Here is a 115,343-nt window from a genome sequence, read left to right on the forward strand (position 1 = left end):
GGCCCACCGCGTCCTCAGCTGCAGGACGGCCGGCGACCGCCGGGCCACCGTCAGCCACCGACCACCCGTTCCTCCCGCTCCACGTGCTCCCGGTAGATCCGGCCCAGGATGCCGTTCACGAATCGCCCCGATTCCTCGGTACTGTAGCGCTTGGCGAGTTCGACGGCCTCGTTGATCACCACACTGGGGGGCGTGTCCGTGTGGAGCAACTCGTAGACGGCCATCCGCAGAACACAAACGTCCACCCGGGGCATCCGTTCCAGCGTCCATCCCTCCGCATAGCGAGCGATCAGTGCGTCGGTCTCGCTCCTTCCCTCCCACGCACCGCGGCTCAGCCGGACGATGAACCGCCAGTCGTCGTCGTCCCACCCCTTTTTGACCACGCGGTCGTCTTCGTCCGGCCATCCGTCGGCATACGACGCGACGACCTGCTCCAAGGGAAGGCCGCCTACCTCTGCCTGGAACAGGATGCGCAGTACAGCTTCCCGTGCCATGCGACGGCTGCTCACGCCCGACCCTCCGATCGCATCCGACGCTCCCGGTTCATTATACGGGCGGGGATCGCCGGTCCGCTGAAACGCCTTGGCCGCCCCTCCCATCCGACTCTACCTGGAGAACGAGTGAACTTTTCGTGCCTTCGGAAGCAGGAATTCCCCCCGGGGCGCGAAGAATAGGGGACATTCGGACGATTGCGTCGATTTTCGATATCGACCACCCGGGACGGCTGTGGTCCAGCAAAAGGGGGGTCCCAGATGCAGCACAGACGCAGCTGGAGAGTCGTCCTGGCCGCATCGGCCGTCTTGATGATCGCCTCGGCAGGCTATGGCGGACCGTCCGCGACCGGTTCGCAGACCGCCACCGTCATCGTGCAGCAGGCGATCACGCTCAGCATCGCCAGCCCGACCCTATCGATCACGGTGGCGCCGGACGAGTGCGGGACGGTGAACTCCGGAGCCCTGACGGTCCGCAGCAACGTCAGCTACAACCTGAACCTCCGCGCCAACCCCACCGCCAATCCGAACGCCAGGCCGCGGAGCGGTACGACCGACATGACGAACGTCTTCCAGTGGCGGACCACCTCCCCGACCACCGGGGCGTGGACGGACATCACGACCTCCTATGTCCTCGCGTACTCGGGCACGTCTACGGGAGCGGCCGGCCGCAGCCACGACGTCGACTACCGCCAGTGCGCGACGTTCGACGACGCGCCCGGCGACTACACCATACAGATCGACTGGCAGGCGGTCGGCAACCCGTAGTCGGATGGTTGGCCAAGCGGACGGAGGTTCGCTCCGGCCGTCACCGGATCGATGATTCTCCAGACGGTTCCCGCGCCCGCGGTCCGGACGGCGTGCGCGATTTGTGCCCTGTTCGTGCTGACGGCCGCCAGCCGGCAAGTGGCGGCCCAGTCGGCGATCCGGTTCACCGTCATGCCCGCCGACGTCGAGGTCTCCGTCCCGACTGGCCAGACCGTCGTGACCGGCATCGTGGTGCAGAACGACTCGGCCCATGCGTTGCGGTTCCGGGCTGTGCTGGCCGACCTGTTCCTGCGCCGCGACGGTGTCGCCGACACGCTCGAGGACCGCAGGCTGCCGTGGTCGGTCGTACCCTTCGTCCGCATGGCGCCGGCGGAGTTCGAGATCCCCGCCTCCGGACGACAGTTCGTCCGCATGGCGATCACGCTCCCGCGGGAGACGCGAGGAGGCCGCTACGGTGCGGTGGTCGTCTCCGCGCCGCCCGTGCTCCAGCTTCCCGCCCGGCCACGCCCCGGTGCGGTGGTGATCGCCACACCGAGGATCGCCGCGCGCTTGCTAATCAGCGCAGCCGGAACCGCCGAGGTGGGAGGGCGGATCACGGCCATGGTCGCCAGCCCTAGGTCGGCTGGCCGCGGCATCGACATCCTCGTCACGTTCCGCAACACCGGTAACGTCCACGTACGGGTCAAGGGGGACGTCGCCGTGCTCGATGGCGGTGGCGAGGCCGCAGGGGTGGCTCCATTACCAGAGGGAGTGGTCCTCCCCGGCACGGTGCGGGAGTTCCGCCTGTCGGTGCCTGCAAGCCTCAGGCCGGGCCGCTACACGGTACGGGCGACCCTGGACTATGGTGCGGACGTCCTGCTGGTCGGGCGCCAGGAGTTCACGTATCCCGCCCGCTGACGTGCGAGAGTCCACCCGTCACGTCCGAACCGTCGATCGCTCGGACGGCCGCCGTGGCTGGGAACTTGCGCCCGGGTTGTCGAAGGCGTGGCGGGGTGCGGCCGGGCTCGCCCTGGTCACCCTGGCCCTGGCCGCGGCGCTGCCCGCAGCCCCCGCGCCGGCTGTGCGCCTGTTCCTCGACGGTTCACCGCTGGGGCTGAGGCCCGCACCCTTGCTTGTCGACGGTCTCGTCTATCTGCCGCTGCGTCCGCTCGCCGCGCTCTTTGGGGCGGAAGTCGTCGCCCGACCCGGCATCGTCGAGGTGCGCAAGGCCGACGCCAACGCCTACACCCTCCGACCGGGACGTTCGGAGGTCTGGCAGGCCGATCTGGTCATAGCCGTCCTCCCCGGACCGGTACGCGTCATGAATGGTTCCACCCGGATCCCGCATCCGGCTGCGGAGGTGCTCTTCGACGTCCTCGTCGACTGGGACCCGGCCTCAGGGCGGCTTTCGATCACGACCGCTGATTCTGCGCAGACCACCACGGTCGCAGCGTCGCGACCTCGGGCCACACCCCGTCCGGGCGGGACCACGGACTTCGTCTCCGAGTTTCGGCAGGACCTCACACCCCCGGTTTTTGCATCCGGCCACGTCGTTCTCGGCCTGTCCTTCGACGGCCGTCGGATCGGGCCGAGCGTCGATCTGACCTTCGGGACTCTCGGTCTGCTGGCCGACCGAACGTCGGGGCGATTTTACTTGGGCGCATTCGACCGACTCACCTACGCTGGCTCGGCCATGCTGGAGTGGTCGGATCTGAGGTTGCACTTAGGGGAAGTGGTCTTGGACGACTCTCCCCTCACCCTCTACGAGCAGGGACTGGTCGGGGCCATCGCGCAGACGCGGGTGGGAAGCCTGAGCATGGTCCTTTGGGGCGGCGCGCTGCCCGGTGCTTGGACGCCCGTGTACGGCGCGCAGCTGCGACTGCCACGCATGGGGGATTGGTCAGTCGGCGCGACGCTGCTGTACGACCCCGCATCCACTGCCTTCGTCGTCAAGAGCCTCTTGCGCTGGGATCCGTTCGCGCACCTCGCACTGTTCGCCGAGGTCGCCACGGGCGGTTCACCCGAGGGTAGCGGGTTCGCGTGGCGGGCCGGTGCCGCGGCGTCGTTTGCGAACCTCGGAGCGGAACTCAGTTACCTCTGGCTGGGGCCTGGCTTCCCCACGATGGGCAATGCGACCCAGTTCGCCGACCGCCACGGCGGTCTCCTCAGACTCTTCTACGTGCCCGACGACCGCTGGTACGTCGCCGCCAGCGCCGCGTTCCTGCGTGCCAACGCGCCCGGCACAGCCGATCGATCCGCCTATGGCCTCCTGGCGACGTATCGCGCATCGCAGGAGCTTTTGCTTGCGGGGACGTTCTCTCACAGGGACGACGCTTCGGTTCGGGTGACCCAGGGAAGCCTGCACGCCCTGTACGCGCGCAGCCCCTGGGCGGTCTCGCTGTCGGCCGGCTACGTGTTGCAGGCCGGGGTACTCGGAAGCCCGTCGTCTTGGCGGGTGGAGGTGCGTCCCGTTCTACAGCTGCCCGCGGGAGCCTACCTCTCCGGCGAGCTGGCCCGCCACTTCGGCTCTCCAGACGGGTGGATCTTCGGTGTCGGCGGCTCGTTTCGGATCGGCCCGGACCTCCACCTCCGTGCCCAGGCTCGATACGCGGCGCTGGACTCCGGCTACGAAGGGCTGGTGGAAATCGGGGTCGCCAGGCAGGTCGGCGGAGGCGCGAGCGTGTCTGTCGGCGGCGGTCTCCGCCTGCGGTCGGGTGCCACGACGCCGTATGCGACCGTACACTACGCTTTCCCCCTCTCGTTCCGCGGAAGCGTCCCGGTCGGGCGCCTCGAAGTGGTCGTCTTCCGGGACATCAACGGCGACGGTCGGCGTGACGAGGACGAGCCGGGAGTCCCCGACGTGGTCATCCGCATCGACGGGCGCCGCGCCGCCCTCTCCGGGTCCGGCGGGCAGGCCACCATGGATCCGGTCCGCGAGGGATCCTACACGGTATCGGTGGACGAGGATACGGTACCGGTTGACCTCATGGTCGAGGAGGGAGCGCTGCGGGCACAGGTCCACGCAGGAGGGACCACCGTGGTCCAGGTCGCGCTCGTGCCGGCGGCGACGGTGCGGGGTACCGTCTACGTGGACACCAACAACAACGGGCGGCGGGATCCCAGCGAGCCGGCGGTCGAGGGCGTCATCCTCGTCCTGTGGCCGGGCGAAGAGCGCAGGACCACCGACGAACGCGGGGCATTCGAGTTCTTCCCCCTACGCCCGGGAGACCACCGAGTGCGGCTGCTTGCGGACTCCCTTCCACCCCACCTGGCCGTCCCGGCGGATGGAGCCGAGTTCACCGTCCGTGTGGCCCCCGGGCAGACCCTCGAGCTGGCGGTGCGGCTCATCCCGAGGACCAGGCCCGTCGTGCCGAGCTTCCCGTAAGCCCCGCTACATCACCAGGATCACCAGCAGCTGTCGGGCAGCTTCCGAGACGACGGCATCACCCCGTGCCACGTACTCCAGCTCCGCGGTCGTCTGCCGCAAGGCCAGATCCGCGGCGATGCAGGCGCGGACGACCACGTCGTGCGTCCGACCCGTGGTCCTGCCCTGGCCGGAAGCCACCGTAACGAAGTTGCCGGCGAGGGGCGACCCCCCGACCTGCCAGGAGAGTCCCGGTCCGCCCGTCCGCAGCCGCACGGTCAGTTCGTAGGTCACGTTGCTCCTGACGTGCACGGTCGTCACCAGGGACCCGCACCGGCGGGCAGGGATGGACAGGTGCTGTGGCGCAGACAGCAGTGTGACCTGGATGCGGGGGAGTACGGTGATGCCTACGGTCTGCGTTCGCCCGGCGCCAGAGACACCGGGTGCGGGGTAGAACAGCGCCACAACCACGACGATCCAGGCAGCGCCGTTTCGCACGTCTTCCGCTCCTCCGCGCGAGCAGGCGCCCAGCACAGCGGCCCTGCCTCACGACCGAGGAAGCAGGGCCACACATGGACCCTCGCTTCGGCAGCCCGGCGACCGTGGCCCCGATGGGGCTGTAGGCCCGTGGCTTTGCGTCCCCGGGTTTCCCTGGGTTTGCCCTTTCGGTCGAGCGCTATTCGGTTTTCACCCACTCTCTAATGCAAGAAGCGTGCCACGCCACAGACACCTCTACCGGACGCGTTCCAGGTACTGACCCGTGCGGGTGTCCACGCGGATCTTCTCGCCCTGGCCCACGAACAGGGGAACATGGACCACCGCCCCGGTCTCCAGTTTTGCGGGCTTGCTGCCGCCCGACACCGTGTCGCCGCGCACGCCCGGAGAGGTCTCGACCACGGTGAGCTCGACGCTGTTGGGCAGCTCCACTTCCAGTGGTCTGCCCTCGTGGAAGACCACCTCGACCGTCATCCCGTCCTTGAGGAAGCGCCTGCCGTCGCCGACGACCTCGGCGGGCAGCGTGATCTGCTCGTAGGTCTCGTTGTCCATGAAGTGGTAGGCCTCGCCGTCGTGGTATAGGTACTGCATCTCCTTCGTCTCGAGATAGGCGCGGGGCACGCGCTCACCGGCGTTGAACTTCCGCTCCACGATCGCACCCGTGCGCATGTTCCGGATCTTCGCCCGTACGTACGCCGACCCGCGGCCGATCTTGACGTGCTGCGATTCCACGACGGTGTACAGCTCACCGTCCAGTTCGATGTGCACACCGGGCCGAAAGTCGTTGCTGGAGATCATCCTGCCGTGTCCTCCCGCTCGTTCCACATCGTTCTGCCCGCGCGATGGCACCATCGTACCATCGACCGACCCCGCACGTAGATGGGGGTGCGGGCAATGGACCGCTGAAGACCCTCGGCCTGCACCTGATGGCTGATGGGGCCGCTAAGACGAGACGATGGCCACGTCGCCGCCCATCTGCTCGGCCAGTGCCAGCGCCTGCTCCGCCTTCTGCAGCAGGGGTCCCGGCTCGTCCGCGTGCTCGGGACAGGCCGCCACCCCCGCGCTGATCTGCGGCGCGAGCCCGCCCTGGTGCATTTCGGCGCGCGCCGCCAGGTCCTCGCGAAGGCGCTCGACGACGAGCATCCCCGATGCGCCGTCCGTCTCCGGCAACAGCACCGCGATGCGATCCGCGGCCAGGCGGCACTTCGCGTCGACCGAGCGGGTGGACTCCTTGAGGACCTGCGCCACCTGCTCGACGGCGGCCTCCGCGCCCTGCGGGCCGTGCTGGGATGCCAGTTCCTCGTAGTTGTCTACCTTCAGCAGAGCCAGGCACAGCGGACGGCCGTAGCGCACCGATCGCCGGACCTCGATGGGCAGGACGATCCGGAAGTACGACTCGTTGAACAGATCCGTTGCCCAGTCCTTGAGCGTGGTGTCGTCCGGAGCCCGTGCGGGCTCCGGCACCGTCCCCTCCCTCTCGGGGATCCGCCTCGCCGCGTCGTGCCACGACACGATGTCCATGGCCGCCCGGTCGAACTCCCCCGAAAGCGCCGCGGTCTCCTCCGCGGTCAGGTCCGACAGCACGCTCAGCACCGCACCGCGGAACGCCAGGAGGAGTTCGAGGCGGTCCGCGGCCGGCGCCCCCGACGTGGTGCGCTGCAGGTCCGACCTCACGAACGCGCGCACCGCATCCCGCTCCCCGCGCAGCGCCCGCTCGACGCCGTCGAGCAGCTCGCGACCCCACCTCTGCAGCGCCTGCGCCGACCGCGGCTTGGAGCCCCCGGTCTGGACAGCCTGCAACCAGGTCTCGAGGATCCGCTCCCGGTCGGTGTGCCTCATGCGGCCTCCGCTGCGTCCCTCACAATCCGAAGGCGCCCAGATACCATCGGAGGAGTTGTCGTCCCCATTCCATCGCCACAAACCCCCCGACCGCAAGCGCCGGTCCGAAGGGGATGTGGTCCTTGCGCTTCTTGATGCCGGTGGCCAGCAGCACGAGCGCGACCAACCCACCGATCAGCACACCCGCGAACAGGCCCACCCCGATCAGCGGCCAGCCCAGGAACGTGCCCATCATCGCCGCGAGCTTGACGTCTCCCCCGCCCATGCCTCCGCGGCTTGCCATCGCGATCAGCAACAACACGCCACCGGCACCCAGGCCCGCCGCCGCACCGGCCGCCATCCCCCAGGGTCCGTCGCGCAACCCGGAGAGCACCAGGCCCAGCGCCATACCCGGCAGCGTGATGCGGTCCGGGATGATCTTGTGCTCGAGGTCGATGAAAAACACCGCGACCAGCAGCACCCCGAAGACCGCACACGCCGCCCCCTCCCAGGTCAGCGCATGCCGCCAGGCGCAGTAGGCGAACAACCCGGCGACGAGGATCTCGACTACCAGGTAGCGAGGCGAGATCCGCGCGTCGCACGTCCGGCACCGCCCGCGCAGGGCGAGGAAACTCAAGATCGGAACGTTCTCCCACCACTCCAGCCGGCGGCCGCACGACCGGCACCTCGATCCCGGCAGGATCACCGACTCCCCTCGGGGGAGGCGGTGGATCAGGACGTTTGTAAAGGAGCCGAAGATGGCGCCGAAGACGAATGCCAACCCGGTCATATCAGCACCGGTCCCGCAATGCCGGCGGCGCCGATCCTTGAAAGCCCCTTGCCCCCTCCGTCGTCGGAGCAGAGAGGGTGACGCGGGCGGAGCGCAGGTCAGGGGGGCGCACAGGGTCCCGTCGCCGGACGGTGGCCCAGGGCGATCGCCTCCCATTTGATGAGGAAGAACGCGGCGCGCTCGATCCGCGGAAGCTGCGGGCAGCTCAGCCTGTAGATCAATCCGGTCGCGAGGTCCACCACCACGAAGTAGTCCGAGGCCCTAAACCTCGGGTCGGCCAGTGCCGGGAACGGCGGCGGCGTCGGGACTGCACCCGGCACCTGGACCGCCGGAACCAGCGGAGGGGGCGGCACCGCGCCCGCCCGGGCCAGCACCGCGAAGTCCTTGCTCAGCTCCATCAGTTTGGGCAGCAGCGCTTCGGCTGCGTCCCAGTCGCCCCGCGACTGGTAGAGATTGTAAAGCGCAAGGTACGCGTCCACGTGCTTTTCGTCCGCGGCGATCGCCGCCCGGAACTCCGACTCCGCCGTGCGGTGGTAGTCCGCGCCGTAGGCGATGCTCCCCACCCGCCACAGACGCCACGTCCAGTAGTACGCGTATCCGAGCCGGAACCGCGCGTCCGCATTGCGCGGGTTCGCCTGGGCCGCCGCGCGCAGCGGGGCTACGGCCTGGACGAACGCCGCATCGTTCGGGTAGGTCGCCGAGAGGTCGAAGGCAAGCGCCGTCCCGGCCAGCGCAATCGCCACCAGGGTTACCGCCCCCGGTATCGCCCACGCCCACCCGTGCGGTCTCACGTCTCCCTCCGGCTTCGCCGACCCCGACGACTCAGGTCCTGGGTTCCGTCAGCTTGGGCAGCACCCGCGGCGTGATGATGAACACGACTTCCCGGTTGCTGCGCTCGGTGATCTCCCGGCGGAACAGCCAGCCGATGATCGGGATGTCTCCCAGGATCGGCACCTTGACCACCCGGTGCCTCTCCTCGTTGCGGATCAGTCCGCCGATCACGATCGGCGTGCCGTCCTTGACGGTCAGAGTACTGGTCGCCTGGCGTGTGGTCTTCCCGACCGCGTTTCCGACCACGACCAGCGAACCGACTTCGGCCAAGATCCGCGTCGTGACAAACCCGTCCGGGTTGATCTTCGGCGTGATGTTCAGCTTCACGCCCGCGTCGATCGTCTGGATGATCGGTCGCCCTTGCTCGTCGAATCCCGTCACCACGGGGATCTGATCGCCGACGAACGTCTGAGCCGCCTGGCCGTCGCGCGTGACGATGCGCGGATTCGCCAGCACTCGTCCTCTCCCATCGCTCACCAGCAGCCGCAGCGCGGCAAAGAAATCGATCGTGGCCCCGATGTAAGGAGCCGTGAAGACCTGGCCAACCACGTTCCAGTCGAAGCCGAGATCCTTTAGCTGGTCGAGGTTAATGTCAACGACCGTCGCCTCGACGAGCAGTTGCTGGATCGGTACGTCCACGATCGCCAGCAGCTGCTGGATGCGCTGGTGGTCACCCTCGGTCGCCGTGACGATCAGCGCGTTGTTCGGGTAGTCGATGCTGATCTGCGGGGTCGACGGCCGGAGCTGCTCGGTGAGCAGGGTGCGGATCTCCGCCAGCGGATCGCGTGCCGGCTGGCCTGACTCACCGCGGTTGATGTCGGCGGCGAGCCACTTCAACGGATACACGCGTGTGGAGAGCGCGACGACCGGGATCTGCACGTCGAGCTGAGCGATGATGCCGGCGATCAGCTGGTGCTGTTCGCGCGTCGCGACCACGATTAGCGTGTTCGTGCGCTCGTCGACCACGATCGGCGTCCTCTCCACTACCTGCGCGGTGGTCACGACCTGGACCTGGCCGGCTGGGCCGATCTGCTGCTGCTGAGCCGGTCGGATTCGGCCGAAGACGAGGGCTTCGACGCGATCCCTCACGTCGGCGGCGCGCGCGTGGCGCAACCGATAGTATCGGATCTCGACCTGCTGCTCCGCGATCCGATCCGCCGGCCCAACCACGATGCTCCGGCCCACCCGGGCCCACGCCAGTCCAAGTGGTCGTGTCAAGAGGTCCAGCGCTTCCTCCAGCGTCACGCCGACGAGCCTGATCGTGACGCGCCGATCCGCAGCTTCCGGCGCCACCACGATGTTGAGGTTCGACAGGCGCGCCAACGCAGCCAGGACGTCGGACATCTTCGCGTCCCGGAATTCCAGTGTGAACCGCCGCGTGGGTACGGGGGTTGCCTGAGCGGCGGGCTGCGCTTGGGCGACGGGCTGGGTCTGCCCCATGGGCGCGCCGGCTTGGGCGGACGCGGCCGGGTGGGAGGCGCCTGTCGCCGGACTCAAGACCGCGACGACCACCGCCCGGTTTCCGTCCGCGGTTTGCACCGTGTACGACCGGCTGACGCTGAGTTCCACGACCACGCGGACCGTGGTCTCGTTGAACTGCCCGACGCGGACGCGGGCCACATCGCCCTTCCGGTAAGCGAGTTCTCCGGCCGAAAAGCCCAGTCGGGCCCCGAGGATGTCGACGACGACCATCGTGTCGGGTTTCCCGGACCAGTCGGCCAGCCGGTAGCGGACCGCGCCCGTGGCCAGGATCGCGATCTGCACCTTGCCGACGAACTCCTTCACCGTGACGTCCGTGACGGTCACGAGCGCTGCAGCCGCGGGCTGTGCCGGGATCACGAGCACCGCCGCGAGCAGGCCCGCCGCGGCCGCAACCGCCAGGCGACCCGGAGTACGGCTTGCACGTGCGCGGCGCCTGTTCATCGCTCCTCCCCACCTCCCAGCTCCAGCTCCAACCGTGTCTCCCCCTGCCGCAGCACTACTCTCTGCGCCGTGATCTCGATGACCCTGAAGCCTTCCACGATGTCTCCGACCTTGACGATGTAGGTCGTTCCACCGATGTCCAAGATCGCCATCCGCTCGCCGTCCTGGATCAACACCCCCGCCACCCGAGCCGGCGGCCGCGGCGGTCCCGGGGTCGCGGCCAGGCCGGGCCCGGTTCCGGTGGGCACCCCGGGCGCCGGGGGCCCAGGGAAGAACGGCGGAGGCACGGCCGGAGGCGGCGGCGCAGCCGGCCGCGGCGCCGCCGCGGCCTGCGGTGGCACCACCAGCGGCACAAACGGGTTGCCGCGGCCCACCGCCCTCGCTGGCAGTTCCACGCCTGCCTGGACCCCGGACGGGGGCTGCGGGGTCGACGTCGCCTCTGCGACCGGCGGCGCCGGCGTGGCGGCGACCGGGGGGGGCGGTTGCGGCGGTCCGCCCGTCGGTGGAGGAGCCAGCACCCGCGTGTAGAGGTAGTAGCCGACCAGCACCGCCAGGATCACCAGCAGGTAAGGCATAACCCGGCTCTGCTGCTGTCTTGGTGGGCGGGCACTCATCGGCTCACCGCCTCAGGAAGCACATAGGTCGTCGCACGCACCGTCAACGCCAGCAGTTGCCCCGCCGGGACCCCCTGGGCTGCCGTCGGCGTGACCCTTACGTCCGACAGCACGAGCAACCGGGGGAAGTCCTGCAGGCGCTCCAGGAAGTCAACGAGCGCCGCGTAATTCCCCTCGGCTCCCAGTTCGACGCTGAACGTCTGATACTGGATCTGTTCGGGCTGCTGTCGCTGCCCCGCCGGTGCCGTACCGGTCTGCAGAGGACCCGGGCGGATCAGGGTGATCGTCGCCTGCGACTCCCGGACCGTTTGCTCCAACTGGACCAAAAGAGTGGGGATCTCGCGGGCGGACGGCAGTTTGGTCTCGAGTTCTGCGACCCGGGCCCGGGTCTCGTTGAACTCCCGCTCCACCTCGGGCCCCTCCGCCACGAGGGCTTCCAGGCGCTGGCGCTCGGAGGCGACCCGCTCGAGTTCGGCTTCCAGCCGACGCGCTTCGGCCTGCTGCGGCTGGTAGAAGAAAAAGTAAAAGCCCGCGACCATCGCGATCACGATGACCGCGAACACCAAGAACCACTCGCGCGGCCGCAGGGTCATCGCGTGCCCCCCGTGTCCTCGGCCGAAGCCCGGGCCCTGGGGGACCCCTCCAGCTCGGCGGTCAGCGTGAACCTGCTGACATTGCGCTGTCCGATCGCCTGTCGCTCGCTCACTGAGAGGTCCACGTTTCGGAAGTACGGCGACTGCTCCAGGTTCACCATGAAGACAGCGACGGACTCGTTGTTGGCCGTCGTCGTCCCGTCCACCTGGACCGCGCGTCCGCCCTGCACCGAAAACGCCGTCAGCCACGTGTCCTGCGGGATCACCTGGCTGAGGTCACTGACCGCCTCTGCGGCGGGGATCTGAGAGGCGAAGAACTGCTGGATCAAGGTCTCGCGCCGGCGCAGCGACTCCACGGCGCGCTTCATCCGCTCGACCTCAGCAGCCTGGGGCCGGATGCGCTCGATCTCCGCGTTGTGGTCGGCGATCTGACGGCGCAGATCGGCCATGCGTCCTTGCAGGACGATCCCGTAGACCACGAGCCCGACCGCGACCACGAGCACCACCAGCAGACCCCATCCGACCGGTCCCAGTCCGGGACGCCGCTTGCGCTCGGGTGCGAGCAGGTTGATCCGGATCGTCATGGCTCGGCTCCCCTCAGCGCGAGGCCGACCGCGGCCGCGATCACCGGCCCGCTGCCTGCTGGCGCGTGATCTGCGGGCATCGCTACCAGCACGTCTCCGACTTCCACGGGCAGCCCCAGTTCATCCGCAAAGAGCGCCGGCAGGTTGGGCATCCTGGCGGTTCCCCCGACGAGGATCGCCTTGCGAACCCTGTCGCTTCCGCGGGACTGAAAGAACTCCACGGAACGCCGGATCTCCGTCACCATGTCCCCGATCACGGGGGCAACCGCCTCGACCACCCTGGCGGCGGTCGGGTCCTCGGGTACCCCACGGCCCAGCGGGGCGACGGCTTTTTCTTCCTTAACGACCTGTGCCGCCGTGGGTTCCAGGTCCAGGGCTGCGGCCACGGCGCGCGTCAGCATGTTGCCACCCACGGGCACGCTGCGCGACAGGCGCAGCCTTCCGTCGTGCACGACGATGACGTCGGTGGACTCCGCCCCCAGGTCGGCGATCAGGAGCGCGCCGTCGCTGGTTTCCTTCTGAAAGGCGCGCATCAGCGCAAAGGAGGTGACCTCCATCACCTCGGGGGTGACGCCCGCCTGCCTCATCACGTTCACAAACCCGTCGACGACGTCCCGCCGAGCTGCGACGAACAGCACCTCCGTGCGCTCCCGCTGCCCCTGCTTCGCCCGCTCGAAGACGTGGTAGTCGACGGCGAGGTTCTCGCCGGACACCGGCAGGTAGCGCTCCGCTTCGAACCGGACGGCCTGCGCGAGCTCTTCGTCCGGCATCCCCGGCAACTGGATCTCGCGGACGACGACTGCCTTGCCGCCCAGCGCGGTGTTCACCCTCCGGTTGCGGATCCCCGCCTGCTGGAAGGCCGCGGAGATGGCGTCTTTGAGGGCCTCGGTGTTGGCGACCGCCCCTTCCAGGACGGCCCCGTACGGCGTGGGCACGACTGCGGCGCGGGCGATGCGGAAGTCCCGGCTGGCCCTGGCGACCTCGGCGACTTTGATCGTGCTGCTTCCGATGTCGAGTCCTACCACTGTACCGGCCATCCGGCCTCCCCTCGGTCAGCCAGAACGGGTGCCTATCTTGATGTGAAAGTTCGGTCAGGACTTGCTTTGCACTTGCTGTGCCGGAAGCACGTTCGGTATCCCGATCACCGATTCCTGCAAGATCGGCTGCGAATCTCTCAGGATCCTATGCCCAACTTCCGGCTCCCCTAGTCCCGACCGACAGGATATTGGGCCCAAACCTGCTCACCACGCCCGCCTCAGAGGATCTCCCGCCAGTTGGTGATGATGACCGACGGCTTGCCCCCCTCCAGGAACGTCCCGACGGCCGCCGGCAGAAAGTCCTTGAGGCCCGCCACCTGGCAGAGGTCCACGTTCTGCTCAAACTCGAGGGCATTGGCGATGACCTGACCGTAGATCTGGGCATCCTTGGTCAACCGGATGCTGTTGCGGGCGATGAAGCTTCCCTGGAGCTCCTGGCTTGCGGCGTTGCCATTGAGCCCGAACGTCACGCTTCCCTTCACCGCGAACGCCAGTGCGTCGAGGCGTGGAAACCGGTTCGAGTTGCTCGTGGAGGTGCACACACCCGCCGCGCTGCGCGATCGGATCATCTCCGATACGTCAAGCGCAGGGTTGGTGCAGCCCTCGCAGCCTACGGCGATGATGCTCGCGTCGCCCTCCGACTCCCCCGCCGTGCTGGCGGCGTCCAGATTTGGGTTGTCGTCGACCTGATAGAAGACGTCCCGGCTGTTTCCCATGCTGACCTTACCCGGGACGTAGATCCGCTGACCAGCCGCGACAAACAGAACACCCCGGAGCCCGGTGCTGACATTGTAGCCCATGTAGTAGGCAGCGCAACTCTGCAGGATCGTCTGCAACTGGGCCCTGTTGGGGCTCGGATGGCCGGGAGCGCTTTGGCAGTCCGCTTCCCTTCCGATCTTGGGCAGCCTCAACGCGTCCGCGCCGAAATCCAGGTTTGCGTTGTCCGCGGCCGTCCAGCCGGAGCCGCTGTACCGGAACATCCGCAACCGAGTGCCATCGGACGTCAGCGCGTTGGTGCGGTTCGCCTTCAGCCCGTCCACGAACGATCCGACGTCTTCCAGTTGAATGTCGGGCACCTTATCGTCCATGAACCGCGTGCAGATCTCCGGCCCCGGGGTCCCGCAGTCGTACGGCTGGTTGCCGCTGATGATGATGCGTCCACCGATATGTACACCCTCCATGGGCTGCGTTGAGGTCCCGAGCTTGGGATTGCCGTTCAGGTCCAGATTGCCGCAGATGAAGGTCTGGTTCCGATAGGGCTCCGTCTCGCCGACGTTGAGCGGCCGGTCGTTGAGTTGAAAGGAGTTGCCGTGGAACAGCCAATCCTGACGCATGTAGACGGACCCGCGGATCCGCCACGTGCCGTTGCCCGAAACCTGGGCATTCACGCTCGTGCTCGAGTAGACCGCGAAATCGGCCGGATACAGCCGGTGCGCGGTGAACGTGAACCCCCGGGTGGCGCGGCCCACCCGTCCGATGACGCGCAGGTTGATACGGTCCTTGGAGCGCCCGGTGGTCTCGTAGGTCACGATGAACCGAGGGTTGCCGGGCGGGACAGCCGCCGGCGGATTCGGAGACGGCACCGCGCCGGGTCCCCCAGGGGTGCTCGAGTCGATGCACCGGCCGGTGCCTCCGCCACCTCCGCTCCCGCCTCCGGGCGCCACCCCCACGGGGTCTTCCCACGTCGGATACGGCATCCCCTCGGGATAGTCCGTCGGCCCCATGCACCTGCCACTCATCAGGTCGAACAGCACGGGTCTGCCCGCGTCTGTGCCGCACCGCCCGGTCGCATCGATCCCCGTGCCGTCCGTGGTCCAGTCAGTGTCCAACCGGAGCGAGGCGACGGCCCTAGAAGCTGCGGCTTCGGCCACGTAGAACGCGCGCGCGGAGTCTTCGCCGGCTTGCACGGAGAGCGTCTCCGTCATCGCCGCCGCCACGAGCGCTACGGAGACCAACAACATCACCACGATCGTGATCAGCGCGATCACGAGCGCGACGCCCGACTCCGACCCGATGACCGGGCCGATCGACTGCCTCAATCTCATACCGCGTGTGCGACCTGAGATTCTCATGGGCTCAGCACCAACCTTGGAGTCGCCTGTGTTCGCAGGACCAGTACCTCGCCCGCCCTGCCGCTCACCAACTCGAGTCGGATCTTCACGCGGAAGATCCGACCGAGGTTCGTCGAGGATACGCTGCCCGTGCAGGGTTCCGTTCCCCCGTTGAGCGGTTGGTCCTTTACGTCGTAGTAGCAGAAGTTGATCCCCGTGACCGTGATGATCCCCACCTCTTCGACGACGGTCAGCGGACGAACGGCCTCCGGCGTCGTTGCCCCGAGGCTGTAGGTCCTCTCGATCAGCCGGCCACCGTCTACCAGGTACTCGTACTCCTTGACCGGCGTACCGCAAGGACCAACGGAAGCGGCAAACCGAATCAGACTCTCATTGATGTTGCCACCCGGTGGGTTTCGGAAGATCGGAAGCACCGGAGCGGCTCCGCACACTTCCGGTTGTCCTCCGAGCCGGATCCTGCGGGTGATCCACTCCAGGGAGTGGCGCGCGTTCTGCTGGACGCCGACGCGATGCTGTCCCGTGGCCCACGTCTCCAGCATCGCCCGCAGGGTCACGAACATCCCCGACAGCACGACCGCGATCATCGCCAGCGCGATGAGCAACTCCACCAGTGTCAGCCCCGCCTCTCGGGCGGGCCCGGCTCGTCCCGTATCGGTTGCAGGCGCTTTCATTGCTTCACCATGCTCGTCTGACCCGAGACGAACGGCACGGCATCTGTCGCGCTGCGAAACAGGTCCACTCTGGCAGCCAGCGTAATGATGTCGATGCTGCAGTTCGAAGTGCACTGCGGATTCAGTTTCTCAAAGGTCTCGACGTACAGTGTGATCACGGCCTTCTCGAAGGTATCCGGCAGGGGCGTCTCCCCCGGCAACTGCGTTCCCGGGGTAATCGTGCGCCGGCGGGTGCTGCCGACGGTGGTCCACCCCGCCGGCGGCGTGGGGCTCGTGAAGATGGTCACCAGCGACCCAAACCCTTGCGACTTCAGGTATTCGAGTTCGGCCTGCAACCACTGGGAGGCGATCGTCTTTGCCCGCGCGGCCCGCTCGGCCTGCGCGGTCCTTGCCGTCCCGACCTGCGCCACGGTCCTCGTCACCACCTGCATGCTGGCGAGCAAGACGACGACGACCAGCGTGACCGCCACCACGACCTCGAGCATGGACAGCCCGGCCTGGCTCCGTGGGACTGCCGTGAATCGGTGAGCGCGCCTCATCACCCGCCCCCTCCGGGGCACGGTGCACCTGGCGGCGGAACGGTAACCAGACCCGCCGAGCCCACGCATACCCTCCGCGTGTGGGTGCCGCCCGAGACGGTGACGCGGAAGCCCGTGCAGTCCGCCCCGGTACAGGTGGGATATGGCGAGCCCGACGGCACGAAGACGATGGCGTCCCCCGGGGTGGTCTGTACCGTCACTCCCACTGGGTAGTCGTGGGAGCTTAGCAGGATTCCGTAGCCAGCCAGCTGGGCCGCGGTCGGACTCTGACAGGCGAACCCCGCTCCTTCCGGCACGACGTACACGCCGGCGCGCATCGCCCCGAAGGCCACCCCCACGCACTTTGCCTCCGCAGACTTCGCGACAGCCGCCTGCTGGGCGACCCGGATGTCCGCAGCCAGCTCCCGCGTGACGTTCTGAACCCGGCGCTCCATGATCACCCGCTGGTAGGCGGTGAAGGCGACTGTCAATAAGATGGCGAGGATCGCCATGACGAACAGGAGTTCGATCAACGTGAACCCCTGCTCCCAATCGGGTCGGCTGGACCGCAGCGGTTTGATGCCCCGACCTCCCCTTACCCGCGCCGCGCTTCTACACGGATTCGAAAACTTACCCACTTTCTGCGTCCGCGAAGCAGTTCCTGCGACCTCACGGCCAATTCAACCGCGACCCGACAGACATTTGCTGAGCAAGATCAGTGCCACCCGCTTATACGAGTCGGCTCGCCACCAGACCCGTCCGTTCCTGATCGGGCTATGCGAGGGGCGCGGGGCCCGCCATGGCCCTGGGTTCGGCGAACGCCTGCTGCTGGATGGCCTCGAGGACGTCGGCGAGCGCCCACGCGGTCTCAAGCGAGGTCAGGCAGACAATGCGCCGCTCGGCGGCTGCCCGCCGGATCCGGAAACCCAGTCGGGAAGGGTCGTACCCGGCGGAGGGGACGTTGACCACCGCGCTGATCTCGCCGGCGCGGATGGCTCCCACCGCATCGGCGTGGGACACCGGCCGGCACGGGATGCCCGCGCGCTGCAGCGCCGCGGCGGTCCCCGGCGTCGCCCGCAGGTCGACCCCCAGACCGAGCAGCCGCCGCGCGAGCCGCACGGCCTCGCGGTGACCTCGGGGCGGAACCGACAGCAGCACGTCCCCCGCGGTCGGCAGCGCCATGCCCGCGGCCAGGAACGCCTTGTACAGCGCGGCCGCAAGCGTGCGGTCCACGCCGATCGCCTCCCCGGTGGACCGCATCTCCGGGCCCAGCGCGACCTCCGCCCCGCCAAGCTTCTCGGACGAGAACACCGGCGCCTTGACCGCCACCTGACGCGGCGGCGGCAGGTGGTACACGCCAGGAAAGCCCAAGTCCGCCAGCGTCGACCCGAGCATCACGCGCGTGGCGATCTGCACCAGCGGGACGCCCAGCACCTTGCTGACGAATGGGACGGTGCGGCTGGCGCGCAGGTTGACCTCCAGCAGGTAGACGCGGTACCCCCAGACCACGAACTGGGCGTTGAGAAAACCCCGCACGGACAGTGCGCGGTTCAGCGTCTGGAGGATCTGGGAGATGCGATCGGCGATCTCCGGGCTCAGCCGCGGCGCCGGGAAGATCATCATGCTGTCGCCGGAGTGGACGCCGGCGCGCTCCACGTGCTGCATGACGGGCGGCAGCAACAGGTTCTCGCCGTCGGCGACCGCGTCCACCTCGAGTTCGGTCCCCTCCAGGTAGGCATCGATGAGCACCGGATGCCGCGGGTCGATCGCCAGCGCCTCGCGCACGATGGCGCGCAAATCGGTGTAATTGTGGACGATCCGCATCCCCCGGCCTCCCAGTACGTAGGAGGGCCGGACAAGCACCGGAAGCCCGATGCGCTCGGCGAGCACGTCTGCCTGTTCGACCGACCGCACCGCACCGCCCGGCGGACGCAGGATCCCCAGGCATTCCAGCAGAGTGTCGAACTTAAGGCGGTCCTCGGAGGTGTCCAGGCTCTCCACGGGAGTGCCGAGCACCGGGACGCCGGCCCGCGCCAGGGGCCCGGCCAGGTTCAGCGCCGTCTGCCCTCCGAACTGCACCAGGACGCCGACCGGCCGCTCGTGCTCGACGACGTTCAGGACGTCCTCCGGGGTCAGCGGCTCGAAGTACAGCCGGTCGGAGATGTCGAAGTCGGTGCTTACGGTTTCCGGGTTGTTGTTCACGATGACGGCCCGCAGCCCCGCCTCGCGCAGCGACCGCACCGCGTGGACGGTGCTGTAGTCGAACTCGATCCCCTGGCCGATGCGGATGGGGCCCGATCCCAGCACGACGGCGCACGGGCGGGGGTCCGGGGTTGCCTCGTCTTCCTCTTCGTACGTGCTGTAGTAGTAGGGAGTGGCGGCGGGGAACTCTCCGGCGCAGGTGTCCACCAGTTTGTAGGTGGGACGGATGCCGGCGGCGCGGCGCCGCTTCTGGACCGCATCCTCCTCGCATCCCCACAACCGTGCGATCTCGACGTCGGACAGCCCCACCGTCTTGGCCTCTCGCAGCGCCGACTCGGAGTGATCGTGCAGCAGCCGGCGCTCGGTGGCCACGATCCGCTCGATCTCCCACACGAAGAAAGGATCGATCCCGCTGGATGCGGCGATCCGGCGAGCGTCCGCGCCCCGCCGCAGCAGCTCCGCCACCGCCCACAGACGGTCGTCGCTGGGCATTTCGACCCGCGCCCACAGGTCAGCCTCCGAACACGCCGCCAGGTCCGGATGCCACAGCCCTCGGTTGCGCGACTCCACAGAGCGCGCCGCCTTGAGCAACGCCTCGGTGAACGTGCGGCCGATGCCCATGGCCTCCCCGGTGGATTTCATCTGGGTGCCCAACCGGCGGTCGGCGTCGGCGAACTTGTCGAACGGCCACCGCGGGATCTTGACGACGACGTAGTCGAGTGCGGGTTCGAAGCAGGCCACCCCACGCGTGATGGGGTTTTGGATCTCGTGCAGCCGGTATCCGATCGCGATCTTGGCCGCCACGCGCGCGATCGGATAGCCGGTGGCCTTGCTCGCCAGCGCGCTGCTGCGGGACAGGCGCGGGTTCACCTCGATCACGTAGTAACGCTCGCTGCCGGGGTCGAGCGCGAACTGGACGTTGCACGCGCCCTCGATCCCCAGCGCCCTCACGATCGCGATCCCCGCGCTGCGCAGCATCTGATGATCGCGGTCGCTCAAAGTCAGGCTGGGCGCCACCACGATGCTGTCTCCGGTGTGCACGCCCATCGGATCGATGTTCTCCATGTTGCAGATCGTGATGCACGTGTCCCCGCCGTCGCGCACCACCTCGTACTCGATCTCCTTCCACCCCTCCAGCGATCGCTCCACGAGGACCTGAGCGATGGGGCTGGCGGCGATGCCGCGCGCAGCCAGCGCGGCGACCTCCTCGAGCGAGCGGGCGAGCCCTCCTCCGGTGCCGCCCAGCGTGAATGCCGGCCGGATCACCACCGCGCCTTCCAGCGCTCGCGCGAACTCCACGGCCTGCTTTGGCGTCGAGGCGATCGCGCTCTCGGGCACCGGTTGCCCGATGCGGACCATCGCCGCCCGGAACCGGTCGCGGTCCTCGCCGTCGCGGATCGCCTCCAGGGGGGTGCCCAGGACCTCCACCCCCAGACGGTCGAGCACGCCCCGCCGATCCAGCTCGGCGGCCAGATTCAGGGCCGTCTGCCCGCCCAGCGTCGCCACGATCCCCTGCGGTCTTTCCTGTTCCAGCACGCGCGTGAGGAACTCCGGGGTGAGCGGCTCGAGGTAGACCCGGTCGGCCGTCTCCGCGTCGGTCATGATCGTCGCGGGATTGCTGTTGACCAGGACGACCTCGATGCCTTCTTCGGTCAGCGCGCGGCACGCCTGCGTGCCCGAGTAGTCGAACTCGGCGGCCTGGCCGATGACGATCGGCCCCGACCCGATGACCACCACCTTGCGCAGGTCCGGACGCCGCGGCATCAGGCAGGCTCCGGCGCGCGAACCGAGTGGACCATCTGCAAGAACGCGTCGAACAGGTCGCGCGAGTCGCGCGGCCCAGGGCTGGCCTCGGGGTGGAACTGGACGGCGAACAGAGGGAGTGCCACGTGGCGCAACCCCTCGACGGTCCCATCGTGCAGGTTCCGGTGCGTGACGCTTAGACCCGTCCCGGCCAGCGACGCCTCGTCGACGGCATACCCGTGGTTCTGCGTCGTGATCCGCACGCGGCGGCCTTCGGTTTCGATAACCGGGTGGTTCGAACCGCGGTGGCCGAACGGCAGCTTGAACGTCCGCGCCCCCGCGGCCAGCGCCAAAATCTGGTTGCCCAGACACACTCCAAAGATGGGCAGGCGGCCCCACAGCGATCGGACCTCGGCCGCGATCGATCGCAACCGCGCGGGATCGCCGGGCCCGTTGCTGATCACCAGCCCCTCCGGCGACAGCGCTGCGATCTCCGATGCGGTAGCGGTGGCGGGGACCACGATGACCTCACACCCACGGGCGTGGAGTTCCCGGACGATGCCCATCTTCAGCCCGCAGTCCACCACCGCGATGCGCGGTCCACCACCGGGCACCACGAAGCACCCCGGCGGCGTCACCTCTGCGACCAGGTCGACGTCCCCCACGTCCGGGGCGGCTGCCGCGCGGGCTGCGAGCAGCGCGGGGTCGGCGTCACCGGTCATCATCACCCCGCGCTTGAGCCCCCCGCCGCGCAGGTGGCGCACCAACTTGCGCGTATCGATCCCGCTCAGCCCCACCACGTTCCAGCGCCGCAGGTAGTCGCCCAGCGCCACGGAACCCTGCCAGTGCGACGTGTACGGGCTCGCCCACCGCACCACGAACCCCCGCAGGAAGGGTCGTCGGGACTCCGCCCAGGCCGGGTCCAACCCGTACGTGCCGATCATGGGAAACGCCATCACCACGATCTGCCCGGCGTACGAGGGGTCTGTAAGGACTTCGGGGTATCCGGTCATGCTGGTCGTGAACACCACCTCGCCTGCGGCCTCGCCTTCCGCCCCGACCACCCGGCCGCAAAAGGCCGTCCCGTCCTCCAGCACCAGCCACCCCCGCCGCCAAACCTCCTCCGGAGTCGGAGGACCGGACGGCGCATCTGCCATTTGCATGTTCATGCACATTATCGTATCATTATGCATCCCCGGGCACAACGAAGGCCCGCGTCCACAGGACGCGGGCACACCGAGCGACTGCCACCGTATTGGCCGCCATGGCTCCCTCCCGGAGAGCCTTAATGGTGTCTATCGCACAACTGTATCAGGTCAGCCCGGCCGATGCAAACCCTCCCCACCCGCTGCGCCCGCGCCGCACCATCCGAGCACGATCGCCCCCGCCGCGACCGCGGCGGTCTCCGTGCGCAGGACGAGCGGCCCGAGACCGCACAGCGTGGCCACCTCCCGCAGGGCATCGACTTCGCGCTCCTCGAACCCGCCTTCGGGGCCGACGAACACCCCGATGTCCCAAGCGCGATCTGCCTGCGCCAGCGCCCGCAGGATCGGGACGCCTCCGCCCTCCCATAGGGCCAGGCGCACCGCGTGCCGACGGAACCGCTCCAGCGCCGCGGCGAAGTCCACGGGCTCGCAGACTTCGGGGATCTGCGCGCGCCGCGACTGCTTGCAAGCCTCCGACGCGATACGCCGCCAGCGGTCCAGGCGCGCTCCTCGCTTCACGCTGCGGCCCGCGAGCACCGGTACGAACACCGACACCCCCACTTCGGTGCCCATGCGGACGATGTGGTCCATCTTGTCCGCCTTGGGCAGACCCTGGTACAGCGTCAGCCGATACGGGAGGGTCACCGCCGGGCGCTCGGAGACCACGCGCGCCACGATCTCGTCCCCGGCGACCGCCACCACCTCGGCCTCCCACTCCGCCCCTCGGCCGTCGAAGGCCACGAAACGGTCCCCTCCGCGCAGCCGCAGGACGTGGACGGCGTGGTGCGCCTCTCCTCCCTCCACGCGCAACAGATCCGCAGCGATCGGGTGCCGGATCACCAGCAGACGGTGCATGGACATCAGCGGACGGTCGTCGCAAGACGGTCGGGGCTTTGGGCCGAGCACACCACGCACCGCCACTCGCCCTCTGCCAGTTCGCGGTCCACGGACAGGCCGGCACGCGAGACTGCGCTGAGGACCGGTGTCAACGACGATGCGACGATGCCCGAAGCGACGAAGCGGCCGCCCGCTCTCAGCCGCCGTACGACCTGCGGGGCGGCCCGCACGATAGCCGGCGCGACGATGTTCATCAAGATGAGGTCGGCGCGGACGCGGACCCCGCGCAACAGATCCCCTGCCCTGACCGTCACTCGCTCGGCCACGCCATTAGCGCGGGCGTTGGCCGCGGCGATGCGGCAGGCCAGCGGATCGTTGTCGATCGCCACTACCCTGCCGGCCCCGAGCCGTGCCGCGGCGATCGCGAGGATCCCCGAGCCCGTCCCGACGTCGAAGACCGTCTCGCCCCCGCGCACACACTCCGCCAGGGCCTGCAGGCATAGGCGAGTCGAACCGTGGAGCCCGGTCCCAAACGCCATCCCGGGATCCAGGACCAGCGGCACCTCTCCGGGGGCCGGTTGCGCCCGTTGCCACGGCGGGCAGACGAGGAAGCGGCCGACCCGGAACGGCCGGAAGTGTTTCTTCCACGCCTCCGCCCAGTCGGTGGCGGGAATCGTCCGTACCGTCACGCGTGCCGGGGACGGGTCGAGCCCGAACGCGCGCAGTGCACGCACGCGGCCCCGGACCGCGGACGCGCGGCCGACCGCACCCGATGGAACGTAAGCGGTGAGCCGGACGTCCCCGTCGGCATGCTCCTCGACGTACCCTCTGCCCAGGTCCAGGAGGATCGCGCCGACCGCCTCGGCCGCCTCTTCGCCCGTGACCACCGAAACTTCCAGCCAGCGCATCCGATGAACCGGCGAGGCCTGTCGCTGCCTGCGGATCGGGGTCACTGCAGCAGGTCCTTCACCTTGTCCACGATCCTCCGGCGCCCGGGCTGGATGTGCTCGCCGCGGACCCTGGCAAACTGCAGGAGGGCGCGGCGCTCCTCGCGGCTCAGTTGCCGCGGGATCTCGACCTTCCATCGAACGTACAGATCTCCGCGCCGACCCTGCAGGTCCGGCATCCCCTTCCCGCGCAGCACCGCCACGTCTCCGGGTTGGGTCCCCTGGGGAATCGTCACCCTCTCCGGCCCGTCGAGCGTCGGGACCTCCACCGTGCCGCCCAGGGCTGCCTGCACCATGGTGATTGGGATCTCCGCATACAGGTGCTGCCCCCGCCGCTCGAAGAGCGGATGCGGCGCGATGTGGATCACGACGTAGAGGTCGCCCCGCCCGCCTCCGCGCAGGCCGGCCTCCCCTTCGCCCGCCAGGCGCAGCCGCATGCCGTCTTCGACCCCCGCCGGAATTCGCACGGTCAGCGTGCGCTCGACCTCGGCGCGGCCGGTTCCGCGGCAGCGCCGACAAGGATTCCGCACGACGCGTCCGCGGCCTCCGCACTGCCGGCACGTCGACACGTGGGTGAAGTGCCCAAGCAGCGTGCGCTGCCACGTCCGGGTCTGGCCGCTGCCGCGGCAGGTCGGGCAGACCTCCACCCCGCCCCCGGCCTCCGCGCCGGTGCCGAAGCAGTGGGGGCAGGTTTCCAGGCGCGCGACATCGATGTGTCGCTCCGCACCGTGCGCGGCTTCCTCCAGGCTGATCTCCAGGTCGTAGCGCAGATCCGAACCGCGCTCGGGGCCCGGCTCGCGGGCAGCCCCTGTGCGCACCCCGCCGAAAAATGCATCGAACAGGTCCTCGAACGGGCTGCCGAACCCGAAGTCGAAGTCGCGCGTGCCGGCTGCGGTGACGGTCCCGAAGCGGTCGTACTGCGCCCGCCGCTCCGGATCGCTGAGGACCTGGAAGGCCTCGTTGATCTCCTTGAACCGTTCTTCGGCCTGAGGGTCCTCGCGGCGCACGTCGGGGTGATACTCACGGGCGAGGCGCCGGTACGCCTGCTTGATCTCCTCAGCAGAAGCGTTTCGGGGAACGTTGAGGACCTGGTAGTAGTCGCGCGCCATGGCTTCGGATCGAGTCGGTTCCGCGCGTGTTGGATTGCGGCGCGCTCACTCCTCGCGGCTCAGTCTGTCGCTGAGCGTACGCGCAAGGTACCTCACCATGCCGATCATTCTACCGTACGGCATCCGCGTCGGTCCCACGACGCCGAGCACGCCGACGGGCTGTCCGCGGACCCAGTACGTCGCACACACGATGCTGCAGTCGTGCATCTCGCCCACGGGGTTTTCGCGCCCGATCCTCACGTCGACATCCCCACCCTCCGGCCGCAGGACGGAGCGCAGCGTGTCTTGGCGGTCCAACACCGACAGAACCGGTTGTGCGCGCCGTACGTCCTGGAACTCGGGTTGCTTGAGTATGTAGGACATGCCCTCGACGAAGACCCGCCCCGCATGCTCGCCCACGTGGCGCACCAGCGTCGCGCCGAGCTCGCGCACAAGGGCCCGGCGGTGCGACGCGTGGGCGACGAGTTGCTCCAGCCGCGCGGCCGTGATCTCCGTGATCTCCGGGAGGGTGCGTCCGACAAGCCAGGCGCTGAGGATCCGTGACAGTTCGTCGAGTTCCTCCGGCGCCGTACCCGCAGGCAACTGCAGGACCGCCCCTTCGATGGGGCCTGCGTCCGTCAGCACAACGACCAGCGCCCTGTCCGGCGCAACCGGGACCAAGTGGAGGTGGCGAAACCTTCGACGGTCCGCCGGCGGGGTGCTGGCCAGCGCCGGATACTCGCTCACCGACGCAAGAGTACGAGCCGCTTCCTGCGCCGCCCGCTCCACCTCCTCCGCCCGCTGCAGCCGTCGCCGAATCCGTTCGCGTTCCGCCGCCGTCAGCCGCTGCCCGCTCGGCACTCCGGCCGCTTGCGGCTCGCCTCGGACCCGTGTGCGGTCCGGCGCTGGAGCCTCGATCCTTTGACGGCCCAGCATCACATCGACGTACAGGCGATATGCGCGATCCGTCGGCACGCGGCCGGCGGAGGTGTGGGGCTGGCGCACGTAATCCATCTCCGTTAGGGCGTGCAGTTCGTTGCGGATCGTGGCCGGGCTGACCTCCAGCCGGTAGCGTTCGTACAGCGCTTCGGAGCCCACTGGTTCCGCAGACAGGATGTGCTCGTGGATCACCGCCCACAGGATCCGCTGCTTGCGCGCGTCCAGGGTGTGCTGCGCTTGCATCCTGCCACCGCCCTTAGCACTCGCAAGCACAGAGTGCTAATCCACGCCCACCGTAGCATCCGCCGCCGCGACCGGTCAACGGGAACGGTGCGCCGGGCCTCACGGTGCCCCTGGGACCGGGGCGCGCCGCCGGAACAGGTCCACCACCACCCTCAGCTCCTCCGCTCGCAGCAGCGCGCTGGCCGCCAGGTACACCAGGCCCGCGCAGCCCAGGGAGAGCACCAGCTGGACGCCCTGGCCGACCAGGTGGGCGGGGTCGACGAGTCCCGCGCTGACCCGGCTCACAGCCCAGGCCACCGCCGCCATCGCCGCCCCGGCCAGAAGCGCCCGCCCGGCGCTCGCTCCGACGCGCCTTCCCTCCAGCGACCCCACCCGCCGCCGCAACAACCAGAACAGGATCGTCACGTTCACCGTCACCGTAATGGAACTGGCCAGGGCAACGCCGACGTGGCCCGCAACCTGCATCAACGACCACACCAGGACGGCGTTAAGCGGGATCATCGCGGCGCCGACGCGGACCGGAGTGACCATGTCGTGCAGTGCGTAGAAGACGCGCGTGACGATGTAGTAGCACGCGGTGGGGACGAGCCCCAGCCCGTAGGCGGCCACCGCCCAGGCCACCGCCGCGGTGGCCTGCGGTGTGAACTCGTACCGTTCAAACAGGATGCGCACGATCAGATCGGGCATCGCCAGCACCACCGCCAGCACCGGCGCGGTCGTGAAGATCGCCGCGCGCAACCCCAGCGACGCCGTCCGCCGCAGCGCCGACAGGTCGCCGCTCCCCGCGTGGCGGGACAGCAGGGGGAAGATGGCCGTGGCGATGGAGATCGCGAAGAAACCGATCGGCGCCTGCACGACCTCGTACGCGTAGTCCAAGACCGCCACCGCGTTGACCGCCTGGGTCCCGGGCAGAAACGAAGCGAAGAATCGTCCGACGTACGCATTGATCTCCACGACCGCCAGGCCGAGCATCGCCGGCAGAGCGAGCCGGGCAACCTCCCGCAGCGCCGGGTGGTGCAACTCCAGCCGCGGCCGGTAGCGAAAGCCCAGGCGTGCGGCCGCTGGCAGCTGGACGAAGAACTGCAGTGCCGTCCCGACCACCCATGCGATCGCCAGGCCGTGGATCCCCACCCGCGGTCCGAGGAGCAGTGTGCCGCCGATGATCCCGAGGTTGAACACCAAAGGAGCGAAGGCCGGCACCGCAAACGACTGGTGGGACTGCAAGTACCCTGTCATGAACACCGACAGGGCCAAAAACAGCATCGCCACAAAGACGATCCGTGCCAGCGAGACCGTCAGATCCACCAGCCCCGGAGAGGCGACGAATCCCGGGGCGGCAAGCGGGATGACAAACGGTGCCGCGACCTGGCCGATCAAGACCATCCCCAGCCCCACGAGGATCACGAGGGTCAGGAGGTTGTCGGTCACCCGCTGGGTCTCCTCGGTGTCTCCTCGCGTCAGATAGCGCGTGATCGTGGGAATGAAGACGATGCTCAGTGTGCCGCCCAGGAGGAGGCGCTGCACGAAGAACGGAACGTAGTAGGCGATGACGTAGGCTCCCTTCGCCTCGCCGGCGCCGAACAGAGCAGCCACCACCACTTCGCGCGCCACGCCCAGCACACGGCTGGCCAGCGCCGCCACGGCCATAACCGCCGCGGCCCGTGCGATCCGCCGGGTGGGGGTCCCTTGCTCTGCCAGCGGCTGCGACGCCACACCACGCCCCTGGCCGCCCGCGCCAGCGAGCGACCGGGCCACGTGCCCACACGCGATGGGAACCCGTGGACGGCCCGGAAACTGCACGGCGCGGCGGTCCCGAATATGGTACAATGCCTTCTGGCCCAGCGGCACACCGCGCCGCGAACGCGCGAGAAAGGTCGGCGCCGGCAAGGAGGAGCAGTGGCCAAACGCATCCGTTCGGGGCTCAAGAGGTTGCGTCAGAACGCCCGACGTGCCCTGCGCAACCGCGCTGTCCGCTCAAAGGTGAAGACGCTGACCAAGCGGGCGCGGACGTCCGGTGAGGCGGCTGCGGTCGCAGCCGCGGTCAAGGCGCTGGACAAGGCCGCGGCCAAGGGGATCCTGCACAAGAACGCCGCGGCGAGACGCAAGTCGAGGTTGATGAAGGCGGTGGCCGCGGGCGAAGGCTAGGCCGCCCCACCCTCAGGCCATCCTCGCTCCCCACCCCGCCCCGCACAGCCTGACGACCAATCCTTCCAGCGCCGCGCGTGCGCTCGCGGGCGAATTCTTCAGCGCGAGGTCCGTTCGCTCGATCTCCCGGTACAGGCCTGCCAGATCGACCCCCCGCAACCGGCGGATTTGATCCCGGTACCGTCCGTACAGCCACGCGCGGTTTCCCAGCGCGGCTCGGACCCGGTCGGGGGCGGCATGCTGTTCGGCCAACGCCCCGGTCGCGAGCAGCGCCCGAAAGTGGCCCGCCAAAAGGGCGAGCAGGCCGATGGGATTCTCCGAGGACAGCAACGTGTCGAGTGTGCGCAGCGCGTGGCCGACGTCGCCTTCTCCCACGGCGTCGACGATCGCGAACACCGAGACCTGCACCCCGCGGTACGCCACTTCCCTCACGTCGTCCGTCCGGATGGTCTCCCGATCGCCCGTGAACATGACGAGCTTGTCGATCTCTCCGGCCAGGTCCCGTAGCCCCGTGCCCACCACGTCCACCAGCGCGCGCGCGGCCTCCGGCTCCAAGCGCTTGTCCAAAGACTGGGTCCGCCGCATCGCCCATGCGGCGGCCGCCTGGCTGTTCAGGGGTTCGAACTCCTGGATCCGAGCCACCTTCCGCAGCGTCGCGTACAGCCGGCGCCGGCGGTCGAGCGAACGAGCCACGAGGACGAGGACGGACGGCGGCGGTCCCTGCTCGAGGTAGGCGGCCAGTCGCTCCTGCGAAGGTATAGGCAGCCGCTCCAGCCCCCGGACCACCACGACGCGCGCGCTGCCGAAGAACGACATCGTGTCCGCGCGTGTGATGATCTGTACGACGTCGGTCTCGCCGGCGTCCAGGCGGTCGAGGTTCAAGCTGCGTTCCTCGGGAGGCAGGTGCGCGTCCACCAGGCGATGGACGGCTTCATCCACCAGCCAGTCTTCTTCGCCCAGCAGCAGGTGGACACGGTGGGATTCGAAGACGGTACTCCCGGTCCGCCGCGCCAAGGATCGGGCGCCAGGGGTTGAGCCCCGACCGGACTCCGTCCGCCGGCGGCGCGGCGCCCGGTCGCGCGGCGGGGTCATTCGTCCGCCAGCCGGTCGAGGATCTGGTCGACTTCCCGCCGGACCGGATTGGCCACCAACCGCACCGCGATCTCGACCCCGCTGCCCTCCGCGGCCTGGTGGGGAAGGACCGCACGGGGCAGGAACGCCGCATCTCCTCCGTCCAGGAAGATCACGGCCACCTCCTCCTCGATGCGGTCGACGACACCGCGGCGGGTTACCTTGCCCTCATCGTGCGTACCCATACACCCCTCCCGTCCGTCGTCACGGCCACCGCGCCGTCTCGGTCGGTACGGTAGAGCGCCACGTTCCGGCGCGCGTAACGCGCCAGCACATCGGGGTGCGGATGGCCGTAGCGGTTGCCCTTCCCCACCGACAGCACCGCAACCTCGGGCCGCACCGCGTCCAGGAACGCCTCGCTGCTGCTCGTGCGGCTGCCCTGGTGCGGGACCTTCAGCACGCGGCTGCGGATTGCCTCTCCCATCACCACGAGTGCACCCTCCGCCACCTCCTCGACATCCCCGGCGAACAGGAACGCCACCTCGCCGTACACCAGACGCAGCACCACGGAGTTCTCGTTGGCGGCCGACCTTCCTCCGACGAAAGGCCGCAACGGCCACAGGACGTGCGCGGTGACGCCCCGACCCAGCTCCACGGTCATCCCACGTCTTGCGACCCGGTACGGAATGCGCCGCGACTCGACTTCCAGCAAGAAGTCGCGGTACACCGGCGTCGGGTGCGGGTAACCGGCGTCCAGCACCGCTCCCACCTCGAAGTTCTGGAGTACGGAGACAACTCCTCCCACGTGGTCGGCGTGCGGATGGCTGAGCACGACCAGATCGACCTGGCGGGCGCGGCGTCGCAGAAACGGCACCACCTGCCGCCCGTCCGGACCGCCGTCGATCAGGATCGTGCGGCCACCGGGTGCTTCCACCCAGATCGCGTCACCCTGGCCGACATCCAGGAACGTCACCTCCAACGTCGCGTCACGGCCCGGCAGCGCGTGCGACCACACGCAGCCGGCCACCACCAGCGCTGCGAAGACCACCGCTCTGTGAGGTCTCGGACCGCCGCGCAGCGCCCGCCCTGCCAGGGCCAGGCCCGCCACGGCGGCGGCGACCGCCCAGGGTGCGGGGCGCGGGACCGGAACGGTCGCGCCGGGCAGGCCGGAGACCAACATGGCGACGCGGACCAGGTAGGCGCACGCGGGCTCTGCGATCCAGGCCAGTGGCAGCGCCAGCGGCGCCCACACCGCGCCCACGACCCCGGCCGCGATACCCAGCGGCACAACCGCGGCCACGACCGGCAACGCCAGCAGGTTTCCGAGCAGCGCGTGCGGTTGGATCTGCTGGAAGTTCCACACCAAGATGGGCATCACGGCGAGGTTGGCGCCGGCCGTTGCGGCGACCGTCGTGCGGACCGAACCGGGCAGCCGCGCCAGCCGCTCTGCGATCGGAGGGGCGAGATGGATCAGCCCCCACGTCGCGGCGAACGACAGTTGGAACCCCAGGTCCCACAGCAGAGCCGGGTTGGCCACCAGCAGAACCGCGCCGGCCAGAGCGAGGCTCGTGTAGCCGTCACCCTCCCGCCGCCACCCGGATGCCGCCACCGCCAGCACCGCCATCGCGGACGCGCGCGCCATCGACGGCTCCCAGCCGCAGACGAGTGCGAACGCCAGTACGCCGGCCAGGGTCGCAGCACTTCGCACCCACCTGCGCATTCCGCGCAGCACCAGGTGTAGCGCGCCGGCGACGATCGCCAACTGCGCGCCCGACGCGACGAGCACGTGCAGCAGCCCGGCGTCGCGGAATGCGCGGTTCAGATCGGGGTCAGACAGCGGGATCCCGAGCACCAGGCCGGACAGCAGCGCGCCGTACGGCGGCGGGAGGACCTCTTCGTAGACCGATCGCAGAGCACGGCGGGCGGCCGCCGCCGCGCGCAAAACCGGGTATCCCGCAGCCGGCTCCACGATCTCGACGCGTTCGGCGTACAACCGCGCGCGGACCTTGTACCGTGCGAGCCTGCGGGCCGGATCGGGCTCACCGGGGTTGCGCGGCGCGGGCAGTTCGGCGACCCGACCGGTCGCGCGCACCCGGTCGCCGACCCGGACCTCCGCGCCGCCGCGCGTGACGACCTGCAGCCGGCCCCTTCGGACCTGTGGAAACTCTCGGGCCCGTTCGACGTGGACGACAACCCGTTCGTCGGTGGCCGCCACGATCCCCTCCACCGTGGCGCGCAGCCCCACCAGAGACGCGGCGTCGTCGGGGCCCACCGGACGGGCCGCATGCGCGTGCAGCGCCGCGCCCACCGCCGCCGCGAGCACCACCAGCGCCAGGGATCCTGCCACCGTGGACCGGCAGACCAAAGCCGCCGCCACCCCGGCCGCTGCGAAGCCGAAGCCGACGATCCCCCACGCAGGAAGGGACAGGTACGACGCGCCGGCGATACCGGCAGCGAGCGCGACGCTGGCCCACACCAACGGTCGGCGCACTCTCCCTCCGCGGCACCAAAGGTCCCGAGGAGCAAACGGGAGCCGACCCGACTTTCGCGCAGGCGGGTGAGTGATCTCCTGCGGAGCAACCGACGCTACCGCTTTCTCAGCGCGCCGACGACCGCGCCGCCGATCATGCTCACGATGCCCTCGTAGAGGCTGAGGGCCAGCAGGACCGCACCCCCTACAGCACCCACGATCGCGCCCACGAGTCCGGCGATCGCGATCCCCAGTGCTTCCAGGACGAAGAACCCTACGACGGCGCCGAGGATGCCCGCCAGGAAGCCGGCCAGCGCGCCGCGCCCTGCGCCGCCGCCGGCGATGAGCGCGGCCACCGCCCCTCCCGCCAGCGGCCCGAAGGGGACGGGCGTCAGGATGACGTTGACAAGGAAACCGACGATCACGCCCAGCAACATGATGGTGCGCCTCCGTTGGACAAGGGAGCTCGGGTCGGCCCTTGCGCCGGTCGGCTACGAAATGGCGCGCGACGCGATCTCTTCGTGCGCGCGCCGCGCAAATTCCTCCAGGGACATCGAACCCAGGTCGCCCCGCGAACGATGACGCACCGCGACCATGCCGGAGCGTACTTCCCGGTCCCCGACGACCAGCATGTACGGAACCTTCATCAGTTGCGCGTCCCGGATCTTCCGACCGATCTTCTCATTTCGGCCGTCGACGTCTGCCCGCAGTCCCCGGGCACGCAGGGCCGCCGCCGCTTCCCGGGCGTGGGCGATGTGCCGGTCGGCGATCGGCAGCAGGCGGGCCTGCTCCGGAGCCAGCCACATCGGGAATGCGCCCGCGTAGTGCTCGATGAGCAGCCCGAAGAAGCGCTCCATCGAACCGAACAGCGCCCGGTGCACCACGTAGGGAACGTGCTCGCGGCCGTCCTCGCCCACGTAGGTCAGCCCGAACCGCACCGGCAGGTTGAAGTCGAACTGCACGGTGGCCGTCTGCCACGGCCGGTTCAGCGCGTCGACCAGGTGGATGTCGATCTTGGGCCCGTAGAAGACCGCCTCGCCCTCCAGGCGCGCATACGGAAGGCCCCTGCGGTCGAGCACGGCGGCCAGCGTGCTCTCGGCCGTATCCCACATATGGGGGCTGCCCGCATACTTCCCGAAGTCATTCGGATCGCGGACCGAGAGGTGAACCCTGTAGTCCCGAAATCCGAATGCCTCGTAGATCGTGAACGCCAGGTCCAGCACCCGGTCCATCTCGTCGGCGAGCTGGTCGGGACGGCAGAAGATGTGTGCGTCGTCCTGCGTGAAGCTGCGCACGCGCAGCAGACCGTGCAGCACTCCGGAGCGCTCGTACCGGTAGACCGTCCCGAGTTCCCCGATGCGCATCGGCAGGTCACGGTACGATCGGGTCTCCCGACGGTAGAGCATCATGTGAAACGGGCAGTTCATCGGCTTGATCAGGTAGCGCTGCTCTTCAACTTCCATCGGCCCGAACATGCTCTCCCGGTACCAGTGCAGATGACCGCTCGTCTCCCACAGGTGGGCACGGGCGATGTGCGGCGTGTACACGAGTTCGTACCCGTGCTCGCGATGCAGCTGCTTCCAGAAGGTCTCCGCGACCTCTCGGACGACGGCGCCACGCTGCGTCCACAGAACCAGACCGGGGCCCACGTCCTCGCTGATCAAGAACAGGTCCAGCTCTCGTCCGAGCCGGCGATGGTCTCGCCTCTTGGCTTCTTCGAGCAGCCGCAGGTGTTCGGCGAGCTGGCCTTCGTCGGGGAAGCTGATGCCGTAAATCCGGGCAAGCTGCTCGCGCCGCTCGTCACCGCGCCAGTACGCGCCCGACGTGCTCAGCAGCTTCACCGCCTTGATGTACCCGGTGCTCGGCAGGTGCGGCCCCCGGCACATGTCCACGAAACCGTCCTGCCGATAGAAGGACACCCGCTCGTCGCGGATGTCCTCGAGCAGCTCCAGCTTGTACTTCTCTCCCATCTCGCGGTACATGCGGATCGCCTCGTCGCGGGGGATCTCGATCCGCTCGATGGGTTGATCCTGCCGCGCCAGCTCGCGCATGCGCGCTTCGATCCGGTCCAGGTCTTCCGGCATCAACGGACGGCCAATGTCGATGTCATAGTAGAAGCCGTCTGCGATCGGCGGGCCGATGGCGAGCTTGGCGTCCGGGAACAGTTCCTTGACGGCCTGCGCCATCAGGTGTGCGGAGGAGTGCCAGTAGATCTCCCGCCCCTGCGGGTCGTCGAACCGCAGGAACCGGACCTCGGCGTCGCATTGGGCTGACGCGGACAGGTCCATGGGTTGGCCGTTCACCAGGGCCGCCAGGGCATCACGCTCGCCGCGTTCCTTGGCGATGTCGACAAGGCGCGTACCGACCGGATAGCTCGCCTCGGTGCCGTCGGCGAACCGGATCCGTACCCTGTCGGCCCGTGCGTCCATCCTCCACCTCCGAACGAGACAGCGCCCCGTCCTCTCGGGACGGGGCGCTGCCCGCGGTTCCACCCGGATTCCGGTGGTCGCCGTCGCTCCCACCGGCTCTCGCGAGGTTCTATCGGCCCTCACCGGCAGGCTTGGTGCCGCCCCCACCAGGCGGCCTTCACCCGCAGCTCCGAGATGGTGTCGCGCCGCCTCTCCGCGGGAGGGCTTCCAGCCCAGGCCCCACCCTCTCTCGTGCGGCGTTTCGACGCGACGCGTCCTCTTCGTCGCTCTTCGTGCAAGGATAGCCGCGGCGCGGCGACTTGTCAAAAGGGCCGCTACAGGCGAAACGCATCGGGCAGGATCTCGACGGCGACCGGCTCTCCCGTCGGTCCGAGTTCTACGGCCACCACGTCGAACCGGCAGACGGGGTGCCTCGCCCGGTGACGCTGCAGGTAGGCTTCGGCCAGGCGAGCGATGCGACGCTGTTTGTGCAGCGTCACCGCCTCGAAGGGATTCCCGCGGTCCGCCGTCCTCCTCGCCTTCACTTCCACGAACACCAGCGTACCGCCCTGATCACACACCACGTCGATCTCCCCGAACCGGAACCGCACGTTGCGCGCCACGACCCGGTAGCCGGCCCGCCGCAGCGCCGCGACCGCCGCCTCCTCCGCGTCAGTCCCGATCCGCCGTCGGTTCATCGCCCCACAGCGCGTCGGCGCGGAACGGAGAGAAAGACCGGCGGTGAACCGGGCTCGGCCCCAGCGCGCGGATCGCCGCGAAGTGTTCGGCGCAGGCGTACCCCTTGTGGCGGGCGAACCCGTAGCCGGGGTAGAGGGCGTCCAGTTCGGTCATGATGCGGTCACGCTCGACCTTGGCGAGGATCGACGCCGCCGCGATGCAGGCCACCTGCGCGTCCCCGTTCACGATCGTACGCTGGGGGATCGGCAGGTACAGGCCCGAGCGCCCATCCACCAGCACCAGCGACGGCACGACGATCAGCCCTTCCACCGCCCGCCGCATCGCCAGGCGCGCGGCATGCAGGATGTTCATCCGGTCGATCTCCTCGACGGACGCGGTCGCGACCGCCCACGCCAGCGCGCGGCGGCGGATGTGCTCGGCCACCACCGCCCGCACGGACGGCGCCAGTCTCTTGCTGTCGTCCAATCCCGGGATCCGGGTCTGGCGCCCGAAGATGACCGCGGCCGCCACCACCGGGCCGGCCAGGGGCCCGCGCCCGGCCTCGTCCACTCCCGCGACCCAGGCGTACCCAGCCCGCCAGGCCTCCCGCTCAACGCGGTAGAGCGAGACACGCCCCCGCGCCCCGCGGGCTGTCAGCGCACCACGCCCATCCGCGTGGGCGGCCAGTAGACGACGAACGCGCGGCCGACGACGTTCTGGATCGGGACCAGGCCGAAGAAGCGGCTGTCCTCGCTGTTGCACCGGTTGTCCCCCATCACGAACAGGTGGTTCGGGGTCACCGTCTTCGGGCCGAAGTTCTGGGCGCACGCACGGTCGCCGCCGAGGGGCGTCAGATCCGGGCGCGGGCGCCCGTTCAGGAACACCACGCCTTGCCGCAGTTCCACACGGTCGCCCGGCAATCCGACCACCCGCTTGACGAAGTCCTTGCCGGGGTTCAGAGGATACCGGAAGACGATCACGTCTCCGCGCTGGACCGGCGCCAGGCGGTAGTAGAACTTGGCGACGAGAATGCGGTCGCCAATGTGGAGGGTCGGCTCCATCGATCCCGAGGGGATGAAGAAGGCCTGTACGACGAAGGTGATGATGACGAACGCCAGCACGACCGCGAACACCGCGGCGTCGAGCGTCTCGATGAAGACGCGCCGCACCGAGGGGGAGAACAGATAGGCACGCTTGACCGCCAGCCGGAGCACGACGAGCGCCACAGCGACCACCATGATGATCACCGGGATGCTCATCTCGGGAAGCGACACGGACGACAGCGACTCCCTGAGGTTGACCATGGATCCGTCTGTCCTGCGGCACGCAAAGGGCGGCGCGTTCCGCACCGCCCGTCACGCTGGATGCACGCGCCACGCCTCGATCGCAGGCCCCGCGGGTGGGCGGCGTCGAGCGCTCCTTGTCCTAGCGCCGCTCCCGGATGCGCGTCTGCTTGCCCACCTTGTCCCGCAGGTAGTACAGCTTCGCACGGCGCACGCGTCCGCGCCTGACCACGTCGACGCGGTCCAGCCGCGGAGAGTGCAGCGGGAAGATGCGCTCCACGCCGACCCCGTGCGAGATCCGCCTGACCGTGAAGGTCTCGCGCAACCCGCCGCCGCGGCGGCCGACCACGACCCCCTCGAAGGCCTGCACGCGCTCTCTGCCGCCCTCGATCACCTTCATGTGGACGCGCACTGTGTCCCCGGGTCCGAAGTCCGGTATCTTCGATTTCAACTGCGGCTGCTCGACCAGCATCGTCTTGTCCATAGCCGTCCTCCGCGCCCGTGACCGGCGCCACAAAACCAGATTATACACTACGCGGGCCCCCGGCCGGACTCCCCGGCGTTCACGTCCCTCTCCGGTGCGTGGGCGTCCTCCCCTTCGATCTCTTCCAACAGCTTCCGGTCTTCGGGGCCGAGCTCGGCCGCCGCCAGCAGGTCCGGCCGCCTGCGGGCCGTCCGCCGCAGCGCTTCCTTCCGCCGCCATCGGGCGATCTCTGCGTGGTGGCCGGACAGCAACACCTCTGGCACCCGCAACCCTTCCACCTCGGGGGGGCGTGTGTAGTGCGGGAAGTCCAACAATCCGCCGCTGAACGAGTCGGCCTCCACCGATCCCCGGTCGCCGACGACCCCGGGCACCAGCCGCGCCGTCGCATCGACGATCACGAGGGCCGCGAGTTCGCCTCCGGTCAGCACGTAGTCGCCGATGGAGATCTCCTCCGCGCCCAGTCCCAGCACGACCCTCTCGTCCACACCCTCGTAGTGGCCGCACAGCACGACCAGGTGCGACAGTCGGCTGAGCTCCCTGGCCGTCGCCTGGTCGAACCGTCTCCCCTGCGGCGAGGTCAACAGGATCCTGTCGGGCCGCCCCGCCTCCGCGGTGATCGCGCGCACCGCGGCGAAGAACGGCTCGGCCTTCATGACCATCCCCGGGCCGCCGCCGTACGGGTAGTCGTCGGTGGTGCGGTGCCGGTCGGTCGCGAAGTCCCGAAGGTCCCAGACGCGCACCGCGAGGATACCGCGCGCCTGCGCGCGGCCCAGCACGCTCATCTGCAGGGGGGCCATCGCCTGCGGAAAGATCGTCACGATGTCGATCCGCAGACGCGCGGCCTGGTCGTGGCTCATCGGTCGTCCACCAGCCCGGGAATTAGACGCACGACCATGCGGCCACCGCGGGGGTCCAACTCCGCCACCACGTCCCGGACCGCCGGGATCAGGACTTCCCGGCCTCCGCCGCGCACCGCATACACGTCGTTCGCCCCGGTCCGCAAGACCTCCGCGACCCACCCGAGGGGCTCGCCGTCGGTGGTCGTCACCTCCATCCCGATCACGTCGTGGACGTAAAACCGGCCTTCCGGAAGAGGCGGGGCGTCCTCGCGCTCCACGTGGAGAGAGGCACCGCTCAGTTCGCGCGCGGTCTCCGGCGTGTCCACACCCGTCAGCTTCACGAGGAACGTCTCGCCGGCGCTTCGCACACGTTCGACCCCGTAGGCGGTCGTCCGATCCCCACGCACCACGAGCACCCGGCGCAACGTCCGAAACCGGTCGGGGAAGTCGGTGTCCGGCCGCACGCGCACCTCTCCGTGGATCCCGTGCGGGCGCATCACGACACCGATCCGGAGAGTCCTCGGTGCGGGCCTGCCCGTGGGTCCGGCCATCTCGCCTCCGGCTACCCCTGCCGGATCTCCATGACGATGCCGTCCTTCACGACGATCTCGGTGCGGGTGAGCTTGCTGAAGAGGTTGTCGCCCACCCGGATCTCCAGCTGCGAGTCGACCGTGGTCTGCGGAAACTCGCTGTTCAGCACGAGATTCTCCGCCTCCCGCAGACGGTCACGGAGCTCGGCCCGTACCATCTCCTGGCGCGTGCGCTCCAGTTCCAGCTGCTGGCGAAGCCCACGGCTCTGGGGCGACACCTGCCGCTCAAGGTCCAGACGCCGCAACTGCGTCTCGATCTGGTTGAGGACTTCCTCGACCCGTCGAAGCGCCTCCTCGAGTTCCCGCCGGTACAGGTCCTTGAAGTTCTCCGTGACGATCGCCTTGACCACCACGGGCCGGATCACTGTGATTGACGCCATCCCAACCTCCGGTCATCCGCCCTCGATTTCCACCATGACCGCGTCGCGCCCCCTGCGGCGCGCGGCCGCCCGCGCGAGGATGCGCACTGCGCGCGCGACACGGCCATTGCGACCGATGACCTTGCCGACGTCTTCGGGGGCCACCCGCACCCGCACCACCTTACCTCGGGCATGCTCCACCTCCGAGACCTCGACGGCGGTCGGATCGTCGACGATGCCCATGACGATGTGCTCGACCAACTCCCGCATCGCTTCAGACAAGGCACAACGAACGCGAGTTTCGCACTCCCACCCAGGCGCGGGCCCGCTCGCTCTGGGAGAGGGCTTGGGTGGGCGTCATGCCTTGGACCTCGCCCGCTCCTGCCACTGTCGGAGGATGCCGGTCTTCCGCAGCAGGACCCGCGCCGCGTCCGACGGACGCGCGCCCCGCTCCAGCCAGGCGATCGCCTTCTCGGCGTTGATGTGGATCGTCGACGGTTCCGTGCGCGGGTTGTACTGGCCGATCACCTCGATGTACCGGCCGCTGCGGGGCGACCGCGAGTCTGCCACGACCACCCGGTACACGGGCTGGTGGCGCTGCCCCATGCGCATCAACCGAATCTTCACCGCCATCGCTTCCTCCTTGGCAATCAGATCGGAAACGGCGGCTTCCTGCCCCGCCGTCCCACCGCTTCGAACCGCTTCATCATCCGCTTGGTCTCCTCGAACTGCCGGAGCAACCGGTTGACGTCCTGCACGGTCGTTCCGCTGCCCCGGGCAATCCGTCGCTTGCGGCTGGCGTTGAGGATCGCCGGGTCGCGGCGCTCGGCCGGCGTCATCGAGTTCACGATCGCCTCGACCCGACCGAGCTGCGATTCATCGACCTCGGCCCGAAGGGCCCGGCGCCCCGCCATCCCCGGAATCATGTCGATCAGGTTCTGCAGCGGGCCCATCCTGCGCACCTCGCGCAGCTGCTGGCGGAAGTCCTCCAGCGTGAACTCGGCCCGGCGTATCTTGCGCTCCAGTTCGGCCGCCCTCTCGGCTCCGATCGCCTCCTGTGCCCGCTCCACCAGCGTCAAAACGTCGCCCATGCCCAGGATGCGGGACGCGACGCGCTCAGGATGGAAGGGTTCGAGCGCATCCAGCTTCTCGCCCGTTCCCACGAACAAAATCGGCTGACCCGTCACCGCAACCACCGACAGCGCCGCCCCGCCCCGCGCATCGCCGTCCATCTTCGTGAGCACGATCCCGTCGATGCCCACCGCGGCCTGGAACCGATCCGCGACGCCGACCGCTTCCTGGCCCGTCATCGCGTCGACGACCAGAAGCACGTGATGCGGACAGATCGCCTCCCGCAGCCGTCGGATCTCGTCCATCAACGTCTCGTCCACGTGCATCCGGCCGGCGCTGTCCACGATAACGAAGTCCGATCCCTGAGAGCGGGCGTGCTCGATCGCCGCCTCCGCCACCGCCACCGGGTCGGTCCAGTCCCGGTGGAACACCGGCACGCCCGCCGACGCCCCGACCACCTGCAACTGCTTGACGGCGGCTGGGCGGTGGAGGTCCGCGGCCACCAGCAGCGGCCGCCGGCCGCGCCTGCGCAGGTGGAGCGCAATCTTGGCCGCCTGCGTCGTCTTGCCGGTTCCGTGCAGACCGCACATCAGGACGACGGTCGGCGGCTTCGGCGCCGGTGCGAGTTCGCGGTGGGCGGTCCCCAGCAACCGCGTCAGCTCGGCGTGTACGATCTGGATGACCTGCTGGGCGGGGCTCAGGCTCTTCCAGATTTCCTGACCGACGGCCGCGTCGCGCACGCGCGCAACGAACTCTCGCACGACCTTGAAGTTGACGTCCGCTTCCAGCAGGGCCAGGCGCACCTCGCGCAGGGCGGCATCGACGTCCTCGATCCGCAGCGCACCGCGGCCGCTCAGCTTCCGGAAGACTCCGCCGAGCCGTTCCTGCAGGGTCTCGAACATGCCCTCACCGCCTTGTACACCCGAAACCCACCGCCCCGTTCGACCTCCTCCGCGTTGCCGAAGATCCGGGCGACGATCCTGCCCAGCGTCTTCGCACCCATCCCGGTCCGGGCGACTAGGTAGAAGCGGCCGCCCGGCTTGAGGTGCTCGGGGGCCCCTTCGATGATGCCCTCGACGACGCCTCGTCCAGCCCGGATCGGCGGGTTCGTGGCGATGACGTCGAACCGCCGGCCGCGCACCGGCTCGTAGCCCGCTCCCAAGAGTACCTCGACATTGGCCAGGCCGTTGCGCCGCGCGTTGTCCCGGCTCAGCGCCACCGCACGCTCGTTCACGTCCGTCAGCACCGCGCACCCGCCCGGTGCGGCCGATGCGGCGACGATTCCGATCACACCGTACCCGCACCCGACGTCGAGCACCGTGTCGGTCGGCCCGATCTCGAGGGCCTCCAGCAACAGGCGGGTGCCGCGATCCACCGCGCCGTGCGAGAACACCGCCCGGTCGGTCTCGAACAGAAACGCACGGCCCCGGAAGGAAAAACGCACCGTGCGCCGGTGCGAACGCGTCCGGGGACGCTCGGAGAAGTAGTGCTGGGTCACACCATCTCGCGGATCGCGCGCGCCCGCGCCTGCAGGCGTCCTGCCGCCTCCGCGTCGCGCAGCCGGGCGATCTCCTCTTCGAGCGCCTCGATCTCCCTGAGGATCGCTGCGCGTCGCCGATCGTCTCCCCGACCCCGCTGCACGATTCCCAACAGCTCCTCGTATCGCGCCAGTTCCGCCAACGACCGACGGATGCCGTCGTGGATCGCCTGCCGCGTCACGCCGAACCGCTCGGCAATTTCCGACAGCGACAGATCGTCGTGGAAATACATCGCGATCAGCCGCTGCTGCCGCGGCGTGAGCAAACGCGCGTAGACGTCGAACAGGCGAATCACCGCCAGTCGATCTGCCAGCAACCGATCCGTCGCCATTGCCTGTAAAGGTTCACCCCTTTACACATATCACACTCCGCCGCCGCCGGCAACCGGATGGGTGGTGGCGGGCACTCGCGCGACCACCAGCGCGCCGGTGAGCGCGACCAGGCCCAAGGACGCAAAAGCCCAGCCCCACGACGTCGCGGTGGCATCGAGGATCAACCCGAACACCGCCGGGGCGGCCGCCGCGGCGACGAATCCTAGCCCCGACTGCACGGCCATCGCCGCGCCCAGCGTCTCCATCCTCGCCGACTCGGCCACGGCCGCCGACAGCGCCGACGACTCGGCTGTGATCAGCAACCCGTACACCAAAGCCACCGAGAGAACCACCCCCGGGCCCATCGGTAGGCTCCAGCCGATGCCCAGCGAACAGGCGGCCGATCCGACCAGGCACAGCGCGATCGTACGGCGACGACCCAGCCGGTCGGACACCCACCCGCCGAGGGCGTTGCTGACGGCGCCTGCCGCGAGGACGGCCGACGCCACGGCGGCGGCCTTCGAGGAAGCCTCGAGGACCGACGCCTCCTGTGCGGCCCACAGCACCGTCAGGAACGCCGGGAGCCACGCCCGCATGCCGAACAGTTCCCAGTTGTGCGCCGCGTAGGCCGTCGCAAACCGCATCGCCCGCGCGTTGCGCAGCACCTCGACGATGTTGGCCCCCATGCGGGATGTGCTGCGCGGCGTGTCGGGCGCGATCGCCCACGCGATGCCGAACGCCGCGAACGGGCCCAGTGCGGTCACCCAGAGCGCGACACGCCAGTCCAGCCGCAACAACAGCCCGGTGAGCAGCAAAGACGCGCCCGTGCCCAGACCGAAGCAGGAGATGTACAGCCCCATCGCGGCACCGCGGCCGGCCGCAGGGAAGCGGTGCACCACCAGGCGCATCCCCGGGGCGTAGGTCCCGGCCAGGCCCGCGCCGGCCAGGCCCCTCAGCACGAGCGCCGAGGCCAGGTCGCGCGCGCCGAGTGCGAACAGCACGCCGAAGACACCGTTCCACAGCGCCGACCCGAGGTACACCACGCGGACCCCCACGCGGTCGGTCAGCGTGCTCAGCACGACCACGGCGATCACATATCCGATCTGCTGGGCCGCGAAGACCGCTCCGGCCTCCGCCGCGCTCAGACCCCACTCGGCGCGCAGGATCGGCAGCGCGGCCGCGTAGTTGGCGAATGGGAGCATCGTGGCGATGTGTGCGATGCACAGAGCCGTCAGCCACCGCCACTCGCCGCGCATGCGCTTCCGTAGGATCTATCCGGCAGCCCACGGGGTGCGGCAGCCTCCGCGATCTACCGGCGCGGAGCCGGCTACCACGGACGGAAGGGGCTTGCTCACGCCGCCGGCCCAAGAGCCGGAAACAGGGCGTCCGCGAAGGCTTCCGGATCGAAGGGGTGGAGGTCGTCGACCCCTTCACCCGTACCGACGAACTTGACCGAGATGCGCATCGACCGCCCGATCGCGAGGAGCACACCACCCTTTGCGCTGCTGTCGAGTTTGGCCACGACGATGCCCGTGAGCGGGACCGCCTGCTGGAACTGGCGCGCCTGCTGGAGCCCGTTCTGTCCGGTGTTGGCATCCAGCACCAGCAGTGACTCCACGGGCGCTGCCGGCAGGTGTCGCTCCACGACCCGGCGGATCTTGCGCAGCTCTTCCATCAGGTTGACCTTCGTGTGCAGCCGTCCGGCGGTGTCCACGATCAAGACGTCGGCCCGCCGTGCCCCCAGCGCCTGGAGCGCATCGTAGACGACGGCAGCTGGGTCTGCGCCTTCCCGGTGCCGGACCACCGGCACGCCCGCGCGATCCGCCCACACCTGCACCTGCTCGATGGCCGCCGCTCGGAACGTGTCGGCGGCCGCGATCAGGACACGTCGCCGTTCGTGCGTGAGCCGGTGGGCCAGCTTGCCGATCGTCGTGGTCTTGCCCGAACCGTTGACCCCCAACACGAGAACCACCGCCGGGGGCGGGTCGAGCCGGAGCGGCTCGGCCGCGCCGAGGTGGTCGACGATGATCTCCCGAAACGACCGGCGGAGGTCCTCCGGCCGCCACACCCCCATCATGGCCCTGCGCCGCAGCTGGGCGACGACGTCTGCGGCCACCTCGACGCCCGCGTCGGCTGCGATGAGGGCCTCTTCCAGGCGGTCGAAGAACTCGTCGTCGGGAGGCCGCGCGAAGACGTCCTCCAGGTGTGCGGCGATCGCGCGACGAGTCTTGTTCAGGCCTTCGCGGAAGCGCTCTGCCAGTCCGCGCCGAGTCTCCATGCCTCAGCCGACCGCGTGCCGTCCGAAGCCCCGGGTCCCGTCAGGCCTGCGGCGGCGGAGGTACCTGACGCGGCGGCTCGGTCTTGACGTGCGGCAGTTCGATCACCGGCTGTGGAGGTGGTGCCTCCGGAAGCGTCGGCCGCCGCGGCGCCGGCAGCAGCGCGTGTTCGAGAACCTCGTCCATATGCTCCACGAGCTGGAACCGCAGCTTGCGCCGGACCTTTTCGGGGATCTCGTGCAAGTCCTTCTCGTTCTCCTTCGGCAAGATGACCGTGCGCACGCCCGCCCGGTGCGCGGCGATGACCTTCTCCTTGAGCCCGCCGATCGGCAACACCCGGCCCCGGAGCGTGATCTCACCGGTCATCGCGACGTCCTTGCGCACCGGCCGCCCCGTCAGCGCCGAAGCCACCGCCGTGGCCATCGTGATCCCGGCCGACGGTCCGTCCTTGGGCTGCGCGCCGGCCGGTACGTGGATGTGCACGTCGTACTTGCTGTACCAGTCGTCGTCGGCCCCCAGCGGCTTCGTCCGAGAGCGCACGTACGACACTGCGGCCTGCGCCGACTCCTTCATGACGTCGCCCAGTTGGCCGGTGAGCGAGAGCTTGCCCGTCCCCCTGACCAGCGTGGCCTCCACCGGGCTCACGTCACCGCCCATCTCGGTCCACATCAGGGCCATCGCGGCGCCGACCTCGTCCTCCTTCTCCGCGGTGCCGTGCCGGAAACGCGGCGGCCCCAAGAACTTGTGCAGCATCGGCGGCGTCACGCGGTGCGGCGCCTGCTTATCGTCGGAAGCGACCATCGTCGCCACCTTGCGGCAGATCGTGCCGATCTCACGCTCGAGGTTGCGCACACCGGCTTCCCGCGTGTACTCGCGGATGATCTTGCGCAGTGCCTCGTCGGAGAACTGGAGTCCGAACGACTCCAGCCCGTTCTCCTTCACCTGCTTGGGCACCAGGAATTGCTTGGCGATCCCGAGCTTCTCGTCCTCGATGTACCCGGCGAACCGGATGACCTCCATGCGGTCCCGCAGCGCGGGCGGGATCGTGTCCAAGACGTTAGCCGTGCAGATGAACATCACCTCGCTGAGGTCGAAGGGCAGTTCCAGGTAGTGGTCGCTGAATGCGAAGTTCTGCTCCGGGTCCAGCGCCTCCAGCAGCGCCGCCGACGGGTCGCCCCGGAAGTCGACGCCCAGCTTGTCGATCTCGTCGAGCATGAACACCGGGTTGCGGCTGCCTGCCGTCTTCATCCCGTGCAGGATTCGGCCCGGCAGGGCGCCGACGTAGGTCCGGCGGTGGCCCCGGATCTCGGCTTCGTCCCGTACGCCGCCCAGCGAGATGCGCACGAACTTCCGCCCCAGCGCCCGCGCGATCGACTTGCCCAGCGAAGTCTTGCCCACCCCTGGCGGGCCCACGAAGCAGAGGATCGGCCCGCGGGACTGCGGGCTAAGCTTGCGGACTGCCAGGTACTCGATGATCCGGTCCTTGGCCTTGCGCAGGCCGTAGTGGTCGGCGTCGAGGATCCGCCGCGCCTCGGCGATGTCCAGCCGGTCCTCCGTCCGCACCGACCACGGCAGCGCGAGGATCCAGTCCAGGTACGTCCGCACGACGACCGCTTCCGCAACCATGGGCGGCATCTTCTCCAGCCGGTTGAGTTCCTCGAGCGCCTTCTCCTTGACGTTGTCGGGGAGGTTGGCCTGGTCGATCTTCTTTCGGTACTCCTCCACCTCGGCGACCCGCTCGTCCTTCTCGCCCAGCTCACTCTGGATCGCCTTGATCTGCTCCTTCAGGTAGTACTCGCGCTGCGACTTCTCCATGGACTTGCGGACGCGGTTTTGGATCTTGCGTTCCAGGTCCAGGATGTCGATCTCCTTCGCCAGGATCTGCGCCAGCAGCTCCAGCCTCTCTTTGGGAGCCGACTCCAGGACGCGCTGGCGGTCCTCCGTGCGCAGCGGGAGGTGCTGGGCCGCGAGGTCGGCCAGCTTGCCGGGCTCGTCGGCGCTCATCACCGCCATGAACGCCTCCGGCGTGATGGACCGGCTGAGCCTCGCATAGCGCTCGAACTGCGAGGTGAGCCCCCGCATCAGCGCCTCGATCTCGACGGTCTTCTCCGTCGGGTCGGGGACGGCTTCCAGGCGCGCTACCAAAAACGGCTCCGTGCGCGCCAACCCGAGGATCCGCGCCCGCACCAACCCCTCAACCATGACCTGGAAGACGCCGTCCGGCTGCTTGCCGACGTTCAGCACGCGCGCGATCACACCCCACGAGTGCAGATCCTCGGCGGTGGGGTCTTCGATCTGCTCGTCCCGCTGGGTCACGAGGGCGATCAGCCGGTCGCCGCCCATCGCCTCCTCGAGCGCGCGCACGGACTTGGGCCGGCCCACGCCCAGCGCGATCGGCATGTGCGGCAGCACGACGACGCCTTTCAGCGCCAGCACCGGGAGGGCTGTCGGGTAAGACGTCTGGGTGTCGCTCATCTAAACCTCCACGAGGTGCCCCAAAAGCACCCGCCTACGTCTTATATACGCGCAACGCAACGGGAAGATTCCCCGAAACTGGGGGATAAAGAGCCACCGGCCCGTGGCCACGGCGTTCAGGATGCCGGCTTCTCCTTCGCCAAGCGCTTGGCCTCCGCGGCGGTCACGAGAATGGGTCGAGCCCGCCGCTCCACGGCTTCGAGAGTGACGATGCAACGCTTGATGTCGGGGCGACCGGGGATCTCGTACATCACCTCGAGCATGATGTCCTCGATGATCGTCCGCAGCCCGCGGGCGCCCGTGCCCCTGCCCATGGCCTCGCGCGCGATCGCCCGCAGCGCGTCTTCGGCGAAGACCAGGTCGACACCGTCCATCTCGAGGATCTTCTGGTACTGGCGCACCAGCGCGTTCTTGGGCTCCACGAGGATCCGGACCAGGTGGTCCTCGGTGAGGGGCTCCAGCGGCGTGATCACCGGCAGCCGCCCGATGAACTCGGGGATCAACCCGTAGCGCAGCAGGTCCTGGGGCATGACGTAGCGCAGCATCTCGCCGACCCTCTTCGACCGTGCCCCGGCGTGGGCCCCAAACCCGATGCTCGCCTGCCGCACGCGGCTCTCGACGATTTTCTCCAGCCCCTCGAACGCGCCGCCGCAGATGAAGAGGATGTTCGTGGTGTCCACCTGAATGAACTCCTGGTGGGGGTGCTTGCGCCCGCCCTGCGGGGGCACGTTCGCCGTCGTGCCCTCCAGGATCTTAAGCAACGCCTGCTGCACGCCCTCGCCCGACACGTCGCGCGTGATTGAAGGGTTCTCTGACTTGCGCGCGATCTTGTCCACCTCGTCGATGTAGACGATGCCGCGCTCGGCCTTCTTGACGTCGTAGTCGGCGGCCTGCACCAGCCGCAGCAGAATGTTCTCGACGTCCTCACCCACGTACCCGGCCTCGGTCAGGCTGGTTGCGTCGGCGATCGCGAAGGGCACGTCGAGGATCTTGGCCAGCGTCTGGGCGAGATGGGTCTTCCCGCACCCCGTAGGCCCGATCAGCAGGATGTTGCTCTTCTGGAGTTCGACGTCGGTGGGCCGGCGGTGTCCGATCCGCTTGTAGTGGTTGTAGACGGCGACGGACAGCGCCTTCTTCGCCCGCTCCTGACCGACGACGTAGTGGCAGAGGGTCTCGTAGATCTCGTGCGGCTTGGGGAGGTTGCGCGGACCGCCCTCCTCATGCTCGCCGTACAGTTCCTCTTCGAGGATCTCGTTGCACAGCTCGATGCACTCGTCGCAGATGTAGACCCCGGGACCGGCCACCAGCTTGCGTACCTGGTCTTGGGTTTTGCCGCAGAACGAGCACTTCAGCCGTTCCCGCTCCTCGCCAAACCGGAACATCGCGCCTCCCAGGGTTGCTGCCTCCTCGTGTCGGACGAGAGCAACTTCACTGCCTTCACCGGGCCAGCTTGGCGAGCTTCTCCGGCCGCGGTTGCACGATCTGGTCGACGATCCCGTACTCCATGGCGCGCTGGGCGCTCATCCAGAAGTTCCGGTCCGTGTCCCGCTCGATCCGCTCCAGAGGCTGGTTGGTGTGGCGGGCGAGGATCTCGTTGAGGATGCGCCGCAGCTCCATGACCTCGCGGGCCTGGATGTCGATGTCCACGGCCTGACCCTGAGCGCCGCCCCAGGGCTGGTGCAGCATGATGCGGGAGTACGGGAGCGCGGACCTCTTCCCCTTGGTGCCCGCCGCCAGCAGCAGCGCCCCGGCGGACGCGGCCAGACCCACACAGATCGTCTGGACGTCGGGCTGGATGTGCTGCATCGTGTCGTAGATGGCCAGCCCCGCGGTCATCGAGCCTCCGGGACTGTTGATGTACAGCTGGATGTCCTTTTCGGGGTTCTCGTAGGCCAAGAACAACATCTGGGCGATGACCAGGTTGGCCACATCGTCGTCGATCGGACCGCCCAGGAAGATGATGTGCTCCTTGAGCAGGCGCGAGTAGATGTCGTAGGCGCGTTCCCCGCGCGCGCTCTGCTCGACGACGATCGGAACGAGCGTCATGGTCCTTCTCCCTGCTGTCCCGAGGCGACGGCCGTCAGGAAGGCCAGCGCCTTGCGTCGCCTCAGCCGGGCCCGGAGCACTGCCAACCGGGTCTCGTCTTGCAGCCACGAGCGGACGCTGTCCGCCGCTTCTGGCGCGCCGCCTGCTAGGTTCTCGACCGCCTCTTTGAGGTCCTGCTCCGACGGCTCCAGCGACTCAGCCGCCGCGACGGCATCCAGCACCAGCCGCGCGCGCAATCGACGCTCCGCGGCCGGACGCATCTCGTCGTGCACCTGCTGTTCGGTCTTGCCCCTGAGTTCCAGGTATCGCTGGAACGTCAGGCCGCGGTGCTGCAGTTCCTCCTGCAGGTCGTCCAACAGCGCGTGGACCTCCGTGTGCACCATCGTCTCCGGCACGTCGAACTGAGAAGCCTCTACCAGGGCGGCGACGACCCTCTCCTCGTAGTCCCGTTGGGCCTGCCGGGCAGCCTCGTCCTCCAGCCGCGTGCGGATGTCTGCCCGAAGTTCGTCGAGCGTCTGTCTGTCGCTCACCGTCCGTGCGAATGCGTCGTCGGCGGGCGGCATCTCGCGCACGCGGACGTCAACCACTGTAACCCGCACCGTGCCTCGCTCATTCCCGATCTCAACGATCTCGTCGCGGCGCCTGCCCACCAGGGCAGCACCGAGGTCGGCGGGGGTGTCGGGCGCCCCCAGTTCCAGGAGCAGCTCGCGGCCCGGGGTCAGCCGATCGGCGCCTTCCGGAGCATGATCTGTGCGGATGAGGACGAATTCTCCGGCCTGCGCCGGGCCGTCCTTGGGGACGAGCTGCGCGTAGCGCAGCCTCAGCGCCTCCAGCGTCCGTTCGACGTCCTCCTCCGAGACGGCCGCCTGCTCGCGGGGTACGCGCAGATCCCGGTACGGACCCAACCGGACGTCGGGCTCCACCTCGACGGTGGCGGTGAAGCGCAGGGGCTCGCCTTCGACGATCCCCTGGACGTCGATGTGGGGCCGCGCAACCGGACGGATTCCCGTCGCCTCCAACGCCTCGGGGTACGCCTCGGAGAGCAACGCCTCCAGGGCCCTCTCGTAGACCGCCTCCCGGGAGACGTAACGCTCGACGATCGCGCGCGGCGCCTTGCCCGGACGGAAACCGGGGATCTTCGCACGCTGGCCGAGGTGGGCAAAGCTGGCCTGGATCGCCCGGTCGACGCGGTCGTGCGGCACCTCGACCTCCAGGACCGCACGGCTGCCGGGCTCACGTCTCACTTCCACCTTCACCATTCAACCCTCGCTCCCGGACGCGCACACCGCACTCCGATCTGGTGTCGTCGACACCCCTGGTGCGGGCGGAGGGATTTGAACCCCCACGGGTTGCCCCCACGGGATCCTAAGTCCCGCGCGTCTGCCGTTCCGCCACGCCCGCCCCGGCTGCCGCCACCCACAGGCCCGCACCCCTCCGGCGATCCCAAAGAGCCCGCGCGCCCTTCTTTGCAACCAACGTCTGCGGGCGGCCCTTTTGCCGCGTAACCCTGGCTTCGTCCTCCCAAACGACGAACCCCGCTGGGGCGTACCCGCGGGGTCTTCGCTTCACCAACCACAGACCACCGTTGCCCGATGGTGGGCCATGTAGGACTCGAACCTACAACCTTGGGATTAAGAGTCCCCTGCTCTGCCAGTTGAGCTAATGGCCCAGCGCCGATTGTAGCAACGCGCGGGACGGACGGCAACACGACGACGGCGGCAGTCGCCTCACGGTACCGGTTCCGCCCACCGGAATGTAAGCGGCCCGGTGTAGGCGGGCAGACGAAGCACCTGCCGACGTTGCACTCGCACCGTCACGCCGACCGCCCGTAACCCATCGACGAACCCGCCGCGGATCCGCAGGACCGCCTCCATCTCGTCGGCCGGCCCGATCGCTCGGATGACATAGGGCGGACGCAGCGGCGCGCCGTCCACCACAATGCGCGGGCCGGACTGTCGGAAGGCCGACCTCGCCAGCACCCTCCGGTCGCCGATCGCGATCGCCTCGGCGCCCGCAGCCCACAACTCGTTGGCGATCCCCGCGAGGTCGTTCGCCTCCAGCGTCGCCGGCAGCGGGACGCCCACCGCGCGGCCCGCCTCCACGGTGACCTCGATCCCCCGTCCCCGCACCGGGGTCAGCCCGAGCACCACCCGGTACAGGGCCGCTTCCTCGGCCAGCGCGGCCGTCAGCGCCTTGCCCTCCGCCGTCAGGCGCTCGTACTCGGCCAGCCGATGCCGCAGGCGGGCCACCTCCTCCTCCAGCACCGCCCTCGCCTGCTCGGCCTGGGCGACGAGCACCGCCATTTCCTCCACCCGGCGGACCGGAACCGCCGGCGTCGGGCGGACCGCCTGCATCGAACGGAACTGCACCACGAGCAGAAACCCCACGGCGACGGCCGCGACGGCGATCGCCCCTGCCGGGTTGTGGGACTGACCACGGGCCGCCATCCCCTCTCCCACGATCCTCCCTCAGCCTATCAGCAGCCGCACGCGGTCACAACGCGGCCGCCGGGCCGGACCGAAGCTCCGGCGGGGTCGTGGGTCTGGTCGCCCGGCCCTCCCAAGACCCCCTTGATCGGCGCGCCCGGACTTGGAACAATAGACGGTGGATTAGCACTCTCTTCCCCAGAGTGCTAGACGTCCGAATCCTCACACCCTACACAAGGAGGTCGAGAACGGATGCCGGCAAAGCTGCTGCTCTACGACGAGGCGGCCAGGCGGGCACTGGAGCGTGGCGTCGAGAAGGTCGCCTCCGCGGTCCGGGTCACGCTTGGTCCGAAGGGTCGCAATGTGGTTCTGGAAAAGAAGTGGGGCTCTCCCACCATCACCAAAGACGGCGTCACCGTCGCCAAGGAGATCGACCTCGCCGATCCCTACGAGAACATGGGCGCCCAGCTCGTCCGCGAGGTGGCGAGCAAGACCAACGACCTGGCGGGCGACGGGACGACGACCGCGACCGTGCTGGCCTGGGCGATGGTCCGCGAGGGACTGAAGAACGTCGCCGCGGGCAGCAACCCGATGCTCATCAAGCGGGGGATCGACAAGGCCGTCGAGGCCGCGGTCGAAGAGCTCAAGAAGATCAGCCAGCCGGTGGAGGGCCGCGAGGACATCGCCCACGTGGCCGGCATCGCCGCCAACGACCCCGCGATCGGTGAGATCATCGCCGACGCGATGGACAAAGTCGGCAAGGACGGCGTGATCACCATTGAGGAGAGCAAGGGCATCGACACGACCACCGAGGTCGTGGAGGGCATGCAGTTCGACCGGGGCTACATCTCGCCGTACTTCATCACCGACCCCGACAAGATGGAGGCGGTCCTTGAGGAGCCGTTCATCTTGCTCACTGAGAAGAAGATCAGCGCCGCCCGCGACATCGTCCCCGTGATGGAGAAGGTCATCCGGTTCGGCAAGCCCCTGGTCGTGATCGCCGAGGATGTCGAGGGCGAGGCCCTGGCCACCCTCGTCGTCAACAAGCTGCGCGGGGTGCTCCACAGCGTCGCGGTCAAGGCGCCGGGATACGGCGACCGCCGCAAGGCGATGCTGCAGGACATGGCAGTCCTCACCGGCGGCAAGGTGATCAGTGACGACATCGGCATCAAGCTCGAGAACGTTGAGCCCGAGATGCTGGGTCGCGCCGACAAGGTCCGTGTCACCAAGGACGACACGACGATCGTCGGCGGCAAGGGCGACTCTAAGGACATCCAGGGCCGCATCGCTCAGATCAAGAAGGAGATCGAGGACACGACCTCCGACTACGACCGCGAGAAGCTGCAGGAGCGTCTGGCGAAGCTCAGCGGCGGCGTGGCCCAGGTGAAGGTGGGCGCGGCGACCGAGACGGAGCTCAAGGAAAAGAAGCACCGCTTCGAGGACGCCCTCAACACCACGAAGGCCGCGGTTGAGGAGGGCATCGTGCCGGGCGGCGGGGTGGCGTTGATCCGTTGCATCCCCGCCCTCGACAAGGTGAAGGCCGAGGGGGACGAGGCGGTCGGCGTGGCCCTGGTGCGCCGCGCGCTCGAGGAGCCGCTGCGCCAGCTCGCGGCCAACGCCGGCATGGAGGGCTCGCTGGTCGTCGAGCGCGTTAAGGAGTCCAAGCATAAGAACTTCGGCCTCAACGTGCTCACGGGCGAGTTCACCGACCTGGTGAAGGCGGGCGTGGTCGACGCGACCAAGGTCACGCGGCTGGCCCTGCAGAATGCGGCTTCCGTCGCCGGGCTGCTGCTCACGACGGAGGCGCTGGTCGTGGAGAAGAAGGAGAAAAAGAAGGCCACGACCCCGCCCACGCCCGGTATGGACGAGGACTTCTAGACTCGGGCCTGCCTCGCAAGCCGACGGGGTTCCCGGAGCCGGGAACCCCGTCGGTTTTCCGTCAACCTGAATCGCCCCCGCCGCGGGCCGCCACATGACAGGATGGGGTGGCCGACGGGACTCGAACCCGCAGCCCCCAGAGCCACAGTCTGGTGCTCTACCTTTGAGCTACGGCCACCGCGCACAGAGCAGTATACCAGCGGGCGGTGACCACCGGCCACAGACTTCCTACGGCTCCTCCAACATGGTGGTGGCGCTGCCGTCGCTGCGGATCGAAAGCCGCCAGCGGCGGCCCTGGTTGTCCGTACGGCCGTGCGCGATGACCGCGATCTCCAACGCGCTGACCCTTCGCAGCGAAAAGGTCCAATGGGGGGTCGGGCTGAGGTCCAGGTCCTGCGGGCCCAGCCAGGTGAACAGGCCGCCGTGGCCGGGCAGGTAGGCGGCTGCCTGCGTCCGGATCAGCGTGAATCGGGCGAAGGCTTCCTGGTCGTAGGCGCTGCGGGCCACCGTCCGGCGGGTCTCGACCTCGCGGCGCGGCCCGAACTGACCACTGGTAAGCAGGAACGCCAGCGCCCCGAGGATGAGCAGCGCCAGCAGGACCTCGACCGCGCTAAGGCCCCGTTGCCGCATGTCAGTCTCACGATCCCCACGGCACCGTGGACCGGCACCGAGCCCCCCGATGCTCCGATCATGGAAGGCCGGCGGACCTGCGTCAAGCGACACTGTCCGCCGGGCCGGGGGGGTAGTATGGAGTAGCGCCGATGCGAAGCCGTGCACCTGCGGCCGAACCGCGTCCAACGCGCCAAGACATGCGAGAGCGAGGTGAAGCATGGCCGACACAGTGCTCCTGGAGGAGATGACCTGGCCCGAGATCCAGCAGGCCGTGGCGCGGGGTGTCCGGACCGTGGTGATCATGACCGCCTCAACCGAGCAGCACGGTCCACACCTGCCGCTGGCAACCGACGCGCTGATCGGGCAGGCGGTGGGCGAGCGTGTCGCGCGAAGGCTGGGGGCTCTGCTGGCACCGGTGATCCGACCCGGCTGCTCCGACCACCATCTGGCCTTCCCGGGCAGCCTCTCCGTCCCCACCGGTGTGTTCTCGGACCTGGTCGCCTCCTACGTGCGATCCCTCGTCCCCCACGGGTTCCGGACGTTCGTCTTGCTCTCCTCGCACGGCGGCAACTTCCGACCTCTGCAGGAAGCGGCGGACCGTCTCCGCCGGGAGTTCGGTCCCGACGGTGCCCGGATCCTCGCGGTGGCCGGCGACGTGGGGTTGCACGACATGATGCGCGTCATGGTCGACGCCGCGGCTTCCCTAGGTGCCCCGCAGGACGTGGACGCGATCCACGCCGATGCCTGCGAAACCTCGGTCATGATGGCGCTGCGGCCCGACCTCGTCCGCACGGACCGCATCGAACCGGGCTTCACCGGCCGCATCGACGTGGACACCCTGTTTCGGGATGGCCTGCGGGCGGTCACGCCCAATGGGATCCTCGGCGACCCGCGCGCCGCCTCTCCACAGCTCGGGCTGGGTGTGCTCGACCGTCTCGTAGACCACCTCGTGCAAGCCGTGGAGGCCCAGCAGGAGTCGCGAGGACTGGACCTCCGACGGGGAACCCAGGGCAGACGCGTGGACTCCGACACGGGCGCCCGGGAGGAACGCGGAAGTGAGGAACTTTAGGTCGGATCCAGCGCCCCCAGCCCGGAGGTCCGACGACCTCTCCGCCGCGCATCACCACCCGTCCACGAACGAAGGTCGCAACTGGCAGCCCCTGGAACCGCATACCGTCGTAGATCAAGGTAGTTCCTCGAGCCTTCGTCTGAAGCTTGGAAGAATCGTGCACGGATTGCGCGGAAAGATCCACGAGCACCAAGTTGGCATCCGCGCCAGGCCGCAAACTTCCCTTCTGCGGCCACAGTCCGAACAGCCGCGCGGGGTTCTCTCTCGTCAGCTGCACGAGCTTGGTCAATGTCAACCGGCCGCACGACACCCGTCGCCGGTGGGTAGTCGTGCACCACGATGGGAACATCGACTGCGCGGGCGACCTGTTCGTAGTAGCCGAACAAAACTTCGTCGTTCTGAGCCGGCGGTGGGCCCACGAGCAATGCAAGCGCCCCTAGTTCGCGCGCCCGCACACAGCTTCGCACAGCCGGGATGGTCCCCGCTGCTCCGGCACCGACGATCAGAGCGCGATCGGACGGCAAAGCCCCTCACCAAGGGTTTCCTGCAACTTCGATGCCGACCGCAAGGCCCGGTAACCCCCGTAGATCATGAGATCCGAGGCGTTCTGCATGATCTGGGCGACCTTCCGGTTGCTTTCCTGGACTGGCGGAACCGGTATGCAATCCGCGGAGCCATCGGTATAGTGGGGTTTGACCGGCGCCCGTAGCTCAGGGGAAAGAGCGGCTGCCTTCTAAGCAGCGGGTCGGGGGTTCGAATCCCTCCGGGCGCGCCACGACTGCTGTCTTTTTTCCGTGCCGGCGAGGGCCTGGTTCGGGTCCGATCGGCGACCCCCCGCAGTGTTTGCCCCACGGAGGCAGCAAACCAGCCGGCACCGCATCCCGACCGCGGCCGGCAGGACTCAGGCCCACAGGACGCGGTCGAGCCGGCGCCACCGCGCATCCAGGCGCCACAGCCCGGCCTGGCGTGCGAAGCGCAGGGCCTGTTCGAACTCCTGCGGGTACAGCCGCCGGTTGATCTGGGCGAGCTTGGGCTCGGTCTTCGCCTTCCACGCCGGATAGTACTGATCCATGACGTTCACGTACGTGTCGACGGACAGACCGGCGATCCAGTTCAAGATCTCACGCGTGTCGTCCAACAGGCCGGGCATGACGAGGTGGCGGACGATCAGCCCGCGCAGCGCCAGTCCGTCCTCGTCCACCCGCAGCGGCCCCACCTGCTCGTGCATCGCCCGGATCACCTCGCGGGCGACGTCGGGGTAGTTGGGCGCCAGCAGGTACTTGCGGGCGTGCTCCCGGTGCCACAGCTTGAAGTCCGGCATGTAGACGTCGACCACGCCGTCCATCAAGGCGATGCTGTGCAGGCTGTCGTAGGCGCTCGTGTTGTAGACGAGCGGGAGTCGCAGCCCGCCCTCGATCGCGTACGGCAAAGCTTCCAGGATCTGCGGAACGACGTGCTCGGGAGTCACAAAGTTGATGTTGTGGCACCCGATCTGCTGCAGGTGCAGCATCATCGCCGCCAGTTGCTTGGGCGAGAGGTCTTCTCCCTCGCCGATCTGGCTGGTCTCGAAGTTCTGACAGAACTGGCAGCGGAGATTGCACCACGCGAAGAAGATCGTGCCCGAACCCCGCCATCCGCGGAGCACGTCTTCCTCGCCGAAGTGGGGGAAGAAGGAAGAGACGCGCGCGTAACGGCCGGTCTTGCATACGGCGAAACGGTTGTCCAGGCGGTTGACGTGGCAGTCGCGGGGACACAGGGTGCAGTCCCCCAGCGCCTCCAGCGCGTCTTCGACCTTGTCGCGCAGCCGGCCCTCCTCGTAGGTGCGCAGATAGGCCGGGAGGAAGTCCGACCGGCGGTCGACGAATCGACCGTGTCCGTGCACCTCGACGGGGATCTCTCGGCTGGCCAACAACATGCTTCACCACCCGCCACGCCAATTCTCGCAACCTGTACCGGCCCGGGCAATCCGCCGCCCACACCGGTGGCCCCGACCCGGATCACCCAGGCCGTGCCGGCGCCTGAAATCATGAGGCAGGTCGGACCTCGTAGCGCAGCAGGGCGCCCAGGCCTCCGTACGGCCGCAGCCTCCCCTCCCCGTCGACGACCTCGATCCGGGCGCGGTTGTGGTAAGCCAGCAACGGCAGCGCCTGTGTGGGCGACAGTGCGCTCATGGCGCCCTCGCAGACCGGGCAGGACTCTGCGCGCTCACCGGTGGCGTAGCCGCACTCGTCGCACTGCCAGATCTCGCCCCCCAGGTCCCGATCCGCGACGACTGTCGCCACCTGGCGCCGGTTCAACGCCGCCAGCGTCCCGGCCACCCCGACCACCGCCGTCCCCGGTTCCCCCTCCAGGAGCGACCGGACCACTTCGGCCTCCCGGCGGGCTTCGGCCTCTCGCGCCACGGCCAGCACGCGCTGGCGGATTCGCGGCCACTCCTCCTGCGGCGGGATCGGGACGACCGCGACGACCCGGCCGCGCACCGTCTCCGGAAGCAGGTCGCGCGTCGCGTTGGCCGCCTCCTCCGGGCCCCCGATGACGAGGCGGTCGACGCCCTCCTCTTCGACCACAGCGGCAGTGGCCTGCGCGACCCCCGCCCAAAAGCGCCGCAGGTGCGCGTCCACCCTCGCGTCGAAGGTGTCCCGCTGCGCCCCGCGGCTGGCGCCCGTTCCCAGCCCCTTCGTGAACGAGGGCGGCCGCCCCGACTTGAAGCGCCAGTCGTGCGTGTCCAGATCCAGCACCTCTTCCTCGACGACCTCGGCATCCCCCAGGTAGGCGACCAGCAGCCGCGCCTGGTCGCGATGGACCGTCAGGATCACGTGGCGCGGGTACTCCTGGCTTGCCCACAGCAGCGGCCACACGTCCGGCCGGCCGACGCGCACCACGTTCGCGACGGGCACCGGCAGCACGTACTCCTTCCACAGGTCCGCGGCGGCGTACAGCGCGATCCCACGACCCAGCGACCGTCCGTCACGGATGTGTGCCTCGACCCGCTGGGCGAGCTGGCTGAACTCGCGGCGCTTCTCCCTGGGCAGCCGGTCGAGAACGGCCCCCAACGCTTGGCGCAACCAGATCCGGTACGCAGGCTCCGCGCGCTGGTTTTCGGGCTTCGTCGGATCGGTGTCGAGGCAGACCGTGAGCACGTCCCGCCGATCCTGCTCGATGAGTCGGTCGATCTCCCTGCGGTGCAGCATCGGAACCTCCACAAGTGGTGGATCGAACACGATTCATGGATCGCAGCGCACTGTCGTCACCCCGGACCCGGCATCACGAGCACCGCCGCCCCGCGCAGCCTTCCGGCCCGCAAGGCCTCCAGCGCGTCGTTCGCCGCGTCGAGCGGAAACGCTTGCACTCGGCTGCGGACGGGGATGCGCCCGGCCAGCGCCAGGAAGGCCTCACCGTCGGCACGCGTCAGGTTGGCGACCGATCGCACGACGCGTTCTCCCCACAGCAGCGCGTAGGGCATTGGCGGGATGCCGCTCATGTGGATCCCCGCGCACACCACGACGCCACCGCGCTCCACTGCCCGCAGGGCGACCGGAACGAGGGCGCCGACCGGCGCGAAGAGGATCGCCGCGTCCAGTTCGGTGGGGGGCGCTTCGTCCGAGCTGCCAGCCCACTCCGCGCCCAGTTCGAGTGCGGCCTGCTGCCCTTCTCGGTCGTTGGGACGGGTGAACGCGAAGACCCGCCGGCCTTCGTGGCGGGCGACCTGAGCGACGAAGTGGGCCGACGATCCAAACCCGTACAGGCCGATGCGTTCCGCGTCGCCGGCCGCTCGCAGTGCCCGGTACCCGATCACTCCGGCGCACAACAGCGGCGCGGCCTCCAGGTCTGTGAACCCCTCCGGAATCCGAAATGTGTAACGCTCATCGGCCGCCGCATACTCCGCGTAGCCGCCGTCGACGTGGTATCCGGTGAACCGGGCCTGCCCGCAGAGGTTTTCGCGACCGCCGGTGCAGTATCGACAGGTACCGCACGTCCAGCCCAGCCAGGGAATCCCGACACGATCCCCGACTCGAAACCGCTGCGCTCCGGATCCGACCTCCACCACCGTGCCAACGACCTGGTGTCCGGGAACCAGCGGGAGCTTTGGATCGGGCAGCTCGCCGTCGACGACGTGCAGATCGGTGCGGCACACCCCGCAGGCGGTCACCCGCACCACCACGTCCTGCGGCCCCGGCTTCGGGCGTGGTATGTCGGCGGCCCGCAGCGGTCGGCGCGGCTCATCCAGGACCATCGCGCGCATCGCGCCGGGTTCTGGCCTCCTTCCCTACCCTCCGCCTTTCGACGTCGCCGGTCCCGCCTCCGCCCTGGCTCTGCGGGGACCCGTGGCAGGCTCCGGCGCCGCCGGGAGACGGCTCCCGACGCCATCGGAAGCGTGCGCAGGGACGGTGGCGAAACGGGGGAATCAGGCCGACCTGTACACCCAGAGCATCGACGTCGCGACCGCGCAGACCAGCAAAACGGCGGCAGCGGCGGCGGCGACGGAAGAGACCTCGGTCGGCTTGCGCTCCCACCCGATCACCCGGCCCAACGTGCGGTAGACGCGCCGGAGTTCCGACGCGGAGGAGGCGTGGTAGTAGGTGCCGTCGGTGATCGCAGCGATCTCCTTGAGCGTCTCTTCGTCCAGCCGCACCCAGATCATGCGGCCCCCGAGGTTGAGGAACGTCCCCTCGGGTGTGCCGACGCCAACGGTGTAGACTTTCACCTGCTGGTCGCGGGCGATCCGTGCGGCGTCGCTGGGTAGCACGCCGCGGTTGCTCTGGCCGTCCGACATCAGCACGACGGTGGCCGGTGGCAGCCTGCCCTGGGGCGGCGGGGGCGGCTGCGACAGATCCGCGGGTCGCGTCCGCCCGGGCAGGGCCCACACTGCCTCGAGCAGCCCGTCCCCAATCGCCGTCGCGAACTCCGTCGCCAGCGACTCGATCGCGCGCATGACGCGCTCGTGGTCATCCGTCGGCGGCACCAGAAGCGTGGCGTAGGAGCTGAACGTGACCAGGCCGATGCGGGCCCCCCGGGGCATCGACCGCACGAACTCCAGCGCCGCGGCCTTCGTGGCTTCCATGCGGTTGGGGGGGACGTCCTCGGCCAGCATGCTGCGGCTCACGTCGATCGACAGCACGACGTACACGTTTGACGCCGGGACGGGCAGCGGCGCCACGGGGCGGGCGAGCGCCACGATCAGGGCCAGCAGCGACAGGCCGAAGACCGCGGCGGGAAGGTGCCTTCTCCACGTCCGCGACTGCGATGCGGCAGCCGCCACGAACGCGATGTCGGTGTGGGACACCGTGCGGGGGTTGCGCCGGCGCAGCAGAGTGACGTACAGCGCTCCTAGCAACGGGACGAGCAACACGCCCCACAGCATCGCAGGCCACTTGAACGTCAGCATGCCGGGGCTCTCACGGCACTCTCCGAAACCACGCCAACGACAGCGCCCCACCGGCCAGCATGAGAACCCCGCCCGCCGCCGCGACGAGTGAGGTCACCTCCGTCCTCTGCCGCTGCCACGCGAACGCCCTTCCGAGTTCGCGGGCGACCGCGCGCAGGTCGTCCGACGAGGGAGGGTAGAAGTAGCGCCCGCCGGTGATCTGTGCGATCTGCTGTAGCCCGGTCGGATCGAACGGAATGAACACCATCTGGTTGTCGACTGACTGAACGCTGCCACTGGGTGTTCCGACCCCGACGGTGTAGACCTTCACGCGAAACTCGTGCGCGACCTGCGCCGCCTGCAGGGGGTCGACGCCGATGTTTGTCACACCGTCGGTGATGACCACGACCGCGCCGGGCGGAAGCGCTTCGGGCGCCGACGGAGGCACCACAGTCGGCGGCTGGCCGCGTTGCTGCTGCAACAGCGCCTCTCCGGCCTGCTCGCGCCCCGGCATCGCCCGCACCGCGGCCAGGATCGCCGAGCCGACCGCCGTCGCCTGAGCCGGCTGCAGCCGGTCGATCGCGTCCAACACGTCCGGGTGCTCCGTCGTTGGGTGCACGAGCACCTGGGGGTAGTCGCTGAACGCCACCAGACCGACGCGCACCGACCGTGGCATCGCCCGAACGAGGTCCCGGGCCGTGGTCTTCGCAACCTCCAGACGGCTGGGCGTCAGGTCGTTGGCCACCATGCTCTTGCTCGTGTCGATCGCGAGCATCAACACCGACTGGTTCGTGGGAACGGGGATGGCCGCCACCGGCCTGGCGGAGGCGAGTATCAGCAAGACGATCGCGGAAAGGTAGCAGGCGAACGGGAGGTGTGGCAAGCGCAGGCGCGGGCCCTGCCGCAGGTAGGGCAGCAGGTGAGCGTCGGCGAACGCGGTCGCCGCCTGCGCCTGCCACCGGCGCAACGCACCGTAGCCGACGAGCAGCAGCGGGACGACCGCCAGCCCGACCAGCATCACCGGCCAGGTGAACTCCACCGTCTCCTCCTGCGGTACGCGACGAAGCGGACCAACGGTTCGACGATCGACTCGTGGGTGGACAACGTCAGGACGTCCACACCGGCCTGTCGGAACGCCAGCCGCAACCTATCGTCGCGCGTCGTCACGAGCTCGCGATAGGCGGCCCGCACGCGCGCGTCGGACGTGTCCACGCGCACCTGCTCGCCGGTCTCCGGGTCCTGCAGGGTCATGACCCCCACATCGGGCAGCTCGCGCTCGGCGGGATCCGTGACGCGCACCGCGACGACGTCGTGTCGCTGCGCCACCTGCCGCAGCGGCGACTCCCAGCCCTCGGCGGACAAAAAGTCAGAGACCAAGAACACCAGCGACCTCCGGCGCAGCATGCGCGCGACGTTCACGAGCGCGCGACCCAGATCCGTCCGCTCGCCCGGCGGGGAGGCGGCCAGCTGGTCTGTGGCGTGCAGGATCCGCAGCGCCTGTCGGCGTCCGGTGCGCGGGGGGATCATCAGGGGTTGGGGGAAGAACAGCGCGCCGACCTTGTCGCCGTGGCGCGTCACGATGTACGCTGCGGTCCCGCAGAACTCGGCGGCCACGGCCCGCTTGAGCACGCGCCGCGTCCCGAACGCCATCGACGGCGACAGATCCACCACCAGCCAGGCGGTGAGCTCCTTCTCCTCGCGGTACTGCCGGACATGCAGCCGCGCCGTCCGAGCGGTCACGTTCCAGTCGATGCGGCGCACCTCGTCACCGGGCACGTACTCGCGCACCTCGGCCAGGTCCAGGCTGGGACCGTAGAACACCCCCGTGTAGTCCCCGAACAGGAATCCGTCGAGACGGCGGACGACCCTAAACTCGAGGCGCCTCAAGATCTGCTCGGGTGTCTCCATGCGGGTCTCCGATGTGGACTCGAGGGAGCGGCACCCGCTCCAGAATCCTCTCGATGATCCGGTCCGGCGTCACTTCCTCGGCGAGCGCCTCGTAGGACAGGACCAGCCTGTGCCGCAGCACCTCGTAGGCCAGATCCCGGACGTCCTCCGGCAGCGCGTACTCTCGGCCGCGCAGGACCGCCAGCGCCTTGGCGCCCAGCACGAGGTTGAGGGGCGCGCGCGGGCTCGCTCCGAAGGAGACGTAGCGCCTCATCTCTGCCAGCCCGACGCTGCCCAAATCGCGCGTCGCGGTTGCCAGGGCGACCGCGTACTCCATCACGCGCGGGGCGACGTACACAGTGTCGGCCACCTTCTGCAGATCCAGAAGGTCGCGCGCCTCGATGACCCGTTCGGCCCGGGGCAGCGTCTCGGCGCTCATCCGCTCGACCACCTCGATCTCCTCGTGCACCGACGGGTATCCGATGACCACCTTGAACATGAACCGGTCCAGCTGGGCTTCCGGCAGCGGATACGTCCCCTCACTCTCGATCGGGTTCTGCGTCGCCAGGACCAAGAACGGCTCCGGCAGCGGGAACGTGTTCTTGCCGATCGTCACCTGCCGCTCCTGCATCGCCTCCAGCAGCGCCGACTGCACTTTGGCCGGCGCACGGTTGATCTCGTCGGCGAGCACCAGGTTGGCGAAGATCGGTCCCAGTTCGGTCTCAAACGTGGCCTTCTGCTGGTTGTACAGCCTTGTGCCGATCAGGTCGGCGGGCACGAGGTCCGGCGTGAACTGGATCCGTTTGAACTCCCCGCCGACGGTGTGTGCGGTGGTCTTGATCGCCATCGTCTTGGCCAGCCCGGGAACGCCTTCGATCAGCACGTGGCCGCGGGCGAGCAGGGCGACGAGGATCCGTTCGAGCATCAGATCCTGGCCGACGATCACCTTCTTGATCTCGAACAGGACCCGACGAAGAGTCGCGGCGGCCTGCGCGTACACCTCGGTGGGATGCGGCATTCGGTTTCCTCCCGTCGCGGGGCTACGCCATCTACGATCCCAGAACGCCGAGGGGGATTCCCGGCTCGCCACGATGCTAAACCGAGGCCCGGGAAGGGGTCAAACCGCGGGCTTCACATGCGTGTGACAATCGATCTGCGGGCGGCCTTCATCCCTTGAGCGCCCCCCCGGTGAGGCCGGCGATGAAGCGGTCGATGAAGGAACTGTACACGATCGCGATCGGCAGGCTGGTGATCAGGCACGCGGCCATCAGCGACCCCCAATAGAAGACGTCGCCGCGCACCAGGGCCACCGGAACGCCCAGGCTCACTGTCATCTTCTGGACCTGGCTGATGAAGGTCAGAGCGTAGATGAACTCTTGCATGACCAACGTGAACGCGAAGATCACCACGGTCAGCAGCCCTGGGACGGCCAGCGGCAGCACAACCTTCCGGATCACGCTCAGCCGGCTGTAGCCGTCGATCATCGCCTGCTCCTCGATGTCCCGCGGCACCGACCGGAAGAACCCCATCATCAGCCACGTGCAGAACGGAATCGTGAACGTCGGATAGATCAGCACGAGCGCCCAGAGGTTGTTCTGCAGTCCCAGCACGGAGATCACCCGCGCGAACGGGATGAACAGCAGTGTCGGTGGGATCAGGTAGGTCAAGAAGATGCCGATCCCCAGCCGTTCCCCCCAGCGCCCTGTCAGCCGGGCCAGGCTGTAGCCGGCCGGTACGGCGGCCAGCAGCGTGATCAGCACCACGACCCCGCCCACGAAGGCGGTGTTCTTCACCCACGTGAGGTAGGGGGTTCCCGTAAACAGCAGCCGCACGTGGTCGAGCGTGGGAGGGTCATTGAAGATCCACGGGACGTGGCTCAGATTCGTCGCTCCCACGTACAGGTCGCGGTTCTGTTTGAACGACGTCAGCAGCATCCAGTAGAAGGGAAAGACCGCGAATACCGTGAACGCCAGGGCCCCCACGTACAGCGCCAATCGCCGCAGGACGCGCGTCAGGCGCCGCAGTGTCATACGCCCACCTCCGCGCGCCGTGCCACCCGCAGCATCACGACGGCCAGCACGAGCAGCAGCGGGAGCAAGAACAGCGCGACCGCTGCCCCCTCCCCGAGGTTCGCGCCGAGGATGCCGCGCTGGAACGCCAGCGTGGACAGCACGTGCGTCTGGTTGTACGGGCCGCCCCGGGTCAGCAGCCACACGACGCTGAAGTCCGTGGCCGTGAACACCATCCCGAACAGCACCGCGACCGTCACGACCGGCAGCAGCAGCGGGAGGTTCACTTGGAACAGGCGCCGGAAGAACCCCGCTCCGTCCACCACGGCCGCCTCGCGGACGTCCTGCGGGATCGCGGTCATCCCGGCGAGCACGATCACGGTCGCGAACGGAAACATCCGCCACACGTGGACAATGATGATCGCCGCAGTCGCAAGTGCCGGTTCTCCGAACCAGTACAGCCAGCCCGGCAGCAGGCCCGCGACCTTGAGGGTCCAGTTGATCACGCTGAACGTGGAATCGAAGATCCACACCCACGCCATCGACGCGAGGGCGACCGGTGCCGCCCAAGGCAGGAGCAGCAGCGACCGGACGACGCGCTTGCCGAAGAAGGCCGCATCCAGCACGTGGGCTGCCGTCACCGCCAGCACCATGACCAGCAGCTGCGAGACGACCACGAACCGCAACGTGTTGGCGAGGGCGCGGCGGAACAGCGGGTCTCCGAGCAGGGTCTCGAAGTTCCGGAATCCCACCCAGCGCAGGTCCAGGCTTCCGGCGGTCGCGGCCGAAAAGCTGAGGAGGATGGCGAGGGCGAACGGCACGGCGACCAGCAGGATGACATAGGCCAGCGCCGGCCCCAGCATGAGCGGGGCGAGCACCGCCTCGCGGTCGGCGATCGTCCGCCGAACCAGTCCGGGCGCCGCGGGCGCAACCGCGGCCTCCCTACGCAGCGCCATTGCGTGCGAGCCCTGTCCGCGCGTCGAATCGGCGCAGATCCCGTGAGCGCAGGGCGAACTCGTACACTTCCCCCTCGGCGATCGGCGTCGTGATCGTGACCGGCACCGCCGAGATGACCGGCTGGTCGGTCCTCCGCTCTTCCTCCAGGTAGCCGTAGATCAACCGGTCGGAGCCCAGGTGTTCCACCTCTCGGACGCGGAACCGGTACACGACCAGGTCGTCGTTGGAGCCGAAGGCGTTCCTCGGGAGGAAGTTCTCGGGCCGGAAGCCGTAGATCGTCTGCTCGTCGTGCTCGACGAGGTTCATCGGCGGCGATCCCAGAAACGTTGCGACGAACGTGTCGGCCGGGTTGTCGTAGACTTCCTGCGGCGTCCCGATCTGCCGGACGCGCCCCTGCTCCATCACCGCGATCCGGTCCCCCAGTCCCATGGCTTCCACCTGGTCGTGGGTCACGTAGATCGTGGTGGTCCCCAGTTGCCGCTGTAGCTGCTTGAGCTCGAACCGGGCGACCGCGCGCAGTTTTGCGTCGAGGTTGCTGAGCGGCTCGTCGAGCAGGAACACGCGCGGGTCTCGCACCACCGCCCGCGCCAGCGCCACGCGCTGCCGCTCCCCACCGGACAGCTGGCGCGGCCGGCGCCCGAGCAAATGGCCGATGCCGAACAGTCCGGCGGCCCACTCCACCCGCTGGCGGATCGTCGGCCGTTCTGTGCGCAGCGCTTCCAGCGGGAAGGCGATGTTCTCGAAAGCGGTCTTGTGCGGGTACAGCGCGTAGCTCTGGAACACCATGGCGATGCCGCGTGCCCGGGGCGGCACGTCCTCGTCGACGCGCTGGCCGCCGATGTAGATCTCCCCGGCCGTCGGCGTCTCGAGGCCGGCGATCATCCGCATCAGGGTCGTCTTTCCGCACCCCGAGGGTCCGAGCAGGACCAACAGCTCGCCCTCGCCCACCGAAAGATCCACGCCGTCGACGGCACGCACCTCGCCGAAGTGCTTGTGCAGAGACCGGGTTTCCACGTAGCCCATAGCAGTTTCCTCACACTGCGCCGGGGGCGAGGGCCCGGCGGCCCCCGACCCCCGGCGTTCCGTTCGTGCGCCGGCCGCTAGCGGTCTCCCCCTCCTCCGCCGACGAGCCCCTGACGGCGCCACTTCGTGAAGATCTCGCGGCAGCGCCGATTCGCCTCGTCCAGCGCCTGCCGCGGCGTCAGCTGTCCGGTCGCCGCCTTGGCGAACATGTCGGTGATCACGTAGGTATCGAAGATCTCGCCGATGGCCGGGTTGGCCGGACCGGGGTGACCAACGTTGGTCGTCCACTCCTCCGCGTCCGCGATCGGCCGCAGCTTGTCGGGCGGATTCGACCCGAACGGATCGCGGATGCACGCGGCGCGGATCCAGCGGCGTCCCTCCGCGGGCTTTTCGGCAACCGGCACGCGCCGGTCCGCCACCGATCCCATGAACGACGGGAAGTTGTACAGCTTGCTCGCCAGCACGGCGCTGCGGTAGTTCTCCAGCAGGTGGAGCAGGAACTCCTTGGCGACATCGGGGCTGCGGGCGAACCGCCAGATGACCCATACGCCGGTCAGGTGGCCGCTCACCCACCGCGCCGCGGGACCGCGCAGCGCGGGAACGAAGTGGATGTCGTCGGCGACCGGCAGACGGTTGTCCTGCGCGGTGCGGTAGGCCGAGATCGAGTTCAGGATGTACGAGGTCTGCCGCGCGTTGAGGGCCTGGTTGTTCGACGCGGCGTTCCAGCTCAACACGGCAGGGTTCATGACTTCCCGGAAGAGGCGGACACCGTACTCGAGTGCGCGGATCGTCTGCTCGCTGTTGAGCACGACGTTCTCCTGGGCGTCCTGCACCGAGGCACCGAACGACCACAGGATCGCCCGCACGGCCATGTTCGAGTCGATGTCCTGGGAGTACCCGATCCCGATGGGGATCTGGATCTCCGGGAACCGCTGCTTGATCCGGTTGCCGCCCACCAGCAGATCGTTCCAGGTCGCCGGACCGTTGGGGTATCCGACCGCGGTCCAGACGCTCTTCAGATAGTCGCCGGGATCCGGCACCCAGTTGTCGGAGAACCCGAACCACTTGTTCGTGTTGCGGTTGAAGGTGCTGCGCCGGATGAACGGCATCATCGGGCCGTACAGACGCTCCGCCTCGCGGTTGATGTCGGCCAGATCGAGCACGTGCGGCTCGAACGCCGCCGGCGGCGCCAGAAAGAAGAACAGGTCGTGGCCCTGCTGCGCGGCGACCTCCGCGTTGGCCCGCGGCACGACGTCGGCGAATGAGATGTGGTCGACGGTCACCTGGATGCCCTTGCTCTCACCCCAGCGGCGGGCGAACGGATCGAACCACTCGTCGTAGGCCGGCACGAAGTGGCTCCACGTGCCGATGCGCAGCGTCCGCTGCTGCGCCATGGCGTACTTCGGCACGTAAAAGTACGGCATGCTGGCGACCGCCGTCGCGGCGGCGGCGCGCTTGAGGAAATCCCGTCGGGAGATCCGCCCTTGTTCGGCGCCGCCCCCGTCGACCGGTGCTGGTGCCTTCTTCGGTTCTGACATGCTGCTTCTCACCCCCCTCGGTCTGCTTCGTTGTCCAGAGTACGCCCGCCGACGTCCCGTTCCCTCCCTAAAGACCGGGTTTCACCGGACAGTTCCTCCAGCAGCAGGGCGAGGGCCGACGAGTCCGCCTCGCCGCGGCCGGTTGCCACAAGCGCCGCCATCAGTTCGCCCACCAACGCCGTCGCCGGCAACGGCACGCCCGCATCCCGGCCTGCGGCGAGGGCGATGGCCAGGTCCTTGCGGTGCAGCCGACTGCGAAAACCGGGTTCGTAGAGGCGGTCAAGCATCCGCTGCCCGTGGACTTCCAGGACCCTGCTCGCAGCGAATCCCCCCAGCAGCGCCTGACGTACCCGGGCGGGGTCGACCCCGCTGCGCCGCGCCAGCGTCAGGGCTTCGGCGACGGCTTGCACGGTAAGGGCCACGACGATCTGGTTGGCTGCCTTGCACACCTGCCCGGCGCCGTTGGGACCGACGTGGACGATGTTCCTGCCCATCGCTTCGAACAGCGGCTGGCAGGCAGCGAACGTCTGGTCGTCACCGCCCACCATGATCGAGAGCGTCGCTTCCTCGGCGCCCCTTTGCCCCCCGCTGACCGGCGCATCCAGCATCTGAACGCCCCGAGCCCGCAGTCGTTGCGCGAAGGCGCGCGCCGCGCCGGGCGCAATCGTGCTCATGTCGATCACCACGCCGCCCGTCCGCAGCCCCTCCTCCACACCGCCCGGGCCGAACAGGACCTGCTCGACGTCGGGCGTATCGGGCAGCATCGTGATCACCACGTCGCTGGCCTGTGCGACCTCCACGGGGGCACTCGCAGCCGCAGCCCCCGCGGCCACCAGTTCGTCCACCGGCGGACGGCTACGGCTGTGCACCGTCAGCCGATACCCCGCGCGCAGGAGGTTGCGGGCCATCGGCTTGCCCATGATGCCCAAACCGATAAAACCCACCGAACTCATCTGGGGATCGAACCGACCGGAGCGATCCGCGGCGCCGTTCACCGTTCACCGCCCACGGCCGTTGGTGGCCCCAGGGGAATTCGAATCCCCGTCTCCACCTTGAGAGGGTGGTGTCCTAGGCCTCTAGACGATGGGGCCATGCACCGCAGTGGTCGGTGGGCCCCACACACCGGGCCTCCCCGACCGTCGTCCTCACTGGCTGGGGGAGGAGGATTCGAACCCCCGCTAACGGGTCCAGAGCCCGTCGTCCTACCGCTAGACGATCCCCCAAAACAAGCCCCACGGTTGCCCGTGGGGCCACACCCCCTATCTTGGCGGACCGCGCCGACCCTGTCAAACCGCTGCCACGCTCTATGCGGCGCCGCCGGCCAACGCCTGCGCGTCGGCCAGGCGCCGAACGACCCGGTCCTTGCCGAGGACCTCGATCAGTTCGAACAGGCCGGGCCCCACAGTCTTGCCCGTGAGCGCCACCCGCAGCGGATGGACGATTGCACGCATCTCCAGATCCCGTTCGCTTGCCAGCGCCCGCAGCACGCGCTCGATGTGAGCAGCCGCAAACGGATCCGCCGCCCCCAGCTGCTCCGAGGCCTCCCGCAGCACCTGTCCGGCACCCGGCTGCCGGAGGTACTTGGTGACGGCTGCCTCGTCGTAGCGGGGTCGCTCTAGGAAGAAGAAGTCGCCGTAGGTCACCACATCCTCCCCGGTCTTCAGACGCTCGCCGAGGACTTCGACCACCCGGCGCACGTAGTCCCGCACCTCGGGGCCCACCGGCTCGGTGAGCAGGCTCCGGCGCACCAGGTAGCCGGTGACCAGGTCGACGACCCGCTCCGGATCGTCGCGCATGGCCCGGCGCATGTACTCGCCGTTCATCCATACCAGCTTTTGGCGGTCGAAGATCGGCGAGGCCCGCCCCACCTGCGCGATGTCGAAGCGCGCCACCAACTCCTCGGTGCTGAAGATCTCTCGCCCGTCCTCCGGGTACCAGCCCATGAGCGCGAAGAAGTTGCGCATGGCCTCGGGCAGGTACAGCTCGTCGCGGTAGTCGCGCAACGCCGTATCGCCGTGCCGCTTGCTGAGCTTCTTGCGGTCGGGTCCCAGCAGCACGGGAAGGTGGGCAAACTGCGGCGGATCCCAACCGGCCGCATGGTACATCAAGAGCTGGCGCGGGGTGTTCGACAGGTGCTCAAGCCCGCGCATGATGTGGGTGATCGCCATCCCGTGGTCGTCGGTGACGTTGGCGAAGTTGTACAGGGCGCTGCCGTCCGAGCGCACGATGATGAAGTCGTCGATGTCGTCGAGATGGAACAGGACCTCCCCCCGGATCAGGTCGTGCACCACGACGCAGATCTTGGCCTCGCCGTCGTGGCGCCGCGCTTGCAGCCAACCATCCGGCGCCGTCAGCGCGGGATCCCGGAACCGCTCCGTGTTGAACCGCAATGCCGGACGCCGGCCGGCGGCCTCGAGCGCGGCGACCTCCGCCGCCGACAGGTCACGGCAGCGGCCCGAGTACCGGTACGGGCGATGCTCCGCCTGCGCCCGTTCGCGGTCGGCATCGATCTCCTCCGGGGTGCAGTAGCATGGGTAGGCGGCACCGCGTCGCACGAGTTCTTCGGCGGTCTGTCGGTACAGATCGGTGCGTTCGGTCTGTCGGTACGGTCCGTTCGGGCCGCCCACGTCCGGCCCCTCGTCCCAGTCGATGCCCAGCCACCGCAGGTCCTCGTAGATCGCCTGCTCGAACTCCGGGCGCGACCGCGTCCGGTCGGTATCCTCGATCCGCAGCACGACCTGCCCACCGTGTCGGCGCGCATACAGCCAGTTGAAGAACGCGGCCCAGGCGTTGCCCACGTGGATGTAACCGGTGGGCGACGGCGGGATCCGGGTGCGCACGGTCGTGGACATGGTGGGGCGTCGACGCTACGTGAACAGCGCGCTCACGGACTGGTCACCGTGGATCCGGCGGATGGCCTCCCCCAGCAGCGGCGCGACCGACAGGATGGTGACCTTCTCGGGCAGCCCGGCCGGCGGCGGGATCGTATTGGTGACGATGACCTCCCGAATCTCCTCTCGCTGCAGGCGCTCGAGCGCCGCTCCGGCGAACGCCGCGTGCGTGGCGCAGATGTACACCTCGGGCCGGGCCCCGTGCGCCATGAGGATGTCGACGGCGTTGTACAGTGTGCCGGCGGTGCTGATCCGGTCCTCGATGCCGATGACCGGCGTCTTGCCTTCCACGGTCCCAACGATCTCGACGGGTTCCTTCTGGTCCTTGCCGATCCGCCTCTGGAAAATGATGGCCAGCGGAAGGTTCAACCGGTCCGCGAGCTCCTTGCTGCGCTTGACCGCGCCGGCGTCCGCGGCGACCACCACCGCGTCCCGGAGGCCCTTGTGGCGGAGGTAGTCGGCGAACAGCGGCATCGCCCTTAGGTGGTCGACCGGGATGCTGAAGAATCCCTCGATCTGGCCCGCGTGCAGGTCGACGGTGAGGACACGGTTCGCGCCGGCGGTGATCAGCATGTCGGCCACCAACCGGCCGGTGATCGGCTCGCGCGGCGCATCCTTCTTGTCCTTCTGCGCGTATCCGTAGTAGGGGATCACCGCGGTGATGCGTCCGGCCGATGCCCGGCGAGCGGCATCGAGCATGATCAGCAGTTCCATGAGGTTCTCGTTTACCGGATGACAGAGGGGCTGCACGACGAACGCGTCGACCCCGCGCACGTTCTCCTCGTACCGCACGTAGATCTCCCCATCGGCGAACCGCTCGATGCGCACCTGGCCGAGCTCGACCTCCAGACACTCGGCGATCTCCTGGGTCAGCGGGCGGTTGCCGGTTCCGGAGAAGATCTTCAGCGGTCCGTACTGCATCGCCTCACCCCTCGGTCAACCTCCTCCGACGGCACGTGGGCACGGACCGTCGCTCACCGCGCCTCCACCACGAACCGGATGGCAGTACGCTCCTCCCCGTCGATCTCGACTCTCGCGAACGCGGGGATCACCACCAAGTCGATGCCGTTGGGGGCGACGAAGCCGCGCGCGATCGCGATCGCCTTCACGGCCTGGTTGACGGCGCCCGCCCCGATCGCCTGCAACTCCGCAGACCCCTGCTCCCGCAGCAGCGCCGCCAGCGCGCCGGCGACGGCCTTGGGATTGGAATCGGCGGACACCCTCAGCACGTCGGCCATCCCGGCCCCCTCGCCGGCGCATGCGTCGCGCGAAGAGTCTTCCTCCTCGCGCAGTTGATCCCCTGCCTTCAGCACCGCCGCACCAGGATCGCCCACGCAAACGCCAACAGGGCCGTCTGCCGGCGCCAGCGGGACGGCTGACGCAAAAGCCTGTACAGCCACTCCAGGTGCAGCCTTCGCAGCCAGCGTGGGGCGCGCCGGACGCGCCCCGCGAGCACGTCGAGGCTGCCACCCACACCCATGGCCACGCGCACGTTCAGCCGATCCAGGTGGCGTGCCAACCACTTCTCCTGCAGCGGCATCCCCAGCCCGGCGAACAGCAGGTCGGCGCTCGAAGCGGCGATCTGCTCGACGGCGTCGGCGGCCCGTAGACTCCGGTATCCGTCCCGGGTGCCTGCAATGCGCAACCCTGGGTAGCGGGCGGCGAGGGACCGCGCGGCGGCCTCGGTCACTCCCGGCACACCCCCCAACAGGAAGACCGACCGACCGGCCCGCTCTGCCCACGCGCAGAGGCCGAGCATCAGGTCGACTCCCGCCACCCGACCCGGCAGAGGTCGGCCCAAGCGGCGGGCCGCCCACACGACACCGATGCCGTCGGCGACCACCAGGTCGGCGCCGCGGATGGCCGCGGCCAGTTCCGGATCTTTCCGAGCGGCCATCACCGCCTCGGGGTTGGCCGTCACGATCAGATGCGGTCTGCCGTCCTCGGCGAGGTCGGCGACGTACCGGACCGCAGTGGGGAGGTCGACGGGGTCGAACGGCACGCCCAGGATCCTCACGCGGTCGTTCCGCGCGCCGCCACTCCCTTCGGCTCCCGACACCCGCACGCGCTCACACCCCCAGCAACTCCGCGGCGACCTCGGCCGGACGGCGCGCGAGTGGGCGCATGCGCGCGGCCTGCGCCGCGGTGCGTGGCGCGGCCTCCGGATCCCGCCACACCGAGACCACCGCCCTCGACACGGCCTCGCCGGTCAGACCCTCGTCCGGCGGCAGGACCGGTGCGCCCAGCGTCCGGGCGAGCACGGTTACCTTCGGGTCGTAGGCCAGCGCCACGAACGGCCTCCCACACACGGCGGCCAGGATCAGCGCGTGCAGCCGCATCCCCACCAGCAGGGTGACGTCGTCCATCGCCTCAAGTGCCTCCGCCGGACCTCCGGGGACCACGAGGTCTGCCGGCTCCAGGCGCTCGACGAGCTGCCGCGAGACCTCGAGGTCGGCGCGTGGGTGCAGGCAGACCACCTTCACCCTCGCGCCCGTTTGGCGCTGCGCCTCCTGCAGTCCCCGGGCCAGCGGCCCCAGCCACACCCCGGGCCAGGACCGGACCGAGACGCCGATGAGCAGGGTACGGGGTTCGGGCCCGCGCGACGGCGCCTGGAGGCCGAAGACCGGATCGCAGGTGACCTCGATGGGCCGACGGATGCCCAGCCGCCGCAGCAGGGCGGCGGAGTCCCCATCGCGCAGCGTGATCCGCTCCGCCGCGTCCATCGCCCGCCGCGTGAGCCAGCGGCTGAGCGGGCGTCGCAGCGGCCCCACGCCCTGCGCGTACACGAGCGTGTGCCGGGCAAGCCTGCTCAGCTCGTGCAGTGCCGCGTACACCACCGGGCTGCGCCACGACGTCACGTCCTGAAAGAGGCTGCCACCTCCGCTGCATACCAGATCGGCCGACCGAAACGCCTTGGCGACGGCGCGGAGGTCGCCCCGATGGACCGCGTCCACGCCGTGCATCGCCTGTGTGCCCTCGGGATCCCCGGAGAGGACGCACAGCTTCGCGTTCGGCAGACGCTCGGCCAGGTGCGTCCGCATCGCCCACAGCACGGCCTCGTCTCCGAGGTTGCCGAACCCGTAGTAGCCCAAGACGGCGATGCGCAACGCTCAATCGGCGCCGGGGGACCGTGGCGGAGCGGCAGTGGGCAGCCGGCGGCCGGACAGCGCGACGGAGCCCGGACGCTGGCTGTCGGACGTCGGGGCCGTCTGCGCGGGTTCACCTCCATACGGCGGACCGTCGCGTGCTGCGGCCGTCTGCGGGACCCATCCCGCCCACCGGCGGAGGACAAACTGCGCGACGACGACGAAGACGGCACCGAGGGCCGTGCCGAGCACCAGCCCGTTGAAGGTACGCCAGACCGTGTACAGGATCGGCGTGTGGGCGTGGGCGAACGAGTTGATCAGACCCACCTGGCCGATCATCCCGACGAGGATCAGCGGCACGGCCCACCGCCGCAACCCGACCGCGGCGGCGGCTGCGCCCGCTATGAACATCGGGTGGCCCAGCAGGTATTCCTTCGTGCGGGGCCGCGCCACCAGCGCCCGCTCCAGCGCCTCCCGCAGCCGCTCCTCGACGCCGAGGACCGGAAGGCCGGTGTTCCCCGTCCGCAGGAGCAGCAGCAGCGCCGTTGCCCCGACGGCCATCACCGCTACCACCGCCCCCAGCGTCACCGGACGGCTGGCCAGGTCTCGCACGCGTGCCACCGCATCCCGCACGCCGCGCCGGGTGTCGAGCAGCCACAGTGCCGCCAAAAGCCCGATCGGCACCACGGTCGCGACCTTGACGCCCCAAAAGACGTCGAACGCGAGCATGAACGACCACTCCGTCAGCAGTGCGGCCACGACGATCCCGCCCAGCACCGATCCCGCAGACACCGCCCACAGCGCGAGCGCCGCGTCTCCCACTGCGGAAGATGCGCGTGCGTGCCCTCCCTCGGACCACAGCTGGCGGATGCCGTAGAACACCGCAAGGGTCGGAAAGGCGATCGCGGCCGCCAGCGCGTACAGCTTTCGCATCCACGCACCGTACCCGGCGGCCGACAGCCCGACGGCGCCCAAGACGCCCACGGCAATCAGGACGCCGGCAGTCCACGAGGGTACGCCCAGCTCCACGCGCTCCGCAAAGAGCAACAGCATCCAGACGACCGCCACCACGGCCGCCAACACCGCTCCGTACAGCAACCCGCGCGGCATGCCCGGGGCGGGCAGGGGGCGCGCCGTGCCCAGTGCAAAGCCCGCATCCCGGACGCCGGAGACGATGGCACGCAGATACGTCAGGTTGTGCTCCACGGCGTCCACGCCCCCGGGCGTGGACAGAAACGGCCGCACGTACAGGACCCGCAGGTTGCGTTCCCGCGCGCCCCGGACGTAGCGGTCCACCGCGACGCGCATCTCCAACCGCTCCAGCTCCTCGGGCACGATGCTGAAGACCCGTACCACGTTCGGGCGCATGAGCTGGGCCATCGTCTCCTCGCCCCTCATGCGCCGGGCGGTGGTGAGGATCTCCACCCGTCCGTATACGGCGTCGATCTCGCGCAGGGCGGCAGCCGCCTCGTCGACCAGCCGCTCGAATCCCAGCACCTCCGCCAGGTCGAAGACGAAGGTGCGGCCGCGGCCGAACGCTGCGTAGCCGCTGATCCGCTGTGGCAGGCGCTGTGCGGTCATGCTGCGGACGTTGCGCGGCCGCAAGATCACCCGGAATCCTTGCCGCTCCCATGCGGCGACGGCCGAGGGTAGAAAGCCCAGCCCGGTCTCCTCCAGGTCCTTCAACCGTCCCCGCACCCGGTAGACCGGCGGCTGGTCCCGAACGCGCTCGATGCGGTCGGCACCGATCGCGGTGGCAAAGCCGTCCCGGACCAACGACGCGACCTCCTCGTTTGCGGGCAGCACGTACACCGTACCCGGGTCTGCGTCGGCGGCCAGCGACCGGAGTGCGCTTCCGACCGTCCCTGCCCGCGCCTGGGAGATCAACGTCGCCCCGTCGACATATGCCACCAGGCCGGCGTCTGCCAGCCTGCGCAGCGTCGAGTCGTAGACCGCGATGGACCCGGCGCCCAGTCGCCGCAGTTGCTGCCAGAACACGGGGTCGTCCTGCCCCTCCCGCACCGCCAGGATCCTCCAGTCCTCGGAGTCCAGCGCCACTTCCACGACCCGGTACGCCGAGTCCAGGCGGTGGCGCGTCCACGCGATCCAGCCCGACGCAGCCAACCCCACCACCAGCAGCACGGAGAGCCAACAAAGACGGGGCGCGGCGCTCATGGAATCTCCGCCGAAGCCACCAGCCGGTGGTTCTCCGCCCGCACCTCGACGACGGTCACGGACAGGGGAAGCGCCGACAGGTCCAAGACGGGGTTGACGCCCGCTGCGAGCCCGGCCACCGCCGCCGACTCCACGCGGAACCCTCCGACCCGCAGCGTGTCAAGTTCCAGGTTGACCCGAGCGCCAGCAGCCACCAGCCTACCCTCGGCTTGCACGACGTTCCCGAACAAAGGGGCTCGGACGCGCACCCTACCGTCCAGAAGGGTCAGTTCGAGGTCGACGTTGCGCTGCTGTCGGATATAGGCCTGCAGGTCGTCCTCGTGCACCACGACCCGCGCCCGGCCGCTTCCGACGTCCGCCACGCGCACCTCCTGGCGTCCCACCAACGCCCGCAGATCCAACGCGACGTTGCGCATCTCCGCCTCGAAGGACTCGGCGGCAAGACCGGAGATGGTGACTTTACTCTGCCGCGACCGGACCGTGACCTGGGCAACCCTTCCTGCCAACAACAACAGCGGGTCGGCGCGGACCACCACGTCCAGCGCGTCGGGAGGATCTGCTGCCAACTGGTGGCGGATCTGCGCTTCCACCCCGGAAGCCACGTAGCCCGACAGCGCGAACGCGCCGACCACCACCGCGACGAAGATGACAACGATCAGCCACAGAAATCGTAGCATTGGGTGGTCGTTCGCCTGGGGGGATGCCTCACGTCTCTGGCCCCCGGGCCCACCGATCGGGCTGGACGGCCACCTGTCCGCCCTCTCCGGGGGGCGCAGACGCCTGAGTGCCCCTCTGCCTGAGGAACGCGTAGATGAACGGGTCCAAGTCCCCGTCCAGGACGGCCTGGACATTGCCCGTCTCGTACCCCGTCCGGTGGTCCTTCACCAGCGTATAGGGCTGGAGCACGTAGGACCGGATCTGGTTGCCCCACGCGGCGTCCCGGTGCTCGCCGCGGATCTCACGCAGCCTGGCCGCCTGCTCACGCTGGCGGTGCTCGAACAACCGCGCGGCCAAGATCCGCATCGCGTTCTCGCGGTTGGCGTGTTGCGACCTCTCGTTCTGGCACTGGACCACGATCCCGGTGGGTACGTGTGTGATGCGCACCGCGGTCTCGACCTTGTTCACGTTCTGGCCGCCGGCTCCGCCGGCGCGGTACGTGTCGATCCGCAGGTCCTCGGGCCGGATTCCGACCTCGACGGCTTCGATCTCAGGCAGCACCTCCACCAGCGCGAACGAGGTGTGGCGGCGTTTGGCGGCGTCGAACGGCGAGATCCGAACCAGGCGGTGCGTGCCGTGTTCGCTGGCCAGATAGCCGTAGGCGTGTGCGCCCCGGACCAGTACCGTCACACTCTTGATCCCTGCCTCCTCCCCTGCCGACAAGTCGAGGATCTCCGTGGCGTACCCACGCGACTCCGCCCACCGCAGGTACATGCGCAGCAGCATCTCGGCCCAGTCCTGGGCCTCCGTCCCCCCTGCGCCGGCGTGGATCGACAGGATCGCGTTCGCCTCGTCGTGCTCCCCGCCGAGGAGGGTCTCCAGTTCGAGCGCCTCCAGGCGCCGGTGCACCTCGGCGGCTTCTTGCTGCAGCAGCGCGATTTCGTCTGGGTCTTCCGGTCGGTCGGCGAGAAGGTCAGCCAGGTCGCGCAGGCCGCGCTCGATCTGTTCGAACGTCGACAACCGCTCGCGCAGCGTGGTCAGTTCCCGACCGACGGCCTTGGCCCGTTCGGGGTCCCGCCACAGGTCCTGCGCCTGCGCCATCCGCTCGAGATCGGCGATCCGCTCGCGCCAGCGGTCGGTGTCAAAGATGCCTCCCGATGTCGCGCAGGCGCTCTGCGTCCGCCTCCACCTGTGCGCGAAGTTCGTCTGCTGTCACCTTGTCACCTCACACTGCCCTCGCCAGTTCGACTGTATCATAGGCCCAGCAGGGTGCGCAGGGCGGCGTCGCCTACGCCCCGCGCCACGACCGGGCCCAACACGCTGCCGGTGAGGCGGCGCACGCCGAAGAACAGGGCAGCGGTCACGACGTGCCATGCGGCGACCTCTCCTGCGGCCGCGCCGTGCAGGACGAGGGAACCCGCAACCGACACTCCGAATGCCGCCAGAGGCCAGCGCGCCAGCACGTGGGGAACTGCGCCGCGCAGCCAGATCTCCTCCCCGGCGCCCGCCAGCGCGGACAGCGCCACGGTCGCGGCGCCCGGCAACCCGTCCGGGAGCGGGATCCCGTGGGCCGCATATCCGACGCGGATCAGCCACACCGCCACCACGACCGCTCCGGTCGCAACGACCACGCCCACCACCGGCCTGCCACCTGCCAGGCCCAGCCCCCGTGCGTCCGGCAGCACGGCGGCGACCGTCAGGAGGACGGCCACCATCGGGGCCACATCCGGCCACGGGCTGACCCATGTCAGGGCCCCGACCGCCAGCCACGAGACCGCGGGTGCGACCAGAACGACGAGGCTGCGCGGGGGCAACTCGCGCAGCACGCCCGGGAGCACGGTGCCGACCAGCGCCGCACATACGATCCACACCCACGCGTCACCGAATCGCGCGTAGGGCGTCGACCCGTCCCGGGGCGTGATCGCGCCGGGCAGCCACGCCCGCTCGAACCGCGGCAGGCTGGCGAGGATGCGGCCGTGTCGGTCGATGATCGCGGTCACGCCGGTGCTGGCGGCGCGCACGGCGTCCCGTCCCGACTCCACGGCGCGGAAGACCGTAAACCCCAGGTGCTGCAACGGTCCTGCCGAGGGCCCAAACCACCCTTCCTCCGTGGTGTGGACGAGGTAGCGGGCACCGCGGCGGACGAGTTCCCGCGTGGCAGACGGATACACCGACTCGTAGCAGATCAGAATCCCGGCCGGGCCCTGCGGGGCCGGCACCGGGATGAAGCCCGGGCCGGGCTCGGCCCACCACTCCCCCATCGGCACCAGCCGTACCTTGTCGTACCGCCCCGCCATGCCCTCGCGCGTGACCACCACCGCGCTGTTCCTCCGCCCTTCGATGTGGCCGGTCGCCACGACCGCTCCGTCCGCAGGCGCCGAGCGCTCCACCTCCGGCGGCACCTGCCCCGATCGCACCAACTCCTCCGGCCACACGTGTTCGGGCCACACGACCAGCTGTGCGCCAAAGGCGACCGCCTGGCGCGTCAGCGCAAGCAGCACGTCGCGGTTTCGCTCGACCAGGTCGGGCAGGAATTTCTCTCGCTGCGCGATGTTGTGCTGGATGGCAGCGACCCGAAGGATCCCGGCGTCCACGGGTTCCAGCCTGGCCGAACCCCACGCCCAGACCGCTGCGAGCACCACCAACGCGCCGGCCGCGGGCAGCCACGCGCGCGTGCGGACCGCCACGGCCATCCCCGTGTTGACGAACACGACGAGGGCCGAAACGGCGAACACACCGCCGACCGATGCCACCTGCAGCACCGGCAGGTTTTGCCACTGGGAGTAGCCGACCAGCCCCCAAGGGAACGACGCGGTGCCCAGGGTCCGAACCCACTCCACCGCAACCCAGCACGCTGGGATGCCGATCAGCCAACCGAGTGCGCGGCGGCCAGCTGTGGCCGCGCGCGCCAGCACACCGAACAGTCCGAAGAACAGAGCGACGGTGCAGACGACCACAGCGTAGGCCGGAACGCCGAAGACGGCCATCCACGAGAACACCAGAGCGTGGAAGGCCAAGCCGAACACGAAGGACGGGACAAACGCCTGGGTGGGTGTGAGTCCGTCGAGGGCCACCAGCAGCGGCACCAGCGCAATCCAGGCCAACGCGGCCCATCCGGGCGTGGGGAACGCCAGCGCCAGCAGCACGCCGGACAGCGCGCCGGCCGCTACGCGCGGGAAGCGAAGACCAACCGCAGATTCGGCGTGCCGGGGTACGAGTGCAGCGGCCGCTCGCTCTTCAACCGGCCACGGACCACCGGCCACGGATCACTGCTCTCTGCCGCAGCACTTCTTGTACTTCTTTCCGCTCCCGCACGGGCACGGATCGTTGCGGCCGACCTTCACCCCGACCGTGACGGGCTGGGGTTTGGGCCCTTCGGCGCGCGACTCGCCGTCGGACGCCGACAGCGCGCCAGCCAGCGCCGCCGACCCGATCGCCGTACCGGCGTCGGGGCCGCTGTGGGCGGTGATACGCGCCACCGGACGCGGCGCCCGAGGCGCTTCCCGTTCGATGCGCACCCGGAACAGTTCACGCACCGTGTTCTCCTGGATCGCCCGCAGCATCTCCTGGAACAGCTCGTACCCTTCCTTCTGGTAGGCCAGCAGCGGGCTGATCTGGCCGTAGGCGCGCAGGCCGATCCCCTCGCGCAACTCGTCCATCGCCTGCAGGTGGTCGATCCACCTGCGGTCGATGTTGGCGAGCAGGAGGAACCGTTCGACCTCGCGCATCGTCTGCTCGCCGACTTCTTCCTCCTTGGCCTCGTAGGCGCGCAGTGCGGCGGTCACCAGCTCGTCGGCGACCTGCTCGGCGGTCTTGCCACGCAGGGTGTCGGCCGAGATCGCCAGCACCTCGGGGACGGGCGCCAGCTGGGCAGCCTCCGCGAGGAGTCCTTCCACGTCCCACTCTTCCGGGTGTGCCGAACGCGGGCAGTACGCTTCAGCAAGGTCGCGCATCTGGCGCTCGATCATGTCCAGGACGTTCTCACGCAGGTCGGAGCCTTCGAGGACCTTCCGGCGCTCCCGGTAGATCGTCTGGCGCTGGACGTTCATGACGTCGTCGTATTCCAGCACGTGCTTGCGCATGTCGAAGTGGTACTGCTCCACACGCTTCTGCGCGCCCTCGATCTGCTTGGTCACCATTCCGCTCTCGATCGGCGTGTCCTCGTCGATCCCGAAGCGGTTCATGATTGCGGCGATCCGCTCGCCGGCGAACATGCGCATGAGTTCGTCTTCGAGGGAGATGTAAAAGCGTGACGAACCCGGATCGCCCTGCCGGCCGGCGCGGCCGCGGAGCTGGTTGTCGATGCGCCGCGCCTCGTGCCGCTCGGTGCCCAGGATGTGCAGGCCCCCCAGCCGCCGTACCGTCTCAGCCTCCTGGGGATCCGGCGGGTTGCCGCCGAGGAGGATGTCCACCCCGCGACCAGCCATGTTGGTGGCGATCGTCACCGCCCCCGCCCGCCCGGCCTGCGCGATGATCTCGGCTTCCTTCTCGTGATACTTTGCGTTGAGCACCTGGTGGGGGATGCCTTCCCACCGCAGCATGCCGCTCAGCAGCTCGCTCTTCTCGATCGACCGCGTGCCGACCAGGACCGGTTGGCCGCGCCGGTACAGCTCCTTGATCTCCTCGACGACCGCGCGCCACTTGCTGCGCTCGGTCTTGTAGATGACGTCGGGATGGTCGCGGCGGATCATCGGCTTGTGGGTGGGAATCACCACCACTTCCAGGCCATAGATCTTGCGCAGCTCCTCCTCCTCGGTCTTCGCCGTGCCCGTCATCCCGGCCAGCTTCTCGTACATGCGGAAGTAGTTCTGGAAGGTGATCGTCGCCAGCGTCTGCGACTCCCGCTCGATGCGCACCCCTTCTTTGGCCTCGATCGCCTGATGGAGCCCGTCGGAGTAACGGCGGCCGAACATCAGCCGCCCGGTGAACTCGTCGACGATGATGACCTGGCCATCCTTGACCACGTAGTCGACGTCGCGCTTGTAGCAGGCCAGCGCCCGCAGCGCCTGCTGCGCGTGGTGCATCAGGTCGACGTTGGCCGGGTCGGCCAGGTTGTCCACGCCCAGCATGCGTTCGATCTTGTGGACGCCCTCCTCGGTGAGCACGGCGTTCTTGATCTTCTCGTCGACCGTGTAGTCGACACCGGGCTGGAGCCGACGGACGAGCCTGGCGAACTCGTAGTATCGCTTCGTGGATTCTTCGACCTGGCCGGAGATGATCAGAGGCGTGCGGGCCTCGTCGATCAGGATGAAATCGACCTCGTCGACAATCGCATAGTGCAGTTCGCGCTGGACCACGTCCTCCAGCCGCAGCGCCATGTTGTCCCGCAGGTAGTCGAAGCCGAACTCGTTGTTGGTTCCGTAGGTGATGTCGGCGAGGTAGGCCTCGCGGCGGCGGACCGGCCGGAAGTGGTTGAGGCGGTCGTCGCCGTGCGGTTTGGGATCGTCGAACGCCGGGTCGTACAGGCCGGCGAACTCGTGCGTGACGACCCCCACCGACACCCCCAGCGCGTGGTAGATCGGCCCCATCCAACCCGCGCCGATGCGGGACAGGTAGTCGTTCGGCGTGACCAAATGACAGCCGCGGCCGGTCAGGGCGTTCAGATAGAGGGGCAGGGTCGCGACCAGCGTCTTGCCCTCGCCGGTCTTCATCTCGGCGATCTTGCCCTCGTGCAGGACGGCCCCGCCGATGAGCTGGACGTCATGGTGGCGCAGGCCGATCGTCCGCTTGCTGGCTTCCCGGACCGCCGCGAACGCCTCCGGGAGCAAGTCGTCCAGCGTGTCCCCCCGGGCGAGCCGCTGCTTGAACTCCGCGGTCTTGGCGCGCAGCGCCTCGTCGGACAGGCGCTCGAACTCCCCTTCCAGTGCGTTCACGCGGTCGACCACCGGCTGGTAGCGGCGCGCCGCGCGCTCGTCGGATCGCCCGATGAGGTTCTGCAGCGTCTTGAGCATCGTCCTCTAAGTATAACGGCTGCTGTGGTCTTCGATTCCTGACCGCCCCCATTCCACGACGGCCCTATCGTACCGTCACCGGCGTCCCGACCGGCACGAGAGCGAGCCAGACCGGGCCCGCCAGCAACAGGCCCCGTCCTTGGGGGTCGCGAAACGCGGTCTGGGCGCGGAGGTCGGCTTTGCGCCACGTCGCTTCCGTGACGCGGCCTTCCGCGAACACCAGCGCCCGACCCGTGCCCACCAGATCGACCCGGGAGACGTCTACCCTGCCCTCACGCCAGCCGTGCCAGCGCACGAACTGGACGATGACCGCCCTCACACGGATCGGGGCACCGGTGAGAGCATCCCTGTGCTCCCGGCCGACGACGTGGCGAACGTAGGCGCCGTCTTGATATGCGAAGCGAACGCCGAATCCGGGTGGGTAGGCGATCTCCACCTCCGCCGCGTCCGGACCTTCTGGCTCCGCGTATGTCATGACTTCGGGCTGCGGGCGTGCCGGGGGCCGGTCGTAGCCGCCGCGGGCCATCGCCTCGCGCAGACGCGGCACCGAGCCGTAGAGGTTGTGGGGCATGTGACGGTCTCGCACCCGCCAGAACGGGCCGGCGGTCCAGAGCTCGTTGATCACCGCAAACCCATAGCGCCGGATGTCGCGAAACGCCTCGAGGCTGCCCCCCGAATGGGCCACGACCGCTCCCAGTTCTGCGCCCAGCTGCAAAAACGACGGCCGCACGCTGCGAACCGGACCGACCCGCGAGGGCGCCCCGTTGGAGAACACCGCCAGAAGACGTGGGATCTTCGCCTCGGTCGGCACCTCGTAGATCAGGCACGCCTGGGACAGCCCGCTCTGGGGCCGGGCGCGCGGGTCGTTGTCCACGACCACGGCCAGCAGCCGTCCGGCACCCTCCACCAGCGGGCAGGCGGTGGCGAGATCAGCGGACAGCGCATATCCTGGCAGGATCGAGGCCAGCAGTGCGCCCGGCGCCCTCAGCCGCAGCGGCGGCAGCGCGGAGACGTCGGGTCGGGCGGTGCACGACACCGCGAGCAGCGCGCTGGTCACGGCGGCCGCCGACCGTGCGAGGATGTCCGATCTGCGAGATCCGATTCCGGCCTCCCCGCCCGCCACCTACTCGGCCTCGATCAGACCGTACTGTCCGTCGCGGCGCCGGTAGACGACGTGGATGCGATCCGTCCCGGCATCGCGGTACACGAAGAAGCTGTGGTCGAGCAGTTCCATCTGCAGGATCGCTTCTTCCTCGGTCATGGGCTTCATCGGAAACCGCTTGCGCCGCACGATGCGGGGTCCGTTCTCGACGACATCGGCGGCCGCCAGGGCGCGCGCCGCCTCCGTCGCGCGCCGGCGCCGCTTGCGCTGTTCGTCCAGCCGGCGCTTTTCGATCAGCCGGCTGCGGTACTTTTCGATCTGTTTTTCCAGCTTCTCGACGACCTGGTCCACCGAGGCGTACATGTCCGGCGAGGCCTCCTCGCCGCGCAGGACGATTCCGTCGCCCCAGATGGTCACCTCCGCGATCTGCGCTCTGCCCAGGTCACGCTGCCGCTCCACTCGGAACACGACCTTCGCTTCCTGCAGGTGTTCGAAGTACCGCGTTAGCTTGCCCAGCTTGTGGGTCGCGTACTCGCGCAACCGATCGCTGACTTCGGTGTGCATGCCGGTGACATTGATGTTCATGGGAACCTCCGCCGAGCCGCGGGCGGCTGCGATTTCGTCCTCGACCGTTCGCACGCCCGGCTGCCCCTCACAGGATCTTGCTCAAGAACAGTTTCGTCCGGTCCAAAGAAGGCCGGGTGAACAGGTCGTCCGGGGGTGCCACTTCCAGGACCCGTCCCTGGTCCATGAAGACGACCCGGTGACCGACCTCGCGCGCGAATCCCATCTCGTGTGTCACCACCAGCATCGTCATCCCCTCGCGGGCCAGTCCCTTCATGACGTCCAGAACTTCCTTGATCATTTCCGGATCCAGGGCCGATGTCGGCTCGTCGAACATCATGATCTTGGGATTCATCGCCAGCGCCCGGGCGATCGCCACCCGCTGCTGCTGTCCGCCCGACAGCTGAGACGGGTAGGCTTGCGCCTTCTCGGGAATTCCGACCTTCTCCAACAGATGCCGGGCGATCCGTTCCGCCTCCTCCCGCGTCCGCCTGCGGACGACCCGCTGGGCAAGCGTGAGGTTGTCCAGCACCGTCAGGTGCCCGAAGAGGTTGAACTGCTGGAAGACCATGCCGACTTCCGCGCGAATCTGGTTGATGTTGCGGGGGTTGCGGCTCACCTCGATGCCATCGACGAGGATCCGCCCACGTTCGGGCAACTCCAGCCCGTTGATGCAGCGCAGCAACGTGCTCTTGCCCGACCCGCTGGGCCCGATGATGACCACCACCTCCCCGGAGGCGATGTCCAGGTGGATGTCGTGGAGTACGTGCAGCGGACCGAACCACTTGTGGACGCCCTCGATCCGCACGATCGCCCGGGCATCCGACGGCTGCGCCACCGCCATCGTCCGACCTCCTACCGGCCCCGCCCGGTGGCCCGCTCCAGCAGCCGCACCCCCGCTGAGCCCGCCAGCGTCATCATCAGGTACAGCAGCGCCACCATATTGTACGTCTCGAACGACCGGAAGGTCCTCGCCACGTTGAGGTTGCCCGAATACGTCAGCTCCGTCACGGAGATGACCGAGGCCAGTGAGGAGTCCTTCAGCAGCGCGACGAAGTCGTTGCCCAGCGGCGGTAGAATGATGCGGATAGCCTGGGGCAGGACCACGTAGCGCATCGCCTGACCGTTCGACATGCCCAACGACAGCGCCGCCTCCACCTGACCTCGGGGGATGGCCTCGATCCCGGCCCGATAAACCTCCGCGAGGTATGCGCCGTAGCCGATCCCCAATCCCAGCACTGCGCGCACCACGTTGTCGCGCCAGAACCGCATCTGGGTCGCGTCGGCCAGCCACGGCGTCAGCACGAACGCGATGTACAGCAGCAGCACCAGCAGCGGCACCCCGCGGACCACCTCGATGTACAGGATGGCCGGCGTGCGCAGCCACGGGCTCCCGGACACCCGCATCAGTCCGGCCACCAGACCGATGACCAACGCGAGCCCGTACGAAGCCACCGTCAGGTACAGGGTGACGACGATCCCCGAGCCCAGGAAGCGCAACGTCTGCAGGTAGATCTCAGAACCCGCGATGCGTGCGGCCACCAGGCCCCCCGAGATGGCCAGCACGAGCACCCACCACGGGAAACGGTGCAGAGGCAGGGGGAAGACGCGCCCCGTGCCCGGTGCAGCTGTGTGCGGCTGCGACATCGCGAACCCTCGAGCTTCAGTGCCCTGTCGTCGCCGGCCTGCGCACGTTGGCCGCGAGGCGCCCGGTCACCCGGACGGGCAGCCGCCCAAACGAAGGAGACCGGCGCGGGTCGGCCCCGCAGTTCCGGTCCCCTTCGGCCCCTGAGCCTACTGCGTCGGCTTCCACTCCACGAACCACTTCCGCTTCAGCTCGTCCAGCCTGCCGTTCTCGCGCAGGGTCCGCAGCGCCGCGTTGAACGCATCGACCAGTTCCGGGTTGCCCTTGCGGACCACGATGCCCAGCTGCTCGCTGGTCATCATCTCCCCCACGGTCTTCAGGCGGCCCGGGTTGGTCCCCATGTAACCCTGTCCGGCCACGCTGTCGATGATGACCGCGTCGACGTCGCGGTTCATCAACGCCTGTACGGCCAGGTCGAACGTGCGGTAGCGGCGGACGTCGCGGATCTTGCCCTCCTTCTGCATCTCTGTCGCCAGCTGGTCGTTGGTCGTGCCGATCTGGACGGCCACGACCTTGTCGGATAGGTCGTCCGCACCGCCGATACGGGTCTCGTCCTCCCGCACCATCACAACCTGTCCGATCTCGGTGTACGGCTCGGTGAAGTCCACCTTCTCCGCCCTCTGCTCTGTGATCGTGATGCCGGAGATCGCCACGTCGAAGTCGCCCTTTTCCACCCCGGCCAGGACGCCCTCCCACGCGACGCTCTGGATCTGCGGTCTGCAGTTGACGAGGTTGCAGATCTCGTTGATCAGGTCGATGTCGAACCCGATGAGGTTCTTCTCCGCGTCGAGCATCTCGAACGGCGGGTAGGTAGCGTCGGTGGCCACCCGGATCGTCCGGCCGCCGAGGTCCGGCAGCTGTCCTGCGGCCTGACCGGGCGCCGGTTGCTCTGCCGCGCGCGGCGCGCAGCCCGCCACCGCTACCGCAGCGGCGATACACAGAATCAGCCAACGCATGCCGAATCCCTCCCTCGTGCCAGGCGCGTTACGTCGCGCGGGCGCATGGACTGACTTCGGGCCGAGCCGAGTACAGTCCTGCCGGGGTCCCGCCGCGCACTCTACCGTCGGGCATCCGACCGCGTCAGCACCTCCGGGTTCACGGGGTTGGGCGGCCGCCTCCCGGTGAGGACGGCGACGCAGTTCTCCGCCGCCAGCTCGGCCATGCGGGCGCGGGTCGCATGGGTGGCGCTGGCGATGTGCGGCGCGAGCACGACGTTGTCCAGAGAGCACAGCGGAGAGTGTGGTGGCAGCGGCTCGGTCTCGAAGACATCCAGCCCCGCGGCGGCGATGCGCCTTTGGGACAGAGCCTCGTACAGCGCCTGCTCGTCGACGACGGGCCCGCGCGCGGTGTTCACGAGGATGGCGGTCGGTTTCATCAGTGCCAGGCGTTCGCGGCCGATCAGGTGGCGGGTCTGCGGGGTGAGCGGTGTGTGGAGGCTCACGAAGTCCGACTCGCGGAGCAGCTCGTCCAGCTGTCGGTATTCGATCCCCAGCTCAGCCTCCAGATCCCGTCGACGGGAACGGCTGTGGTACAGCACACGCATCCGGAACCCCGCCGCTCGACGGGCGACGGCGCTGCCGATCCGGCCCAGCCCCACGAGTCCGAGCGTCCGGCCGTGGACGTCGTGCCCGAGCAGCAGCGTCGGTTGCCAGGACGTCCACCGCCCCGACCGCACGTAGCGGTCGGCCTCCGGGACCCGTCGCGCGGCGGCCATCAGCAGCGCCCAGGCGAAGTCCGCGGTCGTCTCGGTGAGCACACCTGGCGTGTTCGTGACGACGATCCCGCGGCGCGTGGCGGCGGGCACGTCCACGTTGTCGTAGCCCACCGCCACGTTGCTCACGACGCGCAGCCGGGGGGCCCGCGCGAACACCTCCTCGTCCATGCGGTCGGTGAGCAGAGACACGATCCCGTGGGCCGCCTCGGCTTCGGCAAGCAGCACGTCTCGCGGTGGAGGCTCTTCCGGCCGCTCCCACATCCGCACTTCGCAGTGCTCGGCGAGGATCTCCAGCGCGCGCCCGGGAAGCGGGCGGCAGACGTACGCGATCGGTCTGTCCATCGGCTGCCTCGCGAACCGGTGTCGGGGTCCCGAACGTAGGAGGACAGGTGGAAGGTACGATGGGTGGTAGAGCGGCTCCTGCCGGAGGTCGATGATGCGAACCCTCACGGTCGGCCTGATTGCGCTGCTCTTGGCCGCGCCGGCCCTGTCCCAGGAACGCGCAGCCCCTACGCCTCCGCCCGAAGACGTCCCGATCGTCTCCGGGCAGCGCATCGGTCCCATCACGGTCAGCATGACACCGCAGCAAATGGTCCGGATCCTGGGCCAACCGGAACGCATCGACCGCTACCCGGAGCGTAACATCCTGTCGTACGACTGGAAGCCGTCCGGGTATCTCGTATCGTTCCGTCTGGACAACCAGAGAGTACGCGTCGTGGCGGTCTACGGAGCGATCCAGGGTTTCAAGACCGATCGCAACATCCGGCTCCTCATGCCCATCTCCCGCGCCGAGGCGGCCTATGGAAAGGGCCATGGGTACGTTCGGACCGACTGCCCGCAGGACAGGATCACCCTGATCCGCTACCACCGCCTCGGGCTGCAGTTCGCCGCCGCCCACGACCCCGGCAAGCCCATCCACGGCATCATCTTCAACATCGGAGTCTTTGACCCCGCAGCCCTGCCGGAGCAGAGGGTTCGGTGCGCAACGGACTGATGGGACGGTCGGCGCTCGCGTTCGTAGCGGCCGCCCTGCTGGCCTCCGGCGCGGCTGCGGCGCCCAACGACTCCCAGTCCACCCCTCTGCCTACGCTGCGCATCGTCCCGGGCCAGGGCATCGGCCCGTACTCGTTGCGGGCCGGCCTGGACGGCCTGGTCCGCACCATCGGCACCGAGGGGATGCACAGGACGATCGTGGACATGGCGGAAGCCACGCGGGAGTGTGACAGGCGGACGACCGGCCGCCTGATCCGGTTGGAGTGGCGGCAGCTGGGGCTGTGGCTGACCGCCGACGAGGCCTCGCGCGCGGTGCGCGTCCTAAGCGCCTATGGCACCGAACAGCGCTTCGTCACCGACCGAGGCGTCCGCCTGGGATCGTCCGCCGACGCTGTTGCGCGGCTGTACGGAGGCGACTTCGACCGCATATCGTGCCGAGTACCACGCGCCGACGCAACCGCGGTGATTTTCCGCTACACCACGCTGGGGATCCAGTTCACGGCAGCCTACGGCTCTGCGCTCGGCGGCGGCCGCTTGTTCGAGATCGGTGTCTTCGCTCCGGGCACGTTCTGAACGGGGGGTTTTATCGGAAGGCGTCGGTCACCGCGCGGCCGTCCCAATCTCCTGGGACCGGTATCCCCAGCAACCACAGTGCGGTCGCCGCGGTGTCGTAGATGCGGACCGCCTGGGAGATCGTGCCGCCTGCGCGAACGTGACTCCCGAAGACCAGCCACGGGATCGTGACCTCCTCCGGTCGGGCGCCGCCGTGCCTGCGGCCCAAACCCCCGTGGTCTGACGTCACGATGACGGTCAGCGGGATCCCCGAGCGGCTCGCCCCCTCCAGAAAGCCCGCCAGCGCCTCCAGGGACCTGCGAACGCTCTCGCGGTAGTTGTGGCTTTCCCAGCTCCACCGGTGCCCGGCGTCGTCGGGGTCGGCGACGTGGACGAACAGCAAGGCCGGTCGGTGTCCCAGTCGTTCGGCCGCCTGGCGGAGCACACCATCAGCTCGGTACCGTGGATAGGGAAGGTAACGAAACAACCGAACGGATCCCGGGCGCGCGAAGATCTCCAGCTTCAACTTCGCAACGATCATCTCCGCGCCCATTCCCGCACGCGTGGCGATCTCCATGACGGTCGGCACGCCGACGTATGCGTCTCCCTTCCGCCAGTTGTTGTGCCGCACCCCATGCCCTGCCACGTCCCAGCCAGTCAGCATCGAGGCGTGTGCCGGCAGGGTGCTGCTGGGGACCACCGTTCGCGCACGGAACGTTACCGCCCCCGCCGAGCGCAAAGCAGGTGGCAGGAGCGCTTCGGCGGCGTCGCCCCGCAACCCGTCAATGCTGATCACGACCACCGCGCGCAGCCGTTGAGGCGACTGAGCACCCGCGGATGCCGCCAGCACGAGGATGAGCAGCAGCACGCGCAAACACGTATTCTCCATTGCGCTCTGCCCGGGTTTGTCGGTAAAATATTGAACGTCAGCGAGAAGCGGATCCCGAAGGGCAAGCGCGGGGAGACCCGCACCGGTCAGTCGGGGAGCGCACTCGCTGACTTTGCTTGTTGCCTGCCCCTAATTCCTCTTGCGGCGTCGGATCCAGGTCCTGATCGCGTCCCGTGTGACCTCCCAGGCATGCCATGCGGCGTTGCGGGCGACGCTGTAGGTCGTCTCCTCGAGGACCGGGGGAATCTTGCGGGTGCGCAGGGCACCGCGGATGTCCAGCGGGAGTGCGGGCAGCACGTCCCGTTCGAAATCCATCCCGTCCAGGAAGCGCACGATCTCGTCGGGCGGGACGCAACCGCTGATTTCGGCCGGCAGCTGCTCCAATCGGTGCAGCAACTCCAGGTGCCTGTGATGCAACCGCTGCTCCAGGCGTTCCAGCGCCGCCACCGGGTCCGATTCAGCCGGTGGCTCCGCGTACCCCTCCAGGAAGTACGCAGGAGGCCGGTTGAGCACCTCGCACAGCCGCAAGAAAGTCTCGAACTTCGGGAAGGCCTTGCCGCGTTCCCAGTCCCCGACAGCCACGGCACTGCGCAGCGCGAGCAGCCGGCTGAGGTCGCGCTGCGACAGGCCGGCAGCTACACGCGCCTCATGCACGCGTAGCCCGAAGGTTCTCCGCACGTCCGTCAGGAGTCGACCCATCGCCCTTCCCTCCACGTAGATCCATTCTATCTCGGTCCCGGAGCACCCGTAGGAAATACTTTGTGCCGCCGCTAGAAATGACTCAGGCGTTGTGCGACCATTTGTTCGATACTCGAGCGAGGATTTGAGACGGCCCGTGGGGAACGTATCCCAAAGCGAGCGCCGACGGCGTTGCGTGTTTGAGGGCAGTTGGGAGGCCAGGATGCCGCGAACCGAAGACGAAGATGCGTTGGAGCGTACGCTCCGACGGCGGCTGTATCGCAAGGACTGCCCGCCCCCCGAGGTGCTGGGCGAGATGCGCTTGGGGCTGCTCTCTCCGGCCAGGTCCGACGCGTTGGAGCACCACCTCCGCGACTGTCCGCACTGCCGGGCGGAGCTGCAATCCCTCGACCGGCTGCTGCAAACCGAAGACCGGGAGCGATCCGGCCTGCGCCGCCTGCTCGGCCGACTCATACCCCCGTCCATGGTGGCGGAGCGGCCGGCGTTCGCGTTGAGGGGCGGCGGTCGCCTGACCGACGCGACGTACGAGGCCGGTGACTTCACGGTCATGCTGGCCATCCACGAAGATCCACAGGACCCACACGCTAGATCCATCCTGGGCATGCTCACTTCCGGATACGAGACCTCACTGGACGGGACCGCCTTCCTTGCCGGCGAGGCCGGCCACCTCGAAGCAGAGATCGACGAAGACGGCCAGTTCGCCTTCTCGGGGGTCGTGCCGGGGCGCTACGTGCTGGACCTGGAGGTCGGCTCGGTGCGCGTGGAACTCGAGCCGCTGGAGATTCGCTAAAGCGCCGACGATGGCACGGGACTTGCTCATTTTCGGTGCGGGCGGCAGCCGCGCCAGCGTTCAGGTTGACAGGATCGGTTGCCGTGGGTAGCGTAAAGACAACCGAATAGCAGGACCGTTCGAAGGGGCAAACCCGCAGCAATGCGGGGACGCAAAGCCTACGGGACCGCCGATCTGGCGGTCGGCCGGGTTGCCGAAGCGGTCAGATAGGCCCACTTCGACGTCGTCGCGGTGGGCTTTTTCATTGTAGCTGACCGTGTCATCCGGACCGGGACATCCCCCCCTGCGTTCCGGTCCGGGGACGCCGCCGTGCGGGCCGCGTAGGCCCGCACGGCGTATATCGCACTGCCGACCGGTGCGGGGGTACCCGTCGGTTGGGGGGGAAAACCGAGTCGCATCCGGTTCGAAGGGGCAAACCTGCAGCGATGCGGGGACGCAAAGCCGACGGGACCGCCCCCGAGGCGGTCGGCCGGGCTGCCGAACCACGCAGGTGCGCGCTTCGGACCCTGACAGGGGCGGGCGCTTGTGGTCTTCCGGCGCGCAAGCCCCTCGACAAAGGCAAACCCGCAGCGATGCGGGGACGCAAAGCCTACGGGACCGCCACCGAGGCGGTCGGCCGGGCTGCCGAAGGGGGGCGCTCCTTGGGGTACAGCGCCGAAAGAAAGAGAATCGCCGCGGTCGGCACTCTACTCACTGTGTTGGCTTTGGCCGCCGGCCGCTCTACCCAAGCGTCGGACCCCCCCGTCCGCGCGATCCGCTTCGATCCCGGATACTACTACAACACCGGTCTTTCGGCCGACGTGCTCGCCGCACGACTCGTGAATCACTGGGCGGATCACGGAGTAAACCTCGTGTACTTCTATGCCTACAGTTTCGCCTATGGCGCCCGTTATCCCACGCGCTACTTGTACAACGCGCAGGAAGACTTCGGGCGCCTGAACCTCCTGCAGCGGATCGTCTCAGAAGCGCACCGCCGGGGCATCAGGGTGATCGCATGGGTGTACGTGCTGCGGCACAAGGGCGCCTGGGAGGCACGCCCGAGTTGGCGCAGCCTGACCGCCGACGGCACGCCGTACCGCGAAGGGTTCGACCAATACTTCCTGTCGCCGCACCATCCCGAGGCCGTGACCTGGTGGCTCGGTTTTTTGGAGGATTTGCTCCGGGCCGTGCCGGATCTCGATGGAGTCGACCTGGCGGAACCTGTCGTCAACTGGTGGGGAGACACTGCCGACCACTCCCTAGCAGCAACATACGCGTTTCACCGCGTCCATCCGCGCGTGCGTGTCGGCGGGCAGGAGTGGCTTCTGTTCCGCGCGGATGCGCTCCGTGTCGTCCTGGAGCGGAGCACTGAGCTCGCGCGTCGGTACGGCAAGGAGGTCCACGTAACCACCGTAATGACGCCGGAGCCGAACGGCACCCTCATCTCATCCGACGCCCAACGGGACGCAACCGGATTCGATCTCGACGGCCTCCTATCCGGCAGGTTTCGCCCCGATGTCGTCAACGTGGAGCTGATCTTTCAACAGTGGGCCAGTCTGTATCGAAACCCCGGCGTGTTCACGCCCGAGTGGACGGCGCGTGCCGCAAGAGCTGCCGATCGAAAGGTGCGCGGCCGTGCACGTCTTGTGATACACGTAGAACTGTCGTCGTTCGGGACGGCGTCTCCCACCGTGCCGGATCTGTCACGTGTCCTCACATCCCTCCAACGTGCGGGATACAGCTCCGTTGACGTGTACGCGGGCCATCTGATCGACGCCATCGGAGGGTGGGAAGCTCTGCGATCCGCCCTGCTTTCTCGGATCGCGGCTCACGGCCGGTGACACGCTTCCGCTGGCAACCAAGCGCACCGGGGATCAGTATCTCTTGGTCTTTTCCCACACCGGCTCGCCGCCCGGTCGCACTGTCCTCTGTCTCCTTCGCAGAGTCGGAACCATGCTGCGCAGCGCAACGTAGAGCCAAAGTTGTGTATAGGTAAAATACATCAGCGCCACGAGCAGCAGGTTCGGCAGGCGGTCTTCCCCCTCGATGACCAGCGTGATCGCAAACTCAAGTACGAACATGGTGTACGCGAGAGCCCACAGGAGTCCAAACGGTCCCCACATAGAAAACCCGAGCCACCCCACCGCACCCCCGACAAACAGCACGTCGCTGAGAAGCACCGCGACCAAAAACAAGTAATACGTGGCGACCGACTGCAGGATCTCCAGCTTGACGGGAGAGTCCCACGGCTTCAACAGTTTGAAGATGCTCTTCCGGATGACGTAGTTGTTCCCGCGCATCCACCGCATACGCTGCCGGATCCACACCCCGAGTTCCTCCGGCTCCTGTTCCCAGCTCACCGCCGTCGGCACGAATCCAATCCGCCAGCCCGCCTCATAGACACGAATCGTCAACTCCAAGTCCTCCGTGAGGGCACGCGGATCCCAGCCACCGACACGGTCAAGTAGATGCCTCCAAATCACGAAGTTGGTGCCCGGAAGAACCGTCAGGCCAGCGAGCCAGTACCTCCCGGCCTGATTGATCCACTGGTACGCGATGAACTCGATGTTGGCCGAGCGCGTCATGAACGTCCGGCTACGGTTGAGGGTTCTGACCTTGCCGACGGCCGCACCCAGCTTCGACGAGTCGAGCAGCGCCGAGACCAGGTAACGCAGGGCGTAGCGATCCGGTCGGTTGTCTGCATCGTACACAGCAATCACATCGCCTGTTGCCGCTGCAAGGCCATGATTCAGAGCCACAGACTTCCCCCGGCCGCCCGCCGTTGCCGGTATGGACACCACAGTGAGTCTGTCGTGCTCGCGCTTCATTCCCTCCAGAATTTCCCCGGTCGCGTCCGTAGATCCGTCGTCGATCACGATGATCTCGACGCGTTCCCGCGGATAGTCCATCTCCGAGATTGCAGCGACCGTATCGGCAATCACCCGCTCCTCGTTACGGGCCGGAATCAATATCGACACGGTGGGCAAGTCGCGATGCACACGGAGAAGCTTTGGAAAGTAGTCTCTTGCGTGTCGGCTGTAGTGGTAACCGGCTACTGTCAGCACCAGGTAGTAGACGAGCAGCGCCCAGATCACAGCGACGCAGCTGTAGTAGACAATCAGAATCGCCGTACCGGTCACCGAAGGTCCCTCCCACGGAGCCTGCGCAGCTTAATGCGCAAGTACAGCGTCAGCAGCAGCATCGTCCCAACGGCAGCCAACAACGACAACATCACCCCCAGAATCGCGCCGGCACGGCCCACGGCGTCCATTTCCCGCCACCGCCTCGCGTTCACCTCCAAGACGTACTCGGCGTGCAGGAAAAGGGCGCGAACGCTCATGGGGTGAAAGTGGAGGACCTCCAGAATTAGCAGGCTGTCGGGACGCGTCCTCAACGCAACCTCGTACCGTTGGGTCTCGCGGATGCGACGCACGGACCGGGTCCGAACGCTTCCGGCACGGTCCACTTCGAGCTCACGAAGATACTGCCCCGCCTCGAAATGCAGCCGGACAGTACCCTCGGTCGAAACGATCGCCAGAGTATCGTCGACGACGCGGGCCGGCGCCAACTGTCGAAGCGACGTGAAAGCAAAGCCTTCGCGTTTTGCCGCCGCCACGATTTCCCCCAGGACCGCATCGGACGCTGTTGAGGGCACGTCGATGACCGCCAGCGCATCGCGCACCATTCTCAAAGCGCGGAATGTGTCGTGGCCGGATTGGGGCCACTCCCTGGCCAGGACATTCGGAGACAACACGGTATGGCCATGCACATCCTGCCACACCAGATAAGGAAACCGTTGCTGGACCGGCCGTCCGTGAGCGAATGCATACTGGCGAGACTCGACCATCAGAGAGAACGTGTTCCCGAACATCGTATAGTCGAAGGGGGATGCCAAACCCCCCGGTGTCATCCATGCGATGGGGAACAGGCCTACCCGCCGCAGTGCCGTAAGCCCGGCACTCAGTCGGTCCCGGATCAACTCCACGGAGTCGTCCTCCCGCGCTTGGCCTCTCAGAGCGTCCCAGAACTCGAAGTCGGTGCCCGTCCGGCCCCGGAACTGGTGGCTGTAGCCAGCCAATACGATGTCCGCGCCGGAGCGGGCCAACGCACGCAGGCCATCCACCACAGCCGGGCGATCTTCGAGTCGCACTTGGATTTCGAGAACGGGATCTACGAACGTAGGCGTGACCGCGACGACCATGCGTACGCCGCTACGATCGGAGAACGCAGCCAGGCGCCACAGGTCTGTTGGCTCCACCTGCGGGTGCACGTTGCTGACAACCAGGACCGCACGGCGGTCGGCCGCATGCGGGGTCCGCAGCACATCGTGCAGGAGATCCGCCACGATCCACTGCAGGGGCGTCGTCTCGGGCTCGACATAGAGGTATCCGGCCACATACCAGAAATTGTTTTTCCGGACGACGACGGGCGCGTGTTGCTGGCCCACCGATCCTTCGGCGACGACTTCCACCGTCATCTCGCGTTGCCGCACTCCCAAAATCGGAATCCGCGGTCGCACTACCGCTTCCACCCCGCGATAACGCACCGCGTCCATTGCGCTCACCGATACGGGAATCGGCTGATCGATGCCCAGGTCAGAATCCGTCACACGGAGGAGCTGCCACAGATTCGCTCCGACCCAGAGGACTGACCCTGTGTAACGATCGAGGTCCGCCAGCAATCGCGGCGGCAGCGGCGCATCCCACTGGGTTCCTTGGTAGATGACGGCATCGAACTTGTGAACGTCTCCCGCTCGATAGTCCGACACCGTCTGCGTCTCGACCAGGACACGGAAGTGGCCGAGGAGGTTCACGAGCAACTTGGTGGCCAGCCGCGGGGCCGTTGATGCGTCACGATCCTCGTCCTCAAGCACAAGAACCGTCTGTGCCGGCCGGCGCCGATCCGGTACCTGGGGTGCCTCACCTCGAAAGGCTCGAAGCAGCCAGGGCCACGCATTCTTATCGTCGGCCAGTTTGCTTCCGTACACGTCGAACTCCCTCGCCCCCGCCAACCAGGCGGCCCGCATCGCCAAGTACGTCTCCTCGGGGGTAACGCGGCGCTGGCCGAAGTCGGTGAGTTCAACGTGCACAATCGTCCTGACACGGCCACCGATCCTGCGTAGGATTTCCGACGTCGCGTATCCTGTCCACCCAGGCGTGAAGGTCACGTAGTCATACACATTCCCCCACTGCTGCCAGATGATCTCGACCTTGATGGCATCCGGATTATTGGGGGGCGCCAGGATTGCTTCCAAGTCGAATCCCGTCTGAGCTGCCTGCTCCTCGCTGGTCAACAAACGTCCATCCCCCCATGCAGATACCACGCTCGTCACGTGAATCTCTCGCCCGTGCTCCCGCACGAGCCGTACGGTGGTTCTCACGAACTCCGTCAACTGCTCCGCCCGCCAGCGGATCCAAATACGTCCTCCAAGCGCGGCACCTGGGTGCGCTGCTCTGAACGCGCGTACCGCCTCCGGGTGATAATCGGCCTCTGTGCCCCACCAGTTGATCACCGGCTCTCGCAGCTCGATTCCGTCGAGATCGGGATAGTTCACCAACACCTCTCGCAGCAGGCCCAACCACCAGCTGACCACCTCAGGGTGGGACACCGACAAAAAGTACTGGACATCGACACCACGTGGGTTGAAGTCCCTCCCGTCCCTTCTCTTGGCCCTCCAGTCGGGCCGTGCCAGCCAGGCGCCGCGGTGCGTGTGGCTGTAAAAGGCCGCGAAGACACGGATTCTGCGAGCGTGCGCTTCCTGGATCAACAAGCGGAGGAAGTCAGCCCGTCCAAGCGTGTCCATCGTGTTGTGGATGTAGGTGGTTCGGTAGTAGGCGCCGTACGCGACGTTGTAGGCGTTCACGTAGACCACATTGACTCCGTGGGCAGCCCACAAGGCAGCGAGCCGTGCCGCTAGGTGTTCTGGCGATACCCGTAGGGGGTAGTAGTCGGCGGGGTCGACGACGATCGCACGAATAGGATCGGACGCTAAAGCTGTCGTTCCAAACGCCGGCAACGACGCCGTCATGACGACGAGCAGCACGGCGAAGGAAACGTACCTATTCGAGGGCACGGGCATCCGTGCTGGTAAGCATCAGGCCGCGGCCAGACAGTTCGGCGCGTCGGAGCGTCGCCTTCACCGCCTCCAGCAAAGCCTCAGCCGACTCGCCGTCCTGAGGGTACGAGACGACGGCACCTGAAAGGGTGAAGCGGACCTCCTGTCCATTGGGAGCCAAAATCGGTGGGCGGCTCGACGACGACAACAGCCTTCGCAAGGCGACAGCCGCACGCGCTGCGTCCGTCTCCGGCAAGAGAAGGAGGAAGCGCCCCGGTTCGTCCTCCGCCAGGTGGTCGAAGCGACGCACCTGGCTGAGCATCTGACGTGCGATCTGCGTAACTGCTTCGGCGGCAGCTTTGGGACCGTGGGCCGCCTCGATCTCTCGAAGATTGTCGATCTGCATTGCGACGAGTGTCAAAGGACGACCGTACCGCTGCGCGCGTGCAACCTCCTCGACGAGACTGAGTCTCATTCGGCTGCTCGTGTACAGCCCCGTTGTCGGATCGATGGCGGACAGGGCGGCCAGACTCTGGGAGGCGTGTTCCAGTCGCTCTTGAATCTGGGCGCGGGTGCGGGCCGTCGCCTGTGAGATCCACGTGGCAGCCGCGAGCATAGCGAGCCACAAGGCGCCCAAGCCCCGCCACGCCTCCTGGGCAACCCGCCAGGGCACGACCAGGCTTGTGCCAACGACCAGAACAACCGCGAGGGCAACCAGAAGTGCCACCGGGCGGTCGAAGTGCAGCCCAGCGCCGAGAACAACGGCAATACCCAGCGGCCCGGCCACGTGCCACGGCTGGGCGGTGTGTGTTGCCAAAAGCGCCGTCAATACAACTATCACGATGTGCCCCCACAGAACTGCGGTCAGAGATGGTACGCGGTCGACCCCGCTGGACTTCACAGCGTTCCGCCTGTCCTCCCACATGTCGAATCCCCCGCGTTGCGTCAACGGGCTGCGTCCTTATGCACCTGGATGACCGCGCCGTGATAGTAGTGCCCTAGGATCTGGCGGTAGGAGTAACCAGCGCGCGCCAGGCCCCATGCCCCATGCTGCGATAGGCCAACGCCGTGTCCGAGACCGAACCCCTCGACCCAAATGCCATCGCTCGTCGGCCGGACTTCGGCTCGTGCGCCGGGTAGACCCAGCGCAGTGCGAATCGGATCGGCCCCGTCAATCCGTAACCTGCCCTCCGAGTGCGCGACTTCCACCCTCATGAGTCTCTGCGATGCTCCGCCGCGCAGCGCTTGGATGCTGCGAACCTCGGTCACCAAGAACCCAGACTCACGCAACTTCTGCTCGATCTGCCGCCACGTTAGAAACCTGGACCACCGCCAGCTGTCTTCGTACCCTGGGAGTTCGAGAGCCGACCGGTCGTATGGCGAGGCGACCGCGCGGAGATAGGGAAACTGAGACCGAACCGAGCCCGGCCACACGACGTCGACCGTCTCCGTGTGTCCACCAGCGTTGGCGTCGTAAGCCGCGAACATCGGCCGGTCTGAATAGGTGAGCACCTCCCCGAAAGTTGCCTGCACGGCGTGCCTGGCGAGGGGGGTCTCACCGGCGACACCTCGGTACACCTGGTCGGAAACCGACACGTCGAAGCCGGCATGCTGCCAGCGGCGTTCCACCCGGGCGACGTAGAGTGCGAATGTGCGGCTGATCACCGCCTGCACCTTGAAGGCTTCGGGATGGGCAAACATTTCGTTGGCCACGACACCCGCCACGTAGTCCTCGATGCTAACCCGGTTGACGATTCTGAATCCCGAGCCTTCCGGCCAGACTTCCAGTGCGCCGCGCCATTGACTGCCATTGAGTTCCAGAAGCTTTCGGCGGTCGCGCGGGCGAATCGTCAGCGGCAGGTCGAGCGCCGCCTCCAGCCCATCGATACGAACGCGGGGTCTGATGCCTGCGGTGATCTCGAGACGCCCGACGGGGGACCGGCGGACTCCCCGAGCCTCGACTTCCGCCTCTCCGACGATCCGCACGGACGGTATGGCGTTGGTACCGTGCCACAGCGCCACCCGCAGCTCCACCGGGACGGTAGCCGCTTCCAACCCGACCGGGTACGAGCCTGCCAGGACCCACCCCGACGCTAGGGTCGCAGACAGAAGGGGGGACACGATCCATCGGTTAACCCGCTGCCATCCGCGCTGCCTGCACACTTCTACCCCCCAGCTCACCCGCTGACCCCACCGTCAAGACCCTGGTGAGCAAGAACCGTGCCTTGTTGATCTCTAGCCGACCTCCTCTGAGCAGCGAATCTGGAATCCATTCCGTATCGTCTGCACCACGGGCTTTCCGAGGATTGCCCATCCCCGGTCGTCCGGTGGGGTGGTCACGGCGGTGGGCCAGTAGAACCAGACGCTTCCCCGCCACCAAGATGCATGATCACAGAAGATATCGAATACCGACTGGGCTGCTGTGGCCTGTTCCCGGAGATCCTGCACGGGTCTGCCGGTGTCAGCCGGAACACGAGCTGCCGAGTTCCACGGTTCGATAGCCGCACCTTCGATGCTCCGATAGCCAACTTCAAGGAAGACGATCGGTTTCCCGAAGCGCCGGCTGATCGTTGCAAGTTGATATACGATGTCGTGCCCGTGCCGCGATGCGCGCCACCCCCTCCGCATCTCCGCCAGTGTCGCGCGAGGCTTGTTGACCAGGTCGAAGTAGGGTGCCAGTCCGATGACGTCCACATCCGCTAACCAATCCGAGGACAAAATGCGGTGCCAGTCCCTGAGATCCCACCAGGAGTTCAGTTTTACTGCTATCCATCCCCGGTAAACGGAGCGGATCTCCCGAATGATACGGCGCCAGGAGGAGGTCTCCTCTAGGAGGGAGGTGTACTCGTTGAAGATCGTCAGCAAGGAGACGTTCTCGTGCTGTGCCACCCGTGCGTATCCCTGCATCAGCCTCCCATAGGATCGAAACCACTGGGATCGATCTTCCGGCGCAACCAAGGCCGCCCAAGCGCGGCCCCCGTCGACCAACAAGTGGACGATCCAGGAGACTTCTCTACCCCCCTGCCTTGCTCGCCGAGTCAGACTCCGGATCGCGTCCAATTGCCTGTCACCGTCCGAGATGGTAGATGACGTCATGGATTCTTGGTCGAAGAAAAACCGAAATTGTACCCACTGCGTCTCCGGGACGTCCACGAGCAAACGACTCAGTGCTCGAAGTGCCTCGGGACTGTGGTAGGGGTTCGCGTCGGGGTATAGTTCGACACCCCGCACGTACATTGGCGTCGACCCGACCGACATTGTTGCCGTGGTGAGCACGAAACCGATCGCAACGGCGAACTGCACGCACCGACTCCGGGCCACTGATCCTTCTAACCCGGATCCCTCACCGCAAGCAACTCCTGGCGCTTGCAGCGAGCCATTCCCTGCCTTCAGATTCCAGGGCACGCTCGATCGCCCCCTCGGCTGACACCGCGCATGCGACTGGCACATCGCACTTACCCCCTAACATCACTAGGTCCGGAGAGGAAGTCTACCTCGGGGTCGCCATCTGACTCAACGGATTGACCGCCGCCAACGTTCCAACGAGGCGCAGACTGGCGGGATGCCCCGGCTTCACCATACCGACGCAGGCGGTCCATTCGCGTCCGAACGGGGAAGGACGATCCGCGAACCTGGCGACCAGCCAGCGGACTCAGCGTCCGGACCCGCCGCGACCCATCGTGTTGGCTACCCGGACGGGCTTCGGCAGTTTGCGAGAAGTCCCGGGCCTTGTTGGCTACGGCCCTGGCAAAGCGACACCCCCTCTGCCCACGATCCTCCCGGCGACGAGGGTCAAAGCAGCCCTGCCATCTGGCCCGAGCACGCACAGATCGGCCCGCATCCCGGCCTCGATCCTGCCTCGGTCTGACAGCCCGAGCAGCCGCGCGGGTGTGGCGGCTGCCATACGCACCGCGTCCCGCATCGGAATTCCCCACCGCACTGCGTTGGCGACCGCCGTGTCCATGCGGAGGGTGCTTCCGGCCAGCGTCCCGTCCGGGAGTCTCGGCTGGCCGTCGGCGGCTACAAAAATGGGTGCGCCGGCCAGGGTGTACTCACCAGGAGGCATCCCCGCGGCGGCGACGGCATCCGTGACCAGCGCGATCCGATCGGCGCCGAGCAGCCGGTAGGCGCACCGCGCGACCGCCGGATGCACGTGCACGCCGTCGGCGATCAGCCCGCACACGCAGGACGGATCGTCCAAGGCGGCTGCTACCAGGCCGGGATCCCTGTGGTGGAAGGTGCGCATCGCATTGAACAGGTGCGTCACCATACGAACGCCTTTCCCGAATGCATGCGCCGCCTGTTCGTACGTCGCGTCGCTGTGGCCGGCGGACACGACGACGTGTTCTTGCGTGAGCTGTACGATCAACTCATCGGCTCCTGGCAGCTCCGGCGCCAGCGTGACGAGCCTCAGATCGGGCGACGCTTGCGCGTACAGCGCGCGTACCTCAGGGTCGTCGGGAGTGCGCAGCCACCGAGCCTCGTGTGCACCGCGCCGGACGGCGTTCAACGCCGGTCCCTCGAAGTGCATCCCCAGCAGCTCGGCTCCGGCCGCATGCGCCCAGCGGAGGATGCCCACAGCCCGGCGAGCACGGTCGGGTGCACACGACACGAAAGTCGCCAGGAACCCCGTTGTCCCAGTAGATGCCAAGTAGACGGACAACCTCTCGACGTCGTCCTCGGAGCAGTCCAGCAGGTCCACGCCAGCCGCGCCGTTGACCTGGAGATCGATGAACCCAGGCACCAGAATCCCGTTCGGAAACTCCCAGTCCGAGGAGGGGGGCACGCCCGGACGAACGTCGTCGATCCTATCGCCGCGGATCTCGACGTAGCCGGGTTGCAGATCCTGATCCCCTGTGACCACACGACCCACGGAGAGGATCATGCGTGACCGTCACCGCAGAAGCCTGGATCGTAACGCGCACGAATGGCGCACATATGTGCGCCGCCTCGGTCCGCCTCGGTACCTGGTACCGGTTCCTGGTACCGGTTCCTGGTACCGGTTCCTGGTACCGGTTCCTGGTACTCGTTCCTGGTACTCGTTCCTGGTACAGCGGGCTAGATGACGCGCTCGCCGAGCCGGCCCACCGCGATCAGCACTCCGACGGCTACCACGGCCAGAAGCACGGCGAGCGTTGCCGCCATCTCCCATCGGCCGGCCTGGACCGCATCGTACAGCGCGATGGGCATGGTCTGAGTGCGTCCCGGGATATTGCCGGCGACCATCAACGTCGTGCCGAAGTCACCCAGCGCGCGGGCGAAGCCCAAGGACACGCCGGCCACGATTCCCCTTTGGGCCAGTGGGACGAGGACGTGCACGAACTGCTGGATCCGGCCCGCGCCGTCCATCCTGGCCGCCTCCAGGATCTCGGTGGGGACGTCCGCGAAGGCCGCGCGCACGGTCCGCACCACCAGAGGTAGCGACGGCACCGCCGCAGCCACCACAGCCCCCTGCCAGGTAAACACCAGCGACACGCCAAACGTCGCCTCCACCCACATCCCGAACCGGCTGCCGCGACCCAGCAGCACCAGGAGGTAGTACCCGAGCACGGTGGGGGGCAGGGTCAGCGGTAGCGACGTCAACGCCTCCACGATACCCCGACCCCGAAACCTGGACGTGGCCAGCAACCAAGCCAACCCCACCCCCGTCGCCGAGGCGATGAGCGTGGCGAGGGAAGCCACCTTGAGGGAAATCCACAGCGGCGCCGGATCCAGCTACGGCCCCTCCCCCGGCAGCACGAACCCGTACCGCCGCATGACCGGTCGCCCCTGAGGCCCGTTCACGAAGGACAGGAACGCACGTGCCTGGACCTGGCGCCGGGAGCGAGTCACCACACCCGCGGCTTGGCGGATGGGGTCATGCAGCGACGCCGGCACCAGCCAGTAGCGGCCCTGCCGAGACACCGCGGGTGCAATCGCCAGCGACAACGCCACCACTCCGACGTCGGCGTTTCCGGACTGCACGAGCTGCAAGGTGGCACTGATGTTGTCCCCGTAGACGAGTTTCGGTCGCACGCGCGCGTATACCCCGGCACGCACCAGCGCCTGACGCGCGGCCTCCCCGTACGGTGCATGCTGGGGATTGGCGATCGCTACGTACCGGACCCGAGGGTCCAACAAGACGTCCATCCCTCGCTCCACCGCCAGCTCGCTGGAACGGCGCACCCACACAACGACGCGCCCCACCGCATACAGCTGCACTGTATCCCGCAAAATGTGCCCGTGCTCGGCCAGATGTTGTACAAACGCCTCGTTGGCGGAGAAGAACACGTCGAACGGTGCCCCGTGCTCCACTTGGTGTGCGAGCTGGCCCGACGATCCGAAGGAGAACGTCACGGGCACCCCAGCGCGGGCGCGGAAGGAAGTTCCCAGCTCCTCGAAAGCGTACCGGAGGTCCGCCGCGGCGGCGATCAGCAACCCGGCTGGAGGCGGTGCTGCGGCGGCCGACTGGTAGACCACCAGCGCTGCGAGTAGGGTGGTGATGGCTCTGCTTACCACGCCTAAGTGGCCAGCCCGCGCACTACGCCGGCCGGTGCCGGATCGTAGCCCCCGATCGCCTTCAGCTCCTCCCGGAAGCGCCGGCCGGTGAACACGTCCATGAGGATTCTCACGGGTGCGGTGTCTGTCAGGTCTTGCGGGATCACTAGATCGTAGCGCTGCTCGGCCAGTGGCAGGAACTCCAACCCGTACAACAGTGCCACCGGCAACACCCCCGGTCCGGCGTCGGCCAGCCCACCTGTGATCGCTTCGGCCACCGCGAGGTGGCTGGACAGCTCGCGGCGGTACCCGTCCAGGCTTTCTGCTGGCACGCCGGCGCCGCCCAACCACTGATCCAAGACCAAACGGCTGCCCGAACCCGGATCACGGTTCACGACTCGCACACCCCGCTGCAACAGGTCCTCAGGCCCGCGAATCCGTATGCCGGGCCTCAACATCACCCCCTCCACCCACCGTGACACGGACACCACCACCGCCGGCTTGCGGCCCAGGGTGCGGCGGATCGTCTGCACACCTTCCGGATCCCCCGGTGGATGCAGGTGGGTTCCCGCCACGTGCACGAGCCCGTCCCGCAGAGCCCCCAGCGCCCGAACGCTGTTTGCCGGGATCCAGTGGGCGCGCACGCTTCCCGAGGACTCCGCAAGCGCCGCCGCGATCCGTAGGGCCGGATCGCATCCGCCCAGGAAGACGGTCTGTTCTGCGACCGCCGAACCGGAAAACAGATCCACCGTCGCCAGGCGGCCCGCACGGCCCGCCACCGCACCGTCCGAGGGCACGGGGGCCGATGAACCCCACAACGGCCACGCGACCAGCTGGGACCTGACCCGCCCCAGTCGGACCCGGTGCGCCGGCGCGTCTTCGGCCAGTCGCACCTTCACCGTGGAGGGAGCCGGGGTGGCGAACAGCTCCTCCACGGCACAACCCATGGCGCCGGCGAGACGCAGCGCCACCGCGGTGTTGGGGAGGTAGCGTCCGGACTCGATCGCAGATAGGGCCTGACGGGACAGACCGGCTAGGCGTGCCAGCTCCACCTGGGACAGCCCGCGGGACTCCCGCACCGCCCGCACGCGGTTCTGCAGCTCCGCCGGCACCCGCCGCCCCACGGGAGCAGGTTACGCTACGATAAACAGTGCTGTCAACGATTAGCGACACCCGGGCGATCGGTACCTGGAACGGGTACCTGGTACCGGTACCTGGTACCGGTTCCAGGTACCGCGGTGGGGGGTAGAGGCGGTCAGGGGTCGGTGGCCCCGCGATGGCCGCGCGGGTACAGACCGGGGATCGCGACTGGGAGGCGGCCACGGGGGAGGAGTTCTCCGGTCAGGACACGGGCGGCGGCGCGCAGGCTGGGGGCATCCGGCCCGTACGTGGCCAGGTATGTGCCGACTTCGGGGAAGCCAGCCAGTTCGTACGGGTTGCCGACACCCACGACGACCAGGCGCTCTCCGACCCGCGCCCACAGATCCCGCACGACTTCGGCATTGGAGACCGACCGCCACGAAAGGCTGGCCACCACCACGTTCGTCCACACGTCCGAGGCCAGGTGGTGCGGATCGGTCACCACTTCGACGTTCGGCCGCACCTGGAGCAACTCATGTCCCAGAGCCGTGGGTGAGCGATCCCACAGCTCGCCTCCCAGGTGCATGACCGCCGTACGCCCGGGACGCAGCGGCACTCGCCCCACCCGGTCCCGGAGCAGCGTCACCGCACGATCCGCCACGGATTGCGCGGCCGCGAAGTCCTCCGCGCGGATGTCCCACCTGCCTGGCGGGCCGGCGCAGGCTTCCTTGGCCCGCAGGATCCGCCGGGTGCTGGCGGCGATCTGTCCGGCGTCGAGGACACCCGCGGCCGCAGCCGACAGGGCGGAGCGGATCGAAGCCCACTGCTCGGCTTCCGTCCCGCACGCCATCACGACGTCGGCGCCCGCCCGCAGGGCCGCGACCGCGGCCTCCCCACGCGTCCACCGGTCGGCGACCGCCTTCATGCCCATCGCATCGGTGAAGACGACTCCGTCAAAGCCCATCCGTCCGCGCAGCAGGCCCGTGTGTCTGGGCCTGTCTGGGCCGGCCTGTCTGGGCCGACCGTCAAAGCCCATCCGTCCGCGCAGCAGGCCCGTGAGCACGCGCGCGGACAGCGTCGCCGGGAGGCCCGCATCGAGGGCCGGGTACAGGACATGCGCCGCCATCAGGCCTCGGGCTCCGGCTGTGAAGGCCGCCCGGAAGGGGGCCAGTTCCTCCCGTTCCAGCACCTCCAGCGGCTTGTCGACGACGGGCAGTTCCAGATGCGAATCGACCGCGACGTCGCCGTGACCCGGAAAGTGCTTGACGGTGCACAGCACGCCCCATGCCTGCAGTGCGCGCACGTAGGCGCTTCCCAGGCGCCCCACGACCTCCGGGTCGTCTCCGAACGCCCGGATCCCCACGATCGGGTTGTCGGGATTGACGTTGACGTCGAGGACGGGCGCATGGTTCACGTTGATCCCCAGCGCACGCAACGCGCGACCCGTCACGCTCCCCGCAATGGACGCCGCCTCCTCGTCACCCTCGGCGCCGATGGCCATCGCACTCGGGAAGACCGGGAAGTCGCGCCCGAAGCGGTTGACGATACCCCCTTCCTGATCCACCGAGATCCACAGCGAGGGCAGCCCGGCTTCGGAGGCGAGCGCCTGCAGATCGCGCGTCAGAGCCTGGACCTGTGCAACGGAGGCGATGTTGCCGGAGAACAGGATCACGCCGCCCACGCGCCCTTTACGGATGAGGCGCCGCAGTCCCGGGGTGATCTCCGTCCCTGGGAAGTCCACGACAAACCGTTGGCCCACCAGGTCGCGGATGTCTTCCATGTCGCAGAACTTGGCCGCCATCGGGCCGTTCCCTTGCGACGGGCCGGCGCGCCCTTCAATCGGTTGGGCGAGGGGGCACGACCGGGAATGGGGGGTTGAGCCGCCGACGACGGAGAACGAGCCCTACGTCTGCCCGGCGGCCAGCACGAGGGCCTCGAAGATCGCCTGCTGACAGACCTCGCGTTCCGCCATCCGCTCGGGGTGCCACTGGACGCCCAGCACGAACCTGTGGACCGCTGACTCGATCGCCTCGACCACGCCGTCGGAGGCGGACGCCGCCACGACGAGTCCGGGGGCCGGGCGCCCGACGGCCTGGTGATGGAACGTGTTGACGCCCACGCGGCCTGCACCGACGATCGCTGCGAGCCGCGTACCGGGGCTGATGCGCGCCCAGTGGCCGGGCGCGTGCGGCACGAGCGGCGGCGAGCGGCGGGCCTGGTCGTGCGCGCTGCGCTCGAGGCCGAGCAACTTCACGTCCTGGACCAGATCTCCACCCGCCGCCACGTTGAGGACCTGGACGCCGCGGCAGATCCCGAGCACCGGCAGGTCGCGCTCGAGCGCCATCCGGACGAGCGGCAGCTCCAGGGCGTCCCGAGCCGGGTCGACCGTCACGGGAACGTGCAGCGCAGGGGGTTCCAGGCGCATCTGGCCGTAGTGAGCGGGGTCGACGTCCGGCCCGCCGGTCAGCAGCAGACCCTGGAGTCCGCACAGCACCTCCCCCGCCCGCACCGCATCGGCGACCGTGATGCGACGAATGGACCCTCCGGCGGTTGCGACCGCGCGCTCGTAGTACACCTGTCTCCCTTCGTCGCCGCACCAGGTCACGCCAATTGTCACCCGCCTCATGCCCCGAAACGCTCCTCCAGCGCAGCGCGGAACGCGAACAGCCCGGGCTGACCGCCGGTGTGCCAGAAGACGACGGCGTCGTCGCGGGCGAACCGTCCTTGTCGGATCATGGCCATCAGGCCCGCCATGCCCTTGCCGGTGTACACGGGATCCAAGAGCACGCCCTCCGTACGCGCAACGAGGCGGATGGCCGCGATGCACTCGGGGGTGGGGATCGCATACCCAGGCCCGACGAACTCGTCGTGCACCACCACATCGTCTTCGTGGAGCCGGAAGTCCAGCCCCAGCCGCTCCGACATCTCCGCGACGATGCCGCGAATCCGGTGGGTGCAGACCTCGCGAGGAGGGCCGGCGCTGACGCCGATCACCCGCACGCCAGCGCGTGCCAACAGCGCTCCGGTCAGCAGGCCGGACTGCGTCCCACCGGACGAGGACGTGTGCACGACCGCGGCGGGACGAACCCCCATCTGGTTGCACTGCGCGGCGAACTCGCCGAACGCCGCCAGGTAGGCCGCGGCACCCAGCGCGTTCGATCCGCCGCGGGGGATCACGTACGGCCGGTGTCCGCGGCGTTGGTACTCGCGGGCGGTGTCCTCCAGCACGCCGTCCATCACGTAGTCCTCCTCGGCGTCCACGAACCGCAACTCGGCACCGAAGAGGTTGTCCAGGAGCACGTTGCCCTCGTAGGCCGGGGGCTGCGGGCCGCCCAGGACCAGGACCGCCGTCATGCCCAGACGTCGCGCCGCGGCGGCGGTCATACGGGCGTGATTGGATTGCACCGCCCCGACGGTGACCACGACGTCGCAGCCGCGTCGGTGCGCATCGGCCATGAGGAACTCAAGCTTGCGCGCCTTGTTCCCGCCTAGCGCCAGCCCAGTGAGATCGTCGCGCTTGATGAGGATCCGAGGGCCGCCCAGGTACTCCGACAGTCGGGGCGCTTCCTCCAGCGGGGTGGGCAGGTAGGCCAGGCGGACACGCGGCAGGTCTCCGATCAGCATCGATCCCTCGGCGTCGGTGATCGTCGCGGTTCGCTATCGGGCAGCTCGCACTGCAATGCCAACAGTGTAACCCCGGAATCAGCCCAGGACGAATTCGACCCGCTCACCCGGACGCCTCTGTGCCAGCCGGCCCAGATCTCTCTCGGCGACGACCGCCAGCACCGGGTAGCCGCCGGTGGTCGGCCCATCCGGCATGAGCACGATCGGCTGACCGTCCGGCGGCACCTGCACCGCACCCACCACCATGGCCTCCGAGAGGATCTCGCTCGGTCCTGTGTGCTCGACCGCCGGACCTTCCAGACGGTAGCCGCTGCGGTCGCTGTGCGCGCTGACCGCATAGCGGCCGCGGACGAACCTGTCCAGGGCATCCAGGGCGAACGCGTCGGGGTGCGGCCCGGGGAGGATCCGAATGGGCGCGTCGTGGGTCTGTTCCACATCGGCGGACGCGGGCCCCGGCGGGCCTGCCTGGACGCACAGGATGTCGCCCGTCCGCAGCGTCCTGCCCGACACGCCACCCAAGGCGGCTCGCACGAGCGTGCTGCGGCTGCCCAGCACCGGCGGCACGTCAATGCCGCCCTGTACGGCGACGTACACCCACATTCCCCTCCGCGGTGCCACAAAGCGCAGCACCTGCCCGGGCCGCAGGTCCAGTGCCCGTGCTGGCTCGATCGGCTTTCCGTCCACCTCCGCGGCGAAGTCCCCGCCGGCCACCGCGATCGTCGTGGCCTCAATCGCTTCGAGAATCGGGGCCGGCCACGTGCACTCCAAGGCCGCTGCGTCGAGTGGGTTCCCCACGGCGGCGTTCGCCCGTCCGAGAGACTCGCGGTCGATGGCACCCGACGTCGGAACGCCGTAGCGGCGGAGTCCCGGACGTCCGCCGTCCTGCACCGTGGTGTGCAAGCCACTGCGCAGGACGACCAGCGCCCGCCTGTCCCCTCGGGCTTCGGGACACCGGACGGGTTCCGGCTCGCGCCACACGCCGTGGGGGATCGGGACGAACCGGACCGTATCCCCCACGTCGAACAGCGCAGCAGGCTGGCGTCCGGGGTCGAACAGCACCTCCGGCGTCCGGCCCAGGATCCGCCAACCCCCGGGGGTCGACGCCGGGTAGATGCCGGTCTGCTTGCCGGCGACCCCCACCCCGCCGGCCGCAACCCGCAGCCGCGGTCGGGACAGGCGCGGCGCGGCGATCCGATCGGGCACGATGCCCATGTACGGGAAGCCCGGCGCGAACCCCAGCATGTAGACGCGATAGTCCACGCCGGCGTGCAGCCGCACGACCTCACCCTCCGAGATCCCGGCCCACCGGGCGACGTCCGCCAGATCGGGCCCGAACCCGCCACCGTAGGCGACGGGCACTTCGTGCGAACGCCCCTCCGGGAACTCGGCGGTGTCGGGATCCACCGCTGACAGAGCCCGGGCGATGGATGGCAATGAGGTGCTCGCGCGATCGAACAAGACCAGGAGGGAGGCGTAGGCGGGGACGGTTTCGATACCCGGTCCCATCCGCCGCACCGCCGCGTCCAAGGCGAGGATGCGACGGTGCACCGCCGGATCGATTACGGTCTCCAGCCGCACCAGCACGGCCGACTCCCCGAAGGGCAGGATGTGCATCGGGCGTCAGGTGTACCGCCGTGGCAGCCTCGGCGACAGCCGAGAGACGATCTCGTAGGGTATCGTCTCGCACAGCGCCGCCACCTCTTCTGCGGGTACGTGTGGACCGAGCAGTTCGACCTCGTCTCCCTCGGCAACGGGAAGGTCGCCGGCGTCCAGCATCAGGTAGTCCATGCACACCCGACCGGCATACCGCACGCGCCTGCCGCCGATCGCCGCGTGGCCTCGGTTGGACAACGCCCGGGGGATCCCGTCGGCGTATCCGATCGGCACGGTGACGATCGCGGTCTCGCGCAGCGCCCGATAGGTCGCGCCGTAGCTGATCGGCGTGCCGGCGGCCACCCGCTTCACCTGTACCGCCCGCGCCACGACCCGCAGCGCTGGCCGCAGGCCCGCCACCTCCACCCCGCACGACAGACCGTACAGTCCGATCCCCATCCGGACCATGTCCAGGTGCGCCTCGGGAAGAGTGAACAGAGCCGCGCTGTTGGCCGCGTGGCGCAGGATCCCGCGATGCCCGGCCTCCTCCAGCGCCGCAATCGCCTCCAGGAAACGCCCCAGCTGTTGGCGGGCATAGCCCGAATCGGTGTCCGCGGTCGCGAAGTGCGTGAAAACGCCCTCGAGGATCAAACCGGGCGTGGACGCGATATCGCCGGCGATCCGCACCGCATCCTCCGCCCGGAACCCCGCCCTGCCCATCCCGGTGTCGATCTCGAGGTGCAGCGCAACGGGCGTGGCGGGATTCGCCGCGCGCCGCGCGGCGACGAGCATCGCGTGGGAAAACACGGTGAACGAGATCCGGCTGCCGGCGCCACGCGCGATCTCCTCCGCGTCGGCGGGGCCGAACACCAACACGGGCGAGCGGATCCCCGCCGCACGCAGCGCCTCGGCCTCCGACGGCAGCGCGACGCCCAGCCACGCCGCGCCCGCCTCCAGAGCCGCCCGAGCCACCGGCGCCGCTCCGTGCCCGTACGCGTCCGCCTTCACGACGGCCATCAGGCGGGTGCTCGGTCCAAGAAAGGACCGGGCCGTGCCGACGTTGGTGCGGATCGCACCGAGGTCGACCTCAATCCACGCCGGCCGCATGCAGGTAGCGGTACGGTTCGGAGATCTCCCCCATGCGCACGCGCCGCATTGCGACGGGCAGGCGCTCTGCGACCTCGTGCGCCAGCAGACCGCGGTCTCCGATCTCTGCGGCGAGCAAGTCCCCCGCGGCGCCGTGCAGGTACGCACCGACCCAGGCGGCGTCGAATGGACCGAGGCCCTGGCCCACCAGCGCCGCGACAGCACCCGTCAGCACGTCGCCCATCCCGCCGGACGCCATCCCCGGGTTTCCGGTCGGGATGACCACGAGGCGCCCTTCCGGATCGGCCACAAGCGTGCGCGCGCCCTTGAGCAGAGTCACCGCGCCGGTCAGACGCGCGGTCGAGCGCGCGGATTCGATCCGGCCCCTCTGAATCTCCGAAGTGGCCACGCCCAGCAGGCGCCCGAGTTCTCCGGGGTGCGGCGTGATGACTACGGGCGCGCGGGCGCCGCGCAGTAGCGTATGCTGTCCCCGCAGCACGTTCAACGCGTCGGCGTCCAGGATCATCGGCCGGTCGCACGACCCGACCAACCCCCGCACGACGTCCTCGACGCCTTTGGCCGCAGACAGTCCAGGCCCGATCGCCACCACGTCGGCATCCTGGGCGAGTTCCAGGATGGGGTCCAACGCGGCCGCGTCCAGGGCGCCGTCGGCAGCCGGCAGACCGGCCGGCATGGCCTCTAGGACGTCCGCCGCGACGGCCCCGAAGATCGAATCGGGGACCGCCAGGCGGACCAGTCCCGCGCCGGCGCGCAGCGCGCCCAGCGCCGTCAGTTTTGGCGCCCCGGCGAACCGGGCGGAACCCGCGACCAACAGCACCCGCCCGTAGGTGCCCTTGTGGGTCTCGGGTGCGCGCGGGGGGAGGAACCTGCGGACCTGCGCGGCTGTCGCGATCTCCGCGGGGATGCGGCTGTCCATGACGACGTTGCGGGGAATGCCCAGATCGGCGACCACCACCTCCCCGCAGTGCGCGGCCCCCGGATAGACGGCCATCCCAAGCTTGGGCAGCCCCATGGTCACAGTGACCGTCGCGCGGACGCACGGACCTTCGATCCGTCCGGTGTCTGCGTCCAGTCCCGACGGGACGTCCACGGCGACCACGGGTGTGCCGCTGTCGTTGATGGCCTCGATGGCCCGCGCCGGAATCCCTACCGCCGGACCGCGGAATCCGGTGCCGAAGATGGCGTCGACGATCAGGTCGGCACCCGCAACCATTCCCCGCACAGCGGCATCGCTGGCACCGACGATGTTGTCGACCTCGGTGTGGCAAGCCCGCAGCGCCCGGAGGTTGGTAGCGCTGTCGCCGGTCAGGTCCTGGTCACGGGCAAGCAGGTAGGTACGCACCGCCGCCCCGGCGTTCACCATGTGCCGTGCGGCACACAGCCCGTCCCCGCCGTTGCTCCCCTTTCCGCAGACGACCACCACCCGGCGTCCCGACCTCGCCCTGAGCATCCGCAGGGCGGTCACGGCCGTGGCGCGGCCGGCGTGCTCCATCAGCACGACCGTCGGGAGCCCCGCCTCTTCCAGCGCGCGACGCTCGATCTCGCGGATCTGCTCCGTCGTTGGGAGCTTCAAGCCTCGCCCTCCGCCACCGCCATTGCGGTAGCGTACAACTCGCCGTGCGAGACGGAGACATGCAGTCGAACGACCCCGGCTCGCTTTGCCAGCTGTGCGGCCGCCCCGCTCAGTCGTGCAGCCGGGCGCCCGCCGTGCTCATTGGTGACTTCGATGTCGTGCCAGCCGATGCGCCCCCACCCCCAGCCCAGGGCCTTCATCACCGCCTCCTTGGCGGCGAAGCGCCCGGCCAGACGCCGTGCCCGCGCGCGTCCGGCCCCGGCGCCCTCCCACTCGGCTTCGGTGAACACGCGGCGCTGGAACGCCTCCCCCCAACGGTGCAGCGCCCGCTCCACTCGTGCCACTTCGACGATGTCCACTCCCACGCCCACGATGTGCAACGACCAACCTCCCGGCAGGCCGCCCCGCAATCCGAGCACGACCCGCGGCTGCCGCCGAGCCCGGCACGCCGCGCGCCTGCGACCCATCCCCGGCCGCTACTCCGCCTCTTCCACCAGCATCACGGGGATCCCATCCCGCACAGGATAGCGGCGGCCGCACAGCGTGCACACCAAGCGGTCGTCCTCCGAGCGCACGGGCGCCTTGCACACCGGGCAGGCCAGCAGCTCGATCAGTTCGGGATCCAGGGCCACGACAGCGTCTTCGGTTCCCCCCAAGGCGCATCCTCCCCGCCGGGGCGGCAGCCGCGGTGGGGGTCTGCAGCCCCCGCTCACTCCACCGTCACGCTCTTGGCGAGGTTGCGGGGCTGGTCGATGTCGTGCCCCCGCTCGCGCGCCACGTAGTAGGCCAACAGCTGCAGGGGGACGATCGACAGCACCGGGCTCAGCAGGTCGTCGGTGCGCGGGATCCGCAGCACGTCGTCGGCGTACTTGGCAATCTGGGTGTCGTCGTCGTAGGCAACCGCGATCACGTGCGCGCCGCGCGCCTTCACCTCCTGCAGCCCGGAGATCGTCTTCTCGTATACGTGCCGCTGGGTCAGGACGATCACGACAGGTGTGCCGTGGGTGACCAGCGCGAGGGTTCCGTGCTTGAGCTCGCCCGCGGGCATCGCCTCCGAGTGGACGTAGGAGATCTCTTTCAGCTTCAGGGAACCCTCCATCGCGACCGCGTAGTCCAGCCCGCGGCCGATGAAGTAGACGTCGTCACGCTCGACCAGGCGCCGCGCGAGACCTTCCACCGCCCCAGATGTGTTGAGGGCCTCCTGGACCTTCTGAGGCAGGAGCTTCAGCTCACGCACCAACGCACGGGCCCTGTAGGCGTCCACGCTGCCGCGCTCCCTCCCCACATACAGGGCCAGCAGCACCTGCCCGACGAGCATGGTCAGGTAGGCCTTCGTCGACGCGACGGCGATCTCGGGACCGGCCCGCGTGTATAGGATGTCGTGGGCTTCCCGGCTGAGCGTGCTTCCGACGACATTGGTGATCGCCAGCAGCCGCGATCCCCGGTCGCGACACAGGCGGGCCGCCGCCAACGTGTCGGCGGTCTCCCCCGACTGGCTGATCGCGACGGTCAGGGTATCCGGCCCCACAAGGGGATCCCGGTAGCGCAGTTCGTGCGCGTAGTCGACCTCCACGGGCAGGCGCAGCAACGTCTCAAACAGCGCCCGGCCAACGAGTCCAGCGTGGTAGGCGGTGCCGCACGCCGTGATCCAGATCTTGTCCAGGCGCGCCGCCAAACCCGGCGGAAACCGGACGTCCTCCAGCTCGACAGCGTCTTCGCGGTCCAGACGCCCCATCATCGTCTCCTGGAGAGCCCGCGGCTGCTCAAAGATCTCCTTGAGCATGAAGTGCGGGTATCCGCCGCGCTCGGCCTCCTCCGCATTCCAGGTGACGTACATGCGCGCGCGCTCCACCGGCGTCCCGTCCAGCCGGTGGACGGTTGCGCCCTCGCGCGTGATCACGACCATCTCACCGTCTTCCACGACCAGGACGTCCCGCGTGTGCGGCAGGAGTGCGGGGATGTCAGACGCCAGCAGCATCTCTCCCCGCCCGAACCCGATGACGAGCGGGCTGATCATGCGCACCGCCACGATGCGACCGGGTTCGTCGGCACACATCGCGACCAGCGCGTACGCGCCGGTGGCCCGCCGCACCGCCCGCCGCGTCGCCTCGGCGATGTCGCCGCGGTACTCCTCCTCAATCAGGTGCGCCAGCACCTCGGTGTCCGTGTCCGACCGGAAGGCGTGTCCCCGTGCGCCGAGTTCCTCGCGCAGCGCGAGGAAGTTCTCGATGATGCCGTTGTGGATCACCACGAACCGGCCCGATTCGTCGGTGTGCGGGTGCGCGTTGGCGTCGGTGGGCTGGCCGTGGGTCGCCCACCGCGTGTGTCCGATCCCGACCGTGCCGGCCACCGGGTTGGCGTCCACCAGCTCGGCCAGGCGGGCGAGCTTGCCCGCCGCTTTGCGCACCTCGATTGCGCCGTTGTGGGCGATGGCGATCCCGGCCGAGTCGTAGCCTCGGTACTCCAGGCGGCGCAACCCGTCCAGGAGGATGGCTGCCGCGTCCTTGTCTCCGATGTAGCCCATGATGCCGCACATGGTCCGACCTCCGCATATTTGGGCGGCAAGCCGCCGGCTCTGTGTCATCCGCCCGGGCTGTCTGCTACGTGCCGGACACGGTCGCCGGTTCGCGCGTGACCACGAACTCCTGCTCAAGCCTCTCCAGCCGCGCGACGATGCCGCCGTACTCGAGCTCCGACATCGGCAGCATCGCGGGCCCGAAGAACCCCTGGCGCCGCATCTCGACCGCCTTTTCTGCCACACGCTGGCGGACCGGCTGCCAGACGGGGTCTGCGAACAGGTCCACCGGCTCGGTGAGGCGTCCTTCGTGCACGGAGAAGCCCAGCGCGGAGACCATCGGGCAGCAGAAGAACGTGCTGGCCGGTGTGTTGACCGGCACCGGCATCAGCGGGAGGTTGTGGCTGCCCCGGGTGTCACCCGCCACGAACTGGCCGATGGCGAACGGCGGCCCGAACTCCTCGGTGGCTGGGAAGATCTTCTGCACGCGCACCACTGCCACCGGGTCGTCCTTGCCGACGTACCGACCCGCGATGTTGCGCAGACGCGTCGTCGAGACCGCCGCCGCTTGCTCACCGGGATGCTTGCGCGACCAGATGGACTCAATCACGAACCGGTGCGTGTCGCGCAGCAACGCCGCGATGTCGTATAGCCGCTCCGGGGCGTCCAACACGATCGTCCGGTCACCTTCGGTGTGATCGACGTCCATGATCCGGAACCGGAAACCGGCGTGCAGGTCCACCGACAGTAGCAGCCCCGAGGAGTACATCGGGTCGGCGAAGGCCAGGTACAGCGGGAGATTGAACGCGCCGGGCTCGGTCTTGTCGGCCGCCAGCACCATCACGGCCTCGTTGGGCCGCTCGTCGAACTCGATCTCCGCGGATGCAGGTCCCAGCCCCCGCACGTTGCCGCTGAACGCATCCTTGAGCAGATCCTGGCCCGCGCCATATAGCCCCTGCCCCTTAGCCACCTCCGTGCCCCGGCGGAACGCCTCCCACGCCAGCGCGTGGACATCGGGTGAGTCCGTCCCCCGTGTGTGCGTCATGATGAGGCAGATGTCGTCCCCCGTGTG

General features: G+C 68.6%; 106 protein-coding genes, 6 tRNA genes and 4 riboswitches (1 of these 116 only partly in view). Of the genes, 11 read left to right on the forward strand and 101 right to left on the reverse strand.

Annotation, left to right across the window (positions count from 1 at the left end):
• Nucleotides 1–50 precede the first annotated feature (50 nt).
• On the reverse strand, nt 51–509 hold the full coding sequence (gene nusB / locus QN163_05870; GenBank protein ID MDR5683537.1) for a transcription antitermination factor NusB: 459 nt from the start codon (nt 507–509) through the stop codon (nt 51–53).
• 243 nt (nt 510–752) lie between these two features.
• Here nusB and QN163_05875 point away from each other — a divergent pair, with 243 nt between their 5' ends.
• The 3 genes from QN163_05875 to QN163_05885 all read left to right on the forward strand — a co-directional run bounded on the left by QN163_05875 (nt 753) and on the right by QN163_05885 (nt 4,623).
• Complete coding sequence (locus QN163_05875; protein ID MDR5683538.1) at nt 753–1,259, forward strand: hypothetical protein; 507 nt, start codon at nt 753–755, stop codon at nt 1,257–1,259.
• A gap of 51 nt (nt 1,260–1,310) precedes the next feature.
• On the forward strand, nt 1,311–2,156 hold the full coding sequence (locus QN163_05880) for a hypothetical protein (GenBank protein ID MDR5683539.1): 846 nt from the start codon (nt 1,311–1,313) through the stop codon (nt 2,154–2,156).
• A gap of 76 nt (nt 2,157–2,232) precedes the next feature.
• Nucleotides 2,233–4,623, forward strand: a complete 2,391-nt coding sequence (locus QN163_05885) for an SdrD B-like domain-containing protein (GenBank protein MDR5683540.1) — start codon at nt 2,233–2,235, stop codon at nt 4,621–4,623.
• Between the two features lie 6 nt (nt 4,624–4,629).
• Here QN163_05885 and QN163_05890 read toward each other — a convergent pair whose 3' ends face one another.
• The 21 genes from QN163_05890 to murJ all read right to left on the reverse strand — a co-directional run bounded on the left by QN163_05890 (nt 4,630) and on the right by murJ (nt 27,600).
• On the reverse strand, nt 4,630–5,100 hold the full coding sequence (locus QN163_05890; GenBank protein ID MDR5683541.1) for a hypothetical protein: 471 nt from the start codon (nt 5,098–5,100) through the stop codon (nt 4,630–4,632).
• Between the two features lie 86 nt (nt 5,101–5,186).
• A riboswitch (cyclic di-GMP riboswitch) is annotated at nt 5,187–5,274 on the reverse strand.
• A gap of 60 nt (nt 5,275–5,334) precedes the next feature.
• On the reverse strand, nt 5,335–5,895 hold the full coding sequence (efp, locus tag QN163_05895; protein MDR5683542.1) for an elongation factor P: 561 nt from the start codon (nt 5,893–5,895) through the stop codon (nt 5,335–5,337).
• 144 nt (nt 5,896–6,039) lie between these two features.
• A complete protein-coding gene (locus QN163_05900; GenBank protein ID MDR5683543.1) occupies nt 6,040–6,936 on the reverse strand; it encodes a GGDEF domain-containing protein in 897 nt (298 codons plus the stop codon).
• 19 nt (nt 6,937–6,955) lie between these two features.
• On the reverse strand, nt 6,956–7,705 hold the full coding sequence (locus QN163_05905; protein MDR5683544.1) for a prepilin peptidase: 750 nt from the start codon (nt 7,703–7,705) through the stop codon (nt 6,956–6,958).
• A gap of 98 nt (nt 7,706–7,803) precedes the next feature.
• On the reverse strand, nt 7,804–8,496 hold the full coding sequence (locus tag QN163_05910; protein ID MDR5683545.1) for a hypothetical protein: 693 nt from the start codon (nt 8,494–8,496) through the stop codon (nt 7,804–7,806).
• A gap of 31 nt (nt 8,497–8,527) precedes the next feature.
• On the reverse strand, nt 8,528–10,459 hold the full coding sequence (locus QN163_05915) for a secretin N-terminal domain-containing protein (protein ID MDR5683546.1): 1,932 nt from the start codon (nt 10,457–10,459) through the stop codon (nt 8,528–8,530).
• The gene (locus QN163_05920; GenBank protein ID MDR5683547.1) at nt 10,456–11,073 is read right to left on the reverse strand and encodes a hypothetical protein; all 618 of its coding nucleotides are present in this window, start codon (nt 11,071–11,073) and stop codon (nt 10,456–10,458) included. Before QN163_05920 ends, QN163_05915 begins: the two co-directional genes overlap by 4 nt.
• Nucleotides 11,070–11,666 (reverse strand): type 4a pilus biogenesis protein PilO, encoded by a 597-nt coding sequence (gene pilO / locus QN163_05925; protein MDR5683548.1) that lies wholly within the window; start codon nt 11,664–11,666, stop codon nt 11,070–11,072. Before pilO ends, QN163_05920 begins: the two co-directional genes overlap by 4 nt.
• A complete protein-coding gene (locus QN163_05930; protein ID MDR5683549.1) occupies nt 11,663–12,250 on the reverse strand; it encodes a PilN domain-containing protein in 588 nt (195 codons plus the stop codon). Before QN163_05930 ends, pilO begins: the two co-directional genes overlap by 4 nt.
• A complete protein-coding gene (gene pilM, locus QN163_05935) occupies nt 12,247–13,287 on the reverse strand; it encodes a type IV pilus assembly protein PilM (GenBank protein ID MDR5683550.1) in 1,041 nt (346 codons plus the stop codon). The genes QN163_05930 and pilM overlap by 4 nt, the downstream gene beginning before the upstream one ends.
• A 218-nt stretch (nt 13,288–13,505) precedes the next feature.
• Nucleotides 13,506–15,326: a hypothetical protein gene (locus QN163_05940; protein ID MDR5683551.1), complete on the reverse strand. Its 1,821-nt coding sequence runs from the start codon at nt 15,324–15,326 to the stop codon at nt 13,506–13,508.
• A 29-nt stretch (nt 15,327–15,355) separates the two neighbouring features.
• The gene (locus QN163_05945) at nt 15,356–16,030 is read right to left on the reverse strand and encodes a prepilin-type N-terminal cleavage/methylation domain-containing protein (protein MDR5683552.1); all 675 of its coding nucleotides are present in this window, start codon (nt 16,028–16,030) and stop codon (nt 15,356–15,358) included.
• A complete protein-coding gene (locus QN163_05950; protein ID MDR5683553.1) occupies nt 16,027–16,569 on the reverse strand; it encodes a hypothetical protein in 543 nt (180 codons plus the stop codon). Before QN163_05950 ends, QN163_05945 begins: the two co-directional genes overlap by 4 nt.
• Nucleotides 16,569–17,186, reverse strand: coding sequence for a GspH/FimT family pseudopilin (locus QN163_05955; GenBank protein MDR5683554.1), 618 nt, complete (start codon nt 17,184–17,186; stop codon nt 16,569–16,571). The genes QN163_05950 and QN163_05955 overlap by 1 nt, the downstream gene beginning before the upstream one ends.
• Nucleotides 17,187–17,322: 136 nt before the next feature.
• Nucleotides 17,323–20,514, reverse strand: coding sequence for a carbamoyl-phosphate synthase large subunit (carB, locus tag QN163_05960; protein MDR5683555.1), 3,192 nt, complete (start codon nt 20,512–20,514; stop codon nt 17,323–17,325).
• On the reverse strand, nt 20,514–21,662 hold the full coding sequence (carA, locus tag QN163_05965) for a glutamine-hydrolyzing carbamoyl-phosphate synthase small subunit (GenBank protein ID MDR5683556.1): 1,149 nt from the start codon (nt 21,660–21,662) through the stop codon (nt 20,514–20,516). Before carA ends, carB begins: the two co-directional genes overlap by 1 nt.
• A 147-nt stretch (nt 21,663–21,809) precedes the next feature.
• Nucleotides 21,810–22,559 (reverse strand): 16S rRNA (uracil(1498)-N(3))-methyltransferase, encoded by a 750-nt coding sequence (locus tag QN163_05970; GenBank protein ID MDR5683557.1) that lies wholly within the window; start codon nt 22,557–22,559, stop codon nt 21,810–21,812.
• The gene (prmA, locus tag QN163_05975; GenBank protein ID MDR5683558.1) at nt 22,559–23,443 is read right to left on the reverse strand and encodes a 50S ribosomal protein L11 methyltransferase; all 885 of its coding nucleotides are present in this window, start codon (nt 23,441–23,443) and stop codon (nt 22,559–22,561) included. The genes QN163_05970 and prmA overlap by 1 nt, the downstream gene beginning before the upstream one ends.
• 41 nt (nt 23,444–23,484) lie before the next feature.
• Entirely contained in the window at nt 23,485–24,591 is a 1,107-nt protein-coding gene (dnaJ, locus tag QN163_05980; GenBank protein ID MDR5683559.1) for a molecular chaperone DnaJ, read from the reverse strand.
• A 45-nt stretch (nt 24,592–24,636) separates the two neighbouring features.
• Nucleotides 24,637–25,752: a heat-inducible transcriptional repressor HrcA gene (locus QN163_05985; protein ID MDR5683560.1), complete on the reverse strand. Its 1,116-nt coding sequence runs from the start codon at nt 25,750–25,752 to the stop codon at nt 24,637–24,639.
• 99 nt (nt 25,753–25,851) lie between these two features.
• Nucleotides 25,852–27,600, reverse strand: coding sequence for a murein biosynthesis integral membrane protein MurJ (gene murJ, locus QN163_05990; GenBank protein MDR5683561.1), 1,749 nt, complete (start codon nt 27,598–27,600; stop codon nt 25,852–25,854).
• A gap of 48 nt (nt 27,601–27,648) precedes the next feature.
• On the opposite strand from murJ, the gene rpsT reads away from it, so the two are divergent.
• Nucleotides 27,649–27,897: a 30S ribosomal protein S20 gene (gene rpsT / locus QN163_05995; protein MDR5683562.1), complete on the forward strand. Its 249-nt coding sequence runs from the start codon at nt 27,649–27,651 to the stop codon at nt 27,895–27,897.
• A 12-nt stretch (nt 27,898–27,909) separates the two neighbouring features.
• Here rpsT and holA read toward each other — a convergent pair whose 3' ends face one another.
• From holA to QN163_06125, 26 genes are all read right to left on the reverse strand, one after another.
• A complete protein-coding gene (holA, locus tag QN163_06000; protein MDR5683563.1) occupies nt 27,910–28,911 on the reverse strand; it encodes a DNA polymerase III subunit delta in 1,002 nt (333 codons plus the stop codon).
• Nucleotides 28,912–28,985: 74 nt separating this feature from the next.
• The gene (locus QN163_06005; GenBank protein MDR5683564.1) at nt 28,986–29,213 is read right to left on the reverse strand and encodes a hypothetical protein; all 228 of its coding nucleotides are present in this window, start codon (nt 29,211–29,213) and stop codon (nt 28,986–28,988) included.
• The gene (locus tag QN163_06010; GenBank protein MDR5683565.1) at nt 29,186–31,459 is read right to left on the reverse strand and encodes a DNA internalization-related competence protein ComEC/Rec2; all 2,274 of its coding nucleotides are present in this window, start codon (nt 31,457–31,459) and stop codon (nt 29,186–29,188) included. The genes QN163_06005 and QN163_06010 overlap by 28 nt, the downstream gene beginning before the upstream one ends.
• Nucleotides 31,460–31,554: 95 nt before the next feature.
• The gene (locus QN163_06015) at nt 31,555–31,875 is read right to left on the reverse strand and encodes a DUF5518 domain-containing protein (GenBank protein MDR5683566.1); all 321 of its coding nucleotides are present in this window, start codon (nt 31,873–31,875) and stop codon (nt 31,555–31,557) included.
• A gap of 54 nt (nt 31,876–31,929) precedes the next feature.
• Nucleotides 31,930–33,867, reverse strand: a complete 1,938-nt coding sequence (thrS, locus tag QN163_06020) for a threonine--tRNA ligase (GenBank protein ID MDR5683567.1) — start codon at nt 33,865–33,867, stop codon at nt 31,930–31,932.
• A 314-nt stretch (nt 33,868–34,181) separates the two neighbouring features.
• Entirely contained in the window at nt 34,182–34,544 is a 363-nt protein-coding gene (locus tag QN163_06025; protein ID MDR5683568.1) for a YraN family protein, read from the reverse strand.
• Nucleotides 34,519–35,286, reverse strand: coding sequence for a ribonuclease HII (locus tag QN163_06030; protein MDR5683569.1), 768 nt, complete (start codon nt 35,284–35,286; stop codon nt 34,519–34,521). The genes QN163_06025 and QN163_06030 overlap by 26 nt, the downstream gene beginning before the upstream one ends.
• Nucleotides 35,178–35,828 (reverse strand): signal peptidase I, encoded by a 651-nt coding sequence (gene lepB / locus QN163_06035; protein MDR5683570.1) that lies wholly within the window; start codon nt 35,826–35,828, stop codon nt 35,178–35,180. Before lepB ends, QN163_06030 begins: the two co-directional genes overlap by 109 nt.
• Nucleotides 35,829–35,949: 121 nt before the next feature.
• A complete protein-coding gene (gene rplS / locus QN163_06040; GenBank protein ID MDR5683571.1) occupies nt 35,950–36,291 on the reverse strand; it encodes a 50S ribosomal protein L19 in 342 nt (113 codons plus the stop codon).
• Nucleotides 36,292–36,338: 47 nt separating this feature from the next.
• Nucleotides 36,339–37,148 (reverse strand): tRNA (guanosine(37)-N1)-methyltransferase TrmD, encoded by an 810-nt coding sequence (trmD, locus tag QN163_06045; protein MDR5683572.1) that lies wholly within the window; start codon nt 37,146–37,148, stop codon nt 36,339–36,341.
• Complete coding sequence (gene rimM, locus QN163_06050; protein MDR5683573.1) at nt 37,145–37,681, reverse strand: ribosome maturation factor RimM; 537 nt, start codon at nt 37,679–37,681, stop codon at nt 37,145–37,147. Before rimM ends, trmD begins: the two co-directional genes overlap by 4 nt.
• An 11-nt stretch (nt 37,682–37,692) precedes the next feature.
• A complete protein-coding gene (locus QN163_06055; protein MDR5683574.1) occupies nt 37,693–38,100 on the reverse strand; it encodes a YlqD family protein in 408 nt (135 codons plus the stop codon).
• A 12-nt stretch (nt 38,101–38,112) separates the two neighbouring features.
• A complete protein-coding gene (locus QN163_06060; protein MDR5683575.1) occupies nt 38,113–38,349 on the reverse strand; it encodes a KH domain-containing protein in 237 nt (78 codons plus the stop codon).
• 87 nt (nt 38,350–38,436) lie between these two features.
• Nucleotides 38,437–38,712 carry a 30S ribosomal protein S16 gene (gene rpsP / locus QN163_06065; protein ID MDR5683576.1) on the reverse strand — a complete coding sequence of 92 codons (276 nt, stop codon included), beginning with the start codon at nt 38,710–38,712 and terminating at the stop codon, nt 38,437–38,439.
• A 17-nt stretch (nt 38,713–38,729) separates the two neighbouring features.
• Nucleotides 38,730–40,052 (reverse strand): signal recognition particle protein, encoded by a 1,323-nt coding sequence (ffh, locus tag QN163_06070; GenBank protein ID MDR5683577.1) that lies wholly within the window; start codon nt 40,050–40,052, stop codon nt 38,730–38,732.
• Nucleotides 40,004–40,648: a methyltransferase gene (locus tag QN163_06075; GenBank protein MDR5683578.1), complete on the reverse strand. Its 645-nt coding sequence runs from the start codon at nt 40,646–40,648 to the stop codon at nt 40,004–40,006. The genes ffh and QN163_06075 overlap by 49 nt, the downstream gene beginning before the upstream one ends.
• Nucleotides 40,645–41,019 (reverse strand): sigma factor-like helix-turn-helix DNA-binding protein, encoded by a 375-nt coding sequence (locus QN163_06080; GenBank protein ID MDR5683579.1) that lies wholly within the window; start codon nt 41,017–41,019, stop codon nt 40,645–40,647. The genes QN163_06075 and QN163_06080 overlap by 4 nt, the downstream gene beginning before the upstream one ends.
• Before the next feature lie 30 nt (nt 41,020–41,049).
• Nucleotides 41,050–42,255, reverse strand: coding sequence for an MFS transporter (locus QN163_06085; GenBank protein ID MDR5683580.1), 1,206 nt, complete (start codon nt 42,253–42,255; stop codon nt 41,050–41,052).
• 95 nt (nt 42,256–42,350) lie between these two features.
• Complete coding sequence (gene ftsY, locus QN163_06090) at nt 42,351–43,277, reverse strand: signal recognition particle-docking protein FtsY (protein MDR5683581.1); 927 nt, start codon at nt 43,275–43,277, stop codon at nt 42,351–42,353.
• A 40-nt stretch (nt 43,278–43,317) separates the two neighbouring features.
• Nucleotides 43,318–45,750 (reverse strand): endopeptidase La, encoded by a 2,433-nt coding sequence (gene lon, locus QN163_06095; GenBank protein ID MDR5683582.1) that lies wholly within the window; start codon nt 45,748–45,750, stop codon nt 43,318–43,320.
• Between the two features lie 116 nt (nt 45,751–45,866).
• Nucleotides 45,867–47,132, reverse strand: a complete 1,266-nt coding sequence (gene clpX, locus QN163_06100; GenBank protein ID MDR5683583.1) for an ATP-dependent Clp protease ATP-binding subunit ClpX — start codon at nt 47,130–47,132, stop codon at nt 45,867–45,869.
• 55 nt (nt 47,133–47,187) lie between these two features.
• The gene (clpP, locus tag QN163_06105) at nt 47,188–47,796 is read right to left on the reverse strand and encodes an ATP-dependent Clp endopeptidase proteolytic subunit ClpP (GenBank protein ID MDR5683584.1); all 609 of its coding nucleotides are present in this window, start codon (nt 47,794–47,796) and stop codon (nt 47,188–47,190) included.
• Nucleotides 47,793–49,040 (reverse strand): trigger factor, encoded by a 1,248-nt coding sequence (gene tig / locus QN163_06110; protein MDR5683585.1) that lies wholly within the window; start codon nt 49,038–49,040, stop codon nt 47,793–47,795. Before tig ends, clpP begins: the two co-directional genes overlap by 4 nt.
• Nucleotides 49,041–49,112: 72 nt before the next feature.
• Nucleotides 49,113–49,197: transfer RNA gene (locus QN163_06115), tRNA-Leu, on the reverse strand.
• Between the two features lie 192 nt (nt 49,198–49,389).
• Nucleotides 49,390–49,465 (reverse strand) — tRNA-Lys (locus tag QN163_06120).
• A 58-nt stretch (nt 49,466–49,523) separates the two neighbouring features.
• Nucleotides 49,524–50,243: a DUF881 domain-containing protein gene (locus QN163_06125; protein ID MDR5683586.1), complete on the reverse strand. Its 720-nt coding sequence runs from the start codon at nt 50,241–50,243 to the stop codon at nt 49,524–49,526.
• A gap of 231 nt (nt 50,244–50,474) precedes the next feature.
• Here QN163_06125 and groL point away from each other — a divergent pair, with 231 nt between their 5' ends.
• Nucleotides 50,475–52,100, forward strand: a complete 1,626-nt coding sequence (groL, locus tag QN163_06130) for a chaperonin GroEL (GenBank protein MDR5683587.1) — start codon at nt 50,475–50,477, stop codon at nt 52,098–52,100.
• 103 nt (nt 52,101–52,203) lie between these two features.
• Here the strand turns inward: groL and QN163_06135 are convergent.
• Nucleotides 52,204–52,278 (reverse strand) — tRNA-His (locus QN163_06135).
• Between the two features lie 50 nt (nt 52,279–52,328).
• On the reverse strand, nt 52,329–52,730 hold the full coding sequence (locus tag QN163_06140; protein MDR5683588.1) for a hypothetical protein: 402 nt from the start codon (nt 52,728–52,730) through the stop codon (nt 52,329–52,331).
• Between the two features lie 199 nt (nt 52,731–52,929).
• Between QN163_06140 and QN163_06145 the strand changes: the two genes are divergently transcribed.
• Both QN163_06145 and QN163_06150 read left to right on the forward strand, forming a co-directional pair.
• Nucleotides 52,930–53,781, forward strand: coding sequence for a creatininase family protein (locus tag QN163_06145; protein MDR5683589.1), 852 nt, complete (start codon nt 52,930–52,932; stop codon nt 53,779–53,781).
• Between the two features lie 699 nt (nt 53,782–54,480).
• Nucleotides 54,481–54,556: transfer RNA gene (locus tag QN163_06150), tRNA-Arg, on the forward strand.
• A gap of 126 nt (nt 54,557–54,682) precedes the next feature.
• Here QN163_06150 and QN163_06155 read toward each other — a convergent pair.
• The 30 genes from QN163_06155 to gyaR all read right to left on the reverse strand — a co-directional run bounded on the left by QN163_06155 (nt 54,683) and on the right by gyaR (nt 86,687).
• Entirely contained in the window at nt 54,683–55,696 is a 1,014-nt protein-coding gene (locus QN163_06155; GenBank protein ID MDR5683590.1) for a radical SAM protein, read from the reverse strand.
• A gap of 109 nt (nt 55,697–55,805) precedes the next feature.
• A complete protein-coding gene (locus tag QN163_06160) occupies nt 55,806–56,972 on the reverse strand; it encodes a VLRF1 family aeRF1-type release factor (protein ID MDR5683591.1) in 1,167 nt (388 codons plus the stop codon).
• Nucleotides 56,973–57,028: 56 nt separating this feature from the next.
• On the reverse strand, nt 57,029–58,024 hold the full coding sequence (locus QN163_06165) for a zinc-dependent alcohol dehydrogenase family protein (protein ID MDR5683592.1): 996 nt from the start codon (nt 58,022–58,024) through the stop codon (nt 57,029–57,031).
• A gap of 162 nt (nt 58,025–58,186) precedes the next feature.
• Nucleotides 58,187–59,167, reverse strand: coding sequence for a VWA domain-containing protein (locus QN163_06170; protein MDR5683593.1), 981 nt, complete (start codon nt 59,165–59,167; stop codon nt 58,187–58,189).
• 10 nt (nt 59,168–59,177) lie between these two features.
• Complete coding sequence (locus QN163_06175) at nt 59,178–60,185, reverse strand: VWA domain-containing protein (GenBank protein MDR5683594.1); 1,008 nt, start codon at nt 60,183–60,185, stop codon at nt 59,178–59,180.
• Complete coding sequence (locus QN163_06180) at nt 60,164–61,054, reverse strand: DUF58 domain-containing protein (protein ID MDR5683595.1); 891 nt, start codon at nt 61,052–61,054, stop codon at nt 60,164–60,166. Before QN163_06180 ends, QN163_06175 begins: the two co-directional genes overlap by 22 nt.
• Complete coding sequence (locus tag QN163_06185; protein ID MDR5683596.1) at nt 61,014–62,051, reverse strand: AAA family ATPase; 1,038 nt, start codon at nt 62,049–62,051, stop codon at nt 61,014–61,016. The genes QN163_06180 and QN163_06185 overlap by 41 nt, the downstream gene beginning before the upstream one ends.
• A 148-nt stretch (nt 62,052–62,199) precedes the next feature.
• The gene (locus QN163_06190) at nt 62,200–63,063 is read right to left on the reverse strand and encodes a carbohydrate ABC transporter permease (protein MDR5683597.1); all 864 of its coding nucleotides are present in this window, start codon (nt 63,061–63,063) and stop codon (nt 62,200–62,202) included.
• A complete protein-coding gene (locus tag QN163_06195) occupies nt 63,060–63,998 on the reverse strand; it encodes a sugar ABC transporter permease (GenBank protein MDR5683598.1) in 939 nt (312 codons plus the stop codon). Before QN163_06195 ends, QN163_06190 begins: the two co-directional genes overlap by 4 nt.
• On the reverse strand, nt 63,985–65,022 hold the full coding sequence (locus tag QN163_06200) for an ABC transporter ATP-binding protein (protein MDR5683599.1): 1,038 nt from the start codon (nt 65,020–65,022) through the stop codon (nt 63,985–63,987). The genes QN163_06195 and QN163_06200 overlap by 14 nt, the downstream gene beginning before the upstream one ends.
• Before the next feature lie 77 nt (nt 65,023–65,099).
• Nucleotides 65,100–66,560 carry an ABC transporter substrate-binding protein gene (locus QN163_06205; GenBank protein MDR5683600.1) on the reverse strand — a complete coding sequence of 487 codons (1,461 nt, stop codon included), beginning with the start codon at nt 66,558–66,560 and terminating at the stop codon, nt 65,100–65,102.
• A gap of 8 nt (nt 66,561–66,568) precedes the next feature.
• The gene (locus tag QN163_06210; protein MDR5683601.1) at nt 66,569–67,513 is read right to left on the reverse strand and encodes a 2-hydroxy-3-oxopropionate reductase; all 945 of its coding nucleotides are present in this window, start codon (nt 67,511–67,513) and stop codon (nt 66,569–66,571) included.
• 62 nt (nt 67,514–67,575) lie between these two features.
• Nucleotides 67,576–67,651: transfer RNA gene (locus QN163_06215), tRNA-Glu, on the reverse strand.
• Between the two features lie 58 nt (nt 67,652–67,709).
• Nucleotides 67,710–67,783: transfer RNA gene (locus tag QN163_06220), tRNA-Gln, on the reverse strand.
• Nucleotides 67,784–67,864: 81 nt separating this feature from the next.
• Nucleotides 67,865–69,412 (reverse strand): glutamate--tRNA ligase family protein, encoded by a 1,548-nt coding sequence (locus tag QN163_06225; GenBank protein ID MDR5683602.1) that lies wholly within the window; start codon nt 69,410–69,412, stop codon nt 67,865–67,867.
• 15 nt (nt 69,413–69,427) lie between these two features.
• Complete coding sequence (locus QN163_06230; GenBank protein MDR5683603.1) at nt 69,428–70,372, reverse strand: ribose-phosphate pyrophosphokinase; 945 nt, start codon at nt 70,370–70,372, stop codon at nt 69,428–69,430.
• Nucleotides 70,373–70,425: 53 nt separating this feature from the next.
• Nucleotides 70,426–70,689 carry a stage V sporulation protein S gene (locus tag QN163_06235; protein ID MDR5683604.1) on the reverse strand — a complete coding sequence of 88 codons (264 nt, stop codon included), beginning with the start codon at nt 70,687–70,689 and terminating at the stop codon, nt 70,426–70,428.
• A gap of 68 nt (nt 70,690–70,757) precedes the next feature.
• Nucleotides 70,758–71,468 (reverse strand): WecB/TagA/CpsF family glycosyltransferase, encoded by a 711-nt coding sequence (locus QN163_06240; protein ID MDR5683605.1) that lies wholly within the window; start codon nt 71,466–71,468, stop codon nt 70,758–70,760.
• 52 nt (nt 71,469–71,520) lie between these two features.
• Entirely contained in the window at nt 71,521–72,558 is a 1,038-nt protein-coding gene (gene csaB, locus QN163_06245; GenBank protein ID MDR5683606.1) for a polysaccharide pyruvyl transferase CsaB, read from the reverse strand.
• Nucleotides 72,559–72,561: 3 nt separating this feature from the next.
• Nucleotides 72,562–74,712, reverse strand: a complete 2,151-nt coding sequence (locus QN163_06250) for a DUF5693 family protein (protein MDR5683607.1) — start codon at nt 74,710–74,712, stop codon at nt 72,562–72,564.
• A complete protein-coding gene (locus tag QN163_06255; GenBank protein MDR5683608.1) occupies nt 74,709–75,389 on the reverse strand; it encodes a DUF2993 domain-containing protein in 681 nt (226 codons plus the stop codon). The genes QN163_06250 and QN163_06255 overlap by 4 nt, the downstream gene beginning before the upstream one ends.
• A 28-nt stretch (nt 75,390–75,417) precedes the next feature.
• Nucleotides 75,418–76,585 (reverse strand): peptide chain release factor 2 gene (gene prfB, locus QN163_06260; GenBank protein MDR5683609.1). Its coding sequence is split into 2 segments (ribosomal slippage): nt 75,418–76,512 and nt 76,514–76,585, totalling 1,167 coding nucleotides; the frame shifts between segments, so codons are not numbered across the junction.
• A 37-nt stretch (nt 76,586–76,622) separates the two neighbouring features.
• Complete coding sequence (lnt, locus tag QN163_06265) at nt 76,623–78,632, reverse strand: apolipoprotein N-acyltransferase (protein MDR5683610.1); 2,010 nt, start codon at nt 78,630–78,632, stop codon at nt 76,623–76,625.
• A gap of 3 nt (nt 78,633–78,635) precedes the next feature.
• Nucleotides 78,636–81,320 carry a preprotein translocase subunit SecA gene (secA, locus tag QN163_06270; protein ID MDR5683611.1) on the reverse strand — a complete coding sequence of 895 codons (2,685 nt, stop codon included), beginning with the start codon at nt 81,318–81,320 and terminating at the stop codon, nt 78,636–78,638.
• 64 nt (nt 81,321–81,384) lie between these two features.
• A complete protein-coding gene (locus tag QN163_06275; GenBank protein MDR5683612.1) occupies nt 81,385–82,377 on the reverse strand; it encodes a DUF3048 domain-containing protein in 993 nt (330 codons plus the stop codon).
• Nucleotides 82,378–82,443: 66 nt separating this feature from the next.
• Entirely contained in the window at nt 82,444–83,007 is a 564-nt protein-coding gene (gene raiA / locus QN163_06280; GenBank protein ID MDR5683613.1) for a ribosome-associated translation inhibitor RaiA, read from the reverse strand.
• Nucleotides 83,008–83,074: 67 nt separating this feature from the next.
• Nucleotides 83,075–83,830, reverse strand: coding sequence for an amino acid ABC transporter ATP-binding protein (locus tag QN163_06285; GenBank protein MDR5683614.1), 756 nt, complete (start codon nt 83,828–83,830; stop codon nt 83,075–83,077).
• A gap of 11 nt (nt 83,831–83,841) precedes the next feature.
• Nucleotides 83,842–84,633 carry an amino acid ABC transporter permease gene (locus QN163_06290; protein MDR5683615.1) on the reverse strand — a complete coding sequence of 264 codons (792 nt, stop codon included), beginning with the start codon at nt 84,631–84,633 and terminating at the stop codon, nt 83,842–83,844.
• Nucleotides 84,634–84,780: 147 nt separating this feature from the next.
• Nucleotides 84,781–85,587 carry a basic amino acid ABC transporter substrate-binding protein gene (locus tag QN163_06295; GenBank protein MDR5683616.1) on the reverse strand — a complete coding sequence of 269 codons (807 nt, stop codon included), beginning with the start codon at nt 85,585–85,587 and terminating at the stop codon, nt 84,781–84,783.
• A gap of 101 nt (nt 85,588–85,688) precedes the next feature.
• Complete coding sequence (gene gyaR / locus QN163_06300; protein MDR5683617.1) at nt 85,689–86,687, reverse strand: glyoxylate reductase; 999 nt, start codon at nt 86,685–86,687, stop codon at nt 85,689–85,691.
• Nucleotides 86,688–86,781: 94 nt separating this feature from the next.
• Here gyaR and QN163_06305 point away from each other — a divergent pair, with 94 nt between their 5' ends.
• Together QN163_06305 and QN163_06310 are read left to right on the forward strand one after the other, a co-directional pair.
• The gene (locus tag QN163_06305; GenBank protein ID MDR5683618.1) at nt 86,782–87,339 is read left to right on the forward strand and encodes a hypothetical protein; all 558 of its coding nucleotides are present in this window, start codon (nt 86,782–86,784) and stop codon (nt 87,337–87,339) included.
• The gene (locus QN163_06310; protein ID MDR5683619.1) at nt 87,324–87,911 is read left to right on the forward strand and encodes a hypothetical protein; all 588 of its coding nucleotides are present in this window, start codon (nt 87,324–87,326) and stop codon (nt 87,909–87,911) included. Before QN163_06305 ends, QN163_06310 begins: the two co-directional genes overlap by 16 nt.
• A 10-nt stretch (nt 87,912–87,921) precedes the next feature.
• Here the strand turns inward: QN163_06310 and QN163_06315 are convergent, their stop codons facing one another.
• Both QN163_06315 and QN163_06320 read right to left on the reverse strand, forming a co-directional pair.
• The gene (locus QN163_06315) at nt 87,922–88,758 is read right to left on the reverse strand and encodes an alkaline phosphatase family protein (GenBank protein ID MDR5683620.1); all 837 of its coding nucleotides are present in this window, start codon (nt 88,756–88,758) and stop codon (nt 87,922–87,924) included.
• Nucleotides 88,759–88,908: 150 nt separating this feature from the next.
• Nucleotides 88,909–89,478, reverse strand: coding sequence for a helix-turn-helix transcriptional regulator (locus QN163_06320; GenBank protein MDR5683621.1), 570 nt, complete (start codon nt 89,476–89,478; stop codon nt 88,909–88,911).
• A gap of 202 nt (nt 89,479–89,680) precedes the next feature.
• Here QN163_06320 and QN163_06325 point away from each other — a divergent pair, with 202 nt between their 5' ends.
• Nucleotides 89,681–90,268: a hypothetical protein gene (locus QN163_06325; GenBank protein MDR5683622.1), complete on the forward strand. Its 588-nt coding sequence runs from the start codon at nt 89,681–89,683 to the stop codon at nt 90,266–90,268.
• A gap of 116 nt (nt 90,269–90,384) precedes the next feature.
• A riboswitch (cyclic di-GMP riboswitch) is annotated at nt 90,385–90,466 on the forward strand.
• A gap of 202 nt (nt 90,467–90,668) precedes the next feature.
• Nucleotides 90,669–90,750, forward strand: a riboswitch (cyclic di-GMP riboswitch).
• A gap of 65 nt (nt 90,751–90,815) precedes the next feature.
• A riboswitch (cyclic di-GMP riboswitch) is annotated at nt 90,816–90,897 on the forward strand.
• A gap of 12 nt (nt 90,898–90,909) precedes the next feature.
• Nucleotides 90,910–92,088: a hypothetical protein gene (locus QN163_06330; GenBank protein ID MDR5683623.1), complete on the forward strand. Its 1,179-nt coding sequence runs from the start codon at nt 90,910–90,912 to the stop codon at nt 92,086–92,088.
• A gap of 33 nt (nt 92,089–92,121) precedes the next feature.
• On the opposite strand, the gene QN163_06335 is transcribed toward QN163_06330, so the two are convergent.
• The 19 genes from QN163_06335 to fbp form a co-directional block, all read right to left on the reverse strand.
• Nucleotides 92,122–93,387 (reverse strand): glycosyltransferase, encoded by a 1,266-nt coding sequence (locus QN163_06335; protein MDR5683624.1) that lies wholly within the window; start codon nt 93,385–93,387, stop codon nt 92,122–92,124.
• Nucleotides 93,384–96,320: a DUF2334 domain-containing protein gene (locus QN163_06340; GenBank protein MDR5683625.1), complete on the reverse strand. Its 2,937-nt coding sequence runs from the start codon at nt 96,318–96,320 to the stop codon at nt 93,384–93,386. The genes QN163_06335 and QN163_06340 overlap by 4 nt, the downstream gene beginning before the upstream one ends.
• Nucleotides 96,307–97,203 carry a diguanylate cyclase gene (locus QN163_06345; protein MDR5683626.1) on the reverse strand — a complete coding sequence of 299 codons (897 nt, stop codon included), beginning with the start codon at nt 97,201–97,203 and terminating at the stop codon, nt 96,307–96,309. The genes QN163_06340 and QN163_06345 overlap by 14 nt, the downstream gene beginning before the upstream one ends.
• Before the next feature lie 44 nt (nt 97,204–97,247).
• Entirely contained in the window at nt 97,248–98,336 is a 1,089-nt protein-coding gene (locus QN163_06350; protein ID MDR5683627.1) for a SpoIID/LytB domain-containing protein, read from the reverse strand.
• A 201-nt stretch (nt 98,337–98,537) separates the two neighbouring features.
• The gene (locus QN163_06355) at nt 98,538–99,605 is read right to left on the reverse strand and encodes a hypothetical protein (protein ID MDR5683628.1); all 1,068 of its coding nucleotides are present in this window, start codon (nt 99,603–99,605) and stop codon (nt 98,538–98,540) included.
• A 433-nt stretch (nt 99,606–100,038) separates the two neighbouring features.
• Nucleotides 100,039–101,187: an N-acetylglucosamine-6-phosphate deacetylase gene (gene nagA / locus QN163_06360; protein ID MDR5683629.1), complete on the reverse strand. Its 1,149-nt coding sequence runs from the start codon at nt 101,185–101,187 to the stop codon at nt 100,039–100,041.
• A gap of 173 nt (nt 101,188–101,360) precedes the next feature.
• Nucleotides 101,361–102,017 (reverse strand): molybdate ABC transporter permease subunit, encoded by a 657-nt coding sequence (modB, locus tag QN163_06365; GenBank protein MDR5683630.1) that lies wholly within the window; start codon nt 102,015–102,017, stop codon nt 101,361–101,363.
• The gene (gene modA / locus QN163_06370) at nt 102,018–102,800 is read right to left on the reverse strand and encodes a molybdate ABC transporter substrate-binding protein (GenBank protein ID MDR5683631.1); all 783 of its coding nucleotides are present in this window, start codon (nt 102,798–102,800) and stop codon (nt 102,018–102,020) included.
• Nucleotides 102,801–102,802: 2 nt separating this feature from the next.
• Nucleotides 102,803–103,891 carry a substrate-binding domain-containing protein gene (locus QN163_06375; protein MDR5683632.1) on the reverse strand — a complete coding sequence of 363 codons (1,089 nt, stop codon included), beginning with the start codon at nt 103,889–103,891 and terminating at the stop codon, nt 102,803–102,805.
• A gap of 143 nt (nt 103,892–104,034) precedes the next feature.
• Nucleotides 104,035–105,660 (reverse strand): glycoside hydrolase family 3 N-terminal domain-containing protein, encoded by a 1,626-nt coding sequence (locus tag QN163_06380; GenBank protein ID MDR5683633.1) that lies wholly within the window; start codon nt 105,658–105,660, stop codon nt 104,035–104,037.
• 102 nt (nt 105,661–105,762) lie between these two features.
• A complete protein-coding gene (locus QN163_06385) occupies nt 105,763–106,485 on the reverse strand; it encodes a gamma-glutamyl-gamma-aminobutyrate hydrolase family protein (GenBank protein ID MDR5683634.1) in 723 nt (240 codons plus the stop codon).
• On the reverse strand, nt 106,482–107,483 hold the full coding sequence (locus QN163_06390; protein ID MDR5683635.1) for a D-cysteine desulfhydrase family protein: 1,002 nt from the start codon (nt 107,481–107,483) through the stop codon (nt 106,482–106,484). Before QN163_06390 ends, QN163_06385 begins: the two co-directional genes overlap by 4 nt.
• A 78-nt stretch (nt 107,484–107,561) precedes the next feature.
• On the reverse strand, nt 107,562–109,097 hold the full coding sequence (gene pxpB, locus QN163_06395) for a 5-oxoprolinase subunit PxpB (GenBank protein MDR5683636.1): 1,536 nt from the start codon (nt 109,095–109,097) through the stop codon (nt 107,562–107,564).
• 6 nt (nt 109,098–109,103) lie between these two features.
• The gene (gene alr, locus QN163_06400; protein ID MDR5683637.1) at nt 109,104–110,183 is read right to left on the reverse strand and encodes an alanine racemase; all 1,080 of its coding nucleotides are present in this window, start codon (nt 110,181–110,183) and stop codon (nt 109,104–109,106) included.
• Nucleotides 110,164–111,756, reverse strand: a complete 1,593-nt coding sequence (locus QN163_06405) for an NAD(P)H-hydrate dehydratase (GenBank protein MDR5683638.1) — start codon at nt 111,754–111,756, stop codon at nt 110,164–110,166. The genes alr and QN163_06405 overlap by 20 nt, the downstream gene beginning before the upstream one ends.
• Nucleotides 111,753–112,127: a holo-ACP synthase gene (gene acpS, locus QN163_06410; GenBank protein MDR5683639.1), complete on the reverse strand. Its 375-nt coding sequence runs from the start codon at nt 112,125–112,127 to the stop codon at nt 111,753–111,755. The genes QN163_06405 and acpS overlap by 4 nt, the downstream gene beginning before the upstream one ends.
• 105 nt (nt 112,128–112,232) lie before the next feature.
• Nucleotides 112,233–112,388 carry a Trm112 family protein gene (locus QN163_06415; GenBank protein ID MDR5683640.1) on the reverse strand — a complete coding sequence of 52 codons (156 nt, stop codon included), beginning with the start codon at nt 112,386–112,388 and terminating at the stop codon, nt 112,233–112,235.
• A 77-nt stretch (nt 112,389–112,465) separates the two neighbouring features.
• Complete coding sequence (gene glmS / locus QN163_06420) at nt 112,466–114,292, reverse strand: glutamine--fructose-6-phosphate transaminase (isomerizing) (GenBank protein MDR5683641.1); 1,827 nt, start codon at nt 114,290–114,292, stop codon at nt 112,466–112,468.
• Nucleotides 114,293–114,356: 64 nt separating this feature from the next.
• A protein-coding gene (gene fbp / locus QN163_06425) for a fructose-1,6-bisphosphate aldolase/phosphatase (protein MDR5683642.1) crosses the window boundary here: on the reverse strand, nt 114,357–115,343 show its 3' portion. The gene runs 141 nt beyond the window's last position; the window shows 987 of its 1,128 coding nt (coding positions 142–1,128); its start codon lies off the right edge, out of view; its stop codon occupies nt 114,357–114,359.

It is taken from the genome of Armatimonadota bacterium, assembly GCA_031432545.1.
Classification (GTDB): Bacteria; Sysuimicrobiota; Sysuimicrobiia; order Sysuimicrobiales; family Sysuimicrobiaceae; genus Caldifonticola; species Caldifonticola tengchongensis.

What these genes read in the sequence shown, in the direction of transcription:
- QN163_05875 (MDR5683538.1), top strand. Translation starts at nt 753, where the DNA reads ATGCAGCACAGACGCAGCTGGAGAGTCGTCCTGGCCGCATCGGCCGTC.
- QN163_05880 (MDR5683539.1), top strand. Translation starts at nt 1,311, where the DNA reads ATGATTCTCCAGACGGTTCCCGCGCCCGCGGTCCGGACGGCGTGCGCG.
- efp (MDR5683542.1), bottom strand. Translation starts at nt 5,895, where the DNA reads ATGATCTCCAGCAACGACTTTCGGCCCGGTGTGCACATCGAACTGGAC.
- QN163_05900 (MDR5683543.1), bottom strand. Translation starts at nt 6,936, where the DNA reads ATGAGGCACACCGACCGGGAGCGGATCCTCGAGACCTGGTTGCAGGCT.
- QN163_05905 (MDR5683544.1), bottom strand. Translation starts at nt 7,705, where the DNA reads ATGACCGGGTTGGCATTCGTCTTCGGCGCCATCTTCGGCTCCTTTACA.
- QN163_05915 (MDR5683546.1), bottom strand. Translation starts at nt 10,459, where the DNA reads ATGAACAGGCGCCGCGCACGTGCAAGCCGTACTCCGGGTCGCCTGGCG.
- QN163_05920 (MDR5683547.1), bottom strand. Translation starts at nt 11,073, where the DNA reads ATGAGTGCCCGCCCACCAAGACAGCAGCAGAGCCGGGTTATGCCTTAC.
- pilO (MDR5683548.1), bottom strand. Translation starts at nt 11,666, where the DNA reads ATGACCCTGCGGCCGCGCGAGTGGTTCTTGGTGTTCGCGGTCATCGTG.
- QN163_05930 (MDR5683549.1), bottom strand. Translation starts at nt 12,250, where the DNA reads ATGACGATCCGGATCAACCTGCTCGCACCCGAGCGCAAGCGGCGTCCC.
- pilM (MDR5683550.1), bottom strand. Translation starts at nt 13,287, where the DNA reads ATGGCCGGTACAGTGGTAGGACTCGACATCGGAAGCAGCACGATCAAA.
- QN163_05945 (MDR5683552.1), bottom strand. Translation starts at nt 16,030, where the DNA reads ATGAAAGCGCCTGCAACCGATACGGGACGAGCCGGGCCCGCCCGAGAG.
- QN163_05950 (MDR5683553.1), bottom strand. Translation starts at nt 16,569, where the DNA reads ATGAGGCGCGCTCACCGATTCACGGCAGTCCCACGGAGCCAGGCCGGG.
- carB (MDR5683555.1), bottom strand. Translation starts at nt 20,514, where the DNA reads ATGCCGCGGCGTCCGGACCTGCGCAAGGTGGTGGTCATCGGGTCGGGG.
- carA (MDR5683556.1), bottom strand. Translation starts at nt 21,662, where the DNA reads ATGAACATGCAAATGGCAGATGCGCCGTCCGGTCCTCCGACTCCGGAG.
- QN163_05970 (MDR5683557.1), bottom strand. Translation starts at nt 22,559, where the DNA reads ATGTCCATGCACCGTCTGCTGGTGATCCGGCACCCGATCGCTGCGGAT.
- prmA (MDR5683558.1), bottom strand. Translation starts at nt 23,443, where the DNA reads ATGCGCTGGCTGGAAGTTTCGGTGGTCACGGGCGAAGAGGCGGCCGAG.
- dnaJ (MDR5683559.1), bottom strand. Translation starts at nt 24,591, where the DNA reads ATGGCGCGCGACTACTACCAGGTCCTCAACGTTCCCCGAAACGCTTCT.
- QN163_05985 (MDR5683560.1), bottom strand. Translation starts at nt 25,752, where the DNA reads ATGCAAGCGCAGCACACCCTGGACGCGCGCAAGCAGCGGATCCTGTGG.
- QN163_06005 (MDR5683564.1), bottom strand. Translation starts at nt 29,213, where the DNA reads ATGGGTACGCACGATGAGGGCAAGGTAACCCGCCGCGGTGTCGTCGAC.
- QN163_06015 (MDR5683566.1), bottom strand. Translation starts at nt 31,875, where the DNA reads ATGTTGCTGGGCGTGATCGTCGGTTTCCTTGTCAACGTCATCCTGACG.
- thrS (MDR5683567.1), bottom strand. Translation starts at nt 33,867, where the DNA reads ATGGACGCACGGGCCGACAGGGTACGGATCCGGTTCGCCGACGGCACC.
- QN163_06025 (MDR5683568.1), bottom strand. Translation starts at nt 34,544, where the DNA reads ATGAACCGACGGCGGATCGGGACTGACGCGGAGGAGGCGGCGGTCGCG.
- lepB (MDR5683570.1), bottom strand. Translation starts at nt 35,828, where the DNA reads ATGGTCAACCTCAGGGAGTCGCTGTCGTCCGTGTCGCTTCCCGAGATG.
- rplS (MDR5683571.1), bottom strand. Translation starts at nt 36,291, where the DNA reads ATGGACAAGACGATGCTGGTCGAGCAGCCGCAGTTGAAATCGAAGATA.
- trmD (MDR5683572.1), bottom strand. Translation starts at nt 37,148, where the DNA reads ATGAGCCACGACCAGGCCGCGCGTCTGCGGATCGACATCGTGACGATC.
- rimM (MDR5683573.1), bottom strand. Translation starts at nt 37,681, where the DNA reads ATGGCCGGACCCACGGGCAGGCCCGCACCGAGGACTCTCCGGATCGGT.
- QN163_06055 (MDR5683574.1), bottom strand. Translation starts at nt 38,100, where the DNA reads ATGGCGTCAATCACAGTGATCCGGCCCGTGGTGGTCAAGGCGATCGTC.
- QN163_06060 (MDR5683575.1), bottom strand. Translation starts at nt 38,349, where the DNA reads ATGCGGGAGTTGGTCGAGCACATCGTCATGGGCATCGTCGACGATCCG.
- rpsP (MDR5683576.1), bottom strand. Translation starts at nt 38,712, where the DNA reads ATGGCGGTGAAGATTCGGTTGATGCGCATGGGGCAGCGCCACCAGCCC.
- ffh (MDR5683577.1), bottom strand. Translation starts at nt 40,052, where the DNA reads ATGTTCGAGACCCTGCAGGAACGGCTCGGCGGAGTCTTCCGGAAGCTG.
- QN163_06080 (MDR5683579.1), bottom strand. Translation starts at nt 41,019, where the DNA reads ATGGCGACGGATCGGTTGCTGGCAGATCGACTGGCGGTGATTCGCCTG.
- QN163_06085 (MDR5683580.1), bottom strand. Translation starts at nt 42,255, where the DNA reads ATGCGCGGCGAGTGGCGGTGGCTGACGGCTCTGTGCATCGCACACATC.
- ftsY (MDR5683581.1), bottom strand. Translation starts at nt 43,277, where the DNA reads ATGGAGACTCGGCGCGGACTGGCAGAGCGCTTCCGCGAAGGCCTGAAC.
- lon (MDR5683582.1), bottom strand. Translation starts at nt 45,750, where the DNA reads ATGAGCGACACCCAGACGTCTTACCCGACAGCCCTCCCGGTGCTGGCG.
- clpX (MDR5683583.1), bottom strand. Translation starts at nt 47,132, where the DNA reads ATGTTCCGGTTTGGCGAGGAGCGGGAACGGCTGAAGTGCTCGTTCTGC.
- clpP (MDR5683584.1), bottom strand. Translation starts at nt 47,796, where the DNA reads ATGACGCTCGTTCCGATCGTCGTCGAGCAGAGCGCGCGCGGGGAACGC.
- QN163_06125 (MDR5683586.1), bottom strand. Translation starts at nt 50,243, where the DNA reads ATGGCGGCCCGTGGTCAGTCCCACAACCCGGCAGGGGCGATCGCCGTC.
- groL (MDR5683587.1), top strand. Translation starts at nt 50,475, where the DNA reads ATGCCGGCAAAGCTGCTGCTCTACGACGAGGCGGCCAGGCGGGCACTG.
- QN163_06140 (MDR5683588.1), bottom strand. Translation starts at nt 52,730, where the DNA reads ATGCGGCAACGGGGCCTTAGCGCGGTCGAGGTCCTGCTGGCGCTGCTC.
- QN163_06145 (MDR5683589.1), top strand. Translation starts at nt 52,930, where the DNA reads ATGGCCGACACAGTGCTCCTGGAGGAGATGACCTGGCCCGAGATCCAG.
- QN163_06155 (MDR5683590.1), bottom strand. Translation starts at nt 55,696, where the DNA reads ATGTTGTTGGCCAGCCGAGAGATCCCCGTCGAGGTGCACGGACACGGT.
- QN163_06160 (MDR5683591.1), bottom strand. Translation starts at nt 56,972, where the DNA reads ATGCTGCACCGCAGGGAGATCGACCGACTCATCGAGCAGGATCGGCGG.
- QN163_06165 (MDR5683592.1), bottom strand. Translation starts at nt 58,024, where the DNA reads ATGCGCGCGATGGTCCTGGATGAGCCGCGCCGACCGCTGCGGGCCGCC.
- QN163_06170 (MDR5683593.1), bottom strand. Translation starts at nt 59,167, where the DNA reads ATGCTGACGTTCAAGTGGCCTGCGATGCTGTGGGGCGTGTTGCTCGTC.
- QN163_06180 (MDR5683595.1), bottom strand. Translation starts at nt 61,054, where the DNA reads ATGGAGACACCCGAGCAGATCTTGAGGCGCCTCGAGTTTAGGGTCGTC.
- QN163_06185 (MDR5683596.1), bottom strand. Translation starts at nt 62,051, where the DNA reads ATGCCGCATCCCACCGAGGTGTACGCGCAGGCCGCCGCGACTCTTCGT.
- QN163_06190 (MDR5683597.1), bottom strand. Translation starts at nt 63,063, where the DNA reads ATGACACTGCGGCGCCTGACGCGCGTCCTGCGGCGATTGGCGCTGTAC.
- QN163_06195 (MDR5683598.1), bottom strand. Translation starts at nt 63,998, where the DNA reads ATGGCGCTGCGTAGGGAGGCCGCGGTTGCGCCCGCGGCGCCCGGACTG.
- QN163_06200 (MDR5683599.1), bottom strand. Translation starts at nt 65,022, where the DNA reads ATGGGCTACGTGGAAACCCGGTCTCTGCACAAGCACTTCGGCGAGGTG.
- QN163_06205 (MDR5683600.1), bottom strand. Translation starts at nt 66,560, where the DNA reads ATGTCAGAACCGAAGAAGGCACCAGCACCGGTCGACGGGGGCGGCGCC.
- QN163_06210 (MDR5683601.1), bottom strand. Translation starts at nt 67,513, where the DNA reads ATGAGTTCGGTGGGTTTTATCGGTTTGGGCATCATGGGCAAGCCGATG.
- QN163_06225 (MDR5683602.1), bottom strand. Translation starts at nt 69,412, where the DNA reads ATGTCCACGACCGTGCGCACCCGGATCCCGCCGTCGCCCACCGGTTAC.
- QN163_06230 (MDR5683603.1), bottom strand. Translation starts at nt 70,372, where the DNA reads ATGCAGTACGGACCGCTGAAGATCTTCTCCGGAACCGGCAACCGCCCG.
- QN163_06235 (MDR5683604.1), bottom strand. Translation starts at nt 70,689, where the DNA reads ATGGCCGACGTGCTGAGGGTGTCCGCCGATTCCAATCCCAAGGCCGTC.
- QN163_06250 (MDR5683607.1), bottom strand. Translation starts at nt 74,712, where the DNA reads ATGAGCGCCGCGCCCCGTCTTTGTTGGCTCTCCGTGCTGCTGGTGGTG.
- QN163_06255 (MDR5683608.1), bottom strand. Translation starts at nt 75,389, where the DNA reads ATGCTACGATTTCTGTGGCTGATCGTTGTCATCTTCGTCGCGGTGGTG.
- secA (MDR5683611.1), bottom strand. Translation starts at nt 81,320, where the DNA reads ATGCTCAAGACGCTGCAGAACCTCATCGGGCGATCCGACGAGCGCGCG.
- raiA (MDR5683613.1), bottom strand. Translation starts at nt 83,007, where the DNA reads ATGAACATCAATGTCACCGGCATGCACACCGAAGTCAGCGATCGGTTG.
- QN163_06285 (MDR5683614.1), bottom strand. Translation starts at nt 83,830, where the DNA reads ATGGCGGTGGCGCAGCCGTCGGATGCCCGGGCGATCGTGCGGATCGAG.
- QN163_06290 (MDR5683615.1), bottom strand. Translation starts at nt 84,633, where the DNA reads ATGTCGCAGCCGCACACAGCTGCACCGGGCACGGGGCGCGTCTTCCCC.
- QN163_06295 (MDR5683616.1), bottom strand. Translation starts at nt 85,587, where the DNA reads ATGCGTTGGCTGATTCTGTGTATCGCCGCTGCGGTAGCGGTGGCGGGC.
- gyaR (MDR5683617.1), bottom strand. Translation starts at nt 86,687, where the DNA reads ATGGACAGACCGATCGCGTACGTCTGCCGCCCGCTTCCCGGGCGCGCG.
- QN163_06305 (MDR5683618.1), top strand. Translation starts at nt 86,782, where the DNA reads ATGCGAACCCTCACGGTCGGCCTGATTGCGCTGCTCTTGGCCGCGCCG.
- QN163_06320 (MDR5683621.1), bottom strand. Translation starts at nt 89,478, where the DNA reads ATGGGTCGACTCCTGACGGACGTGCGGAGAACCTTCGGGCTACGCGTG.
- QN163_06325 (MDR5683622.1), top strand. Translation starts at nt 89,681, where the DNA reads ATGCCGCGAACCGAAGACGAAGATGCGTTGGAGCGTACGCTCCGACGG.
- nagA (MDR5683629.1), bottom strand. Translation starts at nt 101,187, where the DNA reads ATGATCCTCTCCGTGGGTCGTGTGGTCACAGGGGATCAGGATCTGCAA.
- QN163_06380 (MDR5683633.1), bottom strand. Translation starts at nt 105,660, where the DNA reads ATGGCGGCCAAGTTCTGCGACATGGAAGACATCCGCGACCTGGTGGGC.
- QN163_06385 (MDR5683634.1), bottom strand. Translation starts at nt 106,485, where the DNA reads ATGAGGCGGGTGACAATTGGCGTGACCTGGTGCGGCGACGAAGGGAGA.
- QN163_06390 (MDR5683635.1), bottom strand. Translation starts at nt 107,483, where the DNA reads ATGCTGATCGGAGACCTGCCGCGTGTCCGCCTGGCCTACCTGCCCACC.
- pxpB (MDR5683636.1), bottom strand. Translation starts at nt 109,097, where the DNA reads ATGCACATCCTGCCCTTCGGGGAGTCGGCCGTGCTGGTGCGGCTGGAG.
- alr (MDR5683637.1), bottom strand. Translation starts at nt 110,183, where the DNA reads ATGCGGCCGGCGTGGATTGAGGTCGACCTCGGTGCGATCCGCACCAAC.
- glmS (MDR5683641.1), bottom strand. Translation starts at nt 114,292, where the DNA reads ATGTGCGGCATCATGGGCTACATCGGAGACAAGGACGCGGCAGCCATC.